Here is a 115,343-nt window from a genome sequence, read left to right on the forward strand (position 1 = left end):
CGCCGCGGACCTAATGCCCCATCAACCAATGCTGATGCGGCCCCGGCAAGGTCCAGAGGCCAAACAGCATCACCAGCAAGCCACCGGTCATGCGCACGCTGCGTTTGCGCAACAGGGCCGTGACCCGTTCGGCCGCCAGTCCCGTGGCGAGCAACACCGGCCAGGTACCCAGCCCGAACGCGAGCATCAACAATGCACTGTCCAGCGCATTGCCCTGACTGGCTGACCACAGCAGCGTGCTGTAGACCAATCCGCAGGGCAGCCAGCCCCAGAGCGCGCCCAGCAGTAACGCGCGAGGCAGGCTCGACACGGGCAGCAGTGTGTTGGCCAGCGGCTGGATATGCCGCCACAGGCCGCGACCGAGGCTTTCAATGCGGGTCAGGCCGCTCCACCAGCCGGCCAGGTACAGGCCCATGGTAATCAAAAGCAACCCGGCGATGACCCGCATAAACATCGCCGCCGGGCTGTTCGCCACGGCCCAACCGGCCAGCCCGATCAGCAGGCCCGCCGTTGCATAGCTGAGAATTCGCCCGAGGTTGTAGGCCAGCAGCAGTCGAAAGCGTCGGCTGCGTTGCTCCTTGGGAATCGCCAAGGTCAGCGCGCCCATCAATCCGCCGCACATGCCCAGGCAATGACCGCCACCGAGCAGGCCGAGGATCACCGCAGACACCAGCAGTGGCGCCAACTCAAGCATGGGGTGGGGCCTTGTCGTCCGGTTTGACCGGATGGCCGCTGGCTTCGTCGACGGCGGCTGTGTGGTTCGGGTCCTGGTCGTCGAACAGAATGCTGTGGGCCGGACCGTCGAGGTCGTCGTACTGGCCGCTGTCGACTGCCCAGAAGAAAATATAAACGGCGATGGCCACGATCAGCAGCGCGGCGGGGATCATCACGTAGAGAGCTGGCATCTGGACTCCATGCCCGCGCGGCTCAAGCCGGCAGCGGACGGGTTACGGGCGTGGTGCGGGCGGCAGGCGTGCTCGGCACACGAGTCAGGCGCAAGGCGTTGAGCACCACGGTCAACGAACTGATGGACATGCCGACTGCGGCCCACACCGGGGTGATCCAGCCGAGGGCGGCGAACGGCAGCATGAGGCCATTGTACAGCCCGGCCCACAGCAGGTTCTCGATGATTACCCGACGGGTGCGTCGCGCCAGGCTGAAGGCTTGCACCAGCGCGTCGAGACGGTTCGACAGCAGCACCGCATCGGCACTGGTTTTCGCCAGATCGGTGGCCGAGCCCATGGCGACGCTGATGTCGGCGGCGGCCAGTACCGGCACGTCGTTGACCCCGTCACCGAGCATCAACACCTTACGGCCTTCCTTGTGCAGCTGTTGCAGGACCTGCAGTTTATCGTCCGGGCGCAAGCCGCCCCGGGCCTCGTCGATGCCCAGCTCCGCGGCGACACTGGCGACCATCGGTGAGCTGTCGCCGGACAGCAGCAACGTGCGCCAGCCGCGAGCCTTGCAGGCCGCCAATAGCGCGGGGGCGTCAGCGCGCAAGCGGTCGTCGAGGACAAACCATGCCAATGGCCCCTGGCTGTCGCCGAGCAGCAGCCATTGGCCGGCTTCGTCCGGCACGGATGGCATTGCCGCGCCACTGAGTTCGCAGACAAACCCCGGTTGGCCGATGCGCAGGCGTTGCTCGCCGACTATCCCTTCGAGGCCCAGGCCCGGTGTGCTGTGGACTTCTTCAGCGGCCAGCGGCGCACGGCCAAAGGCGCGGGCGATCGGGTGTTCGGAGCGGTTTTCCAGGGCCGCGGCGAGACTCAGGCATTGATCGCTATCGAATGCGCCGAGCGGACGAATCGAACGCAGCGCCAGGCGACCTTCAGTCAGGGTGCCAGTCTTGTCGAAAATCACCGTGTCGATCTGGTTCAAGCCCTCCAGCACATGTCCGCGAGTCAACAACAGCCCCAGTTTGTGCAGCGTGCCGGTGGCGGCGGTGAGGGCGGTTGGCGTGGCGAGGGACAAGGCACAGGGGCAGGTCGCAACCAACATCGCCAGGACAACCCAAAAGGCGCGCGACGAATCCAGTTCCCACCAGACCAGGCCAATCACCGCCGCGGCGATCAGCGACAGCAGCAGAAACCACTGCGCGGCACGGTCGGCGATTTCTGCCAGTCGTGGCTTCTCGGCCTGGGCACGCTCCAGCAGGCGGACGATGGCGGACAGTCGGGTGTCCTGGCCCAGCGCCAGGACTTCCACGGTCAACGCGCCTTCGACGTTGAGTGTGCCGGCCGTCACCGCGTCGCCCCGGGTCCGTGGTTGCGGCAAGTATTCGCCCGTCAGCAGGGACTCGTCGACACTCGACTGACCGTCGAGGATCTTGCCGTCAGCCGGGAGAATCGCACCGGGATGCACCAGCACTTGATCGCCGACGCGCAGTTCGCTCAGCAGGATCCGCTCGCTCTGGCCATCATTGCTCAGGCGCAGGCATGAGGCGGGCAATAGATTTACAAGCTGGGCGGTGGCCGCCGCGGTGCGCTCCCGGGCGCGGCGTTCCAGATAACGCCCGGCCAGCAGGAACAGCGCGAACATGCCGACGGCATCGAAATACAGTTCGCCTGCGCCGGTGATCGACGTCCAGATCCCGCCGAGGTAGGCACTGCCGATGGCCAGCGACACCGAAACGTCCATGGTCAGGTGTCGGGTGCGCAGGTCGCGCATGGCGCCCTTGAAGAATGGCGCACAGCTGTAGAACACGATCGGCGTGGTCAGAAACATCGCGACCCAGCGCAGGATGGTATGCAGCTCCGGGCTGAGGTCGATGTTGAATTCCGGCCAGGTGGCCATGGTTGCCATCATCGCCTGGAACCACAGCAGCCCGGCCACGCCGAGTTGGCGCAGGGCCAGGCGGTTTTCGCTGGCCAGTTGTTCACTGGCGCGATCAGCCTGGTACGGATGGGCGGCATAACCAATGTGGCGCAATTCGCTGAGGACTTGGCTCAGTGGCAATTGCGCGTCAGCCCAGCGCACGTGCAGGCGATGGTTCGACAGGTTCAGTCGCGCTTCAGCCACGGCGGGCAGGCTACGCAGGTGCTTTTCAATCAGCCAGCCGCAGGCGGCGCAACTGATGCCTTCCATGAGCAGGGTGGTTTCGGCGAGATCGCCGTCGTGACGCACAAACGGGGCTTGCACGTCGGCGCGGTCGTAGAGCGCCAGTTCGTCCACCAACTGCACGGGCAAGGCTTCGGGGTTGGCGGACGACTCGCTGCGATGCTGGTAATAGCTCTCCAGTCCACCGACGACGATTGCCTCAGCCACCGCCTGGCAACCCGGGCAGCAGAACTCGCGGCTTTCCCCGAGGACAACGGCGGTGAAGCGGCTGCCGGCCGGGACGGGCAGGGCGCAGTGGTAGCAGGAAAGTTGCGTGGTCATGAGGTGGAGTCTATATCGTTCGGGAGGGCCTCATCGCGAGCAGGCTCGCTCCCACAGGAGACCGCGATCCACTGTGGGAGCGAGCCTGCTCGCGATGCGCGAAGCGCGGTTTTAATTCTTCAGGTCTTCCGCGCCTTGCAGCGGCTCATCACCCAGCAGCAGATTTTTGTCATGGCTGACCTGCTCTTCTTCAAACAGGCGCCAGGTTTTGTCATCCTGCACACCCAGCAGCTCCACAAAACGACGGCCTTCGACCTTGTCGTTCAACTGGCCGATGTAGCGGCCTGCTTCAGTTTCGCTGCGAGCCAGGGTGATCTTGCGATCCTTTTCCGGTTGGGTCGGCGAGATCAGGTTCAGCTCCAGGGATTTCGGTTGGCTGTTGCCGGTCAGGCGCAGGTCAACCTCGCCGGTCACCTCATCAAGGTGAACGCTGGCGCGCACGAGCAGCGTCTGCGCCAGCATTTCACGATCGAGCGAGCGGTTGATGCCCTTGCCGGCCTCGTAGTAGTTGTCGTTGACCAGGTTGTCCGGGTTCTTCACCGCAATGGTCACCATGGACAGGGTCAGGGTCACCGAGCAGGTCAGAATCCCGATGATGATCCACGGCCAAAGGTGCTTATACCAAGGGCTTGCGGCGTTTGCTGCGGTCATGATCACTTCTCTCAACGAACTTGTGGGCCGATGAATCGGCTTTTGGCTTCAACGTGGACGCTGGCGTCATCGGCATCCTTGAGGATGAATTTCACCTCGTTGGTGCTCGATGGCAGTTTTTCCGGAGCGATGGACAACTCCACTGGCTGGCTGAAAATTTCCCCGGCGGCAACTTTGATTTCGCGCTGGCCTTGCAGCTTGAGGTCCGGCAGGCCGGCGGCTTCCAGCACATAGGTGTGATCGCGCTGGTCTTTGTTCATGATCTTCAGGCTGTAGACGTTTTCAATCCGGCCTTCGGCGTTCTCACGGTACAGCACGCGGTCTTTGCTGACATCGAAACCGACCAGCGCGCGCATGAAGAAGGCGGTTGCCAACAACGCCATCATCGCCAGCAGCACCACGGCATAACCGATCAGGCGCGGACGCAGTTTATGGGTTTTCTGCCCGGACAGGTTGTGCTCGGTGGTATAGCTGATCAGGCCGCGCGGGTAGTCCATCTTGTCCATGATGTTGTCGCAGGCATCGATACACGCAGCGCAACCGATGCACTCGATTTGCAGACCGTCGCGGATGTCGATGCCGGTCGGGCAGACCTGGACGCACATGGTGCAATCGATGCAATCGCCCAGGCCCTGGGCCTTGTAGTCGATGCCTTTTTTGCGCGGGCCACGGCTTTCACCACGACGCGGGTCGTAGGAGACGATCAGGGTGTCCTTGTCGAACATCACGCTCTGGAAGCGCGCATACGGGCACATGTAAACGCACACTTGCTCGCGCAACCAACCCGCGTTGCCGTAGGTAGCGAGGGTGAAGAAACCCACCCAGAAATACGACCAGCCATCGGCTTCACCGATGAAGAAGTCGATGGTCAGCTCGCGGATCGGCGAGAAGTAACCGACAAAGGTCATGCCGGTGACGAAGCCGATCAACAGCCACATCGAGTGTTTGCTGAGTTTTCGCAGCAATTTGTTGGCGCTCATCGGCGCCTTGTCGAGCTTGATGCGCTGGTTACGGTCACCTTCGGTGACCTTCTCACACCACATGAAAATCCACGTCCAGACGCTCTGCGGGCAGGTATAGCCGCACCAGACGCGACCGGCATAAACGGTGATGAAGAACAGACCGAAGGCGCTGACGATCAAAATCCCCGAGAGCAGGATGAAATCCTGAGGCCAGAAGGTCGCGCCAAAAATGAAAAATTTACGCTCCGGCAGATTCCACCAGACGGCTTGGTGACCGCCCCAATTCAGCCAGACGGTGCCGAAATACAACAGAAACAAAAACGCGCCGCCCATCATCCGCAGGTTGCGGAACAGGCCGGTGAAGGCGCGGGTGTAAATCTTTTCCCGAGAGGCGTAGAGATCGACGCTGTTGTTGGTGTTTTTGGCAGGCGGGGTAACGTCGTGTACCGGAATCTGGTTGCTCATCTGATGCATCCCACGGCAGTGGAAAAATGCCTCGGTCAGTACATGCCGACCGCGGTCAAAAAGAGGTAGTGCAGTGGCGCAATGATACGCCTGTAGCTCTAACTCAAGGGTGCGACCTTTGGTCACGTTGGTGGAAATCAACTGACAGTGTAATGACTTGAATCAATTGACTTGTGAATTATGGAGGGTTCTGCACGTGTCGGCGCTCAATTGGCCCATGGATTAATCAGTGCAACACCGCTGGATTGAAAATCGCTGATGTTACGCGTGACCACCGTAAGGCCATGAACCAGCGCGGTCGCTGCGATCAAGGCGTCACTCTCATTAATACGGTCCGGAACATGTAAACTGGCACAGCGTAGTGCCACGGCAGCATCGACCGGCAGGATTCTGGCATCGAACGCCGGTATGACGTGTCGCTTCAGCCAGGTACGCAATATCTTTCCCTGCACGGGGTCGCGACGTTCCATTCGTAGAACTCCTGTCTCCAGTTCCTTCAAGGTAATGGCCGAAATAAACAGGCGTGGCGCGATGATGCTTTTGGCCCAGGCGACGACGTTTACATCAGCCTGGGGTTTGCGCAGTTCAGAAATCACATTGGTGTCGAGTAGAAACATCAGGACAGGTCCACGGGTCTATGAATGATCACGGCGCGCTCGGTTTCGAATTCGATGTCTGCCGCTTCTGGCATCACCAATAGGTCGACAATGTTTGCGCTGATGCCGGTCAGTTTTTGGTAGTCCTCAATGCTTAGCAGTACGTGAGCAGGCCTGCCACGATCAGTGATGATAACCGGCCCCTCGCGCGTGGCTTTTTTGGCACTACTTGTGTCCTGATTGAATTCACGGCTGGAAATGGTGGTGATGGCCATCATGTCTACCCCTCCTGAAAGTACTTTGTAGAAACGTTACTACTCGACAGTTCGTATCGCAACCTCAAAGGGGAGCAAGTCGCTACCACTGGTCGCTACGGGCCGCTCATGAACAGCCGAAACGAAAACGGCCCCGCCAATTCTCATTGGCGGGGCCGTTTAGTGTTGCGTCAGGCGTTTGCCTTACTGGGCGTCTGCCACCGGAGCCTTGTCACCGTGAGACAGGCTGTAGACGTAAGCGGCCAGCAGGTGAACCTTGTCGTTGCCTTGCAGCTGTTCTTGCGCAGGCATCTGGCCCTGACGGCCGTAACGGATGGTCTGCTGCAATTGAGCGAAGCTCGAACCGTAGATGAAGGCTGCCGGGTGGGTCAGGTTAGGTGCGCCCATGGCAGGGGTACCTTTGCCTTCCGGACCGTGGCAGGCCACGCAGTTGGCGGCGAACAGTTTCTGGCCGGCAACCGGGTCAGCCTTGGTGCCTTCCGGCAGCTTGCGGCCATCGAGGTTGGTCAGTACGAACGAGGCAACGTCCGCAACGCCTTGCTCGCCGATCACTTCAGCCCACGCAGGCATCACCGCGTGGCGACCGCCCATGATGGTGGTCTTGATGGTTGCCGGTTCGCCGCCCCAGCGCCAGTCGGCGTCGGTCAGGTTAGGGAAACCATACGCGCCTTTGGCGTCGGAACCGTGGCAGACCGAGCAGTTGGAGGCGAACAGGCGGCCACCCATCTTCAGGGCTTGCGGGTCCTTGGCGACTTCTTCGATCGGCATGGAAGCGAACTTGGCGAAGATCGGGCCGAACTTGGCGTCCGACTTGGCCATTTCCTTTTCCCACTCGTGAACGCCGGTCCAGCCGGTCTGGCCGTTGGCGAACGCGGTCTGCTTGTCGTTATCGAGGTAGTTGTAACCCGGCAGCAGGCCTTTCCAGTTGCCCAGGCCCGGGTACAGGACCAGGTAGCCCAGCGCGAAGATGATGGTGCCCACGAACAGCATGAACCACCATTTTGGCAGTGGGTTGTCGTACTCCTCGATCCCGTCGAAGGAGTGGCCAACCGTTTCTTCGGTGGCTTCGCTGCGCTGGCCCTTGCGGGTGGACAGCAGCAGCCAGGTCAGGGCGAAGATGGTGCCGAGACTGAGGACTGTGACGTACAGACTCCAGAACGTAGTCATTCTTTGTTACTCCTAGAAGCTTGCTCGACGTGCTTGATGGCTTCGGGATCATCCGCGAAAGGCAGCAAGGTTGCGTCCTCAAACTCCGACTTGCGCTTGGGACTGAACACCCACAGCGCCAGTCCAATGAAGGCCACCATTACAACAACGGTGCCCAGGCCACGAATCATCCCGATATCCATCTAAATCACCGTTTGCTTTTGATGATGGTGCCCAGGCCTTGCAGATAGGCCACCAGCGCGTCCATTTCGGTTTTGCCCTTCACAGCATCCTTGGCGCCGGCGATGTCTTCGTCGGTGTAAGGGACGCCGAGCGTGCGCAAGACTTCCATTTTCTTGGCGGTGTCTTTGCCGTCGAGCTTGTTTTCCACGAGGAACGGGTAGGCCGGCATTTTCGACTCAGGCACAACGTTGCGCGGGTTGTACAAATGCGCACGATGCCAGTCATCGGAGTAACGACCGCCGACACGGGCCAGGTCCGGACCAGTACGCTTGGAACCCCACAGGAACGGGTGGTCCCAGACGCTTTCACCGGCGACCGAATAGTGGCCGTAACGTTCGGTTTCAGCACGGAACGGGCGGATCATCTGCGAGTGGCAGCCGACACAACCGTTAGCGATAAAGATGTCGCGGCCTTCCAGTTCAAGCGCAGGGCGAGGCTTCATGCCTTCGACCGGCTTGTTGGTGACGTCCTGGAAAAACAGCGGAACGATCTGGGTCAGGCCGCCGATGCTGACGGCGATAACCATGAAGAAGGCCAGCAGGCCAATGTTCTTCTCGACTGCTTCATGCTTCATCAGTGAGCTCCAACTACAGCAATCTGAGCGGCGGCTTCGGCTTCAGCCGGGTTCGAGGCGCGTACGGTACGGAACACGTTGTAGGCCATGAACAGCATGCCGCTGGCAAAGAACGCACCGCCCAGGGCGCGAACGATGAAACCAGGGTGGCTGGCTTGCAGCGCTTCGACGAACGAGTAGGTGAGGGTGCCGTCATCGTTGATTGCACGCCACATCAGACCCTGGGTGATGCCGTTGACCCACATCGAGGCGATGTACAGAACGGTACCGATGGTCGCGAGCCAGAAGTGCGTGTTGATCAGGCCGGTGCTGTGCATGGCCGGGCGACCGAAGATTTTCGGGATCATGTGGTAGATGGCGCCGATCGAAATCATCGCTACCCAGCCCAAGGCACCAGCGTGTACGTGGCCGATGGTCCAGTCAGTGTAGTGAGACAGCGAGTTGACGGTCTTGATGGCCATCATCGGGCCTTCGAAGGTCGACATGCCATAGAAGGCCAGCGATACAACGAGGAAGCGCAGGATCGGGTCGGTGCGCAATTTATGCCAGGCGCCCGACAGGGTCATCATGCCGTTGATCATGCCGCCCCAGCTGGGTGCCAGCAGGATGATCGACATCGCCATGCCCAGGGATTGAGCCCAATCCGGCAGCGCGGTGTAGTGCAGGTGGTGCGGACCGGCCCAGATGTACAAGGTGATCAGCGCCCAGAAGTGCACGATGGACAGGCGATAGGAATAGATCGGACGCTCGGCCTGCTTCGGAACGAAGTAGTACATCATCCCCAGGAAGCCGGTGGTCAGGAAGAAACCGACCGCGTTGTGGCCGTACCACCACTGGATCATTGCGTCAGTCGCACCCGAGTAGGCCGAGTAGGACTTGAACAGGCTGACCGGCAGCGACATGTGGTTGACGATGTGGAGCATCGCAGTTACGAGGATGAAAGCACCGTAGAACCAGTTACCGACGTAGATGTGCTTGGTCTTGCGCTTCATGATAGTGCCGAAGAACACCAGTGCATAAACGACCCAGACAATGGCCAGCAGAATAGCGAGTGGCCATTCCAGCTCCGCATATTCCTTGGTGGTGGTGTAACCCAGCGGCAAGGTTATGCCGGCGCCGACGATCACCGCTTGCCATCCCCAGAAGTGGAAGGCGGCCATGCTGTCGGAAATCAGTCGCGTTTGGCAGGTTCGCTGCACGACGTAATAAGAAGTGGCAAACAGAGCACACCCACCGAAGGCGAAAATCACCAGGTTGGTGTGCAACGGGCGTAAGCGTCCAAAAGTCGTCCACGGCAGACCGAAATTCAATTCCGGCCATACGAGCTGTGAGGCGATGAAGACACCGAGCCCCATGCCAAGGATCCCCCAGACCACCGTCATGATGGCGAACTGGCGGACTACCTTATAGTTATAAGCAGTCGGACTGATTGCTGTGCTCATTCTAAGGTTCCACGGTTTGGGTGTTTTATTAGGAGTAAAAATCGGTCGCAAGTATGGAGAAAGCAGGGGGTCATTGCAACGCGCCATGACCTGTATCAATGCTTTCTAAAGCTGATTCTGCGGCCTTTCCATGCGCCGCGTAAGGACAAAATTGCCCGTGGGCAAAATGTCGCCGCGGACAAAAAAGGCGAGGGGTTCAGGTCGGTTGTAACTGGGTGTGTTGAAACGCAACGATCGGGTGACAGACGGCAATTGGCGCGACAGCCGGTATCTACCAGCCTTTGCGGTCCGTGACTGAACAGATTCGTCTAACACATCGGGTCAGGTCGACCTGGAACCGGCTCATTGCCAGTCCGCATCGGGGGAAGCTTAGACCCGAATCTGGTGAACCGAAAGGAGGACCAACGGAGGGTGCGACAATGGGTCGCAAAGGGGCAGGGAACTGCCGCAATCCGGAGAATGCGGCAGCAGAGCGGTCAAGAATTATTCGCTTTTGTCTTTAGCCTGCAAACGTTCGGTATTCAACCCGTGAGACAGGCTGTAAACGTAGGCGGCCAGCAGTTGCACCTTGTCATTGCCGAGCAGTTCGTTCTGCGCCGGCATATGTCCCTGGCGGCCATGACGGATAGTTTGTTGCAGTTGCGCCAGGCTTGTACCGTAAATAAAACCGGCCGGGTGCGTCAGATTCGGCGCACCCATGGCTTCAGTGCCGTGGCCGTTTGCCCCATGACAGGCTACGCAGGTGGTGCTGAACACTTGCTGTCCAGCGACCAGGTCGGCGCTACTGTCCGCAGGCAACGGCAGGCCGGCCAGGTCATGACGCACATAGGCCGCGACATTCTTCACGCCAGCTTCACCGAGGATTTCACCCCAGGCCGGCATCGCCGCCATGCGACCGCCCATGATGGTGGTTTTGATCATCTGCGCGTCACCGCCCCAACGCCAATCGCTGTCCGTCAGGTTCGGGAAGCCGAAAGCACCTTTGGCATCCGAGCCGTGGCAGACCGAGCAGTTGGAGGCAAACAGGCGACCGCCCATTTTCAGCGCCTGCGGATCATTGGCCACTTCCTCCAGCGGCATCGCGGCAAATTTGGCGAAGATCGGCCCGAACTTCGCGTCCGCCTTGTTCATCTCCTTTTCCCATTCATGGACGCCGGTCCAGCCGTCCTCATAGCCCGGCAGGATGCCTTTCCAGTTGCCCAGGCCCGGATAAAGAATCAGATAACCCACGGCAAACACCAACGTACCGGCGAACAGCATGAACCACCACTGTGGCAACGGATTGTCGTACTCCTCGATGCCGTCGAAGCTGTGGCCCATGGTCTGGTCGACGCTGCCCTTGGTTTCGCCCTTGCGGGTGCCGATCAGCAGCCAGGTCAAGCCGATCAGGCTGCCAAGGGTCAGTACGCAGATCCACGTACTCCAGAATGTGGTCATGGCCGGGTACTCCGTGTGGTTGCAGGTTCTTGGGTGCGGTCGGGTTGTGGCTCATCGGCGAACGGCAGCAGGCGCGCTTCGGCGAATTCCGAACTGCGCTTGCCGCTAAACACCCACAACGCGAGGCCGACGAAGGCCACGAACACCACGACCGTGCCCAGGCCGCGGATCATTCCACTGCTCATTTCAATGACCATGGCTCACCTCTTGCTCTTGATGGCAGTGCCGAGCACTTGCAGGTAGGCGACCAGTGCATCCATTTCGGTCTTGCCCTTGAGCGATTCCGTTGCACCGGCGATATCGTCGTCGGTGTACGGCACGCCGAGGGTACGCATGACGCGGATCTTGGTTTCGATGTGGCTGCTGTCGAGTTGATTGGCCACCAACCACGGGTAAGCGGGCATCTTCGATTCCGGCACCACGTTGCGCGGGTTGTACAAGTGCGCGCGGTGCCAGTCTTCGGAGTAACGACCGCCGACCCGGGCCAGGTCCGGACCCGTACGTTTCGAGCCCCACAGGAACGGGTGATCCCAAACGCTTTCACCGGCCACCGAGTAGTGCCCGTAACGTTCGGTCTCGGCGCGGAAAGGCCGGATCATCTGCGAATGACAGCCGACGCAGCCTTCGCGGATGTAAATGTCGCGACCTTCCAATTGCAGCGCGGTGTAGGGCTTCATGCCTTCCACCGGTTTATTGGTCACGTCCTGGAAGAACAGCGGGACGATCTGGGTCAGGCCGCCGATGCTCACGGCAAGGACCATTAGCAACAGCAGCAGGCCGACGTTTTTCTCGATTGTTTCGTGTTTCATGGCGGACTCCTCAGGCCATCTGCGCGGCAGCGGCGGCTTCGGCAGGCTGCGAGGCCCGCACGGTACGCCAGGTGTTGTAGGCCATCAGCAACATGCCGCTGAGGAAGATCGCACCGCCCACCAGTCGCACGACGAAGCCTGGGTGGCTGGCCGCCAGGGTTTCGACGAAGGAGTAGGTCAGCGTGCCGTCTTCGTTCACAGCGCGCCACATGAGGCCCTGAGCGATGCCGTTGACCCACATCGAAGCGATGTAGAGCACGGTGCCGATGGTGGCGAGCCAGAAGTGCGCGTTGATCAGACCGATGCTGTGCATCTGTGGTCGGCCGAAGATTTTCGGAATCATGTGATACAGCGCACCGATGGAGATCATCGCCACCCAGCCGAGGGCGCCGGCGTGTACGTGGCCGATGGTCCAGTCGGTGTAGTGGGAGAGGGCGTTGACGGTTTTAATCGCCATCATCGGCCCTTCGAAGGTCGACATGCCGTAGAACGCCAGGGACACCACGAGGAAGCGCAGAATCGGGTCGCTGCGCAACTTATGCCAGGCGCCCGAGAGCGTCATCATCCCGTTGATCATCCCGCCCCAGCTGGGAGCCAGCAGGATCAGCGACATCACCATGCCCAGCGACTGTGCCCAGTCCGGCAGCGCGGTGTAGTGCAAGTGGTGCGGACCGGCCCAGATGTACAAGGTGATCAGGGCCCAGAAGTGCACGATCGACAGGCGATACGAGTACACCGGGCGTTCGGCCTGTTTCGGCACGAAGTAGTACATCATCCCGAGGAAACCGGCGGTCAGGAAGAAGCCCACCGCGTTGTGGCCGTACCACCACTGAACCATGGCGTCAGTCGCGCCGCCGTACAGCGAGTAGGACTTGGTCAGGCTGACCGGAATTTCCAGGTTGTTGACGATGTGCAGTATTGCGACGGTGATGATGAACGCACCGAAGAACCAGTTGCCGACATAGATGTGCTTGGTCTTGCGCTTGGCCAGTGTGCCGAAGAACACGATGGCGTAGGCGACCCAGACGATGGTGATCAAGATGTCGATCGGCCATTCAAGCTCGGCGTATTCCTTGGAACTGGTGTAGCCCAACGGCAGGCTGATAGCTGCCAGGAGAATCACCAGCTGCCAGCCCCAGAAGCAGAACGCGGCGATTTTCGGCGCGAACAATTGGGTCTGGCAGGTGCGTTGCACCGAATAGAACGAACTGGCGAACAGGGCGCAACCGCCGAAAGCGAAAATCACCGCGTTGGTGTGCAATGGGCGCAGACGCCCGAAACTGGTCCACGGCAAATTGAAGTTGAGTTCGGGCCAGACCAACTGGGCCGCGAGAAAAACCCCGAGCCCCATGCCGACGATGCCCCACACCACCGTCATAATGGCGAATTGGCGGACCACCTTGTAGTTGTAGGCGGTACTGATAGAAGTGTTCATGGTTCCCCATCCACGGTTCAGCCGAAGTGAAGGCCCGTCTTTGCGAGTAAGCCGCGCAAGGCAGACGCTCCCTTCGCCTGGAGTTATAGGCAGACTAAAAGCGAGGCAAGCATGGACAAACAGCACAAGGCCAGTATTGACGGGGATCAATGGGCGCAGTGCCTGCGGGATCATGGATGGTTGTGGAATGCCGCTGTGGCGCCGGCATCGGCGACGTTGATCCTCGCTCATGGCGCGGGTGCGCCCATGGACAGCGGCTGGATGAACGACATGGCTGCACGCCTTGCCGATCAAGGCGTCAACGTACTGCGCTTCGAGTTTCCCTACATGGCGCAACGACGTGCCGATGGCGGTAAACGGCCACCGAATCCGGCACCAAAACTGTTGGAATGCTGGCGTGAGGTCTATGCCGTGGTGCGACGCCATGTCACTGGGCGTCTGGCCATCGGCGGCAAGTCCATGGGCGGGCGGATGGCCAGTTTGCTCGCGGATGAATTGGGCGCGGATGCGCTGGTGTGTCTGGGGTATCCGTTCTATGCCGTTGGCAAACCGGAGAAACCGCGGGTGGAGCATTTGGCTGCGCTTAAGACGCCGACACTGATTGTGCAGGGCGAACGGGATGCGTTGGGTGATCGTGAGGCGGTCGAGGGATATGTGCTATCGCCGAGCATCGAAGTGTTTTGGCTGGCGGCGGGGGATCACGATTTGAAACCGTTGAAGGCGTCCGGGTTTACCCATGAGCAGCATCTGGCGGCTGCGGCTGAGAAAGTTGCCTCATTCCTTCAGTGATGTTTGGGGTGTTGCTCAGGGCCTCTTCGCGGGCAAGCCTCGCTCCTACGGGTTATGCGCCGATCATGCGGACGCTGATAACCCGTAGGAGCGAGGCTTGCCCGCGAAGAGGTCCGGACAGCCGACATCACTTTCGGGCTGGCAATAAAAAACCCGGAAGCTTTCACTGTCCGGGTTTCTATCTTTCCAATCATCGTCAGCGATTAAACCGCTCCACCAACGAATACTGGGTATTCGCGGTTTTGGTCAGTTCTTCACTCAACAGCGCCGAGTGTTGTGCCTGCTCCGAGGTCTGGTCCGCCAGTTGCGAGATGTTGCTGATGTTGCGGCTGATTTCTTCGGCGACGGCGCTTTGCTCTTCGGTCGCCGCAGCGATCTGGGTGGTCATGTCGGTAATGTTGGCCACCGCTTCACTGATCCCCACCAGCGCCTGATCCGCTTCCAATACCCGCGCCACACCTTCTTCGGCCTGACGATGCCCGGCTTCCATGGTTTGCACCGCCGTGCTGGCGGTTTGCTGGAGTTTGGCGATCAGGGCGTGAATCTGTCCGGTGGATTCACTGGTGCGTTGCGCCAGTTGGCGGACTTCATCGGCGACCACCGCAAAACCACGACCCATCTCGCCAGCACGCGCGGCTTCGATAGCCGCGTTCAACGCCAGCAGGTTGGTCTGGTCGGCGATGCCTTTGATCACATCGACCACACCGCCGATTTCGTCGCTGTCCTTGGCCAGTTGCGTCACGGTCAGGCCGGTTTCACCGACCACCACCGACAGGCGCTGGATGGCTTCACGGGTTTCACCGGCGATGTCGCGGCCGCGACCGGTCAGGCGATTGGCTTCCTGAGTCGCGTCGGCGGTGCGCTGCACGTGGCTGGCGACTTCCTGTGTGGTAGCCGCCATCTGATTGACGGCGGTGGCCACTTGCTCGGTTTCGACGCGCTGGCGTTCCAGTCCGGTGGAGCTGTTGTGCGCCAGGGTGTCGGACTGTTTCGCTTGCGCGGTCAGGTGCTCGGCGGTGTCTTGCAGACGGGTCAGGCACGTTTTCAGGCGTGCTTCCTGGCTGAGGATCGACATTTCCAGGCGTGCCTGAGCACCGCGGCTGTCAGTGTACATCTGCGCGATCAAAGGGTCGGACGTGGTCTGCTCGGTCAGGCGCAGCAAACGCTTGAGGCCACGCTGCTGCCAGCTCAGGCCCATCAAGCCCAGTGGCACCGAAAGACCGGCGGCAAGGGCGAAGCCCCATTGGGAGTTGAGGGTTGCGCCGATCATGAAGCTCAACTGGCTGACCAGAATGAACGGCAGCCAGTCCTGAAGCACCGGCAGCCATTTATCGCTTGAGGGAACCGCCGACTTGCCCTGATTGATGCGTTGGTAGAGCGCTTCGGCACGCTGGATCTGTTCGGCGGTGGGTTTGATCCGCACCGACTCATAACCAATGACCTGCTGGCCATCAAACACCGGCGTCACATAGGCGTTCACCCAATAGTGGTCACCGCTCTTGCAGCGATTCTTGACAATGCCCATCCATGGCAAGCCTTGCTTAAGCGTGCCCCACATGTGTGCGAACACCGCGGATGGAACGTCAGGATGACGGACCAGGTTATGCGGCGCGCGGATCAGTTCCTCACGAGAAAACCCGCTGATCTCGACGAAAGCGTCGTTGCAGTAGGTGATCACACCCTTGGCATCGGTGGTGGAAATCAACCGTTGCTGAGCCGGGAAAGTCCGCTCGCGTTGTGTAATTGGCTGGTTGTTACGCATGGCATTTTCAATCCGTGAGGCTTTCAGAAGTTGTCGGCTGCACCGCGAATTTATTGAATTCTTTTTTATTAATCAGACGAGGGTCTCAATTTTTTTGCGCCGCGCTGATTGGGCCGGCCCTCCCAACGGGTGGCTATTCAGGTTTCCCTCAGGGGACTGGACGCGTATGATTCGCCGCTGTCTTTTGTAGGACGCTGGCTGGGTACGAGCAGGATTTTAGCGACACAACCTTTATAAGGTGTCGCCGGTTTCCCGGCATTTAAATTAATGGACGTTGATTGTTGCCCCACCTTTGGAAAAAGGTTGGGTATAAAAAGGGCTTGTAGCAATGCGTAAGAAAGTTGCAATCATAGGGACGTCGTTCCGTTTTCCAGGCTCTACTTCTGCAACTTTTTGGCCGCACCTGTTAGATCGGCAGAGCTTCATCACTGAAGCAGATTTTTCGCGCTGGTCCAAAGACGAGTTCCTGCACCCGGACAAGGCCAACCCGGCGACGTCCTATACCTTCGCGTCTGGCTCGCTTGGCGATATCTCCACCTTCGACGCGGGCTTTTTCAATATTTCCCCGCGAGAAGCCGCGATCATGGATCCTCAGCAACGCCTGTTGCTGGAGCTCGGCTGGGAAGTATTCGAGAACGCCGGAGTCAAGCCCTCAAGCCTGCGCGGCAGCGATTGCGGCGTTTACCTGGGCATTGCCAGCATCGATTACAGCTACCGGTTGGCGCATGACTTGTCGGCGATCGAAGCGGCCACTGCCACGGGCAACACCTTCAGCATTGCGGCCAACCGGCTCTCTTATTTTTACGACCTGCAAGGTCCGAGCATGGCCATCGACACGGCGTGCTCGTCTTCTCTGATTGCGTTTCACCAGGCGTGCCAGGCGATTCAGAACGGTGATATCGAACAGGCACTGGCCGGCGGTATCAGCCTGCACCTTCACCCGTTCGGCTTCCTGATTTTTTCCAAGGCGTCGATGCTCTCGCGCACTGGCCAGTGCCATGTTTTCGATGAGTCCGCCGACGGTTATGTCCGGTCCGAAGGGGCGGGCCTGTTCTATCTGAAGGATTACGACAAGGCCGTCGCGGACGGTAACCAGATCCTGGCCGTTGTTGCCGGCACTGCAGCGAACACCGATGGCCGCAAGTCGAGTCTGACTGTGCCGAGTGCCGAAGCGCAAAGCGCGCTGATGACGCAGGCTTACGCCACGGCCGGCATCGACGCCACGCAGATCGATTACCTTGAGGCGCACGGCACCGGCACACCGGTTGGCGATCCGATTGAAAGCCGCGCCATTGGCGAAGCGCTTGGCAAGCAACGCCCGGCCGACCAGCCGTTGCTGATCGGCTCGATCAAAAGCAACATCGGCCACCTTGAAGCCGCGTCCGGCGTTGCCGGTTTGATGAAGGCGCTTTTCTGCGTGATTGAACGCCAGGTGCCGGCCACCATCGGCATTACCAAACTCAACCCGAACATCCCGTTCGCCGATCTCAACTTGCAGGTCGTCACTGAAACCCAGGCACTCAAGCCCACTGGCAAACTGGTGGTGGGGGTCAATTCGTTCGGTTTCGGCGGTGCGAACGCGCACGTTATTTTGCAAAGCCCACCGCAGGCCGATGAAGCGCCAGCCTCGACCGATCACACGGTGCCGCTGATTGTGTCGGCCAAGGACCACGCAGGCCTGGTCGCTCAGTCGGAGCAGTTCGCCCGGTTTTTGTCCGAGTCCGCCGAGGCAAGCCTTTACGACGTTGCCTATCAGTCACTGGTGCGTCGCGACATTCACCCCCAGCGTGTCGTGGTGTTTGGCGCCGATGCTCGACAGAGTGCTCAGGCACTGCTCGATTTCGCGACCGATCCCGGGGTGCCGAGTCAGTCGGCGGTGCTCGAAAGCGGTCTGGCGCTGGAGCATCCGAAAGGCCCGGTGTTCGTTTATTCCGGCAATGGCTCGCAGTGGCAAGGCATGGGCAAGTCGTTGCTCGCTGACCCGGTGTTCTACAGCGCCGTGGCTGAGGTGGACGCCATTTTCGAACCGCTGGCGGGTTACTCGCTGCGGGCGGAACTGGCCGGCGACAATGGCGAAGACCGCTATCAACTGACCGAGATTGCACAACCGGCACTGTTTGCGTTGCAAGTCGGTATCACGCGGATGCTGGCTGCAAAAGGTGTTCTGCCAGTGGCTGTCACTGGGCACAGCGTGGGTGAAGTTGCCGCGGCCTGGGCTTGCAGTGCCCTGACCCTCAAGGACGCCACGCGGGTTATTTACCACCGCAGTCGTTTGCAAGGATTGACCAAAGGTAGCGGGCAAATGTCAGCGGTTGGTCTGTGCGGCGAAGACACCGCCAGCCTGCTGCAAACGCTCAACCTGCACCACGACCTGGTGGTCGCCGGTGAGAACAGCTTCAAGGGCGCAACAGTTGCCGGTCCGCAAGCCGCACTGGACGTTCTGGAACAGGCGCTGACCGAGCGACAGGTCTTCGTTCGGCGTCTAGGCCTCGACTACGCGTTCCATTCGCCGGCCATGGACGTGATCCGTGATGCGCTGATCGACGTGTTGAGCGATGTGGTGCCGGGGCCATCACGCATTCCGATGTATTCGACCGTGACTGGCGACGAACTGGCCGGTGAACGACTGGACGCCGAGTACTGGTGGCAAAACATCCGCTTGCCAGTGCTGTTCCAGTCCGCCACCGAAAAACTCGCCGAGCAGGGCTATAACGTTTTCGTCGAGGTGGGGCCGCATCCGATTCTGCGTTCGTACGTGGCCGACGCGCACAGCCGTCAGGAACGGCAAGCCGTCGTGATCGCGACGGATCTGCGTGGCAAAGAAAGCCCGCAACTGATCGATCGCACCATGGCGAAAGTCTTGATCGCCGGCATGGACATTCGGCATGAGTGCCTGTTTACGCACACCGGTCGATTCGTGCAGTTGCCTAATTACGCCTGGCAACGCGAGCGTCATTGGCTCCCGCAGACCCCCGAGTCTTCCGGTCGCCTTCAGCGCGAACGGGTTCATCCGTTGTTGGGCTACGCGCTGCCCGGGCATGAACTGACCTGGGACAATCGCCTGGACACCCAGCTGTTCCCGTCGCTGGGTGACCACATGGTCGGTGATGCTGTGTTGTTCCCGGGCGCCGGTTTCACCGAAGTTGCGCTGGCCGCTGCATTGAAGTATCAGCCAGGCGAGTACGTGGAAATCGAAGAGCTGGAAATCCACAGCCCATTGTTGTTGCACGCCGATTCCTCCAAGCAGGTCCGAGTGGTGGTCGACAACACCGACGGTGCGCTGTCCATCGTTTCGCGTAGCACGGCCCAGACCGAACCGTGGGTTCAGCATGTGAGCGCCAGATTTCCCGGCGAAGCCCGCGGTGGTTTGCTCGCCGGCACCGCGCCGGCCTTGCCGAGCCGCGCACCGGACTTCACCTCGGCGGATCATCTGGCGCTGACCCGTACGGTCGGTCTCAATTACGGCCCGGCCTATCAGGCGGTAGCAGACGGCTGGATTGACGACAATCAAGTGTTGGCGCGGCTTACCGTTCCACAGCTGATCGAGGCGGAACTCACGAGCTTGCATGTGCACCCGGCATTACTCGACAGTGCTTTCCAGTTGATCACTCAACTGCTTGGCCGTGACCCCAAGAGCCGTAAGGGCCTGGCGTTCATACCGGTCAAACTCGGACGTATCTGTTTCGCAACGGGTAGCCGGCCGCCGTGCCTGGCACAGGTCCGGCTGGTGCGTCGTTCGGAACATTCGCTGTTGGCGGACTTCACGCTGTACGACGCCGAAGGCCGTGCGGTCATTTGCATCAAGGACGCACGTTTCCGGGGTGTGCGCCTGCACAAGGATCGCAGCGGCGACCTGAAACTGGTGGACTTCGTCGGGATTGCCAAACCCTATCCCGTCGCTGGCCCTCGTTCGCCACTGACCGGCTCGCTGCTGGGCGCGACCTTGCAGCAACAGATTGCCGCGATTGCGGGCGATCCGGCGCTGGCCCGTTATGCCAATGAAATCGATCCGCTGCTCGACAACCTGTGCGGCAGTTTCCTCTGGGAAGCCATCGAGCAACTTGGCGGTGAACTCTCGCGGCAGCAGCGTTCGAGCTGGGGCCCCGAGGCGCATGCGCTGTCGGGTTACCTCGATCATTTGCTGGCGCTGGCTGTGGAAGAGGGCAGCCTGCTCCTGACCGCTGAAGGCAACTGGCAAGTCGCCGATCAAGGCGAGCGAGCGAGCGCGCAAGTCATTTGGCAGGAACTGTTCCGCAGTTATCCTGAACACTTCCAGATCATACATTCGGTCGGCCGTATCGGCGTGCATCTGCTGGCGTTGTTGAGCGGGCAAGTGAGCATCACGCAACTGCTGCCACGGGAAACTTCTGCGGCGCAATTGACCCGCCAGGTACTCGGCACCGCCGGCTATCACGCCTTGCTCGGCAGCGTGCGCGCGCACATCGCCAAATGCCTGAGCGTGCTGCCTGACGGCCAGCGTTTGCGTATTGTCGAGCTGGGTTTTGACGGTGTGCCCTTGGCAGCTGACCTCGCTACGACGCTGGACTTCGACCGCATTGACTATCAGTACTGCGCCGAAAACATTGATCAGGTATCGATGCTTCAGGCGGAGTTTGCCCAGTTGCAAATCATGACCCTGGCCGATTTCGCGCAATTGCCGAAGGTGCCGGGCAACGACTTCGATCTGGTGCTGGTCACCACTGACCTGGCGCCACTGGACTCGGTCAGCCTAGGCCTGCAACACGTAGCCACACGCCTTTGCGCCCACGGTGAACTGCTGTTGTTGGCGCAACACCCCGCGCGTTGGGCGGACTTTATCTTCGGCGCGCAAGCGTCCTGGTGGCTGGCCGGGCACGGACAGCAACGGCTGTCGGTGCAACAGCGTCCAGGTTTCTGGCAGCAGCAATTGCAGCGTCATGGTCTCAACGTGTCAGAGCCGTTGGAGCTGATCCCTCACACGGCTTGCGGCAGCTACCTGTTGGTGGCGGCTGCGCACACACCGAAGCCCCTTGAAGTTGAGGCTGAACCGGCGCGCCAGAACTGGTTGCTGGTGGCCAGCGAACAGGGAGCGGACGCGCCATTTGCCCGCGCCTTGGCGGCGACCCTGCGCGAGCATGGTCAGGACGTTGCGCTGCTGGCCCCGGATTCTGCCACCGGATTGGCGGATCAATTGCGTCTCACCGGTGCCACACCGCACCACGTGGTGATGCTGGCGGGCCTATTCGCCACGCAAGGGTTGGATGCTCAGGCAGACCGTTGCATGCTGGCCGCCGCGATCACTCAGGCGTGTGAGGCGGTGGGCATTGCGCCGGATTGCTGGCTGCTGACCTCTGGCGCCGCCGTTCATTTGCTGCCCTTTGGCGCTCGAACCGAAAGCACCGTGCAAGGGCTGGCTGATGCTGCCCTGTGGGGCTTCGGTCGAACCCTGGCCAACGAGGCGGTCGGGTGCCGCGTGCGCTTGCTCGACCTGGCCACCGACTGCAGTGTCGAAGCACTGCTGCCAGCGCTGTTGCAGGCCGATGACGAAACCGAACTGGCGATCAGCGCCGCGGGTGATCGCTACGTTGCCCGATTGCGCATCCAGCCTGATGACGTGCCGGGTGACACGCTCCAGCATGCAACCACCCAGATCAAACTGGGCTTCGATTTACCGGGTCAGCTGCGCAATTTGCGTTGGGAAAGCCGAGCCCCGCTGATGCCGGCCGGTGATGAGTTGGACATCGAAGTCCAGGCCACCGGTTTGAATTTTCGGGACGTCATGTATGCCCTGGGTCTGCTCTCCGATGACGCCATTGAAAACGGCTTTTCGGGCCCGACCCTGGGCTTTGAATTCGCCGGTGTGGTGCGCGGAAAAGGCGAGGTGGTCGAGGGGGATTTCCAGCCGGGCGACCGTGTTGTCGGGTTCGGCCCGTCGAGCTTCGCCAACCGTCTGGTGACCAATGCCAACGCGGTCGCGCGCATTCCTGAGGGCATGTCGTTCGAAGCAGCGGCAACGATTCCAAGCACGTTCTTCACCGTCTATTACGCGGTGCATTACCTGGCGCGGCTTGAGCCTGGCGAGAAGATCCTGATCCACGGCGCGGCCGGTGGCGTCGGCATCGCCGCTATCCAGATCGCCAAATGGTGTGGGGCCGAAATTTACGCCACTGCCGGCAGTGACGAGAAGCGCGACTTCCTGCGCCTGCTCGGCGTCCAGCACGTGTTTGACTCCCGTTCGCTGGCGTATGCCGACGACATTCTGGCGATCACCGATGGCCGGGGTGTGGACGTGGTGCTCAACTCGCTGGCGGGCGAGGCAATCAACCGCAACCTGCGAGTGCTCAAACCGTTCGGGCGTTTCCTTGAGCTCGGCAAGCGCGATTTCTATCAGAACACCAAGATTGGCCTGCGACCGTTCCGCAACAACATCAGCTACTTCGGCATCGATGCCGATCAGCTGATGAGCGAGCGTCCGCTGCTGACCCGCCGGTTGTTCAGCGAAATGATGGGTCTGTTCCAGGACGGTGTCCTGACGCCGCTGCCGTATCGCGTCTTCGATGCCAATGAAGTCGTCGAGGCTTTCCGCTACATGCAGCAGGCGCGGCAGATCGGCAAAATCGTCGTCACCTATAGCACGCCGATTCAACAGGTCTTCAGTGCACCGGTGGCTCAGCCGCCAGCGTTGCAGCTGTCGGCCGATGGCGCTTATCTGGTCACCGGCGGTCTCAGCGGATTTGGTCTGCGCACCGCGCGATGGCTGGTGGAAAAAGGCGCTCGTCATCTGGTGTTGCTGGGTCGCCGTGGCGCCGCCACCGAAGAAGCGCAGCCAATGCTGGCGATCTGGCGCGAGCAGGGTATCGAGGTTCAAGCGCTGGCGTGCGATATCACCGACGCCGCGCAATTGAAGTCGGTCATGGCGCGTATCGAAGCCAGTGCCCAGCCGTTGCGCGGTGTCGTGCACGCGGCCACCGTGTTCGACGACGGACTGATTCGCAACCTGACCCCACAACACGTGCAACGGGTACTTGAGCCCAAAGCCAAAGGCGCGCAATACCTGCACGAAATGACCGCGCACCTGGCGCTGGACTTCTTCGTACTGTTTTCCTCGGCAACCACGTTGTTCGGCAACCCGGGTCAAGCCAACTATGTCGCGGCCAACCATTGGCTCGAAGCCCTGGCCCGCCATCGCCTGGCTCTCGGTCTGCCTGCGACCAGCGTGCTGTGGGGCGCCATCGACGATGCGGGTTTCCTCGCGCGTAACGAGGACATCAAAGACGCCCTGCAAAGTCGAATGGGCGGCAAGGCGTTACTCTCGCAAGTGGCGCTGGATACCCTCGAGCGACTACTCCTGCAACAGCGTTCCGGGCTCGGTGTGCTGGAGCTCGACTGGAAAGCGCTGTCGCGTTTCCTGCCGGCGGCGAACACGCCGAAGTTCAGCGAACTGGCCCGTTTCAATGGCGGCGAACAAAGCGAGGAAAGCGATGTCGACGACATCCAGCGGTTGCTGGTCGAGCTGAATGAACAGGAACTGACGGAGCTGTTCGGTGAAATGCTCAAACAGGAAATCAGCGAAATCCTGCGCTTGCCGGCCAACAAGCTCGACATCAACCGTCCGCTGCAGGAGTTGGGGCTGGACTCGTTGATGAGTGTCGAGTTGGTGGTTGCGGTCGAGGGACGTTTCGGGATTCGCCTGCCGGTGATGGAACTGAGCGAAACCTCCAGCATCGCCAAATTGACCGGGCGGATTCTCGAACTGCTGCGTGGCAACCAAGAGCACGCCGAGTTGCAGGACAGCGTCGATACGCTGCAATCGCGGGCGGCCGATGCGCTGTCGCGTCACGGCGCGGAGCTGTCCCGGGAGGACATTGCGCAATTGAGCGATGGACTCAATGGCCCGGATTCCAACCTCACTCGTTTGATTAACTGATTCGGACTATGACCAATAAATCCTCCCCCGGGCTTGCCACTTCGATGAAAGACAAGCTGATCCAGCAAGCCCTGGAACGGCGTCTGCGGCAGACGACTGATGTCGCGCCAGGGCCTTCGCTGGAGGGCATGAACGGAGCGGCGCACAGCGTGCCGGAACAGTTTTATCGCTTCGATCTGCACCCCGGCTATCAGCAGCTGCGGATCATGCTCGACGGTGCGGCGCGTTTCGGGCTGACCAATCCGTTCTTCAAATTGCATGAAGGGTTGGCGGGCGCGGAAACCGTGATCCAGGGCGCCCGTTATGTGAATTACGCCAGCTACAACTACCTGGGTTATTCCGGGCACCCGGCGGTGACAGCGGCGGCGAAAGCGGCCATTGATCACTACGGGACGTCGGTGTCCGCCAGCCGCCCGGTTTCGGGCGACCGGCCGATCCACCGTGAGCTGGAGCGCGAGCTGGCTGACCTGTACGAAGTGGAGGACGCCATTACGTTTGTCAGCGGTCATGCGACTAACGTGACCACCATCGGTTACCTGTTCGGCCCGCGGGATTTAATCCTGCATGACGAACTGATCCACAACAGCGTGCTACAAGGTGTGCAATTGTCCGGCGCACGACGCCTGAGTTTTGCGCACAACGACTGGGAAGCCCTCGACCGTGTGCTGGGCGATCAGCGTCAGCATTTCGAACGTGTGCTGGTGGTGCTTGAAGGCATCTACAGCATGGATGGGGATTACCCGGACCTGCCGCGTTTTGTCGAACTGAAGAAAAAACACAAAGTATTTTTGATGGTCGATGAAGCGCACTCGCTGGGCGTCATGGGGCAGACGGGCAAGGGCATCCGCGAACACTTCGGCCTGGCCGGTGGTGACGTGGATATCTGGATGGGCACCTTGAGTAAAAGCCTGGCCAGTTGTGGTGGCTATATTGCCGGCGAAGCCGCGCTGGTCGAGCACCTGAAGTTTCTTGCGCCGGGTTTTTTGTACAGCGTTGGCATGCCCGCATCGGTGGCCGCCGCGGCGCTGGCCGCGTTGCGTTGCCTGCGTGAAGACCGCGAGCGGGTGGCGACGCTTCAGGCCCGAGGCCAACAGTTTTTGCAGTTGGCCAAAGAGGCGGGTCTGGACACCGGCACCAGCACGGGGTTGGCGGTGATTCCGGTGATTACCGGTAGCTCGCTCAAAGCCACGCAATTGTCCTGGGCGTTGTCGCGTCGAGGCATCAACGCCCAGCCGATCCTTCACCCGGCGGTGCCGGAGAAAGCGGCCCGTGTCCGGTTCTTCGTGTCGTGCCTGCACACACCGGAGCAAATCGCCGACACCGTCAGCACCGTGGCGCAGGAACTGCAAAAGTTATAGACCGAGCATGCCGTTGATGTAGCGCCGGACCTGTCGATAACGCGCGCAGCTGTCGAGCAAACCAGTCTCGGGTCCGGCAACGTGTTCCGGGCTGCAGGGCATGCCGCGAACCTGCACCAGTCGCTGCACATCTGCGTCCGGCACCATTTTCCGCCGCCCGGCCATTGAATGGTGCGGTCTGCGATCTATCACCAGCGAGGCCGATGCGCGGCGTCCCGGTGACGGCATCGCGTCCGGACTGATGCGCCAAAGCGGTACGCCGTGCGCCTCCGCACGCTGGTGCAAATCTGCCGCTTCACCGCCAGCCCAAACCAGCAGTTTGCCGTCCTCGCGAACCACTTTCGTCATCAGCTGGGTGTTGTCACTGGTGAACTGCACGCGACCCCAGCGGCTATTGAGCAAGCTGCGGATGGCCGGTTGTTGGTGTCGAGGCACACCGAGCACCGTCAGTGAGCCGGAAAACTGCGCGTCCTGTTGTTTTTGCCGGGCCAGTTGCCGGGCCACGGTCATGACGTCGCAACGCTGATCGGTCAATGGATCAACGTAGCGGCAATAGCGCACGTAGGCTGCCGCGACCAGCTGTTCGAGAGTCGGTCGTGCTTGCCGGCGCGGGATGGCCAGACGGTCATCGGTCAAACCCCAGCCGGCATAAAAGGGCAGCCCGAAGCACGTCACCGGCACACCCTGAATCAGGGCTTCGAGCCCGGCCTGGCTGGTGGCGATGTACACGCGCGTGGCCCGCCGTGCCAGTGAAGCCCAAGACACCGGGCGACTTTCCAGCGTTACGCCTCGCTCCTTCGCCGCGTCGAGCAAGCAGCTTTTCTTGTGCCCGCTCATGCAGTCCGGATGAATCCGTACGCGAACGTCGGCACCGGGGTTTTCCGCCAGCGCGGCATCGAGCATGCGAATGAAATCCGCCTCGCACAAACCGCCACCCGGAATCGAAAAGTCGCCGTAGGTTTGATCCACCACCAGCACCAGCGGCGTGTCCCGACCCAATGGGTCATCGTCGCTCAGGTCCGGGGCATTGTTGTATTTGCCGATGCAACTGCTACGAATCAGCGCCATCAGCTCGGTGGCGGTGGCCAGTTCGTCGGCTGTCAGCTGCTGCGGTTGCTGGAGGATGTTTTCCAGCAACGAAGGACGATCCGCCAGGTAGTGAATACCGATCGGATCGACCACCATCGACATCGGCGTATCGCCCTCCACCCCGAGGGAGGAGGAGCGCAGAAAACCGTCCTCTAGTGCGATGTAGGGAATGCCCCAGCGCTTGCATAGCACCCGGGCGTGGTCCGACGAGCGCTTGTAGCCAATCCCGGAAATCGCCTTGAGACCCTTGGGCTTTTCCGCGCCTCGGCGCCACAGCCATGACGGCTTGCCTTCCGGGTCGAGAAATTCGCTCAGGTGAAAAACCCGCCACATGACCCACTGGGACATGATGCCGATCCAGCCTGGCCCTTCGACCAGCGATTGATTCAGGTTGTCGCGCTTCATGGCTGTGGCTTCAGTGAGCGGCGCATGTTCACCACCGCAGGGAAGGGCAGCAACCGGCCGAGCCAATTCACGGGTGTAGTGTGCACCCGGACGAAACCTTGCCGGGTATAGAGCTGTTGGGCGCCCTGATTTTTCACCTGAACCTCAAGCTCGACTCTGTCGTAGCCCGCTTGACGGGCTTGCCCGAATGTCTCTGTCAGCAGCGCGGTGGCTACGCCCTGATGACGTGCCGGTTTGATCACGCGCAGGCCATACAAGTAAAACCCGTAATACCACTCGCGGCATTCGGTAATGATAAACAGCAAGTAGCGTGCACTACCGCGAAGACGGCCGAACTCATCCCGGAAAGGGCCGAAACCCGGCGAGAACGGTCCACGTCGATGGTGCTTGAACGCGGCATAACCGAGTACGGTGGGGCCGCGATAGGCAATCAGAATCCGGTCCCAATTGATCGCCTGAGCCAGCAGCCGATAACGGCAGGCTTCATCGCCGAGGATAAAGGCCAGCGAACTACGACCCGAGGCGATCAGCCGCGCAATCGCCTCGTCGCGCTCCGGCAAACCGGAGCCGAGGACGATCCGTAGCGGCTCGTGGGCAATCTCAGTCATGGAGGGCGGTCTGGGCGTGGTTCCGCGGTTTACCAACAGCGTTGGCGCAACTTAGTTGGTCGACGAACGTCCTGGCCAGGTGTTCGACTGCCAGCGACGTGGCCGCGCGGCTGCCGGGCACTTTATTGGACCAGATGAAGTAGTCGGTATCGCCATCCGGCGCACCGAGCGCGGCGTACACCTCGGGCAGAATCGGCACGTGGTCGCCAAAAAAGCACAGCCCGGTCGGGGTCGGCCGCGACATCAGGTACTCGCGCAATTGGCCGAGCATCCGGTCGGCGTTGCTGACGTGCCGCAGGTACGGCGCCAGATCGCGCAGGTCATCCAGCAGCGGGCGGTCGAACCAGGTCGGCAACTCAGCGGTATCGACGCTTTCCAGTTGCAGCGGGCCGTGGTTTTCCATGGTCACGGCGTGGATGTACAACGGCTGAGTGCGGGTGCTGTCGTTGAGCAATTCAGTGATCTTGTCGGCCACCGCACAATCGCCAATGAACGGCCCGGCTTTTTGCGAATCGTTGAAGCTGCGTTGATCGATGAACTCATCAAAACCCAGCGCCGGCAGCACCTGGTCGCGACCGTAAAAGCTACCGTCATACGGGTGAATGCACACAGTGCGGTAGCCCTTGCGTTTCATTTCGGCGGCAATGCTCGGCAACCCTTGGCGCGCCAGATGGCGATACGGGTTGAAGCGGTGCACGCCGAGCTTGTCTCCCGCAATCCCGGTAAGAAAGGCGAACTCGGTGCGCACGGTATTGGCGCCCCAGGCTGCGACTTGCAGACGACCGTGTGCCAGCGCTTCGCCGCGCAACACGTCGTAGTGACTCAACACCTGCTCGCGGATGCCCGGCCACAACCGGCGAATGTCAAAAAACGACTCGCTCTGCACGGAGACCAGATCCGGCAGCGCGGTGCCCATCGGGGCGGGCGCCTGATGCGGATCGAGGGCGAACGGAGAGTGCAATTGGTCGATGGCGACCTTGCGCCGTGCCGCGCAAAAATAGGTCCACAGACTGGCGGCCAGACCCCAGCGGGTCAAGTCCAGGCTGGCATCGTAAGTCGGCTGCAGTGGCTTGATGCCGCCGAGGATCAGCAACAGCACGGCACTCGCCAGCGTCACGAGGCCAACGTGCAACGCCTGCGGGGCAGCAGGCTCGAAATACAGTCCGCACCCAAGATAGGCGATAAACGCCAGGGCCAGCACGATGGTCTTGCCGATGCCGAAGAAGGGCAGGTACAGGCGCGGAAAACGCACCGCGTCGCTGAAGTATTCAAAGTCCGCGCACACGAACGGTTCACGCAGCGAGTGATACTTGGCGTTGCTCACCATCACGATCAGCAACCACAGGGCGAGGGCATTCACCGCGCTGAAATAAGGGCGCCCGGTAATCGTGTACAGCACGGCCAGTGCAAACAACCACACCCCGGCATGCAGCAGCCAGTTGCGCAGCGGGCGACGCAACGTCGGGCGGGGAATCAGCAACGCTTCGAGCAGACAGGTCAGGACAAACCCGCCAGCGATGACCCAGGAAAAAGGACTGTTCAAGAAATCAGGCACCGTAGTCAAGCCATCGCAAAATTACCGAAGACATCCGTGGGGGAATCACACCCAGGGCCCAGCATCCGAGGTTCAAGGGGAAGGGGAAACTGATGCGTGCCTGGTTGGCGGCCAGGCCGCGACGGATCCGCTGCGCGGCTTTGTCCGGGTTCCACAGCAGCGGTTTCGGGCCTGGCATTTCCAAGCACATTTTCGATTCGACATAACCGGGCATGATCACATTGATCCGCACGCCGTCCGCAGCGACCAGGTCGCGCATGGATTCACCGTACGCCTTGATCGCCGCCTTGCTGGCGCTGTAGCTGGGTGTGGCCGGCAACCCGCGCCAACCGGCGAGGGAACTGAACAGGGCGATCTGCCCGTGCTTGCGCGCGCGCATCGCCGGCAACGCGGCCTGCACAGTGGCAATGGCGGCCATGACGTTGACTTCAATCACCGCCTGGGACAATTCCCACACTTCATCCTCGGCATTTGGCCCGGTCGCGGTATTGAGCCCGGCTCCGGCGATGATCAGGTCCGGCTGCTCGGTTTCGCTGATCCGGGTAATCCATCCGCGCACCGCTTCCAGGTCCTGCACGTCGAGCGCGTGGAGGATGACCCGTGCACCAGCGGCGCGGCACTGCTCAGCCATTTCTTCCAGGCGCTCGGTGCGTCGGCCCTGCAGGATCAGGGTCACGCCCGGCGCCGCATAAGCGGGCGCCAGCGCACCGCCGATGCCACCTGTAGCGCCAGTAATCAGGATGCAGCGGGGTTTTTTGTGCAGCGTCATAAGTAGCGTTCAATCCTGGAGGTCTTGGCCATCAGCACTTCCAGCGAGTTATTCACGGCCATGTCGATACCGCAGCGCGTATAGAAGCCGCCGTTGACCTGGGTGGTGTGAATCACAGTGCTGCGAAAGCGCTGGAACAGCGTGGTGTCGGGCCGTTCCGGCGTGTGCCAGAAATCGTCGAGGCTGCCTTGGTGGGTGAGCCCCTTGAGGTTGTAGATCGGGTCGCTGAGGGCGATGGTCGGCACGTTGTGCATCAGCGACGAACCGCCGACGGTGCTGTTGACCGTGATCACGCCCGCGACGTGAGACAGCAACGTCGGCATGTGGCCGCTTTCAAGGAAGTCCACGCGGTCGGCGATGCCGAGTTTGTGGGCAATGCGCCGGGTGATTCGGTGATAGTTGATGATGCCCGGGGTCAGGGGATGATTCTTGACCACCAGGCGCGTGTCACTGCCGGCATGGTGGGCGAACGAGCCCAGTACATGTTTCAACACATCCTTCATGTGCTTGAACGGCGAGTGATCGCGGATCTGCGCATCGCTGTCCAACTGCAGTGGCAACAGGAAGGTGCGATGGCGATTGCGCGCCACTTCACTGATAACCTCGGAATCGCGGCCCTTGGCATTGACCAGGCGAAGGCCCTGGCGAATGTAGCCGGCATACTCCACCGCCGCATTGAACGGCGCATGGGTTTTGTAGTGGGGGAATGCCACTTTGTTCAATGCGCCACCGACGTGGTACATCACATCGTGAAAGGCCCTGGAGGCAAAGGACAGGCGAAACGAATCACCGTTTTGATAACGGGGGATGTACTTGCCGACTTCCCGATACCAGTCCGGATCACGGGGCAGCAGCGAGTGATTGTTCACGCCGTTGCGCTCGAGGGTGATCCAGTAGGGGCGGAAGTAACCTTCTTCGAACACGTGCACGCGAATGCCCAGCGACCTGGCCAGTTCCACCGCCGGCTGATGCACCGGACGGCAGTCGCCGAACAGCACCACGTCGGTAATATGATCCCCTCTGAAACATTGGCTGTAGAAGTCCATCAGCTGCTCGGGGCGCGCTGAATAAAATACCCGCGCGCCGCTGCCGTACAGGGTGTCGCCCATGTTGAAGTTGACTGACTTCACCCGCTGTCCCTCGGCCCGCAGTGCCTGCACCAGGCGTGCGAAAAACGGCGAACTGACACCCTGCAGAAACAGGAATGAGTTCCGCGGCTTCACCGAGACCGGACGTTGGAAGCGTTCGACAGGGACTACGAGTTTCTTAGGCGTGGTTTCAAAGCGCTGAGGACCAAGCGTTGAATCATCTCTCGCCATGTTGGAGGCCTTCCATGCGTAGGTACTTCATCCCAGTTTTGAATCTCGATTAACGTGCGTTCGGGGGTGGTGAATTTTCGAGTGATGCGGCTGACGTAGGTCGGGTAGCGGATCAGGGTCGCGGCCACCAATTCGTCCAGGCTCAGGCGCCGGGTGCGGCGTGCCTGGACGTCAGGGCTCATTCCCAGATCCCGGGTCAGCCCCCAGCCGGCATAAAACGGCTGGCCGTAGGTGGTCACCGGCACGCCGCGCAACAAGGCTTCGAAGCCCGATTGCGAGGTCAGTACGTGCACCTCATCGACCTCGGATAACAGTTGGTGGAAGGGCACATCGCCCACCACCTGATTGCACCAGTCACTGGTGCGTTCTTCGCCTTCGCCGGCCTCGCGAGTGCCGGCCAGTACTTCAGGGTGCGGCTTGTACAGCAGCCACGCCAAGGGGTAGCGCTCGCGCACCACCTTGAGCAAATCAAGATTGCGCCGGATCCGGTGTGCGCCATAGCGAATCGAGGCGTCGGACTCGACCTGACCCGGCACCAGAATCACTTTCTCGACACCGGCGGGGCGTTTCCACGTGGTGCCGGGCAAGTTGTATTTAGTGACGCCGGCGGCACAGATCGCTTCACGCAGCGCCGTGGCCCGTTGCAGCAAACCTGAACTGCACGGTTCGTTCTGCAGGAGGTGTTCCAGGCGCGAAGGACGAGTGGCGTCGTAGTAAATGCCCAGGTCGTCGAACACCCACGACAGTGGGCGGGTTTTCTTCGCGCCCAGGCCGACGGAGCGGAGAAAGCCGTCTTCGACGCGGCCGAGGTGTTTACCCGCTTTCGTCGTCAATGGCGTGTCGTGTTGACAGCCCCAGGTAATGACCGGTGTGGCAAGACGACGTCGGGAAAAACGCCCGAGGAATCGAATGGATGACCCGTTGAAAAAGTCCAGCACCAGTGGCTGCTTCCACTTGCTGAAGCCAACCACCTGCAGGCTCTCGGGCAGCCGACTGCGCATTCTTCGTTGAAGGCCCAGCCATGCCAGCACGGTTTCCGGTTCGCACGGCGCGCCCGTTTCCGGGTCGACGTAGCGCGGATACTCCACCAGCGCGGCGTGCAGCAATTGTTCAAGGCTGACGGGTTGGCGCCGCGCAGGGGCGGGCAGGGCATCAATGGTCAAACCCCAGCCGGCATAGAACGGCATGCCAAAGGTGTGCACGGGCACGTCCCACAACAGTGCGTCGAAGCCCAGTTGTGAGGTCATCACGTAGACAGCCTGGACGCTCGACATCAGCTCGGCCGGGTGCAGATTATTGCTGATCAAATGAACCCGTGGATGCTTGCGCAGTTTCGCCAGGTCGAAGTGACCCTCCTTGCGCCCGGCCACCACATCCGGATGAATCTTGACCACCACTGTGCTGTACGGATACGCGGCCAGCGCAGCCTTGAGCATGCGCTCGAAATCAGCGGCAGTGGCACCCTGCAGCGACGCATCGCCGAGAGTCTGATCAGCCACCAGTACGCACGGCTGCGGCAGCTCGCAGGCTTCAATCCGGGCGCCGTTGTATTTGGACACGCGCTCCTCGCACCAGCTTGCTTGCAAGGCACGGGCACGCAGGATCTGCGCTTGCGTCAACGGGACGGGAATCAGCTGTTCCAGACGAGAAGGGGCGGTGGCGTCGTAATAGATGCCCAGCGGATCGACAATCAGCGACAGCGGCGGGTCTTCGGCACCCAACCCCACCGAGCGCAGAAAACCGTCTTCGACAGTGAGCAGTGGCAAACCGGCATCTTTAGCAAAGGCCTGAGCGCGCAATGCGCTAGGTTTGCGCCCCCACGCGAGGACCTCATCGGCCTGGGCAATGTCGCGCACCGTCCCGCACAGCAGCCGATACTCTGGCAGCAAAGAGGGGAGGGTAGAGATCTGTTGCGCGCCTTTGGACAGAATCAGCAAAGAGCGACGCGGTGGAGCGGCATTGTCCATAAAAAACAGCGGATATCCATAACGAGCGCAATCTTGTATCAGCCACGAATCAGTACGTGTCTGAAAAAAAGCTCAATCAAAATTCGGTGCGAATGATAATACAAATGGCATGTCGCCACTCGTTAAACAGAAAATTTCTTAAAATTTTCTTCACTTGTTTGATGGGTTTTTAACTTGACAGGTCTGCGGTTGAATGAGTCCGATGAGCGTTCGTCTCGCACTATTTCCAGCACTTGACCATTCGAGGCAGGTACCGTTTTTTTGACGACTCAGTTTTCATAACGCCCGGCTGGCAATTTCCTACGGCCAGGAGATCAACATTCCCTCGCTGGCATCGAGCCGTTACCATACGCGCCTTCAAAATCAAGGAGCGATAGGGTCCCCCATGAATCACCTTCCAATTGCCAAAGAAGCACTCTGTGCCCAGGCGCAAGCCATCAGTCAACTCGCAGAACGCCTGGATGGCGAATTTCAGCGCGCCGTAGAACTGATCCTCGGCTGCAAAGGCCGTGCGGCGGTATGCGGCATGGGCAAATCCGGTCTGATCGGCCAGAAAATGGTCGCCACTTTCGCCTCTACCGGCACCCCAAGCCTGTTCCTGCATCCGGCCGAAGCCTTCCACGGTGACCTCGGCATGCTCAAGCCGATCGACGTACTGATCCTGATTTCCTACAGCGGCGAAACCGAAGAAGTCATCAAGCTGATCCCGAGCCTGAAGTCCTTCGGCAACAAGATCATCGCCATGACCGGCAACGGCAAATCCACCCTGGCCAAACACGCCGACATCTGGCTCGACATCTCGGTCGAGCGCGAGGTGTGCCCGAACAACCTGGCGCCCACCACCTCGACCCTGGCCACCATGGCCATGGGCGATGCACTCGCCGTTGCCCTGATCAGCGCCCTCGACTTCAAACCGATGGACTTCGCCCGCTACCACCCCGGCGGCAGCCTCGGCCGCAAACTGCTAACCCGCGTCAGCGACGTGATGCACACCAACCTCCCCAAAGTTACCCGCGAAACCTCATTCCACAACTGCCTGCTGGTCATGACCTCCAGCCGCCTGGGCCTGGCGCTGGTGATGGACAACGACAAACTGGTCGGCATCGTCACCGACGGCGACCTGCGCCGCGCACTGCTGGGTAATCCGGGTGTGGTGAATGAAAGCGTCGCCAGCTTCATGACCGCCAGCCCGCATACCGTGAAAGCGAATGCGCAGTTGAGTGAGGCTGAGGCTTATATGCTGGATCACAAGATTCGGGCGTTGTTGGTGACGGCCGAGGGGAGTGATGAGGTGGTGGGGGTTGTGGAGATATTTGATTGAGCAATTTTTTTGGTCCTTGATAAGTACTTCGGATAAATGAAATTCTGAGTGATAGCAGTTGAGGGATTACTCCATTTCTATCGGCAGTATTAGTCCCGGGGGCTTGCACTCGTAGTTAAATTGGAAGTGGTTGCAAGAGTAACTCTAAGGTGACGGTGGTTGCCCGGCTGATGAAAGGATTTCAAGTGGCAAGCTCTAGTATCGGGATATATGTTCTTGTTGATCCTTTCAATAGAGAGGACAGCGGGGTCACTACGTATGTGAAATTGGCCGCGGAGCAATTGACCGAACTTGGGCTAAAGGTCGAAATCATTCAGATAAGCAGCCAAGAAACAATTGACGCTTTTCGGGTAAGAGTAAAAGCTGAAATTATGGGGTTCAAGAAAAATATAGTTTGTATTGAAGCTCCTGAGTCTCTCGCTGCCACTTTATTGATATCTGAGAAATATCCAATACATATACGGTTGCATTGCTCAAGAAGTCTCGGTGCAGCGGTTCAGGGGTTGCCGTATTCCCAGTCGGACGTTAGCAACGAGCAACGGGAGATTTCTCGTGCTCCTTATCTCAGTTCGCCATCGTGGGCTTCGTACTTTGCCAGTTGTGCACTATTTAAGTTTAATAAGGTTCCATCTGTTTACCCTAATCCCGCGCCGAAAATAAGTGCACAGGAAGAGAGTGTGCAAAATTTCGACGTGACTTTTGTAGGACGGTTTCAAAAGCTCAAGGGAATAACGTACCTGGCTGAGATTGTTTCAAAGCTTCCGAGCTTGAGTTTTGCAATTGTATGCCCCCCTACGGACAGTGCCATATTAAATGGTTTTAAAAATGTAACTTTCTTTGATGGTAGATTCATGCGTAAGAGTGAAATTTATTCACTCTCAAAGCTAGTTGTAGTGCCCAGTATATTTGAAACAGCCTCTATGGTGGCGATAGAGGCTCTAGCATATCGCTGTAAAGTCGTATTGTGGCAACACTTGGGGGTAGTAGAGTACTTCGAGGGGGATTCGAATTTGGTTTCTGTGCCCTCTGGAGATGTTGGATCTTTTGTATCAAAAATAAATGGTGCTCTAAAAATTCCTTGGGACAATAACCGGGATAATATATCTGACAAGCTTAATCTCGCCTTTTGTGAGGGTTCAGCACATCTGTTAATAAAGAAAGATAGTAACATAAATCTTGTTCGTCGCCCTGACGCAAGTATAGAGAATTATCTAAAAAACTTGGTTGATAGCCAGCAGGAACAAATGAAGAAAAAGAAAAGCTCCACACTTATGAGGAAGACTCAGAAGTTGATTTTTCATCCGATTGCGTTTTTCCGAGACTCTTCAGAGGCGAAGTATCTACGCAGGAAAATTTCTGAGCGAAAACTGAAACAGTTGATCGCACTGCGGGAAGAATTCAAGTTTCACCCCGACTTCATTGAGATGAGGCAGCCAACAAATAATTTGGTGGTAGAGCCAACGGTTGGCGCAGATGAGGGTCCAGAGTCGTACAATGTATTGCCATCCAGGGATTATTGCATGGTGATAGATGAGAGTGGACGGATTGAGGTTAAAGTTGGCGAGTCAAAGCCCGTTGGGTATTCTACTGCTTTCATGCATTACGAGTTTGAAGATGAGTTGCTAGTTCAGAAAATTATTGAGGATCTAAATGAGTTTGAAGATTTCAAATATGTGAACTCTTCGAGGATGAAATTTGGGCGGTTTAATGTTTCGGAAGCTCAGTCGGCTCTATCAATTGTAAATCGTATAGATGTAAAGAATAAAAATAGCTTGTCTCTTTTGAGTTTTATTGTCTTGCTGAATGCACCTAGTAACGTATGTAATGCACTACGTTATGCAGGGGTAGAGCAAAAAATAATTTTGATAAAAACGCGCGAGGATCTGTCGATCGATCCGGACTCTGTAGACGGAGTCATTTCCACGCACGCTGAAGATCTAAAAAACAGTAAGCTTCGCCGCGTTATCAAAATTGATGAGGTGGCTGGTATTTCGTTGGCTATGCGACGAATTCTACAAGAAGGGTTTCCCAAAAAACGCGATATGTTACTGCCTCTGCATATTGGAGGGGTATGTGCATTCGATAAAATAGATTTAGTTGATTTTGATGAGCGTTATCACCAGGGAATAATAAAGATAAGGAAAACGGATTTTACTAACTCAAGAACAATGATGGATATTTACGAAAAAGTCTCGAATTCAATAGTGGGTATTGCTGTTCTTGAGTCCACTTATATGCGTTATCGTAGTCTTTGTGAGGCAGTAGAGGCGGGAGATCCCGCTACGAATCTTATCGAAGCGTGTCTGATGGACGGAGGGTTGTTTGATGTCAAAGAAGTATAAGATCGTTCATATTTCACAGACGCCTTTGGTGGCGGCTCCATCGAAAATCGCTCTTGCTCAACGCTTGAATGGTCATGACTCAATTGCTGTGGCATTAAATGATTATCCGATCAAAGGGCCTTTGGCTGGTAAGTTTATTGAAGAATATATTCTAGAGAATGAGTTTACCAAGCCATTCATTGATGCGGCTATACACGCGGCGGATATCATACATGTGCATAATGATATACCGGATGCGTGGGCTGAGCGTCTAATAAGCAGTAATCAGAGTGCTCGTTATTTCTATCAGGTGCATTCGCCGCTAAGAGAGGGGCCTTTATATTTGCCTCGGCATTCTGAAATAAATCTACCGTTTACTGCCAATTTGGTAGTAGGACAATTCCAGCCGAGAATTCATAAAAATCACGTCTTCGTTCCGAACATTGTTCATGATGTTCCAAGTTTTTCTCCAAGACAAAAAAATCAGAAGCTTCGAGTGATTTTTAGCCCGACTCATCTTCGCCCTGGAAGATGGAATAATAAATACGTAGAAAAGCTAGATGTTGCAATAGATGCTCTAGTGAAATTAGGGAAAATTGAAGCAGTCATTCCTAATGAACCTGTTTCGCCAAAAACGTTAATGGCTATGCGAAAGACATGCCACGTTACAATTGATGAGATAGCTACGGGCGGTTTTCATCAGGTTTCAATCGAGGGGTTGGCAGCAGGCAACGTTACTATTAATAGGGCCGATTTTTTCTGCAAAGCTGTGTTTTCGAATTTTACGGGTGGTGTGTTTCCCCCGTTCGTATATTCAACTGGAGAAACTATCGCAGGTTTTCTAGAAGAACTTGCCAATGACTGGCAGAAAACGGTTGAACTCCAACAGCAGAGCTTGGAATTTTTTAAAGCCCACCTCACACCAGAAAAAATGGCAGCAGTCTTTGATAAAGCATATGAAATTATTTAATAGCATAAAATCATTGAAAAACAAAGAGGCCGGACGCCGAGCCTTTATTCTGGCGAATGGGCCGTCTATTACTAAGGAAGACCTCTCCGTTCTCAATGGCGAATTAACAATTGGAATGAACGCATCCACTTTGTTGGAGGCTACACATGGCTTTCGTTCCGACTACTATGTAGTATCTGATACACGCTTTATCACCCATCCTGAAAAAAAACATCTCGCGACCACCAGCCTTCACCCGGAAACTGTACGCATTTTAAGGTCTGAATTGAAAGAGTTGGACCATGAAGGGCTAGCTAACCCTACATACTATGTACCAGCATTACAGCGCGATGGGTTCTCTAAAAATCTCCATGCGGGTTATTTTTTTGGCTGCACGACAACGATGCTTGCTATTCAACTTGCCTATTATTTAGGTGTGTCTGAAATATATCTGTTGGGGTGCGACCTAAGATATCAGGCGGAGTCTCCGAGATTTTATGCTGAGGCCAATCCACAATTGGAAGATAGTTTTACTAGTGTTCAGATATGGAATATTGTGAATGCTAGTAATCAGCTTGAAAGTGAGGGTAGGAGATTGGTCAGTTGCAGCGAAGTATCTTTTCTTCGACCTTATATTGAGTATGTGTCTTTTGCTCAAGCAGTAAACTCAAGTGACGCTTTAGTATGAATTATATAAATTCAAAAAATGCAGCTGCGCTGGCTTTAAAAAATGCGCTTAATTACATGAGTGACGTACCTCAAAGTGTATTGGATCAAGTGGTAAGTCCTAAGAAATTTCCTTGGTATGGTTTTGTTGATGTCGACATATCAGGTGTGCCAACTTTTACTATGTTTAGTAATAATGACGACTTTGTTGCTCAGGCCTATTTTTGGAAAGGCGCTGATGCCTATGAGAGTACTAGCTTAAAGTTATGGACTAGATTGGCGCGAAAAAGTGTGAGTGTTTTTGATGTTGGTGCTTATTCCGGTATTTACTCTCTCGCCGCATCCAGGGCTAGTCCGAAATCCAAGATCTATGCCGTTGAAGCTTTGGATCGAGTGTACTCCAGACTGTTGATAAATAAAGCGGCGAATTCTGCTGCTAATATAAACTGTTTTAATTTTGCAGTATCAGATTGTGATTCTGAAATTGACTTACTCATATATTCTGGTCAGGATATTTTAGTGTCCGGATCCTCAACGGTTTCTGATGTTTGTGCTCGCGTGCCTCATGAGTCAAGAAGAGTCAAATCCCTCACTCTTGATTCTTTTGTTGAGTCAAATGCAATTCTTGGTGTTGGATTGATGAAAATTGATGCGGAGGGTGCTGAACATCTGATTTTGAAAGGGGCGAAGAGAGTAATTAGTAATTCTCTGCCAGATATAATATGTGAGCTTTTACCTGTCGCAAAGATTAACGATATTATTGAATTCTTTGGTTTGCTTGAGTATAAATATTACAAGATTTCAGAGTCAAGCATGAAGCTCGTACAGCATTTAACGCCGCCGCTTTCTGATGGTTCAGCGGATTACAATACATTCATTAGTGCCAAGAGCAGCGCTGAACTTAAGAGTCTTCTTCCAGAGTTTGAAATTATCGTGATCGACTAATTACTCAGGCTTTAATTCGTCCAGTGGTAGAGGTTTGGATAAGCGTTTCGAGAGTGTGATGATGTCAAAGAGACAAATAAGATTAAAAGAATTTCAACCCGGCATTCACAAAACATACTATCCGGATGAGTCGTATTTGAATTCGCGGCCTAGACTTGACAAGAATACCGCTTACGTCGTGAGGACGGATGAAAATGGGTACATCATTAGCGGGACTCATCAGTGTTCGACTCAATCAATAGTATTGATGGGCGATTCATTTGTAGAGAATCTATATATTGATGAGGATAAGAGAATTGCATCTCAGCTAGAAAGGATGCTTTTGATGAATGGGTATGACTATCAGGTTTTAAATGCAGGTGTTTCAGGTGCGACCAACTTAAATGTAACTAATCTCTTACTTAATAAAATTGTTTATCATTTTCCAAAGATAGTGATTTTTGTAACGTCTTCAAATGACTTGGCGGCATTAAGATATGAACGTGGCTATAGTAATCGTAGTAAATTTCATGGGAATTTGGTGCCCGAAGACGCGAGTGAGATTTGGACAAAGTCATCTGTAGAGGGAAATATAAATCAGGTTGTTGATAATCTGAAGGTTATAGATTTTATTTGTAAGCTTCATAAGATAGATTTTTATATTTGTACCTACCCCGAGATTCAAAGTAATGCAGATTTAAGGCTTATAAATTCTGAGGTGCGGGAATTTGCTGCAGGTGAGGCTGTTAAGCTTATCGATTTGGATAAGTTGATCATGAGGAATAATATTTATTATTATGACAAGCTTCATGTTAGTCATGTTGGGGCATCTGTCGCTGCTAAAAGTATGTTCGAAGGAATAAGGAATTCGTTGTCGACTGAGGGGGTAGTATCTTTTTCAAGGCCATCACAGGCTAATGATCTTGCTTTAAATTATTTGGATATTAATTGGTTGGAATGGAAGGATTATCAGTCCAGCTATATTGTTTCGCTAAATATTGATTGCGCGACAAAAAATGTTAGAAAGCATAAGGCTTTAGTGGTTTTGCTCCAGTTTGACCAAGAGCCAATATTCTCCAATCAGCACACATACTCTTTTTCTAGGTCATCTGGTTGGCATTTTTATGTAGACCTTGCTGCAGATTGCAGGCAGCAGTTCTCAGTTCCTATAAATTTACCTGATAATATTCAGCGGTTTCGTGTTGGTTTTAGGGTTTTTGATGAAGAGTGCTTTGTTAATCTGAATTGTGTGGCGCTTGAGATTATAAAAAAATAGAGAGTATGTGGCTATACTAGTTGCCAAGAGCTATAAGTGGCTACTTGGCAATTTTATTTGTAAAGATAATTTTCAATGAGCGGTGTGCGTAATTATTCAGAATAAGTTAGCGAAAAGTTAAGTAAAATTGGTTTTATTTATCTTTCCAGAAGTCAAGTATTTTGAATAATAGCTGCGCATTCATATTGGTCGAACTGTGATCGCCACCTACATAACAGCGTGTATATGTTAGTTTTTGGTCGTCAAGTGTTGCGAACAGCTTTTGTGCCGCTGCTGCGTCTGCCGGATAATCGCCATGTTCAATATAGAGCTTTGGCGTTGAAGGGAATCTATAAATAAAGTCGTTAAGATCAACCCAGTTGGTGCCTGCTTCGCGGATCTGACGCTCCCAGTTCTGAAGCGAATGTCTACGTGAGCTTTGGTAGTCAACTTGAGGATTGGTAACAATTACTCCTCCAACATCCATCCAAAAACCAAAATAGAGTGCAGCATACCCACCCATCGAACTACCTATAAGAAAAGTGTCTTTACTTGAGATGTTATGCTTCTGCAGATGTTCACTAATAAATTTGTGGTAACGGACTTGTGTTGGCGCTGTGTCGCTTCCTATGTAGTACCTATGGTCATTGTCTCTGAAGATAATGTACAGATCTTCACAGCCTTCCTTATGCCTGTTGTAGAACCATGACCAGCGCTCGTATTTCCCTGGGTTCATACTTGTAAAAGAGATGACTGCTCGCTTTGGTTTTTCCCCACAGATAACAAGCGCATCAATACCATTTGCTTTGTGCGCAAATCGCTCAAAAGCATTTTCTCTTTTAGAGTCAGATGACGTTTTTTCATTGGCGGGACTATTCTCTGCACCTTCGTCAAGTGATTGACTATCGATGGAAGACGGGGCGTATTTGTTGCAGGTAGCTTCCATCTGAGGTACTCATCGTGATGGCTATGAACAATGGCGGCACAGTACTCATGAGTACTTGGCACGGGAAAATTCAAGTTGGGGAACAGGCTCGGTTGAACGAGAGCAACTGTCGCCTCGTTACGAGTGAGGCGACAGCTATCGATGGATTGATGTAGTTAGTTCGTCGGGCTTACACCAACGGCACGTCCAAGTACGAGAGTCTGAACGATTGGGCCAATGATTTTTTGCCATTCATAGACAGCTGCGTTAGTCACATAAATAGTATCGTCAGGTTTGAGCATGACTTGGCGTGCGTAAAATACGGCCGCAGGATCGCGCATGTCGATACGCATGACGATTGGTTTGGCGGGTTGTTTCGGGCTGGAGTCGCCCATACGAAAAACGAAAACTCCTTGAGGGTTCGCATTCGTCTCTCTCAGGCCCCCGACAGAGCCCAAGGCGTCGAGCAGACTCGCGTTTTGGGATGGAAGGTCGTGCAGGCCTGGTTCACCCACTGCGCCCATTGCGACGAACCTTTGGCGTGAGCGGTCAAGAACAACTTCCGAATTGGGTTTCAGAACAAAGTTGTTGCCGGCAAGAATTTCTTCGTAGTTGAAAGTATTGGCTTGTTCGCCATTGCGCACAGTTACGTTTACCAAGTGTGGTTCTAACAGCGGGCCACCAGCTTGGTTGACGGCGTCAAGAAGAGTCAGTGGGCCTTGCAACGTAGAAAAACGACCGGGGGCTTTTACTGCGCCTGCCACAAGTATCGAACCAGACAAATCGCCTACAAGATCAACGTGCGCCTGCACGTCAGTGGTCACGCCCTTGAGCTTCTGGCGAATCATGTCTTCGACTTGAATCAGGGTCATGCCGGCAACGAACTGATGGCCAACATACGGCAGGGAGATCATTCCCTTGTCGTCGATGCGCACTTTGAGCTGGGTGCCACCCTTCGAGAGCGGGGCGAACAGGCCGCTGCCTTCAGGAGCATTGTCGGTGATTAGCACGTTGATCACGTCACCGCCCATCAGGCGCACGCTTTGCGCCAGTGGGCTGGTGATTTTGGCTTTGGTCGGTTTGGTGGCTGGGCGCATGAACGGCGCGATGGTGTTGGCGTTGATGTCCACCAGGTCATAGGCAGTGCTTTGGCTTTTGTTTTCGATATCGCCTTTGTATGGGCCAGCGCCCGACATCACACCGCTGCAGCCAGATAAAGTCAAAGTCATCAGCATCAAACCCGCAACAGCGCTGTTTCGCATGCTCAAGTTCAGGGGGCGAAGGGGCAGGCCAGAAATGGATTTAATCACGATGATCCTCAATCGATGCAATAAGGAAGCGGGCAATACCGCAGAGCAACAGCAGGGCCAGGAAGATGGTTGCCAGGTTGTAGAGGCGCTCCGGGTAGAGAGCCATCTGTGGGGTGTTCGGGCTGACCACGGTGACCAGGGTGCGAATCTTCTTGCTGGCTTCGATGCGGGCGTTGTCCAGTGCAGCAACGGCGGTCTTGTAGGTTTCTTCGGCGATGCCGGCATCCAGGGTCAATTGCTGGAAGCGCGAGGCCACCACGTTGAGCTGCTCACCATCCGGGGCGGAAACCAGCAGGTGTTTTTCTGCATTCAGTTGTTCACGAATGGCGTTCACGCGTTGCTGTTGTTGCTTGACCTGTGGTGAGTCTGGGTGAAGCTTGTAGAGCATCTGGGTGAGCACGGCGCGTTCTTTGGAGTGCTCGCCTTCAAGGGTGTCGATGATGCTGGCGCGGCCCATGGCCGAGCTTTTGCCATCCAGTACCTTGTTGCGGTTCTGGAAGCTCAGCAGTTCTTCCTTGCACTTGGTGTAGTGCTTCTTCGCGCCTTCCAGTTCGCCCTTGGCGAAGCGCATCTGCTCGCGGGCGATGCCGTGTGAGACTTCGTTCACGAAGTGCTCGCTGGCTTCCAGAATGGTCTTGACCATCTGCTCTGCGAGTTCCGGGCTGAAGGCTTGTACTTCAACGCGCAGCAGGCCGGTGGTTTCGTCATAGTGGGCAGAGACCATGCGCTGGTAGTACTTGAGCAGGTCTTCGCGCTTGGAGTCCTTGTCCAGCCAGAAGAACGGGTCGTTGCGTTGCTTGCTGTATTGCTCGACCCAATGCAGGCGATCTTCCAGCAGTTGCATCATGTCCATCGACACAATGTATTCGCGCAGGTACAGGGTTTCTTCCCGGGAGGCGGGATTGGTACCGCTCAGCAGCATGCCGAGCCCTGGCAACTGGGCGCCCGGGTTGTTACCGTCCTGACGAACCACCACTTGCGCGGAACTGACAAAGCGGTCCACGGCAAAAAAGCTGTAGTAGGCGATGGCCAGTACCATTGGTACTACGATCAGTCCCAGTGTCAGGCGCCAGCCCTTGAATTTACCCGTACTGCTCATATGCACTTGCATCCTTGAAATAAAACAATTCCGCCACGGTCCGGGCGATCAGGTGTTGTAGGCCTTGATGCCTTCGTCGACATCGTCATAGATCTGCACTGCGCCATCGCACACCAGCAGCACGACGTCACAGAGTTTTTTGATTTCGGGCATGCTGTGGGAAACCAGTACAACCTTGGATTTCTGCAGGCGCTCCTCGAACACGTCAGCGCATTTGCGCTTGAAGTGTGCGTCACCCACCGACATCACTTCGTCGATCAGGTAGTAGTCGAAGTCGAAGGCCATGCTCAGGCCGAAGGCCAGGCGCGAACGCATGCCGGAGGAGTAAGTCTTCACCGGTTCGTCGATCCAGCTGCCGATTTCGGCGAAGTCTTCGACGTAGGCGACCTTCTGGCGCATGGCATCACCTACCGCGCCGTAGACGCGGCTGACGAACTTGATGTTCTCGCGTCCGGTCATGGTGCCCTGAAAGCCGCCGGACAGACCCACTGGCCAGGAGATGCTTTTGTCGGTGGCAATGGTGCCGGAATCCGGCACATCAGCGCCGCCCAGGAGGCGCATGAGGGTCGATTTGCCAGCGCCATTTCGACCGATCAGGCCAATGTTTTTTCCGGCGGGGATCTTCAGTGACAGGTCGCGAAACACGTGGCGACGACCTTTGGGGGTCAGGTACGACTTGGTGATATTTCTGAGCTCGAACACGGGAAGCCTGCGGTTAGCCGTTCTTGGTGGAGATCAAATGCAGTCGACGAACCCGATAGGTACCCAGGGAGACGAACAGCAAGACTAGGGTGAACGCGATCACGTAGAGCACCGAAATGCCATCGACAGGAACGTAATGCGGGAAGATTTCGGCGCGAATCAGTTCCATCAGGTGCAGGAACGGATTGAGCAACAGCAGCGGCAGCATGGCGTGCGGCAGGTAGGTCGCGGGGATGAATACGCCCGACATGAAATACAACGGGAAAAACATCATCCGGATAAACAGCGTGCTACTGGGCATGGCATGGGTAATCAGGGACAACAGCATGCCCAGGCCGAAGGAAAACACAACGCCTAGCAAAACAGTCAGCATCCACTCAATGGGTGATTTGATTGCCATGTCGAAACCGAACCAAGCGAAGCCGAACACGAGGATGGCGTAGACAGTCGCTGAAATGCTGAACTCAACCAGCACTCGGGCAATGTAAGTGTCGAGGGGCTTGATCTGTTTGTAGGAAAACAGCGCGCGGTTTTCCTTGGGGCTGTTCATTAGGCGCAAGGCGGTGTTGCGAAATAGCAGGAACGGGGCCAGACCCACCAGTACAAAAACCGGGAAGTCGATACCGGCCACGGCGCGGCCACGAAGCAGCCCAAACAGCACGCTCAGAATCAGCAGGTGGCAAATCGGCTCGATTAGCGTCCAGCTAGCGCCCATGCGCCGATCACCAAAACGCGAACGCGCTTCGCGCAGCACCAGGGCAAAAATGACGGATTTTTTGATTTGCAGGGGGGAGCGAGGCTTTAGCATTATTTACCGCACAGCACACAACAGCGCGATAAACGCGCTGCTTGAATTCATTTTCAGAGGACTATCAGTCTTGTTTGACAGATTGCTTCCATTCGTGGGGCGGGAGGGTAAACGGTGTGCCCGACAGGAGTCAAGCCGCTTAGTTCCCTAACGATGGTCAGCTTATTTTGCCGATATTCAGGGCGATTTGATGTTTTTGACTCGATATTCAGGCCCTGCGTGGTCTGACTTCCCGTCACTCAACCCGCCAGCATCGGGTAGGTAAACAGACCGAAATGCAGCAGGTTCAAACCGAAGTGGGTCGCGATGGCTGCCGCCAGTCCGCCGAATCGATAGGCCAGCCCATAACCAGCACCCGCCAGGCTCGCGAGCACTACCCATTCCCACCCGGCGCCCCAATGGGCCAGTCCGAACAGGAGCGAGGCAATTAGCAGGGCAAGGTGTTCACCATAGGGCAGATGTTTGAAGCACCGGCTCAGGCCGCCCTGTATGTAGCCACGAAATAATGCTTCTTCGACGACGGTCACCAGCAGGAGGTTGTTGTTTATCCACAGCCACGCCTGATCCGGCCATTTGGGTGCCCACTCGACGATCCCCAGCAGCCAAGCGGTTCCAAACGTGACGGATGCCGTCAGGCTCAAGGCCGCAGCGCTTGCTTTGAGTGTCGGTAGCCACGGATGGCGGGCGACGATCCAGGGGCACACCAGTAACAGCCAGAAGCCAATCAGCGGTTTGTCGAGGTTAAGGTTCATCGAAAACGGGACAGCGTTCTCGGTAAAGCGCTCGTGGTCGATCATCTTGGCGTTGTAAAAACCCGGCCACCCATGCACTGCCAATGCGAATGCCAGCAGGACGAATAGTGCATGGCCGAGATAACGAACATGGCGGTAGTCGGGTTGTCGGACGGCAAAACCGGCGAGCATCAACAGGATGATCACCATGCTCGCCAGGACAGTCAGTTGCCCGTAAGTGAGTGCCAGGACGTAGCCGGCGGAGAGCAGTGTCAGGTACGGCCACGGCAGTACGAGCATGGGGTCATCCTGGTTGACTGACGAGGCCGCCTTATGTGAGGCATTTAGGCAGAAATGCCCGTGAGTCAGATAGAGGTGCTGACTTTTTTCCTTAACTGAAGCGTAGAACTGAACCTGTGACTATGTTTAAACGTGCCTGACATTAACTTGAAGGGCGCTCTGCCGGATTTTCCTGAACCGGGGGATGCGCATGATGACTTGGCCTGTTATTGCTACGACGTTGTTGATGCTGGCGGCTCTGATAGTTGTTGTGACTTCACTCAAAGGTTGGGTTGAGCATTGCAGGATTGAAGGGGATACCGAGTTCTAGTTGCGTTTTGGCGAAGCCTCCGGTCTTTTCTATCGCATGGGACTTGAGCACAAGGATATGGCACCCCAACAAAAACACCGCCCGAAGGCGGTGTCTGTGTCGTCAGCCTCTTAAGAGGCAATCAACTGCCGCAACACGTAGTGCAAAATCCCTCCCGACTTGAAGTACTCCACCTCATTGAGCGTATCGATCCGGCACAACACCTCGACTTTCTCACGGCTGCCGTCTGCACGAGTGATGACCAGGTTCAGGTTCATCCGTGGCGTCAGCTCGACGTCCGTCAGGCCCAGGATGTCCAGGGTTTCCTTGCCGGTCAGGTTCAGGCTTTTGCGATTCTGATCGAGTTTGAACTGCAACGGCAGCACGCCCATGCCCACCAGATTGGAACGGTGAATCCGCTCGAAGCTTTCGGCGATCACGGCTTTGACCCCCAGCAGATTGGTGCCCTTGGCCGCCCAGTCGCGGCTCGATCCGGTGCCGTATTCCTGGCCGGCGATCACCACCAACGGCGTGCCCGAGGCTTGATAACGCATGGCGGCGTCGTAGATCGGTACTTTTTCCCCGGTGGGGATGTAGATCGTATTTCCGCCTTCTTCGCCGCCGAGCATCTCGTTACGGATGCGGATGTTGGCGAAGGTGCCGCGCATCATGACTTGATGGTTGCCGCGCCGCGAACCGTAAGAGTTGAAGTCCCGAGGCTCCACGCCTTTCTCGCGCAGGTACTGGCCGGCGGGGCTGTCGACTTTGATGTTGCCGGCCGGGGAGATGTGGTCGGTGGTCACCGAATCACCCAGCAGTGCAAGGACTCTGGCACCGGTGACGTCCTTGACCACCGGTGGCGGCCCGCCAATGTCATCGAAGAACGGTGGGTGCTGGATGTAAGTCGAATCGTCCTGCCAGACATAAGTCGCTGCTTGCGGCACTTCAATCGCCTGCCATTGCGCGTCGCCGGCAAACACTTCGGCGTATTCCTTGTGGAACATCGAGGTATTGACCTGACTCACCGCGTCGGCGATCTCTTTGGTGCTCGGCCAGATGTCCCGCAGATACACCAGGTTGCCCTCCTTGTCAGTGCCCAAAGGCTCGCTGCTGATGTCGATGCGCACCGTACCGGCCAGCGCATAGGCGACGACCAGCGGGGGCGAGGCGAGCCAGTTGGTTTTCACCAGCGGGTGCACGCGACCTTCGAAGTTGCGGTTACCCGAGAGCACCGAGGCCACGGTCAGGTCGGCTGCCTGAATGGCTTTTTCGATCGGTTCCGACAAGGGGCCGGAATTGCCGATGCAAGTGGTGCAGCCATAACCGACCAGGTCGAAACCGAGTTCATCGAGGTACTGGGTCAAGCCGGCGGCCTTGTAGTAGTCGGTGACCACTTTCGAGCCTGGGGCCAGCGAGCTTTTGACCCACGGTTTGCGCTTGAGGCCTTTTTCCACGGCTTTTTTCGCCACCAGTCCTGCCGCCATCATCACGCTCGGGTTAGAGGTGTTGGTGCAGGAGGTGATCGCGGCGATCACTACCGCGCCGTTTTTCAATCGATAGATCTGACCGTCGTATTCGTAGTCGGCTTCACCGGCCAGGTCGGCATTACCCACCGCGACGCCACCGCCGCCTTCACTTTCGAGGCGACCCACTTCCTTGCTGGTGGGTTTGAATTGCAGGTCGATGAAGTCACTGAACGCTTGCGCGACCTTCGGCAGCGAAACCCGGTCCTGAGGGCGTTTCGGCCCGGCGAGGCAGGCTTCGACGCGGCCCATGTCGAGGGCCAGGCTGTCGGTGAACACTGGTTCCTTGCCCGGCAGGCGCCACAAGCCTTGGGCTTTGCTGTAGGCCTCGACCAGTTTCACGGTTTCGTCGGTGCGACCGGATAAACGCAGATATTCCAGGGTGATCTCGTCCACCGGGAAGAAGCCGCAGGTGGCGCCATATTCCGGGGCCATGTTGGCGATGGTCGCGCGGTCGGCCAGCGGCAGGTCCGCGAGACCGTCGCCGTAGAACTCGACAAATTTGCCGACCACGCCTTTCTTGCGCAACATCTGGGTCACGGTCAGCACCAGGTCGGTGGCGGTGATGCCTTCCTTGAGCTTGCCGGTGAGTTTGAAGCCGATGACTTCCGGAATCAGCATCGACACCGGTTGGCCGAGCATCGCCGCTTCCGCTTCAATCCCGCCGACGCCCCAGCCGAGCACGCCGAGGCCGTTGATCATGGTGGTGTGGGAATCGGTGCCGACCAGGGTGTCGGGGAAGGCGTAGGTGCGACCGTCCTCGTCCTTGGTCCAGACCGTGCGGCCCAGGTATTCCAGATTCACCTGATGGCAAATGCCGGTGCCCGGTGGCACGACGCTGAAGTTGTCGAAGGCGCTCTGGCCCCAGCGCAGAAAGGCGTAACGCTCGCCATTGCGCTGCATTTCGATGTCGACGTTCTGTTCAAAGGCGCTTGCACTGCCGAACTTGTCGACCATCACTGAGTGGTCAATCACCAGGTCCACCGGGGAGAGCGGGTTGATGCGCTGCGGGTCACCGCCGGCCTTGGCCATGGCGGCGCGCATCGCGGCCAGGTCGACCACGGCAGGGACGCCGGTAAAGTCTTGCATCAATACCCGCGCCGGGCGGTACTGGATTTCGCGATCGGAGCGGCGCTCCTTGAGCCAGGCGGCAATCGCCTTGAGGTCGGCGCCGGTGACGGTTTTTTCGTCTTCCCAGCGCAGCAGGTTTTCCAGCAGCACTTTCAACGACATCGGCAGCTTGTCCAGGTCGCCCAGGCTTTTGGCGGCGTCCGGCAGGCTGAAGTAGTGATAGGTCTTGTCGTCGACTTTCAGGGTTTTAAGGGTTTTCAGGCTATCGAGGGACGGCATTGAAATGACTCCTTTGAGTCCGCACGGCTACGGACTGACGGGACGAACAGAGCTTTTAACCTAGCCCTGTTTAGGCATTAAGGCTAATAACTGGACTCTATGGCCGGGTCCAAGGTTCCGAACTCGGCTATCATGCGCCGGTTTTCGTGACAGGCTTTGCTTCAACGCAAGTCTGGGCATCGCGCAGTGGCTGAATTTCTCGCCTACTGCCCAGGAGTAAGAATGAACATCCTCTTTATGCATTGCCGACCGGGCTTCGAAGGCGAAGTCTGTTCCGAGATTTCCGAACATGCCGCGCGGCTGAACGTGGCCGGTTATGCCAAGGCCAAGACCGCCAGCGCCTGCGCCGAATTTATCTGCACCGAAGAAGATGGCGCCGAGCGCCTGATGCGTGGTCAGCGTTTCGCCCAACTGATTTTCCCACGGCAATGGGCGCGCGGGATTTTCATCGACCTGCCGGAAACCGACCGCATCAGCGTAATCCTCGCGCACATGGCTGACTTCCCCGTGTGCGGCAGCCTGTGGCTGGAAATGGTCGACACCAACGACGGCAAAGAGCTGTCGAACTTCTGCAAGAAGTTCGAAGTGCATCTGCGCAAGGCGCTGATGGCGGCCGGCAAACTGGTGGAGGACGCCAGCAAGCCACGTTTACTGTTGACCTTCAAAAGCGGCCGTGAAGTGTTCATGGGCCTGGCGGAGTCGAACAATTCCGCCATGTGGCCAATGGGTATCCCGCGCTTGAAGTTCCCGCGTGAGGCCCCGAGCCGTTCAACCCTCAAGCTGGAAGAGGCCTGGCACCACTTCATCCCTCGCGACCAGTGGGACGAACGCTTGCACAGTGACATGACCGGCGTTGACCTCGGCGCCGCGCCCGGCGGCTGGACCTGGCAACTGGTCAACCGTGGCATGCTGGTGACCGCCATCGACAATGGCCCGATGGCCGAAAGCCTGATGGACACCGGACTGGTGCAACACTTGATGGCCGACGGTTTCACCTTCAAGCCCAAGCAGCCGGTGGACTGGATGGTGTGCGACATCGTCGAGAAGCCGGCGCGCAACGCCGCGATGCTCGAAGAATGGATTGGCGAGGGGCATTGTCGTGAAGCGGTGGTCAACCTCAAGTTGCCAATGAAACAGCGTTACGCGGAAGTGAAGCGCTTGCTGGAGCGCATTGCCGACGGGTTCAAGGAGCGCGGGATTCGGGTGGAGATTGGCTGCAAGCAGCTGTACCACGACCGAGAGGAAGTGACCTGCCACTTGCGCCGATTGGACGTAAAGAAACCGAAATCCCGCTGAATCCCCCAACCGTCCCTGTAGGAGCGAGGCTTGCCCGCGAAGGCCACACCTCGGTCCTGCAAATACACCGCAGCGCGGCCTTCGCGGGCAAGCCTCGCTCCTACAGGGACGGAGGTGATAGACGACAGATGACCGAACACCCGGCAATGCGCGACAATGCCGGCAAGTTTCAGGAGTGAATCATGAGTGAAATGATTGATACGCCGGTAGACGGCACCCTCGACGCCACCGGCCTCAACTGCCCCGAGCCGGTGATGATGCTGCACCAGCACATCCGTGACCTGGTGCCCGGCGGCCTGCTCAAGGTGATCGCCACCGATCCCTCGACCCGCCGCGACATTCCCAAGTTCTGCGTGTTTCTCGATCACGAACTGGTCGCGCAGCACGAAGAGGCCGGCACCTACCTCTACTGGATCCGCAAGAAACTCGTTTAACCCGCCGACTGGCTGATGCGGATCCGCTTGCGTGCACTGCGCGTCAGGCGGATCGACAGCATGAGCGCCGCGCAACTCAAGCCCACGATCAAACCCTGCCACAGCCCGCTCGGGCCGCTTGGCGTGCCGAACCAATCCGTCAGGCCCAGTGCGTAACCCACCGGCAAACCAATGCCCCAGTAGGCGAACAACGTCAGGATCATCGTCACCCGCGTGTCCTGATAGCCGCGCAAGGCGCCCGCCGCAGTGACCTGGATCGCATCGGAAAACTGGAACAGCGCCGAATACACAATCAACATGCCTGCGACGCGAATCACTGTCGGGTCCGCGGTGTAGATGGTCGCGATGTGCTCGCGCAGCAACAGCATCATGCTCGCGGAAAGACAGGCGTAAGCCAGCGCCGTGCCCATGCCGACCCCTGCGGCGAAACGCGCTTCACGCGGTTTCTGGCGACCGAGCGCCTGGCCGACCCGCACCGTTACGGCCATGCCGAGGGAGTAGGGGATCATGAACACCAGCGAGCTGAAGTTCAGGGCGATCTGGTGCCCGGCCACCACGGTGGCGCCGAGGCTGCCGATCAGCAGAGCGATTACGGCGAAGATGCTCGATTCGGCGAACACTGCGATGCCGATCGGCAGGCCGATGCCCAGCAGGCGCTTGATCACCGACCACTGCGGCCAGTCAAAGCGGCTGAACAACTGACTCGACTGATACGCCGGCGCCCAGCGTTCCCAGCAGGCCATGCCCAGCGCCATCACCCACATCACTATCGCCGTGGCCCAGCCGCAACCGACACCGCCCATGGCCGGCACACCGAAATGGCCGTAAATGAAGATGTAGTTCAGCGGAATATTCAGCGCCAACCCGCACAGGCCCAGCACCATCGCCGGCCGGGTGCGTCCCAGGCCGTCACTGAAGCAGCGCAGTACGTGGTAGAAGGCGACGGCGGGCAAACCACTGGCGATGCCGTGCAGGTATTGCATGCAGGGGCCGATCAGCTCGGGATCAACCTTCATGGCATGCAAAATCGGCTCCGCGCTGAACAGCATGCCGGTCGCCATCAACCCCACCACCAGGGCCAGCCACAACGCCTGACGGACAATCGGACCGATCTCGTTGTGGGTGCCGGCGCCGAAGCGCTGGGCGACTTTCGGCGTGGTGGCCAGCAGGGTGCCAGTCATCAATAGAAACACCGGGACCCAGATCGAGTTGCCCAGCGCCACCGCCGCCAGGTCGCGAGGCCCGACACGGCCCGCCATCACTGCATCGACGAAGCCCATCGCGGTAGTGGCAAGCTGCGCAACCATGATCGGCAGGGCGAGTGCGAGCAGGGTTTTAAGCTCCAGGCGAACCCGGGCCGGGCGATTGAGGGAAAGTGCGGCGGGGCGGTCAGTCACGGAATTCAAGGGCGAAACGTCCAAATAGGGATTGATGCGCGAGGCGGGGCATTCTACGCGTTGACGCATCGGTCAGGAAAAGTCCTGTGTTGGCGATTTGTAATCGGTGTCCGAACATTGCGACAACGCAACCCCTGTAGCAGCTGGCGAAGCCTGCGTTCGACTGCGTAGCAGTCGTAATCCCTGAGTTCACGTTCTGCCTGAAACACCGCATCGTCTGAGTTTACGACTGCTTCGCAGCCGAACGCAGGCTTCGCCAGCTGCTACAAAGGTGTGTGCAATGCCCGCTGGCCCACTAAGGTCATCTCCGCCTACACTGCCGATCCGCCAAAGGAGCCTGCCCATGCTGATTGTTGCCGACGAAAATATCCCGCTGCTCGATGCCTTCTTCCACGGTTTCGGTGAAATCCGTCGCGTGCCGGGACGTTCCATCGACCGCGCCACCATCGAAGAGGCCGATGTGCTGCTGGTGCGCTCGGTAACCAACGTCAACCGCGCATTGCTCGACGGCAGCAAAGTACGCTTTGTCGGCACCTGCACCATCGGCACTGATCACCTGGATCTGGATTACTTCAGGCAGGCCGGCATCACCTGGTCCAGCGCGCCGGGCTGCAATGCCCGGGGCGTGGTCGACTACGTTCTCGGCAGCCTGCTGACCCTGGCTGAAATCGAAGGCGCCGACCTGACTAAGCGTACCTATGGCGTGGTGGGGGCCGGTGAAGTCGGCGGCCGTTTGGTCAAGGTGCTGCAAGGTTTGGGCTGGAACGTACTGGTCTGCGATCCACCAAGGCAAGCGGCGGAAGGGGGCGATTTCGTCAGCCTCGAGCAAATCATCGAGCAGTGCGACGTCATCAGTCTGCACACGCCGTTGAAGAAACACGGCGCTCAGTCAACCTGGCATCTATTCGATAAAAACCGTTTGAACCAACTCAAACCCGGTACCTGGCTGATTAACGCCAGTCGTGGCCCGGTGGTAGACAACGCCGCCCTGCGCCAGGTTCTGCTGCAGCGCGAAGACCTGCAAGCGGTGCTGGACGTCTGGGAGGGGGAACCTGAGGTCGATGTGGCGCTGGCCGAACTCTGCGTGTTGGCGACGCCGCACATCGCCGGCTACAGCCTTGATGGCAAACAGCGCGGGACGGCGCAGATCTACCAGGCGTATTGCGAATTTCTTGGGCAATCGGCTCAGGTCAGCTTGAGCGATTTACTGCCGGCGCCGTGGTTGTCGCGCGTGTCGTTGAGCGCCGACAGCGATCCGGCGTGGGCGCTGGCGATGTTGTGTCGTGGTGTGTACGACCCACGCCGGGATGATGCGGATTTCCGCCGCAGTCTCGTCGGCAGCGTGAACGAGCAACGTGCGGCGTTTGATGCGCTGCGCAAGCATTACCCGCAGCGGCGGGAGATTGATGGGTTGCAGGTACGCATTGACGGGGATTCTCCTGAGTTGCAGAAGATCGTGGCGGCTTTGGGTGCAATGGCTGTCTGAAACCGAGTTGGCCCAATCGCGAGCAGGCTCGCTCCCGCTGGGGGCTTGTCGTACACAACCTCTGAATTCACTGGAGATCCTGTGGGAGCGAGCCTGCTCGCAAATGCCGCAGCGAAATACCTGGATCAATACCCATAAAAAACCCGGCCATCAGGGCCGGGTCAAGAAGACGATGGCTACATCACTTTTGTTTGGCAGGCTTGACCAATCGCTGTTCCAGTTCGCGGCAAGCTTTCTGGATCATGTCTTCAGTGATCGGTACTTCGCGCCCTTCTGCATCAATAATCGAGCAACCCAGAGACTGGTGCGGCTTCGTGCGGATCACTTGAATTTTGTCATCGCTGCTGTTTTGCAAGGACATGGCCTGTCTCCTCATCAAGTGTGTGTTAACTCTAAAACCGTCAGGTGACCGGGTTGTGACAGCTCCCGCGATCTTTCCAGGACGGCACTTGCAGTCCACCAGAAATACCGCAGCGTTGCCACCCGGACTTTAGACCGATAACGCCTAGGCACTAGTCTTGGCGATCATATTTAACCGGACTCATTATGATTTATAGCGTTCCAGGTTAGGGACGAGTGTAGGCTAAGCCCTGTCAATTTTCTGTGATCAGGCTATCGGATGATTTCAATGCTTTCCTCCCGTCAGCGCCGTGCCATTCGATTGACCAGTCGGTTTCTTGCGCCTTATCGGTGGCCAGCTTTGGGTGCCTTGCTGGCATTAATTGTCACGGCGGGCATCACGTTGTCCATGGGGCAAGGCATTCGATTACTGGTTGATCAGGGTTTCATGACCCAGTCGCCCCATTTGCTCAACCAGTCCATTGGTCTGTTTATGTTGCTGGTGTGCGGTCTGGCGGTCGGCACCTTCGCACGTTTTTATCTGGTGTCGTGGATCGGTGAGCGTGTCGTCGCCGACATCCGCCAGCAGGTGTTTAACCACCTGATTTACCTGCATCCTGGTTTCTACGAGGACAATCGCAGCTCCGAGATTCAGTCGAGACTGACCGCTGATACGACGTTGCTGCAATCGGTGATTGGCTCTTCGCTATCACTGTTTTTACGCAATCTGCTGATGGTGATCGGCGGGATCGTGTTGCTGTTTATCACTAACCCCAAGCTCACCAGCATCGTGGTCATTGCGTTGCCACTGGTGATCGCGCCGATCCTGATTTTCGGTCGCCGGGTTCGCAATTTGTCGCGGCTGAGTCAGGACCGGATCGCCGATATCGGCAGTTATGTATCCGAAACCCTGGGCCAGATCAAAACCGTGCAGGCCTACAACCATCAGGTTCAGGACGAACAGCGGTTTGCCATCACCGTAGAAGACGCTTTCGACACCGCCCGTAAACGCATTTTTCAGCGAGCCTGGTTGATAACCCTGGTGATCGTGCTGGTGCTGGGCGCGGTTGGGGTGATGCTCTGGGTCGGCGGCATGGACGTGATCGCCGGGCGGATTTCCGCGGGCGAGCTGGCGGCGTTTGTCTTCTATAGCCTGATTGTCGGCAGTGCCTTCGGTACGTTGAGCGAAGTGATCGGCGAGTTACAGCGGGCGGCAGGGGCGGCTGAGCGAATTGCCGAGTTGCTGCGTTCGGAAAACATCATCCAGCCACCGGCCGCAGGCCTGGTGACGTTGCCTGAGCGAGTGAAGGGCGATCTGGCGCTGCAAGACGTGCGCTTTTCCTACCCGTCGCGTCCCGAAAGCTACGCCGTCGATGGCTTGAATCTGACCATCCATGCCGGCGAAACCCTCGCGCTTGTAGGGCCGTCCGGTGCGGGTAAGTCGACGGTGTATGACTTGCTCCTGCGCTTTTACGACCCGGCCGAAGGATGCATCTTGCTGGATGGCGTGCCGCTGACTCAGCTTGATCCGCTGGACCTGCGACGTTGTTTCGCGTTGGTATCGCAAACGCCAGCGCTGTTCTTCGGTAGCATCGAAGAGAACATCCGCTATGGCAATCCGACAGCAACCCTGGCGCAGGTTCAGGAAGCGGCGAAAATCGCTTACGCCCATGACTTCATCGAGGCCATGCCCAACGGCTACCAGACCCACCTCGGTGACGGCGGCCTCGGTTTGTCAGGTGGCCAGCGCCAACGCCTGGCCATCGCCCGGGCGCTGCTGGTGGACGCACCCATTCTGCTGCTCGACGAAGCAACCAGTGCCCTCGACGCCCAAAGCGAACACCTGATCCAGCAAGCCCTGCCGAGCCTGATGAAAAACCGCACCACCCTGGTCATCGCCCACCGCTTGGCCACAGTGAAAAATGCCGACCGGATTGCGGTAATGGACCAGGGAAAACTGGTGGCGGTGGGGACGCATCAGGAGTTGATTGCGAACAATGCGTTGTATGCGCGGTTGGCGGCGTTGCAGTTTAGTGATGGCAAGCCTGAATTCGGTCTTCACTTGTAGTGCTGAGCGGCTGGAGGACTGATGGACTGATGGACTGTAACTGATGGGCTGATGGGCTGATGGGCTGATGGACTGTAGGAGCTGTCGAGTGAAACGAGGCTGCGATCTTTTGATCTTGATCTTCTGCACTGCCGATAAGATCAAAAGATCGCAGCCTCGTTTCACTCGACAGCTCCTACATGGCTCCTACATAGCTCCTACATAGCTCCTACACAGCTTCTAGATAGCCGGCATTACCGGTTATTGATCGTCGAAGTACCGCTCATGCCAATCCACCAGCGGCTGCGGCGAGTTTAGCTTCTGGCCGTAGATCACCGAGTATGACAGCACGTTCTGCACGTACTGACGGGTTTCGTCGAACGGGATGCTTTCTACCCAGACGTCGAAGCTCAGGTGGTCCGCGCCGCGCAGCCACTGGCGCACGCGGGCGGGGCCGGCGTTGTAGGCGGCGGAGGCGAGCACGCGATTGCCATTGAACTGACTGTGAACCTGGCTCAGGTAGGCGGCGCCGAGCTCGATGTTCTTGTCCGGGTCGAGCACTTGCTGCGGCGAAGCCAGCGGAATGCTGAACTTGCGCGCGGTTTCCTTGGCGGTGCCAGGCATCAATTGCATCAGGCCGCTGGCGCCGACGCCGGAACGAGCGTCGTCCATGAAGGCGCTTTCCTGCCGGGTGATGGCGAACACCCAGCTCGAATGCAGGCCACGGTTTTTCGCTTCGCGCACCAGAGTGTCGCGGTGGGCCATCGGAAAGCGGATGTCCAGATCGTCCCAATACTGCGCCTGACTGATGGTGCGGATCGCCGGGAAATACCATTTCAAGTCGTAGGCCAGTTTCGCTTGGGCGACCATTTCGTCACGGCTGAAGTGGCGGCTGGCGTAATACCACTCGCGGCGACCATCGACGATCTGCCCGCGAGCGTGGAGTTCCAGGGCGCGCCGCACGCCGGGGGTGTTGCGCACCTTGTTTATCAGCGCCTGGCTAAGCACCAGCGGTTTATTGACCAGCGAATAAGGTGACTGCGAACGATCGGCGGCGAGGAAACCGTAGAAGTCCCGCTCGCGAGCAAGACTTTTATAGAGTGTCAGTGCATCCGGGTTTTGCGGCTGCGCCAGTTCCAGGCTACGGGCCTGCCAGTAGCGCCAGCGGTTGGTCGTCGCCAAATCCTGAGGCAAGCGGCGGGTCAGCTGATAGGCATCCTCCCAGCGGGCCAGGCGCAGCAACAGTCGCAGGCGCCATTCGGACACCGTGTTGTCCCGCAGTTCCGGGTCATACTTGGTCATCACGTCCAGCGCACGGCCGTCGAAACGTCGTGCGAGGGTCAGGCCGATTTCCCGGGCAATCGCCACTTTTTCATCACGGGAGAAGTGCATGCTACTGGCATAGCCGTCGAGCAGGTCCATGGCCCTGTCCGGATCCTGGCGCGCCAGGCGGCGCAGGCCAAGACTGACCACATCAGACATCGGCTCGTCGGCCGGGGTGAAGCGCGATGGCTGGTTAAGCAGCTCGGGTTTCTGCGCGACATCCACCAGCAACCGACCGCGAGGGGCGAGGGTGGTCAGACCGTTGACCAGGCTGTTGGCCAGCGGATAGTTGCGAGTCTGGGCCGCCAGTTTGGCGCGTTCCCAGCGTTTCTGCTCGGTCAGCTGGCCTTCGGCGGCCCATTGCCCGAAGAGTGCATCGCAAGCAGCGGGTTGAGATTTGCCGGTCAGCCAGAGTTTTTCGGCGTTGGCATAACCTGCAGGTTTCTGGTTATGACCGATCTGATACTGAGCGTTCAGGCAGTCCAGTTCGGTGAAGTTCATCTTGGGGTCGTAGTACTTGACGAAAGTCGCCCAGTCGCCGCGATCGGCCAGCCAGCGCAACCAGCGCAATTTCATCCAGTTGGCTTGCGGCAGGTCACCGTGTTCGGCGAGGAATCTCTCGATTTCTTCATTGCTTGCGGTTTTAAGGCGAGCGGTCAGCTCGTCATACGCCAGGTAGGGCTCCAGCGGGTAATCGCTGAGGGCCTGGCTGTAACGGAAATAAGGACCGGTATCACCCTTGGCCAAGGCGCGCTTGGCCTCGTCGTAATATTGGCGTTGGGTGAGCAGGTCCACCGCCTGGGCTGGTTGTACGGCAGCGGCAGAGAGAAGCAAACATGATAAAAGACACAAAAGGCGACTGCGCATGAGACATCCGAGCAGAAAAATCAGGACAAGTGCGGGCACTACCGGCACTGAATAATATTGTAGCTTAGCCTTTTGCCAGCAAGGGGCGAAAGCTTTGCCGGCCCAGCAGCATAAGTTCGCAACATTTGTTATGCAGAGTGCTTCCACATTGAAATTGCCGGCCTTCTGAAGCCTCAAGTCAGGTAGAATACGCGCCCGGTTTTTGGAGAAGCTCATGACCCTGCTCAAATTCAGCGATGTGTCCCTTGCTTTCGGCGCTATGCCGTTGTTGGACAAGGTGTCCTGGCAGATCGCCCGTGGTGAGCGGGTGTGCATCATCGGCCGCAACGGCACTGGCAAGTCCAGCATGATGAAGCTCGTCAAGGGCGACCAGAAGCCAGACGACGGCTCCGTATGGCGTGCGCCAGGCCTCAAGATTGGCGAATTGCCGCAAGAATTGCCGGTCGCCGACGAGCGGACGGTGTTCGACGTGGTGGCCGAAGGCCTGGACGGTGTCGGCGAACTGCTCGCGCAGTATCACCACCTGAGCCAGAACATCGTCACTGACGCCGATCTGGACAAGCTGATGCACGTTCAGCACGACCTCGAAGCCCGCGATGGCTGGCGCTTGCAGCAACTGGTCGACAGCACGCTTAGCCGTTTGCAGTTGCCTGCCGACAAGACCCTTGCCGAGTTGTCCGGCGGCTGGCGTCGCCGCGTCCTGCTGGCTCAGGCCCTGGTTTCCGAACCGGACCTGCTGCTGCTCGACGAACCGACCAACCACCTGGACATCGGTGCCATCGCCTGGCTCGAAGAGGCGTTGAAGGATTTCCAGGGCGCCGTGCTGTTCATCACGCACGACCGTTCCTTCCTGCAAAACCTTGCGACCCGTATTCTGGAACTGGATCGCGGTGGCTTGATCGACTGGAACGGCGATTACGCCAGCTTCCTCGTGCACAAAGAAGCCTCGCTGGCCGCTGAAGAAACCGCCAACGCGCTGTTCGACAAAAAGCTGGCCCAGGAAGAAGTCTGGATCCGTCAGGGCATCAAGGCGCGCCGCACCCGTAACGAAGGCCGTGTCCGCGCACTGAAAGCCCTGCGCGTCGAGCGCAGCGAACGTCGCGAGCGCACCGGCAAGGCCAACATTCAGCTGGATACCGCTGACAAATCCGGCAAGCAGGTGATGGTCCTCGAGAACGTGAGCTTCGCTCACCCGGGTGGTCCGTTCCTGATCAAGGATTTCTCGATGGTCCTGACACGCGGCGACCGTATCGGTCTGCTCGGTGCCAATGGTACCGGCAAGACCACACTGCTGAAGCTGATGCTCAGCGGTCTGCAACCAACCAGCGGCAAAGTGGAGGAGGGGACGCGCATCGATGTGGCTTACTTCGACCAGTTGCGCCATCAGCTGGACCTGGAAAAGACCGTGATCGACAACGTGGCCGAAGGTCGCGACTTCATCGATATCGATGGTCAGAGCCGTCACGTACTGAGCTACCTCGGCGACTTCCTGTTCAGCCCGCAGCGTGCCCGCACGCCGGTGAAGGCGCTGTCCGGTGGTGAGCGTGCCCGTCTGTTGCTGGCCAAGCTGTTCAGCAAGCCGGCGAACCTGCTGGTTCTCGACGAACCGACCAACGATCTCGACGTCGAAACCCTCGAACTGCTGGAAGAGGTCTTGCTGACCTTCAACGGCACCGTACTGATGGTCAGCCACGACCGGGCATTCCTCGACAACGTGGTGACCAGCACCCTGGTCTTCGAAGGTGAAGGCAAGGTTCGCGAATACGTCGGTGGTTATCAGGACTGGCTGCGTCAGGGCGGTTCGCCGCGCCTGCTGGGCGTGACCGAGAGCAAATCCGGCAAAGCCGACCTGACGTCTGCTGTCGTGACGGCCGAAGCTGCGCCGGTTGCAGCGGTTGAAGCGCCGGTGGCGAAGAAGAAGCTCAGTTACAAGTTGCAGCGTGAGCTGGAAATGTTGCCGGGTCAGATCGAAGCCATGGAACAGCAAATTGTTGTCGTTGAAGCTCAGATGGCCGATGCCGGCTTCTATCAGCGTCCGGCTGCCGAGACGGCTGCGGTGATCGCTCAGCTGGAACAGTTGCGGGCTGAGCTCGACGTTATGGTCGAGCGCTGGGCCGAGCTGGATGCCTGATTGATCCTGCTGTAAAAAAGCCCGACCTCGGTAATTCGAGTGTCGGGCTTTTTGTATGGCGCAAGGCCGAATCGATCTTTGTAGGAGCGAGCTTGCTCGCGATGGTCGTCAACGATAACGCTGACAGTCTGACACCCCCGTGCGTTCTCGGGTTTATCGCGAGCAAGCTCGCTCCTACAGGAGGTTCGTGTTATCAGCTTTTGATCAGGCGCACCGCGAGCACATCGCAAGGCGCACCGTGCAAGACATCATTGGCGGTGGAGCCCAGCAGAAGCGCCAGGCCATGTCGACCATGGCTGCCCACTACGATCAGGTCGCACGTTTGTTCCTTGGCCAGGTGGTGAATCTCCTGGCGCGGTTGGCCGTAGGTCAGGTGGCTGTATTCCTTGGTGATTTCCGGATATTTCAAGATCAGTCGGTCCAGGCGCTCTCGGGCCTGATCGAACTGCTGTTGTTGCAGTTGTGACAGGTCCATCGGCACGTCGCCACCGAAGGCCATGGCCATCGGCTCGACAATGTGCACCAGGGACAGCTTCGCTTTGTTGCTCACCGACAGTTCGCGAGCGCGGTGGATTACAGGATCGCACTCTTCGGTTAGATCTACAGCGACCAGAATGTGGTTGTAGGGCATGGGGTGCTCCTCCTGAGGTTGCAATATTGATAAGTATGGCTGGTTTCAAGCGCATTGTTTCCAAAGTGACTGAATGCGCCCATCAAGAATCGGGAGTACAGATATGACGGTCTGGATAGTGGTGTCAATCCTGCTGGTGGTGTTGAGTCCGCTGGCATGGTTGCGGCCGTCCCGCCACCAGAGCGGCCGTATGGCCCTGCGCATGGAGGCGCGACGCCTCGGGCTGGCCATGCAGCTGGCGCCTCAGGAATGGCCGCACTGGTTGAGTCAGGAGCCGCCGAGCCCCTGTGCGCAATACCATCGACCACGGCGTGGGAATCGGCCGGCCTGCTGGAGTTACTGGCAAAAAGCGCCGGGTATTTGGGTGAATCAGTGGCAAGAGGTCTGTGAAGATCCAGCGTTGTCGATTCATTTCGAAAAGTTGCCAGACAACGTTTACAAGATCGAAGCGGACAAGCAAATGATCACCTTGTATTGGGGCGAAAAGGGTGACGCAACTGTTTTGCAACAGATTGATGCCACCCTCAAAGCACTCGCCTGAACTCCGTCTCGTAGCAGCTGCCGAGCCTGCGAGGCTGCGTTCGGCGACGAAGTCGTCGTAAACACTGAACACACGGTCAGTCTGATATACCGGGGGGCTTGATTTTACGACTGCTGCGCAGCCGGACGCAGCCTCGCAGGCTCGGCAGCTGCTACAGGTTTTTGCAGGCAATAAAAAGCCCGACATCAACATCGGGCTGGAGTTGGCCAGGCAGGCCGGTAATTCGGGGTGGGGCTGATCTTACGCTGGGCATTCGCCAAAAGCGCTCATGTTTTTTTCCTCAGTGTTTCGCCAGCGTAGCCCGTTAAACAAAGGCTGCAGCGAATTAGGGCGACATTTCTAACTATTGATTCTATGAATGGCTTCACATGCATCCGCGTGTTGCAGGGCTTCGCGGTACGGAAATGACCGGAAAGTCGCGTTTCACCCCGTGTTTTGGGCGATTGACAATTGTCGGAAATTCCGTGAAGGTGATGCACCCAAATCAAACGGGCGTATGAATTGAGCGTTTGTATTTCAGACCGCTCCTACAGAATCCCGACTATCGCGTTGGCGGGTGTGCCGGGTGGATTGGCGTTAGCATCGACGAAAAGCGTCCCTGCCGAACCATTCGCCTGCGTCCGACGTGTACTGTTCAGCTTCCATATCGTGGAGATCAGTTGATGATTTACGAAGGTAAAGCCATCACGGTTAAGGCTCTTGAAAGTGGCATCGTCGAACTGAAGTTCGACCTCAAGGGTGAGTCCGTCAACAAGTTCAACCGTCTAACCCTGAACGAACTGCGTCAGGCCGTAGACACCATCAAGGCAGATGCTTCGATCAAGGGTGTGATCGTCAGCAGTGGCAAGGACGTATTCATCGTCGGTGCCGACATCACCGAATTTGTCGAAAACTTCAAGCTACCTGATGCCGAGCTTGTTGCTGGCAATCTGGAAGCCAACAAGATTTTCAGCGATTTCGAAGACCTCAACGTCCCGACTGTCGCCGCGATCAACGGAATCGCCCTGGGTGGCGGTCTGGAAATGTGCCTGGCGGCGGACTACCGCGTCATGTCCACCAAGGCCAAGATCGGTCTGCCGGAAGTCAAACTGGGTATCTACCCAGGCTTCGGCGGCACCGTGCGTCTGCCGCGCCTGATCGGTGCCGACAACGCCATCGAATGGATTGCCGCCGGTAAAGAAAACCGTCCTGAAGACGCGCTGAAAGTCGGCGCAGTGGACGCAGTGGTTGAGCCTGAGAAATTGCAGGAAGCGGCCCTTGAGCTGATCAAGCGCGCCATCTCCGGCGAGTTCGACTACAAGGCCAAGCGTCAGCCGAAGCTGGAAAAGCTGAAGCTGAACGCGATCGAACAAATGATGGCTTTCGAAACCGCCAAGGGTTTCGTCGCCGGTCAGGCTGGCCCGAACTACCCGGCGCCGGTTGAAGCGATCAAGACCATCCAGAAAGCTGCGAACTTCGGTCGCGACAAGGCGCTGGAAGTCGAAGCTGCCGGTTTCGTCAAATTGGCCAAGACCTCTGCAGCGCAGAGCTTGATCGGTCTGTTCCTGAACGATCAGGAGCTGAAGAAAAAGGCCAAGGCCTACGACGAAATCGCCAAAGACGTGAAGCAGGCTGCCGTATTGGGCGCCGGCATCATGGGCGGCGGTATTGCTTATCAGTCGGCCTCCAAAGGGACGCCGATCCTGATGAAGGACATCAACGAGCACGGTATCGAGCAGGGTCTGGCTGAAGCCGCCAAGCTGCTGGTGAGCCGCGTTGATAAGGGTCGGATGACGGCTGCAAAAATGGCTGAAGTGCTCAACGGCATTCGTCCAACCCTGTCCTACGGTGATTTCGGTCACGTGGATCTGGTGGTTGAAGCCGTCGTCGAGAATCCTAAGGTCAAGCAAGCCGTCCTGGCCGAAGTGGAAGACAAGGTCAAAGAGGACACTATCCTCGCGTCCAACACCTCGACCATTTCCATCACCTTGCTGGCCAAAGCCCTCAAGCGTCCGGAAAACTTCGTCGGCATGCACTTCTTCAACCCGGTGCACATGATGCCGCTGGTTGAAGTGATTCGTGGCGAGAAGTCCAGCGAGCTGGCCGTTGCCACCACCGTTGCCTACGCCAAGAAAATGGGCAAGAACCCGATTGTCGTCAACGACTGCCCGGGCTTCCTGGTCAACCGCGTGCTGTTCCCGTACTTCGGCGGTTTTGCCAAATTGGTCAGCGCCGGTGTGGATTTCGTCCGTATCGACAAGGTCATGGAAAAATTCGGCTGGCCAATGGGCCCGGCGTACCTGATGGACGTGGTCGGCATCGACACCGGTCACCACGGTCGTGACGTAATGGCTGAAGGCTTCCCGGACCGCATGAAAGACGACCGTCGTTCGGCAATTGACGTGCTTTACGAAGCCAAGCGCCTGGGCCAGAAGAACGGCAAAGGCTTCTATGCCTACGAGACCGACAAGCGCGGCAAGCAGAAGAAAGTCGCCGATCCGTCGGTGCTGGAAGTGCTCAAGCCGATCGTTTACGAGCAGCGCGAAGTCACTGACGAAGACATCATCAACTGGATGATGATCCCGCTGTGCCTGGAAACCGTGCGTTGCCTGGAAGACGGCATTGTCGAAACCGCCGCCGAAGCCGACATGGGTCTGGTCTACGGCATTGGTTTCCCTCCATTCCGTGGCGGTGCGCTGCGTTACATCGATTCGATCGGTGTTGCAGAGTTCGTTGCCCTGGCTGACCAGTACGCTGATTTGGGCGCGCTGTACCAACCGACCGCGAAGCTGCGTGAAATGGCCCTGAACGGCCAGAGCTTCTTCGGTTAAGCGCCCCCAACTAGAGTGAGAGTGAACTTATGAGCTTGAATCCTAGAGACGTCGTGATTGTCGACTTCGGTCGTACTCCGATGGGCCGCTCCAAGGGCGGCATGCACCGCAACACCCGCGCTGAAGATATGTCGGCGCACCTGATCAGCAAATTACTGGAACGCAACGTCAAGGTTGACCCGAGCGAAGTCGAAGACGTGATCTGGGGCTGTGTAAACCAGACCCTGGAACAGGGCTGGAACATCGCTCGCATGGCGTCCCTGATGACTCAGATCCCGCACACTGCCGCCGGCCAGACCGTCAGCCGTTTGTGTGGCTCGTCGATGAGCGCCCTGCACACTGCCGCGCAAGCGATCATGACCGGCAACGGTGACGTATTCGTGGTGGGCGGCGTCGAGCATATGGGTCACGTGAGCATGATGCACGGTGTCGATCCGAACCCGCACATGTCGCTGTACGCGGCGAAAGCCTCGGGCATGATGGGCCTGACCGCTGAAATGCTGGGCAAAATGCACGGCATCACTCGCGAACAACAGGACGCTTTCGGCGTGCGCTCCCACCAGCTTGCTCATAAGGCGACTGTGGAAGGCAAGTTCAAAGACGAAATCATCCCGATGCAGGGCTACGACGAGAACGGTTTCCTGAAACTGTTCGACTACGACGAAACCATTCGTCCGGAAACCACCCTGGAAAGCCTGGCGGCATTGAAGCCAGCGTTTAACCCGAAGGGCGGCACCGTGACAGCCGGTACTTCGTCGCAGATCACTGACGGTGCTTCGTGCATGATCGTGATGTCGGCGCAGCGCGCACAGGACTTGGGCATCCAGCCTATGGCGGTGATTCGTTCGATGGCAGTGGCAGGTGTGGATCCGGCAATCATGGGCTATGGTCCAGTACCGGCCACACAAAAAGCATTGAAGCGCGCGGGTCTTGGCATTAACGATATCGACTTCTTCGAGCTCAACGAAGCTTTCGCTGCACAGGCCCTGCCAGTGCTGAAAGATCTGAAAGTGCTCGACAAGATGAACGAGAAGGTTAACCTGCACGGCGGCGCGATCGCCCTGGGTCACCCATTCGGTTGCTCCGGTGCGCGAATCTCCGGCACTTTGCTGAACGTGATGAAGCAAAATGGCGGTACCTTCGGGGTAGCCACCATGTGCATTGGTCTCGGCCAAGGCATCTCCACCGTCTTCGAACGCGTTTAAGCGTTCCGTTGATGGAAGCCGGGGCCAAGTGCCCCGGTTTTTGTTTTTCTGAATTTTTTTATTTTTTATTTGTGTGAGGGCCAAACCATGCCGATACAACCTGGGCTCTATCAACATTACAAAGGTCCGCAGTACCGCGTATTCAGTGTTGCGCGGCATTCGGAAACCGAAGAGGAAGTGGTCTTCTACCAAGCCCTGTATGGCGATTACGGCTTTTGGGTACGCCCCTTGAGCATGTTCCTGGAGTCGGTCGAAGTTGACGGCGAACAGGTGCCACGCTTTGCTTTGGTGCAAGCCGAACCGAGTCTTTTTACCCAGCCATAAGCTGAGTGCGCGCCGAACCCTGCGCTTGACCTCACCTTGTAGCCACTATATATAGCGGTGCCGCGTCAGGCGCCAACCGCCTTTCACTTCTAGAATTCAGGAATTTTCTGATCCATGGGCAAATCGCTGGTCATTGTGGAATCCCCGGCTAAGGCCAAGACCATCAACAAGTATCTGGGTAACCAATACGTGGTGAAGTCGAGTATCGGCCATATCCGAGACCTGCCCACCAGCGGTTCGGCTAGCGCCAGCAAAGAGCCAGCCGCCAAGCGCGGCAAGGCCGCCGCGGGTGAAGGTCCGGTGCTCACGCCGAAAGAGAAAGCGCGCAAGCAGCTGGTCTCGCGCATGGGTGTCGATCCCGATCATGGCTGGAAAGCCAAGTACGAGATCCTCCCGGGCAAGGAAAAGGTCATCGAAGAGCTGCGCCGGCTCGCCAAAGATGCTGACACCATCTATCTCGCAACCGACTTGGATCGCGAGGGGGAAGCCATTGCCTGGCACCTGCGCGAAGCCATTGGTGGTGACGACAGCCGCTATAAGCGCGTGGTGTTCAACGAAATCACCAAGAAGGCGATCCAGGAAGCCTTCTCCAAACCCGGCGAACTGGACATCGATCGCGTAAACGCCCAGCAGGCGCGTCGCTTCCTCGACCGCGTGGTGGGTTACATGGTTTCGCCGCTGCTGTGGGCCAAGATCGCCCGTGGCCTTTCCGCTGGTCGCGTGCAATCGGTTGCCGTGAAGCTGGTGGTGGAGCGTGAGCGCGAAATTCGTGCGTTCAACCCGGAAGAATACTGGGAAGTCCACGCCGATCTCGGCAGCGCCAAGGGCGCCACCGTGCGCTTTGACGTGGCTCGTGAGAAAGGCGAAGCCTTCAAGCCGCTGAACGAGGCCCAGGCCATGGCCGCGCTGGAGAAGCTCAAGGCTTCCAGCTACAGCATCGTCAAACGCGAAGACAAACCGACCAGCAGCAAGCCGTCGGCACCGTTCATTACTTCCACGTTGCAACAGGCCGCGAGCAACCGTCTGGGCTTCGGCGTGAAGAAAACCATGATGATGGCCCAGCGTTTGTATGAAGCCGGCTACATCACCTATATGCGTACCGACTCCACCAACCTCTCGGTTGACGCCGTGGCGATGGCGCGTACTTACATTGAAGGCGAGTTCGGCAAGAAGTACCTGCCGGAAACCCCGAACGTCTACAGCAGCAAGGAAGGCGCACAAGAGGCTCACGAAGCGATTCGTCCGTCCGACGCCAACACAGAGCCAAGCAAGCTGTCGGGCATGGAGCGCGATGCAGAGCGGCTCTACGAGCTGATCTGGCGCCAGTTCCTGGCTTGCCAGATGCTGCCAGCTCAATACCTGTCGACCACCGTCACCGTGGGTGCCGGCGACTTCGAATTGCGCGCCAAGGGCCGCATCCTGAAGTTCGACGGTTACACCCGCGTCATGCCGCAAATCACCAAGCCAGGCGACGACGACGTGCTGCCGGACATGGCCCAGGGCGACGCGATGAAGCTGATCAAGCTTGATCCGACCCAGCACTTCACCAAGCCGCCAGCGCGTTACTCGGAAGCCAGCCTGGTCAAGGAAATGGAAAAGCGCGGCATTGGTCGTCCTTCGACCTACGCTGCGATCATTTCGACCATCCAGGACCGCGGCTACGTGGCGCTGCACAACCGTCGTTTCTATTCGGAAAAGATGGGTGACATCGTCACCGAGCGCCTGGCCGAGAGCTTCTCCAACCTGATGGACTACGGCTTCACTGCCGGCATGGAAGAGAACCTCGATGACGTGGCCCAGGGCGAACGCGACTGGAAAAACGTGCTGGACGAGTTCTACGGTGACTTCAAGAAGAAGCTGGAAGTAGCCGAAAGCGCCGAAGGCGGCATGCGCGCCAACCAGCCGGTGATGACTGACATTCCGTGTGTGGTGTGCGGTCGTCCGATGCAGATTCGTACTGCATCGACCGGTGTGTTCCTTGGCTGCTCGGGCTACAGCCTGCCGCCGAAGGAACGCTGCAAGGCCACCGTTAACCTGGTGCCGGGCGATGAAATCGCCGCGGACGACGAGGGTGAGTCTGAATCGCTGGTGCTGCGTGGCAAGCACCGTTGCCCGATTTGCAGCACCGCGATGGACGCTTATCTGCTCGACGAGAAGCGCAAGCTGCACATCTGCGGTAACAACCCGGATTGCTCGGGTTACGAAATCGAAGAGGGCACCTATCGTATCAAGGGCTACGAAGGTCCGAGCCTGGAGTGCGACAAGTGCGGCAGCGAGATGCAACTCAAGACCGGCCGTTTCGGCAAGTTCTTCGGTTGCACCAACGCGACCTGCAAGAACACTCGCAAACTGCTGAAAAGCGGTGACGCGGCGCCGCCGAAAATGGACCCGGTGAAGATGCCTGAGCTGAAGTGCGAAAAGGTCAACGACACCTACATCCTGCGCGACGGTGCTTCCGGCCTGTTCCTGGCGGCCAGCCAGTTCCCGAAAAACCGTGAGACCCGTGCCCCGTTGGTCATGGAAATTGTGCCGCACAAGGACGAGATCGATCCGAAGTACCACTTCCTCTGCGACGCGCCGAAGAAAGATCCGGACGGCCTCCCGGCAGTGATCCGTTACAGCCGCAAGACCAAAGAGCAATACGTGCAGACAGAAGTCGAGGGCAAACCGACTGGCTGGAAGGCGTATTACGACGGTGGCAAGTGGACGGTTGAAGACAAGCGTCCGGCGAAGGCCGCCAAGGCTTAAGCAGGTGCTGGTGTAAAAAGGCCGCATGACAACCCCAGGGTTCTCATGCGGCCTTTTTGTTTTGTTTCGTTCTACCCCTGTAGGAGCGAGCTCGCTCGCGATGGTTGTTAACGATAACGCGTGCTTTCTGGATATACGCGGCGCTCTGTAGTCCATCGCGAGCAAGCTCTCTCCTACAGGGGGGGGCACGTGTAAACCTGTTTCAGGGTTAGACAGTACTTGCGGGAAGTTGAGGTGATCCACGACACTGTCTTATCTGTGTGAAGCACCTATTTCGTAGTGGAGGCTGCCGTCATGGCCTACGAACTCTATACCCGTACCAACCAGAAGCTTTATTTCGCTGGCCTGTCGCTGGAGGCGCTCGCCAAAGCCGAAGAGGGGCGGGCGATGAACTCTCTGGCGCTGATTCAGGCCGGGCGTGAATCAGCGTTGTTTCACCTGTACGGTGCGTTGCTGGGGCTGTGCCATGAAATCGCCGGCTTCTATCGCTTGCCTCAAGCCAATGCGCCTCGGGCCGAGATGCTGCTGACCCGCGAGGTGCTGGAAGCCATCGCCATTCCCGAGATGGCCGAGATGGTTGAGTTGGCTAACAATCCGGAAACCTGGCTGGCCAAGCTGTTGGCGGCCCATGCCGCACTGTTTCAGCCGCCTCGCGCTCCACACAAACCCAAGGGTGACGTGACGCAGCCGCTGATTCTGGCTGTTAACCTGGATGAGGAAGAGGCAACTGAGGAGTTGAGCCGGAGCGAGCTGGAGAGTTGGCGCCAGAATCTGAAAGGGTTGGCGATTCGGTTTCGCGAAGGCCTGAACGAGTGCTGATTTCGGTCATCCAGTGGTGTGATTAAGAACGCTGCTGGTCAAGATCCCGAGCGAAGCCTGAACGATGCCTATATAATCCCCGCCTTTCGTGGAGAACAGACCTTTATGCCAACGTCCTTTCTAGAAATTGTCGAGTTACCAGACGGTCGTATCGAGTTGCGCAGGGCTGAGGACGAGGGTTCTCTGGTTACCTTGGATTTCTCCAAGGATGCCAAAGCGTTCCTGCAAGGCCAGCACGTGGAAGTCGCCAAGGCGATGTTGAGCGTCGGTGTGCAGATGGCGGGACGTCTGGTGGAAGGCGAATTCAACACGGAAGAAGGTGCGCGGGTTCTTCATTGATCCCCGTCCGTCGGTTTCTGCGGATACCGCTACAGATCGGCTTCTCTATCCTTGGAGAAGCCCTGCGCTGTTCCAGGCGCATATTGTGTGTCAGTTAACCCAGTCGAATATTTAAGCTTTGTGCGTCCCCGGTGCGGGCGGCGCTGATCAATTGTTGCCGTGAAGTTGTGCTCAGTGGATTGAGCCAGCTGACGACTGTATGGCTGCGGCCCAGGCGCAAGGCTTCGCAAGTCAATTGCTGGGCGCTTTGAGTGCCGCGCGGTTGCAGCAGCAAGATGCCTTCACGGTTCAGGCCGGCGTCCCTCAGCCAAGCCTGGGTCAGGCTGGCGGGCGGGGCGATCAGTGTCAGCCAGCGCGCATCCTGATCCTGGCTCAATTCCCTGAGGATCGGCGCCAGAAGGTTCAGGCAGTTCCCGGTCGCACCACGCAGTGACAGCTCACTGAAAACTTCAGGTTCGGCGCTCCAGGGCGACTCGATCACGTCTTTCAGGATGGGCGCCAACGGCTGCGCCATAAATGCCTCAAACAACGGCAGTTGGGCTTGCTGTGGTGTGTGTGGGAACTGCATAAAGCCTCCTTTAGCGGCGAATGACGCCGACACTCAAGCCTTCGATCACCAGTTCCTGATCTTTCAGGTTCACTTCGATAGGGGCGAATTCCGGGTTTTCGGCAATCAACCAGACTTTGCTGCCATCGCGCTTGAAGCGCTTGACGGTCACTTCGTCACCGATTCGCGCCACCACGATTTGACCGTTGCGGGCTTCGCGGGTGGTGTGGACGGCCAACAGGTCACCGTCAAAGATGCCCACGTCCTTCATGCTCATGCCATGAACCCGCAGCAGGTAATCAGCGCGAGGATGGAAGAAGGTCGGGTTGATGTTGCAGGATTCTTCAATGTGCTGTTGGGCGAGAATCGGCGCACCGGCGGCCACTCGGCCAATGATCGGCAGGGTGGATTCGTCGGCCTTGGCTTCAAAGCCGGGAATGCGAATTCCGCGGGAGGCGCCAGGCGTCATTTCGATCGCCCCCTTGCGGGCCAGCGCCTTGAGGTGTTCTTCCGCCGCGTTGGGCGACTTGAAACCCAGCTCTTGAGCGATTTCCGCCCGGGTCGGCGGGTAGCCGTTGTCATCTAGGCAGCGTTTGATGAAGGCCAGAATCTCTGCTTGGCGTGGCGTCAGCTTTAGCATATTGATCGCTCTGTCTTTTTATACAGTGACTGGGATTATATACAGTGAAAGCGTCTTGGCAATGCCCCTTTTTTTGCCTGCCGCCGGACGGTCGATCAACCTGCTGATTTATGCTTCGCAGTTGTATGGTTAAATAGCTGACCGACCATTCCCGAAACGAACCGCCAGGCCTTGACAAGGCTAAGGCTGAAACGTATGTTTCAAACAAGTGTTTGTCAGGCGGAGTAGTCATGGCCCAGTCGGAAACCGTTGAACGTATTCTTGATGCTGCCGAGCAGTTGTTCGCGGAAAAAGGTTTCGCTGAAACCTCGTTACGTCTGATCACCAGCAAGGCCGGTGTCAATCTGGCGGCGGTGAACTATCACTTCGGATCGAAGAAGGCGCTGATTCAGGCCGTCTTCTCGCGCTTTCTCGGACCGTTTTGCCTCAGTCTCGATAAAGAACTGGAGCGGCGTCAGGCCAAGCCCGAGAACAAGCCGACACTTGAAGAACTGCTGGAAATCCTCGTCGAACAAGCCCTGGTGGTGCAGCCACGCAGCGGTAATGATCTGTCCATTTTCATGCGTTTGCTGGGGCTGGCCTTCAGTCAGAGCCAAGGTCACTTGCGTCGTTATCTGGAAGACATGTACGGCAAGGTGTTCCGTCGCTACATGATGCTTGTCAATGAAGCCGCACCGCGTATTCCACCGATCGAACTGTTCTGGCGCGTGCATTTCATGCTCGGTGCCGCTGCATTCAGCATGTCCGGTATCAAGGCGTTGCGCGCGATTGCCGAGACCGATTTCGGGGTCAACACGTCCATCGAGCAAGTGATGCGACTGATGGTGCCGTTCCTGGCCGCTGGCATGCGCGCCGAAACCGGCGTTACCGATACGGCCATGGCCACCGCGCAGTTGCGTCCGCGCAGCAAGTCGACCCCGGTAGCCGCCAAGGTTTAACCGCACGCGGGTGGGCGCGACAGCTTACATCCGCTAAGCTAGCCGCCCATGCCGACTCTCGTTCTGAACCCGTTCCCCATTTATAGCGCCGACCTGCCGGGCAAAGCCCTTGGCCGCGAGCGCGTGCGAGCCGGGTTTATCGTTATCAAGGAATCTCTATGACTGCTGGCCTGCAAGGCTCGTTGATGGTGGATGTCGCCGGTACCTGGCTGACGGCCGAAGATCGCCAATTGTTGCGTCAGCCCGAAGTGGGCGGCCTGATCATTTTTGCCCGCAACATCGAACATCCACGCCAGGTGCGTGAGTTGAGCGCCGCGATCCGTGCCGTCCGTCCTGATCTGCTGTTGGCGGTGGACCAGGAGGGGGGCCGAGTTCAGCGTCTGCGGCAGGGTTTCGTCCGGTTGCCCGCCATGCGCGCCATCGCTGACAACCTGAATGCTGAATACCTGGCCGAGCAGTGCGGCTGGATCATGGCGACAGAGGTGCTGGCCGTCGGTCTCGACTTGAGTTTCGCTCCGGTGCTGGATCTGGATTACCAGCGCAGCGCAGTGGTCGGCACGCGCTCCTTCGAAGGTGACCCCGAGCGCGCAGCGTTGCTCGCCGGTGCCTTTATCCGCGGTATGAACAGCGCTGGCATGGCGGCCACCGGCAAGCACTTCCCGGGGCACGGCTGGGCCGAGGCGGATTCTCACGTTGCAATCCCGAATGACGAACGCAGCCTTGACGAAATCCGTGCCAAAGATCTGGTGCCGTTCGCCCGACTGAGCAAGCAACTGGCCGCCGTCATGCCCGCCCATGTCATTTATCCACAGGTCGACTCCCAACCAGCCGGGTTCTCTCGTCGCTGGTTGCAGGACATCTTGCGCGGCGAGTTGCAGTTCGACGGCGTGATTTTCAGCGACGACCTGTCAATGGCCGGTGCCCATGTGGTTGGTGATGCCGCCAGCCGAATCGAAGCGGCGCTGACGGCCGGTTGCGACATGGGCCTGGTGTGCAACGATCGTGCGGCCGCGGAGTTGGCCCTGAGCGCTGCCCAGCGCCTGAGGGTGAAACCGTCCGAGCGCATTGCGCGGATGCGCGGCCAGTCGTACGCCAGCACTGAGTACCGACAAGACCCGCGCTGGCTCACCGCTATTGGCGCACTCAAAGAAGCTCAACTGATTGAATAAGGACTCTTCGTTATGACGGTTTACGCGATTATCGGTGGCACCGGCCTGACTCAACTCGAAGGCCTCGACATTCGTCAGTCGTTGGCGGTAGACACGCCCTACGGCACGCCTTCAGCCGAGGTGCTGATCGGTGAATACGCCGGCAAGGAAGTGCTGTTCCTGGCGCGTCACGGCCATCCACATCGTTTCCCGCCGCATCAAGTGAATTACCGCGCCAACCTCTGGGCGCTGAAACAGGCGGGTGCCGAAGCGATTCTGGCGGTCAATGCGGTGGGTGGGATTCATGCCGCGATGGGGACGGGTCATTTCTGCGTACCGCATCAGCTGATCGACTACACCAGCGGTCGCGACCACACCTATTTCGCCGACGACCTGGAACAGGTCACTCACATCGACTTTAGCTATCCCTACAGCGAGCCACTGCGTCAGCAATTGATCGCGGCGCTGGCGGCTGAAGGCGTGGGCTACAGCAGTCATGGTGTGTATGCCTGCACACAAGGCCCACGGCTGGAAACCGTTGCTGAAATCGCGCGACTGGAGCGTGACGGTTGCGACATCGTTGGCATGACCGGCATGCCGGAAGCGGCATTGGCGCGTGAGCTGGAACTGGATTACGCCTGCCTGGCGCTGGTGGTGAACCCGGCGGCGGGCAAGTCGACGGCGGTGATTACCATGGCCGAGATCGAGCAGGCGTTGCATGACGGGATGGGCAAGGTGAAGTCGACGTTGGCGCGGGTGCTTAAGGGCTGAGTCAGCCTTGAGGCCGAGTCGCTCCCTTCGCGGGCAAGCCTCGCTCCTACAGGTTTTATGTGGTCGCCGATGCCGTCAACGACACCAAACCTGTAGGAGCGAGGCTTGCCCGCGAAGGCAATCTACCCGGCATCGAGTCTCTCAGCGCTTCTCCAACTTATCCGGTAACGGCGCAAACAACGCCTCAATATCATCACTCTGCAACTTCCAGTCCCCGGTCTTGCGTCCATCCAGCACGCCGGCCGCCAGGTCAGACTTTTCCTTCTGCAGGTGCTGAATCTTCTCTTCCACCGTGCCGCGGGCAATCATCTTGTAAACGAACACCGGTTTCTCCTGACCAATGCGATACGCCCGGTCGGTTGCCTGGTTCTCCGTCGCGGGGTTCCACCACGGATCGTAATGAATCACCGTGTCCGCTTCAGTCAGGTTCAGCCCGACACCCCCCGCCTTCAAACTGATCAGAAAGATCTGACGCTTGCCGCTCTGAAAGTCTTTTACCGGCGCGCGTCGGTCGCGGGTTTGTCCGGTCAACAACGCATATTCAACACCGCGCTTCTTCAGTTCGATTTCAATTAGCGCGAGCATTGAAGTGAACTGCGAGAACAGCAGAATCCGCCGGCCCTCTTCGAACAATTCATCCAGCATTTCCATCAGGCTATCGAGCTTGCCCGATGCGCTGCCGCGAGCCGGCAGCGCGGCCTCGTTGACCAGGCGCAAGTCGCAGCACACCTGGCGCAGTTTCAGCAACGCCTCAAGAATGATGATCTGGCTGCGGGCCACACCCTTGCGGGTGATCTCGTCACGGACTTTCTTGTCCATGGCCAGGCGCATGGTTTCGTACACGTCGCGTTGGGCTTCATTGAGCTCGACCCAATGGATGATCTCGGTCTTCGGCGGCAGCTCGGTGGCCACTTGTTCTTTGGTACGACGCAACAGGAAGGGTTTGATCCGACCGTTGAGGTGCTGAAGCCTGACTTCGCTGGCACGCTTTTCGATGGGGACACGGTAATCGCGATTGAAGCTTTTCACGTCGCCGAGCCAACCGGGCAGCAGGAAGTGAAACAGCGACCATAGCTCTCCCAGGTGGTTTTCCAGCGGCGTACCACTCAGGCACAGGCGCTGGCGGGCATTAAGCTCGCGGGCGGCCTGGGCGGCCTTGCTGTTAGGGTTCTTGATGTACTGCGCTTCATCCAGAACCAGCACGTGCAACGGCTGTGCGGCCAGACGTTCGACGTCTTTGGGCAGCAGCGCATAGGTGGTCAGGATCAGGTCGTAATCAGCCAGATTACTGAAGTGTTTTTTGCGAGTGGCACCGTACAGCGCCAGCACGTTGAGTTGCGGTGTGAAATGCGCCGCTTCATCCAGCCAGTTGGGGATCAGGCTGGTGGGCATCACCACCATGCACGGCCGATCGAGGCGTCCGGCATTCTTCTCGCTGAGAATATGCGCCAGGGTTTGCAGGGTTTTACCCAGGCCCATATCGTCCGCGAGGATCCCGCCGACTTCCAGTTGCCGCAACGATTGCATCCAGCTCAGCCCTTCCAGCTGATACGGACGCAACGTGGCGTTCAAGCCTTCCGGTGCGGCAGTGGTGAAGTCTTTAATGTCTCGCAGGCGCTGGGCGAAGGTGCGGATCTGTTCGCCACCTTCCCAAAGGAGCGGCATGTCTTCCAGTGGGTTCAGGCGCGTGGCGTCAGCCTTGCTCAGGCGCAACGTGGTTTCGCCGGGCCCTTGCAGATAGAACTCGCCGAGGGTCGCCAGCACCGGTTTCAAACGGCCGAAGGGCAGGGCGACCTGTAATGGACCGTGGTCGGAGTTCGGGCGGTTGGGGATGTTCACCAGGATCAACTCGTCGTCGCGCCGTCGGGCCAGACGTTCCGGGTTGAGGATTTCGGTGTGGGAACGCATCAGGTTCAACAGGATCGGCAATAGACTCAGCCGCTCACCGTTGACGATGATCCCCAGCTCCAGATCAAACCAGTCGCGCTCCGGAGCCTGTTCGACCGTGGCGTACCAGTCATCCACGGCGGTCAGGTCGAAACCGAATTCCTCGTCGATCTGAAGCTCCCAGCCTTGGGTGCGCAGTTTCGGCAGCTCATTGAGGGTAAACGTCAGCCAGGCGCTGTCATTGACCATCTCGAAGAGCTCGCCGGCACTTTCCGGCAAGGCTTTGCTTTGCCGGGTGGCGATTTTGAAACCGAGAATTCGCAGCTGTTCCCTGTAGGCCTGTTCGACTTCCGGATGACGTTTTATCCGCAGCGTCTGGGTTTCCTGACGGATCAGGACGTCGGCGTTCTTCTGCCCGCAAACGTATTCATCCAGATAGCTGAAGGACAGCGCTGCGCGATGCTGGATGTAGCGTTGCATCTTGCCGTTGCGTGGTTCGAAGGCGCTGAACTCGATGCTCGCCAGCCACAGGCGCGGCACCGGTTGCACGTTATCCACCAGCACTTGCGGCGGCGCCTTGGGACTACGGTTTTCCAGCACGGCCTGGAGCTTTTCCAGCAGCTCGGCGTCTTGGACGGCGGCGGGATAAGCCAGGGTTTCCTGAACTTTTAGCAGCACCGCCGCGCAATGCTTGCAGTTGCTGTGGACCGGGCAGGTGCAGCTGGCGTCGACCATCAGCAAGGTGGCTTTGGCTGACTCGCGCAGGCGAATGGTCTGACGGTAAACGTTACCGCCAGAGCCTTCGCAGACAGCAATGATAGTGGCGTCGCCGGCCTCGACGATCCTGACGCGGTTCTCCAGCGCGTAGCGACGGCCACGCTCCAGGCTCTGTTCCTTGAATCGGCTGACCCAGGAAGGTGCCAGGGGTTTGCTCAGGGTCGCAGGCATAAGGACTTCAATCAGTCCGGAATTTCATCGGGGACTGGCCGAGGCGCAGGGACGGTCAGCGAAGTGATCTTGATCAGCAGGCCCAAGTGGCCATTGTCGAGGAAGTTCAACTGGCCGTTCTTGGTGTGGCTTTCCTGCTTCAGGCGTTCGCTGGCGGTAACCATGCCGTTGGCGTCGAACTGGTTGACCCAGAAATCGGCGTCGACGTCGGTGAAGCGTCCCAGTTTCAGGTTCAACGTGCCCTCGATCGGAAATTGGCCGTATTGCTCTTTGCCCTCGGTGATCGCAACTTTGCTGGCGGTTTCACCGAGGGTCTGTTGCCAGGCCTTATGCAGTAACACGGTGTAGTCGGGGCTGGTGGTGAGTTTTTCCGCTTCGCCATTGAGGCTCGGCGTGCGCAGGCTGTTGGGGTTGATGCGCTGCGCACCCGTGGCCCAGTCTTCCGGTGCGGCGCGGCTGACGATGGCGGGCACGGTATTTTGGCGGACCAGGATCATTTCAACCTGATACAAATCATCGGCAAACACCGAGGGTGCAACCAGGGTGATCAGCAAGGTCAGCGAGCGAAACAGGCGCATGCGGCGTCCTTCAAGCAGTTTTCGGAATGAGGCGCTCGAACAGCGCCTCTACAGTATTAAAGCGCTCTTCCGAGCGCTCCATCGGCACCTGGAATTTAAACATCGTGGCGCCTTCGAATTTGTAGCGTTTGGGTTGGCTCTGGATCAGCTTGATCAGCGTCAACGGGTCGACCGGGGTTTGCGCCGCGAACTCGATTCGCCCCCCTTGCGGACCGCCATCGACCTTCTTGATGCCCAGCAGCTCGGCCTGCAACTTCAGCGCGGTGATGCGCATCAGGTTCTTGGTCGGCTCCGGCAGCAGGCCGAAACGGTCGATCATCTCCACTTGCAGGTCCTTGAGGCCTTCCTCATCGGTGGCCGAGGCAATGCGTTTGTAGAGAATCAGTCGGGCATGAACGTCCGGCAGATAGTCTTCGGGAATCAGCGCCGGTACGCGCAGATTGACTTCCGGACCACCGCCCAGCGGCTGATCGAGGTTCGGTTGTTCGCCCTTGCGGATCGACTTCACCGCACGCTCGAGCATCTCCATATAGAGCGTGAAACCGACAGCCTGGATTTGTCCGCTCTGTCCGTCGCCAAGTAATTCGCCGGCGCCACGGATTTCCAGGTCGTTGGTGGCAAGCACGAAGCCCGCGCCGAGGTCCTGGGTGTTGGCGATCGCTTCCAGACGCTTTTCCGCATCCGGTGTGATTTGCTGGCGCGGCGGCGTCAGCAGATAAGCGTATGCCTGGTGGTGACTGCGACCGACACGGCCACGCAACTGGTGCAGTTGCGCCAGGCCGAATTTGTCGGCGCGCTCGATGATGATGGTGTTGGCGCTCGGTACGTCGATGCCGGTCTCGATGATGGTCGACGCGATCAGGACGTTGAAGCGCTTGTGATAGAAGTCGCTCATCACCTGTTCGAGATCGCGTTCGCGCATCTGCCCGTGGCCGATGCCGATCCGCGCCTCGGGCACCAGTTCGGCGAGGTCGGCGGCGCATTTCTCGATGGTCTTCACATCGTTGTGCAGGTAATAGACCTGGCCACCACGGAGCAACTCACGAAGCAGGGCCTCTTTGACCGTGCTTTTGTTTTGCTCCATGACGAAGGTCCGCACCGACAGCCGACGAGCCGGTGGCGTGGCAATGATCGACAGGTCGCGCATGCCTGACACCGCCATGTTAAGCGTGCGCGGAATCGGTGTGGCGGTCAGGGTCAGAATGTCGACTTCACTGCGCAGTGCCTTGAGCTGCTCCTTTTGACGGACACCAAAACGGTGCTCTTCGTCGATGATCACCAGCCCGAGGTTTTTGATCTTCACGTCGTCCTGCAACAGTTTGTGCGTGCCGATGACAATGTCGATCTTGCCTTCGGCGAGGTCCGCGACCGCCGCGTTGACTTCCTTGGTCGACTTGAACCGGCTCATCACTTCCACGGTCACCGGCCAGTCGGCAAAGCGATCGCGAAAACTGTTGTAGTGTTGCTGGGCGAGCAGGGTGGTCGGCACCAGAATGGCCACCTGACGACCGCCATGCACGGCAATGAACGCCGCGCGCATCGCCACTTCGGTCTTGCCAAAGCCGACGTCGCCGCAGACCAGCCGGTCCATCGGTTTCGGTGCGAGCATGTCGGCGCGTACCGCTTCGATGGTGGTTTGCTGGTCCGGGGTTTCTTCAAACGGGAAGCCGGCGCTGAAGGTCGCGTAATCGGCTTTCGGGTCGGCGAAGGCATAGCCCTCACGGGCGGCACGGCGGGCATAGATGTCGAGCAACTCGGCGGCGACATCGCGCACTTGTTCGGCGGCTTTGCGCTTGGCTTTCTGCCAGGTCTCGGAGCCGAGGCGGTGCAGCGGGGCCAGGGCATCGTCGCTGCCGGTGTAACGGGCGATCAAATGCAGGTTGGCCACCGGCACGTAAAGCTTGGCGTTTTCTGCGTATTCGAGGGTCAGGAATTCGGCGGCCTGACTGTCGATCTCCAGAATCGTAAGTCCGAGATAACGCCCGACACCGTGATCGATGTGCACCACCGGCGCGCCTTCGCGCAGCTCGGTGAGGTTCTTGATCACGGCATCGTTGTTGGCATCGGCGCGCTTTTCGCGGCGCCGGCGCTGCATGACCCGCTGACCGAATAACGGACTTTCGGCAACCAGCGCCAGCGACGGATCGTCGAGCACCAGGCCTTCGTCGAGCGGGGCGATGGTGATAGCCAGGCGCTCTTTGCTCGCGACAAAATCCGGCCAGCTGTCGACGGTTTTCGGTCGCAGCTTCAGGCGTTCGAGCAATTCCAGCAGCACTTCACGACGGCCCGCCGACTCGGCGGTAAACAGCACGCGACCGGGAAACTCGTCGAGGAAGCTGGCCAGCGCCGCCAATGGCTGAGTGGCCTTGGCTTCGATGGCCAGGTTCGGCAGTTCCCGCGCCGGGAAGCGTTCGCGGCCGAAACCGGTTTCCACGTCCTGTTGACTGGCAACCACCCGTGGCCAGTTCTTCAGGCGAGCGAAGCAGTCTTCCACCGGCAGGAACAACTCGGCGGGTGGCAATAAAGGACGGGCCGGATCGACGCGGCGTTCTTCATAACGATTGCGCACGTCGTTCCAGAAATTCTCCGCCGCCAGTTCGATGCCGGGCAGGGAAAACACTTGCGTGTCCTGGGGTAAGTAATCGAAGAGCGTCGAAGTTTCGTCGAAGAACAGCGGCAGGTAGTACTCGATACCGGCCGGTGTAATCCCGCTGCTCAAATCCTGAAAGATCGGGCAGCGACGGAAGTCGACATCGAAACGCTCACGGAAACGCGCCTTGAAGCGGGTCACCGCATCTTTTTGCAGCGGAAACTCACGCGCGGGCAGCAGGCGGACGGTGTCCACTTTGTCGATGGAGCGCTGGTTTTCCGGATCGAATGTACGAAGGGTCTCGATTTCGTCGTCGAACAGGTCGATCCGGAAGGGTAATTTGCTGCCCATCGGGAAGAGGTCGATCAGCGAGCCGCGCACGGTGAATTCGCCGTGCTCGTAAACCGTATCGACGTAGCGATAGCCGCTGGCTTCAAGCCGGGTGCGCATTTGCTCGACATCGAGTTTCTGGCCGACGTCCAGCACGAGGCTGCTGCCGAGCAGGAATTTGGTTGGCGCCAGGCGATGCAGGGCCGTGGTGATCGGCACCACCAACACGCCATGACTGAGCTCCGGCAACCGATAAAGGGCCGAGATGCGCTGAGAAATGATGTCCTGGTGCGGTGAAAACAGGTCGTACGGCAAGGTTTCCCAGTCCGGGAAATGCAGCACTGGCAAATCCGGGGCGAAGAAACTCAGCTCCTGTTCCAGCCGTTCGGCGCTTTGGCTGTCGGCGGTCAGCAGCAGGGTAAAGCGCTTGGCAGCGCTGGCGGCCTCGGCGATGGCCAGGCTCAGGGCGGCACCGGGCAAATTGCCCCAGTGCTGTTTACCTGCCGCGGCAGGGAGAAGCGGTAGACGCAGAACGGGCACGGAAGGTTGAGCTCCAAGCGTTGCGACAAAGTCGGTAATTGTAGCGGCCTCGGGTGCCGCCTGTCAGTTGCAGACTGTGTCTATTACGCAGGTTGGGCGAAATGTAGTGGTAAAGACAAAAACTGGCGGTTTTTGAGCGGGAATTACTGAATATGTAGTGGCAAAATGAGTGAGTGTTACGGAGGGTTACGGACAAGATGGCGTTGTTTCTAGAAAAATGACTGTGCTGGAAGCCCCGGTTTTATTGGGCTTGAGCGCAGCGTGTTTTTTTCGAAGGAAATTTTGTTACCGATGGCACGACAGGCGCGCATTGCTACGGGAGGCACTCGGCGGCATAATGTAGCCCCTTTTTTCTGCCCCTACATGTGGAAGGTTCCCGTGACTCAGAAGCCCGACCAGTGTCTTGGTGAATGGATCGACCGTGAAGCACTCGCAGAAGCGATGATTCCGCTTATCGGTCAGCTCTACCGCAATAACAACGTGGTGAGCTCGATCTATGGCCGCAGCCTGATCAATCGTTCAGTCATTGCGATTCTCAAAGCTCACCGCTTTGCTCGCCATCGCCAGTCCGATGACAGCGAACTGTCCGTCCACGAAACATTCCCGCTGCTCAAGGCGATGAGCGAGCTCAAGCTCGGCGCCGCTTCGGTAGACCTGGGCAAGCTGGCGGTCAGATTCAAGGCCGAAGGCAATGGCCGCACGGCCGAGCAGTTCGTCCGCGACCAGTTGGCTGATGTCGTTGGCCAGCAGAACGCTTCCGCTCGCAAAGGCACCGATGTTGTTCTGTACGGCTTTGGCCGTATCGGCCGTCTGCTGGCGCGTATCCTGATCGAGAAAACCGGTGGTGGCGACGGTCTTCGTCTGCGTGCCATCGTTGTCCGCAAGGGCGCCGAGAACGATCTGGTCAAGCGTGCCAGCCTGCTGCGTCGTGACTCGGTTCATGGTCCGTTCGATGGCACCATCACCATTGATGAAGCCAACAACACCATCACCGCCAACGGCAACCTGATCCAGGTTATCTACGCGAAAAACCCTACTGAAGTGGACTACACCCAGTACGGCATCAAAAACGCGCTGCTGGTGGATAACACCGGTGTATGGCGTGACGCCGATGGCCTGGGCCAACACCTGGCTTGCCCGGGTATCGATCGTGTGGTTCTGACCGCGCCTGGCAAAGGCAAGCTGAAGAACATCGTTCACGGCATCAACCACGGTGAAATCACCGCTGACGACAAGATCATTTCCGCCGCTTCCTGCACCACCAACGCCATCGTGCCGGTGCTGAAAGCAGTCAACGACAAGTTCGGCATCATCAACGGTCACGTTGAAACGGTTCACTCGTACACCAACGACCAGAACCTGATCGACAACTTCCACAAGGGCGATCGCCGTGGCCGTAGCGCCGCGTTGAACATGGTAATCACCGAGACCGGTGCTGCCACCGCTGCTGCCAAGGCGCTGCCTGAGCTGGCCGGCAAGCTGACCGGTAACGCGATCCGCGTTCCGACGCCAAACGTGTCGATGGCCATTCTCAACCTGAACCTTGAGAAAGCCGCTACCCGTGAAGAGATGAACGAGTACCTGCGCTACATGGCGCTGCACTCCGATCTGCATAAGCAAATCGACTACGTCAACTCGCAGGAAGTGGTTTCCACCGACTTCGTTGGTTCGCGCCACGCAGGCGTTGTGGATGCTGAAGCGACCATCACCCAAGACAACCGCGTTGTTCTGTACGTTTGGTACGACAACGAATTCGGCTACAGCTGCCAGGTTGTTCGCGTGATGGAAGACATGGCCGGTGTAAACCCGCCAGCGTTCCCGCGCTAAGCATTAGTTAGCTGCACATGAAAACGCCCCGACTTTGGTCGGGGCGTTTTTTTTGGGGTTTGATCAGTTGCAGATGTGTTGTCTGGGCTTGCCCGCGAAAGCGATCTATCGGGTACCGCCGACCACCGCGGCCTGCGCAGTGCGCAGTTCGTGCCGATTGCCACGGAACAACACCAGCGTCGCGATTAACCCCAGTACTGCCGCTCCGCTGAGCCAGATCCCCGGCGCTGCCTTGTTGTCCAGCACATGGATCAGGTACGTACACGCCGCTGGCGTAAACCCACCGAAGGTCGCCGTGGCCAGGCTGTAGGCCAAAGAGAAACCGGTCGTACGAACTTCTACCGGCATGATCTCGGTCAGGGCCACCACCATGGCGCCGTTGTACGAGCCATACAGGAACGACAGCCACAACTCGACGATCAGCAAATGGCTGAAGCTGGGGTTGGCTACCAGCCACGCAAGAGCAGGGTAGGCGGTGAGGATTGCCAGAATGGTCGCCGCCAGCAGTAGGGGTTTACGTCCGATCTTGTCGGATACAGAACCCATCACCGGCAGCCAGAAGAAGTTCGAGAGGCCGATGCACACCGTGACCAATAGCGCGTCCATATCCGACAGATGCAGTTCGGCTTTGCCGAACGTCGGGGTGTAGGCGGTGATCAGGTAGAACGACACCGTGGTCATTATCACCAGCGCCATGCCGGCAATGACGATGCCGAAGTTCTGACTGATCGAACGGATGATGTCCTTCAGGCTAGGGCGGAATTTGCGCGCCTGGAATTCCGGCGTTTCTTCCAGTGAGCGACGAATGACGAAGATCGCCGGCACGATCATGCAGCCGATCAGGAACGGCACGCGCCAGCCCCAATCACCCATTTGCTCCGGGCTCAGCCAGTGGTTCAAACCCACGCCGAGCAGTCCGGCGAAAACCACTGCCGCTTGCTGGCTGGCGGACTGCCAACTGACAAAGAAACCTTTACGGCCCGGTGTAGAGATTTCGGCCAGGTACACCGACACACCGCCCAATTCCACGCCAGCCGAGAAACCTTGCAGCAGTCGGCCGAACAGCACGATCAGCGGCGCGGCCACACCCAATGTGGCGTAACCCGGTACACAGGCGATTAGCACGGTACCGGCAGCCATCAACGCGAGGGTGATGATCAAGCCTTTGCGGCGGCCATGGCGGTCGATGTAGGCACCGAGAAAAATAGCCCCCAACGGGCGCATCAGGAAGCCGGCACCGAAGGTAGCCAGCGACAACATCAGGGAAGCGAAAGCGCTGTCGGCAGGGAAGAAAGTTTTGGCAATGGCCGTGGCGTAAAAGCCGTAGACCATAAAGTCGAACATTTCGAGAAAGTTACCGCTGACAACGCGAAAAATCGCTTTGCCTTTGCCCGTATTCGAGGACATTTGAACGTACTCACTTTTGGCTGTCTTGTTGGAAGTCCTTGGTCTAGATGCGTCCTCGCAGTCGCCCATAGGGGCAGGCTCCGTCGGCGAACAGCTTTGTAACAATATGTGTGTGGAGTTAGATAGGCAACAACTAGTTAGCTTGCTGCTTAAACGATATAGCCATTACGCGGGATGAATCGCTGACTGGAGCGAATTACGGCCCACGGACAACCCTCAATCAAATGTGGGAGCGAGCTTGCTCGCGATGAGGGCGTGACATTCAACATTGATGTTGTCTGACTGTCCGCCATCGCGAGCAAGCTCGCTCCCACAGTTCTATCGCATAATGGCCGGCCTTGAGGTTGTGTCAGAGGAATCTTCAGAGAATGCAAGATTTGTCGAAGTGGCGGCTTTGCGGTTTCGTAATGTTGATTACCGCGCTATCCGGCTGCGGCAACGGCGATTCCATGGAGAGTTTCGGCGGTCCGACCATGGGCAGCACGTATTCCATAAAGTACCTGCGTCATGCTGGTCTTCCCGGCGCGGCAGAAGTCCGCGTACAAGTCGAAAAGATCCTCGCCGAAGTCGACCAGCAGATGTCGACCTATCGCAGCGATTCCGACATCGAACGCTTCAACGATCTGCCCGCCAATCGCTGTCAGAAAATGCCTGGGCCAGTCCTCGAATTGATTCGTGTCGGTGAACAACTGTCGGAGCAAAGCGACGGCTCCTACGACCTGACGGTTGAACCGCTGATGAACCTCTGGGGGTTCGGCCCGCAGGCCCGAGAAGAAAAAGTCCCGAGCGCTGAAGTGCTGGCCGAGGCGATGCAGCGAGTGGGTCACGCGCACTTGCGCATCGACGGCGATCAACTCTGCAAGGACGCCGCGATCGAGGTCGATTTCAATAGCATCGCTGCCGGTTACACGGTCGACACCATTGCTGCAAGACTCGAAGCGATGGGCATCCACAACTACCTCGCCGAAGCCACCGGTGAGCTCAAGGCGGCCGGCAAAAAACTCGATGGCTCACCCTGGCGCATCGCCCTGGAAGAACCCCGCGACGATCAGCAAGTCGCAGAGCGCGTCATAGCGGTCGACGGCTACGGCGTTTCCACCTCCGGCGATTACCGTAATTATTTCGAACAGGGGGGGCAGCGTTATTCCCACACCTTCGACGCTCGCACCGGCGCACCGATCACCCATGGCCTGGCCTCAGTCACGGTGATTAATCCTTCAGCGTTGATGGCCGATGGCTTATCGACGCTGCTGTTGATTCTCGGCCCGGAGCGCGGTTGGGACTACGCGGAAAAACACGGCATCGGCGCATTTTTTGTGATTCGTGCCGATACAGGTTTTGTCACACGAACCAATCAGGCTTTTGAGCGCCTCAGTGGCGGCAAAACCGAATGAACGCGGGGTTTGCGCATTGAAAGCTGGCGTTGTAGTGCAGGCAAAACTAGCCTACGACGCGACCAAGGGTTAATGTGCGCGGCGTTGACGCTTCTATAGACTGTGTCCGGGTTCTGCACTGGCCCCAAATTGTTCCTTCACGCCGCAGATCGGCGTGATTTAGCCGCAGGTGCCGAGGGCGCCGCGGCCTGTTCTGAGGAGTACGCATGGCTGTCTACAACTACGACGTGGTGGTGCTGGGTTCCGGCCCGGCGGGAGAAGGCGCGGCAATGAACGCCGCCAAAGCAGGGCGCAAGGTCGCGATGGTCGATAGCCGTCGCCAGGTCGGCGGTAACTGCACCCACCTGGGCACCATCCCGTCCAAGGCGTTGCGTCACTCGGTTCGGCAGATCATGCAGTTCAACACCAACCCGATGTTCCGGGCCATCGGTGAGCCACGCTGGTTCTCGTTCCCGGACGTGTTGAAAAGCGCTGAAAAAGTCATTGCCAAACAAGTGGCTTCGCGCACCGGCTACTACGCCCGTAACCGCGTCGACGTGTTCTTCGGCACCGGCAGCTTCGCCGACGAGCAAACCATCGAAGTGGTTTGCGCCAACGGTGTAGTCGAAAAACTGGTGGCCAAGCACATCATCATCGCCACCGGTTCGCGTCCTTATCGCCCGGCGGACATCGATTTCCATCACCCGCGTATCTACGATAGCGACACCATCCTCAGCCTCGGCCACACGCCGCGCAAACTCATCGTTTATGGCGCCGGCGTGATCGGTTGCGAATACGCCTCGATCTTCAGTGGTCTGGGTGTACTGGTTGAACTGGTGGATAACCGCGGTCAGTTGTTGAGCTTCCTCGACTCGGAAATTTCCCAGGCGCTGAGCTATCACTTCAGCAACAACAACATCACGGTTCGCCACAACGAAGACTACGACCGCGTCGAAGGCGTGGACAACGGTGTGATCCTGCACTTGAAGTCCGGCAAGAAGATCAAGGCCGACGCCTTGCTCTGGTGCAACGGCCGTACCGGTAACACCGATCAGTTGGGTATGGAAAACATCGGTGTGAAGGTCAACAGCCGTGGCCAGATCGAAGTCAACGAGGCTTACCGCACCTGCGTTCCGAACATTTACGGTGCCGGTGACGTGATTGGCTGGCCGAGCCTGGCCAGTGCTGCTCACGACCAGGGCCGTTCGGCCGCTGGCAGCATCGTCGATAACAACAGCTGGCGCTTTGTGAATGATGTGCCGACCGGCATCTACACCATTCCGGAGATCAGCTCGATCGGCAAGAACGAGCAGGAACTGACTCAGGCGAAAGTGCCGTACGAAGTGGGCAAGGCCTTCTTCAAGAGCATGGCGCGGGCGCAAATCGCCGGTGAGCCTCAAGGCATGCTGAAGATCCTGTTCCACCGCGAGACGCTGGAAGTGCTGGGTGTTCACTGCTTCGGTTATCAGGCGTCGGAGATCGTGCACATCGGTCAGGCAATCATGAGCCAGCCGGGCGAACAGAACACGCTGAAGTACTTCGTCAACACCACGTTCAACTACCCGACCATGGCTGAAGCCTATCGGGTAGCTGCGTACGATGGCCTCAACCGGCTTTTTTGAGCGGCTCCGGCCGGTGGCCTGAGCCGGCCGGGGAGACCGATTTCAGCAATTCTCGAGCGTGGCAGTGGCCAAACCGGGAAAGTCTGTAATCAGGCTGTCAACGCCGAAGTCGGCGAGTCTGCGCATTAGCGCGGGCTCGTTGACTGTCCATACCGACACATGTAACCCCTGACGTTGCGCCTTCTGCAGGCGTTCCGGCGTGCACAGGGTCCAGTTCAGCGCCAGAATCTCACAGCCATAGCTTTGGGCGACTTTCAACGGGTCGAGCCAGGCGTATTCGGCCACCAGTCCACGAGACACGTCCGGTACCAGGTCCAGCGCGGCTTTCAATACTTCGCGTGAGCTCGAGGTGATCGTCACCTTGTCCAGCAAGCCATGCCGTTGCGCCATTTCGCGAATGGCCAGCACCGTCGTCGCGGCACGGGTGCGTGACGCGCTTTTGACTTCCAGTTGCCAGTGCTCGAAATCGCATTGCTCGAACAGCTCTTCCAGTGTAGGAATCGGGCAGGGTTTGATCCAGCCCGGGCCGCCCTTGCGCGCGTCATAGGTCACCAGTTCGGCGGCCGTATGTTCAACCACCTTGCCGCGACGGTCGGTGGTGCGCTTGAGGGTCGGGTCGTGAATGACCATCAACTCGCCGTCCATGGACAGGTGCAGGTCCAGTTCGCAGCGGCGCACGCCGTGTTTGAGACATCGCTGAAAACTGGTCAGCGTGTTTTCCGGTGCTTCGCCCTTGGCGCCGCGATGGCCGTAGATGAGGGTCACGGTTCTTCCTTAAATTAATTGCCTGATTCGTTTTGTTCGCGGGCCAGGCGTCGTTCCTGGGCCTGCTTCTGCAAAATGTAGCGGGCCAGCAGTTGGCGCTGGGCATCGGTCGGGTTTTGAAACTCGGTGCCGATGGCATAGCCCTCGCCCTTGCGGTCGCAGTGGGTGACCTTGGCCCGCAACAACAGGCCCAGCGCTTGTGGCATCAGCACCAGCTTGACCGACAGGTGAGTGCCGGCAGCAAAGGGCGTCGGGTTTTGAAAGTCGATGCCGCCTTCGGAGATGATCACCGGCTGCGGCTCGCCGATTTGCCCAAGCACGGTGATGGCGATCACCTGACTCAGCAAGTCGATACGTTTGTTCTGGGATTTCAGGAACGCTGCGAGGTTCCGGTCGCGTTCGCTGATCTGGCGCAGCAGGTGTTGCGACTCGAATTCACTCAGGTGAAGTTCGCTGAGCAGGTTGAAGAGTGGGGAAGCATCCTGTAACACTTCCTGGCCCGCCGCCTCGACAGCGGACAGGGACCGAATTTCCAGTGCGATCGAATCCTCGATACGGTAGTATTCGCGGCGATCTTCTTCATCTAATGTCGACATGGCGAACCCATGGTAGCGGCGGTGGTCTGAGTGTAAAGCTGGTTATCGACCCCCGCCACAAGGACGTTCCTTTTCCCTCCGAACAAGCCCCGACATGTTCAGACCTCTCTTCGTATTTATTGGCACGCGTTATACACGTGCAAAGCGTCGCAATCATTTTGTGTCGTTCATTTCCCTGACCTCGATGATCGGACTCGCCCTCGGCGTTGTCGTGATGATTGTGGTGCTGTCGGTCATGAACGGCTTCGATCATGAGATGCGCACCCGCGTGCTGGGCATGGTGCCCCACGCAACCATCGAGTCGGGTGAACCGATCAGCGACTGGCAAAGCCTGGCCGCCAAGGTCAAGCAGAACCCGCAGGTGACGGCCGTTGCGCCATTCACGCAGATGCAGGGTTTGCTGACCAACAACGGCAAAGTCTCCAAAGTCCTGCTCAATGCCGTGGACCCTGCGCTGGAACGGCAAGTCTCGATCATTGATAACTTCATGCAGCAGGGCAAACTCGACGACCTGACGCCCGGCAGTTTCGGCATCGTCATCGGCGACAAGGCGGCGGCCAAGCTTGGAGCTGCCATCGGCGACAAGCTGACATTTGTCGCACCGGAAGTCACGGTGACCCCTGCCGGGATGTTCCCGCGCATGAAACGCTTTACCGTGGTCGGCATTTTCCATGTCGGCGCCGGTGAGCTCGACGGCTACCTTGGCATCACCAACCTGCAGGATCTGGCGAAGCTGCACCGCTGGAAACCGGATCAGGTGCAGGGCATCCGGTTGAAGTTCGACGACCTGTTCCAGGCGCCACGCACCGCGTGGACCATCGCCCAGCAGCTCGGTGAAGATCATTTTTACGCCCGTGACTGGACTCGCACCCACGGCAATCTGTATCAGGCGATCCGCATGGAAAAAGCCATGATCGGTTTGCTGTTGCTGCTGATCGTCGCCGTCGCGGCGTTCAACATCATTTCCACGCTGGTGATGGTGGTGAACGACAAGAAGGGCGATATCGCGATTTTGCGCACACTCGGCGCCACACCGGGGTCGATCATGGCGATCTTCATGGTGCAGGGCACCGTCATTGGCGTGGTCGGTACGCTGATCGGCGCCGTGGTCGGGATTTTCGCTGCGTTGAACGTCAGCGCCGCGATCTCGGTCCTCGAAGGCCTGATCGGGCACAAGTTCCTCAACGCCGACGTGTACTTCATCGATTACCTGCCGTCGCAAGTGCAGAGCCAGGATGTGTTGATGGTCTGCGCTGCCGCGTTGGTCCTGAGTTTCCTCGCCACCCTGTATCCAGCCTGGCGTGCCGCGCGCACCCAGCCTGCGGAGGCGTTACGTTATGAGTGAGTCGGGCATGAGTGATAAAGCAATCTTGAGCTGCCGCAACCTGGGCAAATCCTACCTGGAAGGCCCGGAGTCGGTCGAGGTTCTGGCCGGTCTGCAACTGGAGCTGCATCCAGGCGAGCGCGTGGCGATCGTCGGAACGTCGGGTTCGGGTAAAAGTACCTTGCTCAACCTGCTGGGCGGTCTCGACACGCCGACCAAGGGCAGCGTCTGGCTCGACGGTGAAGAGCTTTCGGCACTGAGCGAAAAGAATCGTGGCCTGCTGCGTAACCGTTCCCTCGGGTTCGTGTACCAGTTCCACCATTTGCTGCCGGAATTCACCGCGCTGGAAAACGTCTGCATGCCGCTGTTGATCGGCAAAACCTCGATCCCGCAAGCGCGTCAGCGTGCGACGGCATTGCTGGAGCGGGTAGGGCTGGGCCATCGTCTGGAGCACAAACCGGCTGAATTGTCCGGTGGCGAACGCCAGCGTGTGGCCATCGCCCGTGCGCTGGTGAACAAACCAGGCCTGGTGATGCTCGACGAGCCGACCGGCAACCTCGACTCCCACACCGCCCAGGGCATTCAGGATTTGATGCTGGAACTCAGCACCTCGATGCGCACGGCGTTCCTGGTGGTGACTCACGACATGAACCTGGCTCGCCAGATGGATCGCGTCCTGCATTTGCAGGAAGGTTACCTGACCCCCATCTGATTGGCTGAAACCCGGCGTCACTGAACAGTGCGTCGGGTCTTTTATTTTTATACGGTGCCCCAGCGAATGTTCAGACCGTTATCGATCTTTATCGGCATGCGCTATACCCGCGCCAAGCGCCGCAATCGCTTTGTCTCCTTCATCTCGATGACGTCGATGATCGGCCTCGCCCTCGGCGTGCTGTCGATGATCGTGGTGTTGTCGGTGATGAATGGCTTTCAGCGCGAAATGAGTTCGCGCATCCTCGGCATGGTGCCGCACGCGACCATCGTCGGTGTGAACCCGATCGACGATTGGCAGCCGGTTGCCGCTGCCGCGATGAAAAATCCCGAAGTGACGGCGGCGGTGCCGTTCACCGAGATGGAAGGCATGCTCTCCTATAAAGGCACGATGCAGCCGATCCAGGTCAGCGGCGTCGATCCTGCGCTGGAAGGCAAGGTGTCGATTGTTGCTCAACACATTGTCCAGGGCCGTCTCGATGACTTGAAGCCGGGCGAGTTTGGCGTGGTGGTCGGTGAGATCACGGCGCGGCGCTTCCGCTTGAATGTCGGCGACAAAATCACCCTGATCGTGCCGGAAGTCAGCAATGCACCGGGGGGCATTACCCCGCGCATGCAGCGACTGAACGTCGTTGGCGTGTTCAAGGTGGGCGCTGAGCTGGATGGCTCCATGGCGCTGATCCACGTCGCCGATGCCGCGCAGATGCAGCATTGGCAGCCGAATCAGGTGCAGAGCGTGCGCTTGGCGGTGAAGGATTTTTACGCTGCGCCGAAGGTCTCCAGTGATATTGCTGGCGGGCTGGGCACTGCTTACAAGGCTGACGACTGGACCCACACCCAGGGCAGTCTGTTCAGTGCGATGAAAATGGAAAAAACCATGATCGGCCTGCTGTTGCTGATGATCGTCGCCGTGGCGGCGTTCAACATCATCGCGACCCTGATCATGGTCGTGAACGACAAGGGCGCGGACATCGCGATCCTGCGGACCATTGGCGCGACACCGCGGCAGATCATGGCGATCTTCATGGTGCAGGGCACGGTGATCGGCATTGTCGGGACCTTGATCGGTGGCGTGCTGGGAGTGATTGCGGCGCTGAACGTCAGTGAAATGGTGGGATGGATCGAGCGGGTGAGCGGGCAGCATATCTTCAGTTCTGACGTGTATTTCGTCAGTAACTTACCGTCGGAGCTGCAAGGTGGGGATGTGTTGTTGATTTGCTCGGCGGGTTTCATCCTGAGCTTTTTGGCTACCGTTTACCCGGCGTATCGGGCGGCGAAGATCGAGCCGGCTTACGCGTTGCGGTATTCGTAGTCTCATAGGCCGCCTTCGCGAGCAGGCTCGCTCCCACAGTTGAGCGAGTTGAGCCACACATGTGTGCACGACTCAAACCCAATGTGTGCGAGCCTGCTCGCGAAGGGGCCAGCCCTGCTGGCCTCAATCTCCCGTGGGCAACTCAATCACAAACTGCGTCCACCCGTTATCCGATTCACAATGAATCTGCCCACCATGGGCGCGGATGATCGACTGGGTAATCGCCAGTCCCAATCCCGCGTGTTCACTGCTGCCTTCCTGTCGCGACGGATCAGCCCGGTAGAAGCGATCAAACAAACGCGGTAGCAACGCCCCGTCAATGCCATTTCCGCTGTTCTCAACCGTCAGGCTCACCCCTTTAGGCTGATCGACAATCCGCACCCGAACCTCACCCCCGACCGGCGTGAACCGCAGCGCGTTATCCAGCAAATTCGAAAGCGCCCGCCGCAACATGCTGCGGTCGCCCTGCATGTGCGCAGCTCCGTCGCGGCTCAACGTCACCTGGGCGTCCTCGGCCAGTGGCGCAAAAAACTCCAGCAGCACATCCGCTTCTTCCGCCAGCTCCAGCGGTTCGCGCTTGGGCATCAGCAACCCATGGTCAGCCTTGGCCAGGTACAACATGTCGTTGACCAGTTGCGCCATCCACTGCAGTTCTTCGAGGTTACTGTGCAGCGCTTCACGGTAATCCTCTATGGGCCGTGGGCGGGTGAGGGTGACCTGAGTGTGGGTCAACAGGTTCGACAATGGCGTGCGCAGTTCATGGGCGATGTCGGCGGAGAAGGCCGAAAGCCGTTGAAAAGAGTCGTCGAGGCGCCCGAGCATGGCGTTGAAGCTGTGAGCCATTTCCGCGAGCTCTGGCGGCATGTTTTCTTCGGGCAGGCGTGCGTTGAGCGATTGTGCCGAAACACCGCTGGCGACTGCACTCATGCGTCGCAGCGGCCGCAAGCCGCTGCGCGCGGCCCACGCACCGAGCAGGGCGGTGGCCAGGGCTGACAAACCCACCGTCAGCCAGATCAGGTGCTGCATGCGTTGCAGAAAGTGCTGGTGATGCGTGATGTCGAGCAGCAGGATCAGTTGCGGTGAGTCAGGCTTGTCGACAAACAGCGGCGCATTCAGAACACGGTAGTCGGTGCCGTCGTCGTTCAGGGTCGACAAGCCCGGTTTTTGCGGAAGCTTGTCAGGCAGGCGCGATGAGCTGTCATACCAGCGCTGGCCATCGCTGCCCGTGATCCGCAGCGACAGATCAGCCTGCCGGCTCAATTCATCGGCCAGTTTGATTTCGCTTTCACTCGACTGAATGTCATGCAGCGCCCGGCGCAAGCCAATCAACTTGCCATCCAGCAATTGCTGATCGAGTTCGACGAAATGCGCTTCACTGGCGCGACTGAACAACACCCCGGCGAACAGCGAAACCACGGCCGTGCACGCGGCAAACAGCAACGCCAGACGACTGCTTAACGAAAGTCGGCGCATCAGGCGGGGCGCTCTTCAAGGACGTAACCCATGCCGCGCACGGTGTGGATCAACTTGTTCGCAAAGTTATCGTCGATCTTCAGGCGCAGGCGGCGGATCGCGACTTCGATGACATTGGTGTCACTGTCGAAATTCATGTCCCACACCTGAGAGGCGATCAGCGACTTGGGCAAGACTTCGCCCTGACGGCGCAGGAGCATTTCCAGTAAAGCGAATTCCTTGGCTGTCAGGTCGATACGCTGACCGCCGCGTTCAACCCGGCGACGGATCAAATCCAGTCGAAGATCGGCCAGTTGCAGGCTGGTTTCCTGCGGCGTGGCACTGCCGCGACGCAACAGGCTGCGGACGCGGGCCAGCAGTTCGGAAAAGGCGAACGGCTTGACCAGGTAATCGTCGGCGCCCAGTTCGAGGCCGTGAACCCTGTCCTCCACCGCATCGCGCGCGGTCAGAAACAGTACCGGCGTGTCGAGGCCAGCACCCCGCACCGCTTGCAAAATCTGCCAGCCATCGCGGCCCGGCAACATCACATCGAGGATCAACAGCGCGTAATCACCACTCAATGCCAGTTGCTGGCCGATGCTGCCGTCGGCCACGAGTTCGGTGTTGAAACCGGCCTCGGTCAGGCCCTGGCGCAGGTAGTGGCCAGTTTTCGGTTGGTCTTCGACGATCAGCAGTTTCATGGTCAACTCGGGCAAATGGAACGAACGCTTTATACCGTGGGCCGCGTGAGTGCAGGCTAACCTGACAAAGTTGTAATCTGGCTGTCAGGTTGCGGGCAGTGGTGACAGTTTAGAGTTTTCCACAGGCTGAACCTTATCTTGTTGGAGTACGACTATGTTTTTGCGCAAATCTCTGGTGCTGACCGCGTGTTTGCTGGTGCTGAGTTCGCCGGTACGGGCATCGCCGACGATGACTTATGATTTCGGTCAGCCGGCCCCGGCGGCCAAGGCTACCCGCAGCGTTGAAGTGGTGATGGGCGATATGTCGTTTACGCCGAAGGCCATCGACATCAAGGCCGGTGAGACGGTTCGTTTTGTGCTGGTGAATAAAGGTCAATTGCTCCACGAATTCAACCTCGGGGACTCGGCAATGCATGCAAAGCATCAGCAGGAAATGCTGAAGATGCAGCAGAGCGGCATGCTCACGCCTACAGGCATGAAGAACATGGACCACGACTCCATGGCCGGCATGGACCATGGAATGATGAAACACGATGACCCGAATAGCGTCCTCGTAGAACCGGGGAAAACTGCAGAATTGACCTGGACCTTTACCAAAGCCACCAACCTGGAATTTGCCTGCAATATCCCCGGTCATTACCAGGCCGGCATGGTCGGCAAGTTGACTGTCAGTCAGTAAGCACTCAAAGGCGGGAGCAAAGGCTGGTAGAATCCGCTGATTCTTCAGTCAGGTTTCCGCCATGCATCCCGCAGCCGAACACTCGCCGCTGGGCAAATCCAGCGAATACATCGCCACGTACACACCGTCCTTGCTGTTCCCGATCCCGCGTACCGCGAAATGGGCGGAGCTGGGGCTGACGGCTGAAACCCTGCCGTATAAAGGTGTGGATTTCTGGAACTGCTTCGAGCTGTCGTGGCTATTGCCGTCGGGCAAGCCAGTGGTGGCGATTGGTGAGTTCAGTATTCCGGCGGACTCGCCAAATATTATCGAGTCAAAGTCGTTCAAGCTGTATCTGAACTCCCTGAACCAGACGCCGTTTGCCGACACCGCAAGCCTTGAAGCGACGCTGATGAATGACCTGTCGGCCGCTGCCGGCAAACCGGTGGGCGTGCGGATCCGCAGCCTGAAGGATGTCGAGGCCGAAGGTGTCGTGGCGTTGCCGGGCGTGTGCATCGATGACCTGGATATCAGCGTCAGCAACTATGAACATCCTCGTCCGGAGCTGCTGCGTTGCGATGATTCGCGGATCGTGGAAGAAAGCGTGCACAGTCATTTACTCAAATCCAACTGCCCGGTGACCAGTCAGCCGGACTGGGGGAGTGTGGCGGTAGAGTACCGTGGTGCGGCGCTGGATCACGCGAGTTTGCTGGAGTACATCGTGAGCTTCCGTCAGCACTCGGACTTCCATGAGCAGTGCGTGGAGCGAATTTTCCTTGATCTGCAGCGTTTGCTCAAACCTGAGAAACTGACGGTGTATGCGCGGTATGTGCGTCGCGGCGGGTTGGACATCAACCCCTATCGCAGCACTGAAGAAGTGCAGCTGCCGAACCATCGACTGGTCCGCCAATAAATACCCCCCTGCAGGAGCGAGCTTGCTCGCGATGGAGTGTCAGTCGACATCAATGTAGCTGACACACCTTCGCGAGCAAGCTCGCTCCTACAGGGGGTATTTGACAGGTTCAGATCCCGATATTGCCCAGGGTTTGCGCAATGTTGCGCAAGGTGCCGGCAATGACGGGGTGTTCGAGTTCGAAGCGTTCGACAGCCAGGTTGACGCCGTCGGCCAGGCTGGAATCCTTGGTTTTGGTTTCGAGCTCCAGCTCCATCTCGATCTGTCGCATCAGCGTGTGCAGGTCTTCGCGCTCGGCTTCGGACAGCGGTGGATTCTGGTCCAATTGCTCGCGCAGAGTATTGAGCTGTTCTTGCAGTTCGCGGGCAGGCATGGCGTTCTTCCTTTTATCGATAGGCACTGGCATAGACCGCAGCAGCGCGCCAAAGGTCTATGGCTGACCTTTAGATTAATCCACTCCCGCACAACGTGCATGATCTCGATCAGGGCTTTTCGCCCTTGAGTCGGCGCAGGCTGATGTCTGCCAGGCAGGTGTCCAGTTCGCCGAGGTGATCAATCACCGAGTGCACGCCCAGACCGAACAACTGGACCGTCGCCTTGCCCCGTTTGAATTCCCTTTCCTGCTGGGTTAGTGCCTGCCATTCGTTGGGCGCCAGCCCGCAAAGCGAGCCGCAGGATGCCAGGCCAATGGTCCACAACCCGGCATTGAGCCCCGCTTGCAGCAATCGCGGTTCGCCGCTGACCAGCACACAACCTTCCAGGCGTTCGACATTCAGGGTCATTAATGCCTGCCAGCAGGCATTCGGGGCCGGCCAGGGATTATTTGTTGCAAGGTGTTGCGACGGTTTGATCCATTCCGGCAAGGCAGCGGCCAGTGAATGGCTGAGGGCAGGGGGGAGCTCATCGAGCCAGGCACAGGGGATCTGCTGACGTTGCAGACTGTGCAGACTCTCCAGTGCGCCAGGTGTGACCTCGGCGAGTTCGGCAACAGGGCCGCCATGCTGGCGCGTGCGGGCGCCGAAATCCACCAGGCAACCACTGAGACCGAACAACACGGCGGTCAGGCTGGGCGCAACGAGGGGCAAGGTTTCGGCGCGTGGCATGTCAACGTCCCTGAAATAGTGACAAGGCTAGGCGTTGCCGGTGACAGTTGAGTGACATTGTTGTGAATCGCTCACAATCATGGCCAATCATCCGCAGGCCACCGCGCCCGATGCTGCCTAATCCGGCTTTTACGTCTTATACTAGCCAGCTTAACGCCCGGGCCCAGTGCCCGCGCCAGTACCATTCCAAGGAGTTTTTCTATGCGCTGGAGCAATCGTCTAGCTCAGCTTTGTGTGTGTGCCAGTGTGTTGCTGGTTCCGTTTGTTGCTCAGGCCGCTTCGGAAGACGATCCTTGGGAAAGCATCAACCGTCCAATCTACAAGTTCAACGATGTGCTCGACACTTACGCGCTGAAACCTTTGGCTAAAGGCTATCAGTACGTGACACCTCAATTTGTCGAAGATGGCATTCACAACTTCTTCCAGAACATCGGTGATGTACGCAACCTGGCCAACGATGTCTTGCAGGCCAAGCCAGCCGCCGCAGGCGTTGACACGGCACGTCTGATTTTCAACACCACCTTCGGCTTGCTGGGGGTCATCGATGTCGGTACCAAAATGGGCCTGCACCGCAATGACGAAGACTTTGGCCAGACCCTCGGCTATTGGGGCGTAGGCAGCGGTCCTTACGTAATGCTGCCGTTCTTCGGCCCAAGCACCTTGCGTGATGCGCCGTCCAAGTACATCGACACCTACACCGGCCCTTATCGTTACGTCGACGATGTAGCGGTGCGCAATTCGTTCTTCGCTCTGGATACCATCGACACTCGTGCGAGCCTGCTGTCGTCCGAGAAGCTGATCACCGGCGACAAGTACATCTTTATCCGCAATGCGTACTTGCAGAACCGCGAATTCAAAGTCAAAGACGGCAAGGTCGAAGACGATTTTTGATTTCGACCGATAAAACGAAGAAGGCGGCCAATGGCCGCCTTCTTTCGTTTGGATCCGGGTTATTTCATCTTCAGGATTGTAAGCCCAAGTTTCTGACTGCTGCCGTCCTGTTCCCTGACCCACACCACTTCGGTGTCGGCTTCAAGCCCTTTGAGGGCGGCGTGCTCTGAATCTATCCGTACGTTCAGGCGGTCACCGACCTTGAACGCGCGCGGTGCCTTTACCTGCATGCCACTGCTGGAAAGGTCGATGCAGACGGCTGCAACCTCGTCTCCTTCATGAATCAGCGATACATCGGCATCGACCCGCATGCGGATAAAATCACGCTTTTCGCTGTAGTCCCGATCGATTTGACTCATGGGCTTGGCCCTTCCATTGGGTTACGGTTTTGCCTGTTCTTATAACTCTCGGTGATTTGACAAGTAAAGACGTCAGGCGACCATCGGCGTGAGCTTGAAACGCCCCGCGGATGGGAGTACCGTCTGCGCCTTAGAAGGGCACCTCTGGTGTACCTGTGTGTAGGGCAAGTGCTCGAAAACAGTGCAGCAGAGAGGCTAGAAAGCGAATCCAGTAGTGTGAGCCGGGCCAAAAAACCCCGCCTGCTACGCCAACCTAATTCTGGCGCCGTTTGCCCACATGCCAAAAACCAGTGCCACGCTGCTGATAATCGATGATGACGAAGTAGTGCGCGCGAGCCTCGCCGCCTATTTGGAAGACAGTGGTTTCAGCGTCCTGCAGGCCAGCAATGGCCAGCAGGGACTTCAGGTATTCGAGCAAGACAAGCCCGACTTGGTCATCTGCGATCTGCGCATGCCGCAGATGGGCGGACTCGAACTTATCCGCCAGGTCACCGAGCTGTCGCCGCAAACCCCGGTCATCGTGGTTTCGGGCGCTGGCGTGATGAACGACGCGGTCGAGGCCCTGCGCCTGGGCGCGGCGGACTACCTGATCAAGCCTCTCGAAGATCTGGCTGTGCTCGAGCACTCTGTGCGCAGGGCCCTGGATCGCGCGCGCCTGCTGCTGGAAAACCAGCGCTACCGCGAGAAGCTGGAAAAGGCCAATCGCGAGCTTGAAGCCAGCCTGAACCTGCTCCAGGAAGACCAGAATGCCGGTCGCCAGGTGCAGATGAACATGCTGCCGGTCAGCCCCTGGGCCATCGACGAGTTCAAGTTTGCACACCAGATCATCCCGTCGCTGTACCTGTCGGGTGATTTTGTCGACTACTTTCGGGTCGACGAACGTCGGGTCGCCTTTTACCTGGCGGACGTTTCCGGACATGGCGCCTCTTCAGCCTTTGTGACCGTGCTGCTGAAATTCATGACCACGCGCTTGCTGTTCGAATCCAAGCGCAGCGGCACATTGCCTGAATTCAAGCCTTCAGAGGTCCTTGGTCATATCAACCGAGGCCTGATCAGTTGTAAGCTGGGTAAACACGTCACAATGGTCGGTGGAGTCATCGACGAGGAGACAGGTTTGTTGACCTATAGCATCGGCGGTCATTTGCCGTTGCCAGTGTTGTACACGCCAGACAGTGTTCGTTATCTGGAAGGGCGCGGTCTGCCGGTGGGCCTCTTCAATGAAGCCACCTACGAAGACCACGTGATGGAGTTGCCGCCGACATTCAGCCTGACGCTGATGTCCGATGGCATTCTGGACCTTTTGCCAGAACCTACACTCAAAGAAAAAGAAGCGGCTTTGCCTCAACGGGTCAAGGCAGCGGGCGGCAGCCTGGATGGTCTGCGGCAGGTTTTTGGATTGGCCACGCTAGGGGAGATGCCGGATGATATCGCCCTGTTGGTGTTGAGCAGGAATCTTTAATGAGTACCGGTAGAATCCAGTTCGCCGAGCAGGACGGCACCTTCGTCCTGAAGTTCGTCGGTGAAGTTCGCCTGACCCTGTGTTCGGCGTTGGATGCGACAATTGAGCGGATCTTCACGGCGTTGAACTTCAATGCGATCGTGATCGACCTGACCGAAACCCGCAGCATCGACAGCACCACCCTTGGCCTGCTGGCCAAGCTGTCGATTCTGTCACGGCAGAAAGTCGGCTTGCTTCCGACCGTCGTCACCACCCACGAAGACATCACCCGGCTGCTGCAGTCCATGGGTTTCGAGCAGGTGTTCAACATCGTTGATCGCCCGATCCCGTGCCCTGAGTGCCTGACCGACCTGCCAGATCAGGATCAGTCCGAAGAGGTGGTGCGAATCAAAGTGCTCGAAGCGCACAAGATCCTCATGGGCCTCAATGACTCCAATCGTGAAGCGTTTCATGACCTCGTGAATGCGCTGGAGCGTCACTGATTCCTTGAGTCAATGGGCGCCTGTCCGGACGCCTTCGCGGGCAAGCCTCACTCCTACAATTTTGCGTCGTTGAAATTACCGCGACCTGCCATAATTCCCCTGTAGGAGCGAGGCTTGCCCGCGAAGGCATCTGCACGACCTCCACAGCCGTCGGTGCGAAGCCAACGCCACTACCTAACAGATGCAAAAAAGGGCGAACCCATTAAGGTTCGCCCTTTTTGCATTGAACTAGATCACAGCTTGGCTTGCAGAAGAGCCTCAAGCTTTTCCTGGTCACGGGCAAACTGACGAATGCCTTCAGCCAGTTTCTCGGTTGCCATGGCATCCTCGTTGGACAACCAACGGAATTGCGCTTCATTCAGGCTCAAGCGTGCTTCACCCGCATGCCCCGGCGCCAATTTGCGCTCCAGTTTGCCAGTATCGGCCGCCAGCTTGTCGATCAAGTCTGGGCTGATGGTCAGGCGGTCACAGCCGGCCAGTTGCTCGATCTGGTTCAGGTTACGGAAACTTGCGCCCATCACCACGGTTTTGTAGTCATTGGCTTTGTAGTAATTGTAGATACGGGTCACCGATTGCACGCCCGGATCATCTGCTCCGGTGTAGTCGTTGCCGTTGGCTTTCTTGTACCAGTCGTAGATACGGCCCACGAACGGCGAAATCAGGAACACGCCCGCATCGGCACACGCGGCGGCCTGAGCGAACGAGAACAGCAGCGTGAGGTTGGTCTGGATGCCTTCCTTTTCCAGAATCTCGGCAGCGCGGATGCCTTCCCAAGTGGACGCGATCTTGATCAGTACACGGTCGCGGCCAATGCCGGCCTTGTCGTACAGATCGATCAGACGGTGCGCGCGCTTCAAGACGGCATCAGTGTCAAACGACAGCCGCGCATCCACTTCAGTGGAAATACGGCCAGGAATGACCTTCAGGATTTCTTGCCCTACCGCAATGCCAAAACGGTCGCTGGCCAGGCCCACATCGCCCTTGCAGTCCTTGATGCAAGTGTTCAGCAACTCGGCATAACCGGGAATGGCCGCCGCTTTGAGCAGCAGGGAAGGGTTGGTCGTAGCGTCCACGGGTTTAACGCGAGCGATAGCTTCGAAGTCGCCGGTGTCGGCAACGACGGTGGTGATCTGTTTGAGTTGTTCCAGCTTGGAAGTCATGGGCGTGCTCTGTCCTATGGGTCTGATGACATTACCCGAGCGCTGACAGCCACTCAAGGGCACGTAGGTGTATCGATGGCCTCAGCGGCAACAACCTGAAAACGGCTGTTTGAATGGCGAGGCGTGGTGTCGATAAATACGATGCCAAAATGCGGCACAGGTTCAATTCGACTGACAGGCAGGCCTGTATGAGCGAGCTTGCTCGCGATGGCACATCAGCGACGTTGATGTCGACTGACACACCATCGCGAGCAAGCTCGCTCCTACAGGAGAATGATCCCAAACACTACACGCGGAACTGATCCATTAGGCTCTGCTGCTGATTGGCCAGGCTGTTGAGCGATTGGCTCACCCGGGCAGACTCATTGGCCTGACCCGAGAGCGACTCGGTCACATCCCGGATGGTCGCCACGTTGTTGTTGATCTCCTCGGCCACTGCGCTTTGCTCCTCGGCGGCACTGGCGATCTGCAGGTTCATATCGCTGATCACCGTCACCGCGTCGCCTATCTGACGTAGCGCCGTCACGGCCTGGCTGACCTGCTCGACACTGCCCTGAGCCTGGCGATGGCTGTTGTTCATCGAGCCCACCACCTCCTGCGTGCCACTCTGCAACTGCTCAATCACCAGGCGGGTTTCTTCGACCGACTCCTGGGTCCGACGCGCCAGGTTGCGTACTTCATCGGCCACCACGGCAAAACCGCGTCCGGCCTCACCCGCGCGGGCCGCCTCGATCGCGGCGTTGAGCGCCAGCAGGTTGGTCTGCTCGGCGATGGCGCGAATCACTTCCAGCACCGAACCGATTTTCTCGCTGTTGGCCGCCAGCCCTTCGACTTGCACCATCGCCGCGCTCATGTCGGCGGCGAGGTTGTCGATGCTGGTGGTGGTCTGATCGATCACGGTCAGGCCACGACGGGTGGCGTGGTCGGCATCCCGTGCCGCGTGGGCGGCTTGCGCGGCACTGCGGGCGACGTCCTGGGCGGTGGCGCTCATTTCGTGAGACGCAGTCGCGACCTGGTCTACCTGGCGGTATTGCTGCTCCATGCCGGCGCTGGTCTGGGTGGCGATGGCGGAGGATTGATCCGCCGTGCTGCGAGCGTCCTGCACCGAGCGTTTGACCTCGGCGATGATCGGTTGCAGCTTGTCGAGGAAGCGGTTGAACCAACCGGCCAACTGGCCCAGTTCGTCCTTCTTGTCGTAGGCCAGGCGGCGCGTCAGGTCGCCTTCGCCGCTCGCAATGTCTTCCAGCATGTGCGCCACGCCAAGGATCGGCTTGGTGACGCTGCGCGCCATCAGCCACACCAGCAACAGGCCGATCAACGCGGCCAGCGCGCCCAGTCCGAGTTCTACGAGTGTGCCGGCCGTGTTGCTGTCATCGAGTTGTTTTTTCAGCGCTTCGGCTGGGCCGATCAGGATTTTTTCCGGCACATCGAGCAGCACGCCCCACGATTTGCCGCCAGGAATCGGCTGGAACGGCGACAGCACTTTTAATTGCTGATTGCTGCGCAGGCTTTGGGTGTGGGTACTGGAAGCGAGCATGCGGATCAGCTCGGCACCGCTGGTTTTGTCCACCGCCTCCAGGCGCTGACTGAGTTTGCTGGCGTCCGGGCTGTAACCGGCGAGCAAACCGGCCGGGCTGATGATGCTGACGTTGGTCTGGCCGTCATAAAGCTTCTTGCTGGCGCCCTGGCTGAGCGCTTGCAGGCTGTTGAGGTTGATATCCACCGACAGTGAAGCGATGACCTTGCCGTTGACCAACAGTGGGAAAACGATGCTGGTCATCAGCACGTTTTGGCCGTCGATCATGTAGAAGTAGGGTTCGATCACACACGGCTTGAGTGTGGTGCGCGGGCAGATGAACCAGGCGTTGGCCGCTTCGCCGCTGGGGCCGCTGCTGGTGTCGGCCAGGTCTTTTTCCGGCAGGGCCATGGAGGTGACCTTGCCCGGCGTCGGCTGTGACCAATACAGGGCAAATCGGCCTTTGTCGTTGCTGCCCAGCTCCGCTTGGCCGGCGAACAGGTCGTCTTTGCCGTCCAGTGCATTGGCTTCGAACACCAGGGACAGGCCGAGCAGTTCCGGGTTGGCTTGCAGGGCTGACTTGACCTGACGCGTCATGTCTTCACGCAGGTCAAAGGCATCGAGAAAACGTTTCTCGGCCTGTTCCCTCAGGAATAGCACCTGACGGGAAAAGCCGTGACCATATTGATAGGCATCCATAAACTGCTGGCGTATGTTCAATGCCTGGTTTTCGCCCTGGGATTCAATCCGGGCCTGGGCAGCTTCGTTGAGCATCTCCATGCTTGAGGCTTTCACGAGCGCGGAGCTGTGCTCCATGCGATACAGCGAAAGACCCACCAGCAGGGTCACGACACCGGCCAGGCAAAGCCCGGCCAGCAGGGTGATCTTCCATTGAATGGAAAGTTGTCTGAGCGACATGGAGACGTCCTTATTCGATATATATCTGAGACTTTGCACTGTAGCGGCCGTGATTCGGCTTTCTTGATGGTCCCGGACGAATAACCACCGCGCCCCTGTAGGAGCGAGCTCGCTCGCGAAGGACGTCAACGATAACGCGCTCCTCCTGAATAAACCCGTTGCTCTTAAGTCCTTCGCGAGCGAGCTCGCTCCTACAGGGGGCAGGGTGCCTTACTGACTCAACTTTTGGTTTTGTGTGCCGTTAAAGCCTTTAACCACGCCAATAAAATCAAAAGAGTGAACGTCATGCGCATGAGCCTGAAGGCCAAAGTCCTGTCCCTTGCCGTTCTCCCGGTGTTGCTCTTTGCGCTGGTCATCAGCCTGGCCACGTTGTTCATTCTTCAGGAACAGGCTCACAAGGAGGTCGAGGAAACGCGCCAGCGTCTGCTCAGCGATGCCAAGGCGACCCTGCAAAGTTACGTTGCCGTGGCCATGACCATGATCAAACCGCTCTACGACGCCGCCGCTCCCGGCGATGACGCGGCACGGGCCCAGGTGATCAAGTTGCTGTCGAGTATCACCTACGGCAAGGAAGGCTACTTCTTCGGGTACGACTCCAACACCGTGCGCCTGTTCAAGGCCAACAGCCCCGAAGGCGTGGGCCAGAGCTTCAAGGACAACCGCGATCCGAACGGTGTCTACGTCAATCGCGACCTGGTGAAAGTCGCGAAGGACGGCACTCATTACCTGCAATACAGTTCGCCCTTGCCCGGCAACAGCCAGGTGCTGGTGCCCAAACTGGGTTACACCGAATACCTGTCGAAGTGGGACATGGCGATCGGTACGTCGGTGAACCTCGACGGTATCGAGGCGCAAGTCGCGCTGGTTGAGGCCAAGGTGCAGGAGCGGATGGAAGGCGTGGTGTTAACCATTGCCGGCCTCGCGGCCGTGATGTTGCTGGTGATCGCCGCTGTCGGGATGCTGCTGGCCAACACCATTCTGCGTCCGCTGAACCAGATGAAAGCCAACCTTGACGACATCGCGGCGGGCGAGGGCGACCTGACCCGGCGCTTGACCATCACCCGTCAGGACGAACTCGGCGAACTGGCCGGCTCGTTCAACCGTTTCGTCGACAAGATCCATGGCCTGGTGCGCCAGATTACTGAAATGACGTCGCAACTGACCGGGCTGGTCAATCAGGTCTCTGATCAGGCCCAGCGTTCGGATCAGGCGATGGAGCGTCAGCGTCACGAAACCGATCAGGTCGCTACGGCGATCAACGAAATGTCGGCTGCCGCCCAGGAAGTCGCCAAAAGCGCACAAAACGCGGCGGTGGCTGCCCAGCAGACTGACGAAGAAGGTCAGGCGGCCAAGCGTGTGGTCGCGGGCAGCATTGTGAAGATTCATGCGCTGGTGGATGACATTCGCAGCAGCGGCCTGTCCCTCGACAGCCTGCAAAAAGACGTGTCGTCGATTGTCAGCGTGCTGGGCGTGATCCGCTCGATTGCCGATCAGACCAACCTCCTGGCGCTCAACGCTGCCATCGAAGCGGCCCGGGCCGGTGAGGCCGGCCGGGGGTTTGCCGTGGTGGCGGATGAGGTCCGTGCGCTGGCCAGTCGCACACAAATCAGTACCCAGGAAATCCAGGGCATGATCGACCGTTTGCAGGCCGGTACTCAATCGGCAGTGGAGGCCATGCGTCGATCCAGCGAGGCCGGCGATGGCACTTCGGCCCAAGCCAACGAGGCGGGCGCCTCGCTCGATACCATGGCTCAGTTGATCGCCACCATTAACTCGATGAACGCCCAGATTGCCAGCGCCGCCGAAGAGCAGACTGCCGTGGCCGAGGAGATCAATCGCAGCGTGCATCAGATTGCCGTGGCGGTGGACAGCGTCGCCGACGAAACCCAGCTTGGCGCCCAAACCTCCCGCAGCCTCGCCGAACTCGGTCAGCGCCTGGGCCAACTGGTCGGACAGTTCCGTATCTGACCCACAACCATCCTTTGTAGCAGCCTGCGTCCGGCTGCGCAGCAGTCGTAAAACCTGCGATCGCGGTTCGCCAGATACACCGCGTTGGCTGATTTTACGACTGCTGCGCAGCCGGACGCAGGCTGCGCCAGCTGCTACAGGTTGCGTTGATGTGATGGCCTGTTCCAGTACCGCACTGCGCCAAAGCATTCCACATAGAAATCAATCACCGTCCTTACCTTCACCGACGACCGTCGGCTGTCGGGCCAGAGCACGGCGATTTGTTGCGGCTCAAGGCGGCGATCTTTTCAGGGCGGGCACGCGTAGAATTGTGACCTGAATCAGATCGTGAGGTTGCAGTGGTGGATTTACAGCGGGGCTTCGTCCTGACCCGGCATTGGCGCGATACCCCGGCCGGCACGGAAGTCGAGTTCTGGCTGGCGACCGATAGCGGTCCCCAGCGAATCCGCCTGCCTTATCAACCGTCCGTGGCGTTTATTCCGGCGGCTCAACGTGAGCACGCTGAACAGGTGTTGCACGGCGAAAAAAACCTCGAGCTGCGGCCTTTGGCGTTGCTGGATTTCGAGCACCGCCCGGTGCTCGGTCTGTATTGCCAGCAGCACGGTCAGTTGATGCGACTGGAAACCGCACTGCGCAAGTCCGGCGTTGAGATGTTCGAATCCGATGTTCGCCCGCCCGAGCGCTACATGATGGAGCGATTCATCACAGCGCCGGTCCTCTTCGGTGGCACACCGAGTGCCGAGGGGCTGCTGCTCGACGCGCAGATGAAACCCGACCCCGACTATCGCCCGACGTTAAAGCTGGTCTCCCTGGACATCGAAACCACCGCTCAGGGCGAGTTGTATTCGATTGCGCTGGAAGGCTGCGGTGAGCGTCAGGTCTACATGCTCGGCCCGCCCAATGGCGATGATTCTTGTGTGGATTTCCAGCTCGAGTATTGCGACTCCCGAACCCTGCTGCTGAAAAAACTCAACGAATGGTTTGCCCGGCATGACCCCGACGCGATCATCGGCTGGAACCTCGTGCAGTTCGATTTGCGGGTACTGCACGAACATGCCCGACGCTTGGCGGTGCCGCTAAAGCTTGGGCGTGGCGGCGAAGAAATGCAGTGGCGTGAACACGGCAGCCGCAACCATTACTTCGCCTCGGCCGCTGGCCGATTGATCATCGACGGTATCGAGTCCCTGCGCTCGGCGACCTGGAGCTTCCCCTCGTTCAGCCTGGAAAATGTCGCGCAGACCCTGCTCGGCGAGGGCAAGGCGATCAGCACGCCGTACCAGCGTATGGATGAAATCAATCGCATGTTCGCCGAGGACAAGCCGGCGCTGGCCAAGTACAACCTCAAGGATTGCGAACTGGTCACGCGGATCTTTGCCAAGACCCAGTTGCTGACATTTCTGCTGGAGCGCGCCAGTGTCACCGGTCTGCCGGCCGATCGCAGCGGCGGTTCGGTGGCGGCGTTCACGCACCTCTACATGCCGCTCATGCACCGGCAAGGCTTCGTCGCGCCCAATCTCGGCGGCCGACCACCTCAGGCCAGCCCCGGTGGTTTTGTCATGGACTCGCAACCGGGGCTTTACGAATCGGTGCTGGTGCTCGACTACAAAAGCCTTTATCCGTCGATTATCCGCACCTTCCTGATCGATCCGGTGGGGCTGATCGAGGGACTCAAGCATCCCGACGACAGCGAGTCGGTGCCCGGATTCCGTGGCGCGCGTTTTTCCAGGACCCGGCATTGCCTGCCCGCCATCGTGGCCCGCGTCGCACAAGGTCGCGAAACCGCCAAGCGCGAACACAACGCACCGCTGTCCCAAACGCTAAAGATCATCATGAACGCCTTCTACGGCGTGCTCGGCTCCAGCGGCTGCCGCTTCTTCGATACACGCCTGGCGTCGTCCATTACCTTGCGTGGCCACGAGATCATGCTGCGCACCCGCCAGCTGATCGAAGCCCAAGGCCACACCGTGATCTACGGCGACACCGACTCGACCTTCGTCTGGTTGCGCCGCGCCCACGGCCAGGAAGATGCGGCGAAGATTGGCCTCGCGCTGGTGGACCACGTCAATCAATGGTGGCGCGAGCATGTACGGCAGGAATATGGGCTGGAAAGTGCCCTGGAATTGCAGTTCGAAACCCACTACAAACGCTTTCTGATGCCGACTATTCGAGGGGCGGAGGAGGGCAGCAAGAAGCGCTATGCCGGGCTCGTCACTCGCGCCGACGGCACCGATGAAATGGTCTACAAGGGGCTGGAAACCGTGCGCACCGACTGGTCGCCGCTGGCCCGGCAATTTCAGCAGGAGCTGTATTCGCGGATTTTCCATCGCAAGCCCTATCAGGATTACGTGCGCGACTACGTGCGTAAAACCCTGGCCGGTGAATTCGATGACCGTCTGATCTACCGCAAGCGTCTGCGCCGCACCCTTGATGACTATCAGCGCAATGTGCCGCCGCACGTGCGAGCGGCGCGCATTGCCGACGACTACAACGATCAGCGGGGGCGGCCGCGGCAATACCAGAACGGTGGCTGGATCAGTTACGTGATCACCGTCGCCGGTCCCGAGCCGCTGGAAATCCGCAGTGCGCCCATCGACTACGACCATTACGTCACACGGCAGCTACAACCGGTAGCGGACGCCATACTGCCGTTCGTGGATGACGACTTTTCAACGTTGATCGGTGGGCAGTTGGGCCTGTTTTGAGTCCAGCAGTGAGAGCGTCCAGTCATCCGGTATGCCGTGAAAGTAGCGCTTTAGCGACTGGTGAAACAGGCTGTCTTCGGGGGCGAACTGGGCGAACAGCGTCATCGATGAGTGAAACTTGAGGTCATCGGGATGACCAAAAATCTCGACAATCGAGCGTTGCTGGACGTTCAGCACTAATTGCGTGCACATCCGCAAGCGTGAGCCCAGCAGTGGATGAGCCAGGTACGCCGCCGCTTCCTGTCCGGAAGTAATGGCGAAATGACGGGACATTTCACTGCCGCCGAGGCCGGCAATCTGCGGAAAAACGAACCACATCCAATGCCGGCGTTTCTTGCCGGCGCTCAGCTCTTCTTGAACCCGCTCGAACACCGGCGCCTGGGCCTGGACAAAACGTTGCAGATTAAAGGTATCCAACTGATCAGTGCTTCTCATGCAGAAGCCCTCTGATGAAACCGCGATGGCTTAGACCATGGCCAACCGCTGTTTGCGTTGTGGCGCGCGAAACGCGTGGTCCAGCGCCTCCAGATCCCCTGCTTCAAGCTGCAATTGCGCCGCTTGCGCATTGAGCTGTACATGTTCAGGCCGGACCGCTTTGGGGATGGCGATCACCACGTCCTGACGCAGAATCCATGCCAGCGCTACCTGGGCCGGTGTTACCCCGTGACGGTCAGCCACCTGATGGAGTGTGGAATTGACCAACATATGTCCACCCTGGCTGATCGGGCAGTAGGCCATGATTGGAAGCTGATGCTGTTGGCACCAGGGCAGCAGATCGAATTCAATGCCGCGCTCTTCTAAATTGTAGAGCACCTGATTGGTGGCACAGGTCAGCGAGGCCAATTCCTGCAAGTCATCCACGTCAAAATTGGACACGCCCCACCGACCGATTTTGCCGGCGTCGCGCAAGCGCTCGAAAGCCTCGACGGTTTCCTCCAAGGGATACTCGCCACGCCAGTGCAACAAATACAAATCGATGTAATCGGTATTCAGACGCTGCAGGCTGCGTTCGCACGCCTGAGGGATGCCTGTGCGGCTGGCGTTGTGCGGGTAGACCTTGCTGACAAGAAAAACGTCGTCGCGCTGGCCGGCGATGGCTTCGCCCACCACCTCCTCGGCACCACCTTCGGCGTACATTTCAGCGGTATCGATCAGGGTCATGCCCAGCTCGATGCCCAGGCGTAGCGCGGCAACTTCCTGGGTGCGTCGGGTGTGATCCTCACCCATGCGCCAGGTGCCTTGGCCGATGACCGGTACGTAGACGCCGGCCAGTTTGAGGGTTCGCATGAAAACCTCCTTATTTTGAATCGATGAATGCTCTCCAGTTGGCAGCAGAATAACCCCTGGGTTCCCTCGAGATGTAGCAGCTGCCGAGCCTGCGAGGCTGCGTTCGAGCCGGGGTCGCGCTCGACCAAGGTCCTCGCAGACTCTGCATACGCGGTTTGCTAGAAACTCCGCGGAGCTTGATTTTACGACTGCTGTGCAGTCGGTCGCGGCCTCGCAGGCTCGGCAGCTGCTACGGGATTGCGTTGGGCCGGGATCTGCTTACGGACCATCGGCACTGCACTTTTTCAGGATTCACCGCTCTACCCTTGGCCTGCCTGCGGCGATCCCCTCTTCAGGCCCATGCCAAGTTCAAGTGCCCATGGCTCGAGTTTTACCCCTCATCGCCCCGCCAATCCGTCGCCATTGCCTGGTGCTGGCCTGCGTGTCGATGCTTTTTGCCAGCGGTTGCAGCCAGCAGCAAGGCCGGGACATCGTCACTCAGTTTGGCGAAGGCAAACCTCAGGAGTTTCTCCAGACCAGCGTTGATCGCATGGCGACACTGACGATGCGCGACAACCTCGATAGCCTCTACTTGCTGATGAGCAAGCTTTACCTGCGCAACCCCGACGAGCTGAAAAAATCCGGCTTCCTCGATGCCCGCATCGCTGGAAAGCAAGTGCGCATGGCTATCGAGCTGCAACAGCCGCTCCCGACCCTGGGCGATAAAAAAGACCTCGCGGCGTTGAGATATGCCATGAGTCCGCAATTCCTCGGTGATCGCGTCGGTGCCTTTATCTATGCCATCGGCAGCATGTTAGTCACGGCCCATGGCAATCGGCTGGAGTTCTACATGACGGACGCCATCAACCCGGCGTTCGTCAGCAACGCCGCGCGTAACATCGAGATAGCCACCTGGATATTGAGCCAACGGCAAAACAAGAACGGCGAACCGTTGCTGTTCTCGAATGAAATCTCGGAGGAGGGCAGCAACCTGAGTTTTGCCGTGGAGTTCGGCAAGATCGTTGCGCGGTTGGATTTGCTGACACAGATGCTCGACGAGCGTTACCGGCGAATCGCTTTGAATTACGCGCAGAGCTTGGTGTTCCTCAATTTCCTGCCGGTGCAGTGAACCCCTTGTAGGAGCGAGCTTGCTCCGGGCGGCGTTCCGACGAAGGAGTGTCAGCTGCAGTGATGTCGCCAGACACTCCATCGCGAGCGAGCTCGCTCCTACAAAAAAGTTGTGTGTTTCGGGAATAACTATAGTCCGCATCGATATAACTGGTTATAAGAAAAATCGCTATGCTGCGAGCCAGATTTTTCATGCGTTTTTTATGGGCGTGTTAATGGATTTCGTTAACTTCGGGTTGGTGATTGCAGGGTTGGTGGTCGGCTTTATCGTCGGCATGACCGGCGTGGGCGGTGGTTCGTTGATGACCCCGATCCTGTTGTGGTTCGGGATCAACCCGGCCACGGCTGTGGGCACCGACCTGCTGTACGCGGCGATTACCAAATCCAGCGGAGTGCTGGCTCATCGAAAGAACCAGAACATCGACTGGGCAATCACTGGTTGGCTGACCCTCGGCAGCGTGCCGGCGGTGGCGATGACCTTGTGGTTTCTGAGCACGCTGCACACATCACCCGATGCCATGAACGCTGTCATCAAACAGGCATTGGGCTTTGTGTTGTTCGTCACGGCCTTGGCGATTCTCTTCAAGAAACGCTTGCTCGATTTCGCTCACAAACGTGCAGGCGGCAACTACAACCCCAGCGGCACGCGGCTGCATGCGATGACCGTTATCACGGGCCTGGTCCTTGGCACCATGGTTGCGTTGACGTCCATCGGTGCTGGCGCCCTCGGCACCGTGGCGCTGTTTATTCTGTATCCGTTACTGCCGACCCGGCGCCTTGTCGGGACTGAAATCGCCCATGCCGTGCCGCTGACCCTGGTCGCCGGCCTGGGTCATGCGAGCATGGGCAATATGGATTGGCATGTACTGGGCTTTTTGCTGATCGGTTCATTGCCCGGGATTTGGCTGGGCAGCCATTTGACCGGGCGCATTTCCGATGAAGTGCTGCGTCCTTGCCTGGCGACGATGCTGGTGATGATCGGCTACAAACTGGTGTTCTGATCCCGCATCAGGCGTCAGCTGCCCGAGCTCAGGCTCGGGTCAGAATCTCCAGTAGATGCCCGTCCGGGTCATCGAAATACACCCGCCGGCCCCCACCATAATCATTGATCTCATTCAGCCGTTGCTTGCCGGGATCGGCCCACCAGGGTTGCTTGCGCGCTTGCAGTCGCGCGAAAGCTGCGTCGAAATCATCGTCTCCGATCAAAAACGCATAGTGCTGGGAGGCGATGGGCGGGTCATTGTCGTAGAAGTCCAGCGAGACGCCGTTGTCGAACTTGACGATCAGCATCGGGCCGAAAGGTTGGGGGGCAGGCAGGCCAAGTATATCGGCGAGAAAAGCGGCCGAGATTCGCTTGTCGCGGCACCAGACGATGGTGTGGTTCAGCTGAGCGCTCATGCACAGGTCCTCACGACGGTTCAGGTGGCAAGTATCGAACCTTGAGATTAGCTCAGCCTGTTGCGCAATGACCGCCCTGACCTAAGCTTGGGGCAAGGCGGAACACAATTGCGGTGCGTCACCCGGAACGATCGCCGCGATGCGCAATCATTAGAGCGTGGATATCAAAAGGAGATGCGCATGCTCATCAGGTCATTGACCCTGGTAACCCTGCTGGCTTTAGCCGGCCCCCTGTTCGCCGCCGATGACGGCTCACCTCTGGATATGGATAAGGGCAGATCCCGGCCGTTGATTGTCATCGCACCAAGCACAGTCGACCCGACGTGGGTCAGCCTGAAAAAATCGCTGGAGGAGCCGGCGAACAAGCAGGGTTTCGCCGAGCGAAATATGGTCCTGTATACCGTACTCAACTTGATGGGCCAGCGCGAAGGCAAAGACCTGGGACCCCAAGACACGGCGGCGTTGATCCGTGCGCTCAAGCTGGGAGCGGGGGCAAAGACCAAGGTCATTCTGGTCGGCAAGGACGGCGAAAAGAAACTCGAGCAATCGGATGCGGTTGATCTGAAGGCAATTTTCGCCGCGATCGACCAGTTGCCGGCCACCGAGAAAGAAGCTGTGGCGCCGCCACCACCAGCGGCTGCTGAAGCCGAACCGGTCAAGGGGGCCAAGGGTACAAAGAAAGGGAAACCGGGCAAACCCACCAAGCCACCAGAAATGCCGGATGATTGAACGCGAACCCTTGTAGCAGTTGCCGAAGGCTGCTCAATGTCGCTGCCCTCGGTGTATCCCCCTTCGACGAACACGCTGTGCTTGTCAGCCGCCGTCACTGTGCTGTCACCGGCTATCCACAGCTTCCACATCGAAATGCTATCCGAGCCTGCGAGGCTGCGTTCGGCTGCGCAGCAGTCGTAAACCCTGCACGCACGGTTTCCCTGAAATACCGCATCGACTGAATTCACGACTGCTGCGCAGCCGAACGCAGCCTCGCAGGCTCGGCAGCTGCTACGGGGGGGCGTTGTTCTGTATTACTGGGTCAATTCGCTCAATATCGCATGGGCGATTTTGACCCGTTCCGGGTTCGGGTAGTTTTTATTGGCCAGGATCACGATGCCGATGTCTTTCGACGGCACGTACGCCACGTATGCCCCGAAGCCACCCGTTGAGCCGGTTTTGTTGAACAGCACATGCTCCTGTTGAGGTTGCGCTGGGTTCAGCCACTGGACTTCATGGGCCTCCATGGTCATCTGCGACGAGTTACCGGCCAGCAATCGGTCAAGCGTGATCGGGTAGTTGTAGGACTCCCAGCCTAATCCCTGTGTCATGTCGCCGACCGTGTAGTAGCCGGTGTGAGTCGTGGCGATGGCCTGCTGCAGCGGCGGTTCCAGCGCCGTCGGTTTCATGTTCGCCTCAACATAACGAATCATGTCCGCAGCATTGGTTTTCACGCCATACGCCTCCGAATCCAGCGCACCCGGCTCCACCCGTACGGGCTTGTCGTCCTTGTTGTATCCCTGAGCGTAAAGCTCCATTTGAGCCAGCGGCACTTTGAAGTAGGTGTGCTTCAGCCCGAGTTTGGGCAGCAAGGTTTTTTCCATCAGGTCATCAAAGGGCACCCCCATGCTTTTGGCGGCCAGATAACCGAACAGCCCAAGGCTGGGGTTCGAATACTGGCGATGGGTACCCGCGGCATACGTCGGTTTCCACTGTTTGAAATAACCCAGCATTTTGTCCTGATGATCCGACGCGTCAGGGAATTGAAGCGGCAGGCCACCGGCGGAGTAAGTGCCGAGTTGCAGTACGCTAATGTTGTCGAATGCACTGCCGCGCAAAGCGGGCAGGACCTGACTGGCTTTATCGGACAGGGACAGTTTGCCGTTGGCCTGGGCGTAAGCGGCGAGGGTGGCGGTGAAGGTTTTGCTCACCGAACCAATCTCGAACAGGGTGTCTTCGGTGACGGCTTTGCCGTTTTCCTTTGAGGCCACGCCGTAGTTAAAGTAATGCTGCTTGCCGTTGAGGGTGATCGCGACTGCGATGCCAGGAATGTGCTGTTGCTGCATGACCGGTACGACAGCGGCGTTAACAGCCGCTTCGATCTGGCCGTCAGTCTGATTCCCGGCAACGCAGTAACCTGCGCCAAGGAACAGTCCGATAGCACTGTAGGATAAGACCTTGCTGAGTTTAAAGTTGTACATGATTGAGCCGCTGTCCATGAAGTTTGTTGGTTTAACCCGCTACACTCCGAACGGATTTTAAATCGGGCCGTCGATGAGCGAGCCAAATCTATTCACTCTGTCGGTCATCGACAATCAACGATATGTCGGATGAGCCATTAGAAAAATTTGGGAATGAGCATGATCCGGCCTCAATTACCGCTCAACGCACTTCGCGCCTTCGAGGCCTCTGCACGGCATTTGAGTTTCACACGGGCGGCGGTGGAGTTGTGCGTCACGCAGGCAGCCGTGAGTCATCAGGTCAAAAGCCTTGAAGCCCAGCTCAACGTAGCACTGTTCAAGCGCTTGCCCCGCGGGTTGATGCTGACCAGCGAAGGGGAGACCTTGTTGCCGGTATTGCGCGAGTCCTTCGACCGAATCGCTGAAACCCTGGAGCGTTTCGAAGGTGGGCACTTTCGCGAAGTGCTGACGGTGGGCGCGGTCGGGACGTTTGCAGTGGGCTGGTTGTTACCGCGATTGGCAGACTTCCAGGCGAAACATCCGTTCATAGATTTACGCCTCTCGACCAACAACAACCGGGTGGACGTAGCGGCTGAAGGGCTGGATTACGCCATTCGGTTTGGTGCGGGGGCGTGGCACGGGATTGAGGCGGTGCGGTTGATCGAGGCGCCATTGTCGGTGCTGTGCGTTCCCGAGATTGCCCGGCAACTACAAACGCCTGCCGATCTGTTGCAGCAAACGCTGCTGCGCTCCTATCGCACGGACGAATGGCCCGAATGGTTTCAGGCGACCGGCCTTCCTGCCCATGCCGCACCACCCCGGAGCGTTGTCTTCGATTCATCGCTGGCAATGATGGAGGCGGCGCTGCAAGGAGCAGGCGTGGCATTGGCACCACCGCTAATGTTTGCCCGGCAATTGGCGGCGGGTGCAATTGAGCAGCCATTCGCCATCGGCATCACCACCGGCAGCTACTGGCTGACCCGCTTGCAGTCGCGGCCCGAAACGTCGGCCATGGCCGCGTTCAAGGGCTGGTTGCTGCGTGCGGCACAAGTGAATTAACGAATGCCACCTTGTGGGAGCGAGCCTGCTCGCTC

The 115,343-nt window shown here is 58.3% G+C and carries 93 protein-coding genes and 2 pseudogenes; 42 read left to right on the forward strand and 53 right to left on the reverse strand.

Annotated elements, in window-relative coordinates; genetic code table 11:
• Window positions 1–10: 10 nt before the first annotated feature.
• From ACM6IR_RS03740 to ccoN (ACM6IR_RS03810), 15 genes are all read right to left on the reverse strand, one after another.
• Window positions 11–694: a sulfite exporter TauE/SafE family protein gene (locus tag ACM6IR_RS03740; RefSeq protein ID WP_414906446.1), complete on the reverse strand. Its 684-nt coding sequence runs from the start codon at window positions 692–694 to the stop codon at window positions 11–13.
• The gene (ccoS, locus tag ACM6IR_RS03745; protein ID WP_201118352.1) at window positions 687–905 is read right to left on the reverse strand and encodes a cbb3-type cytochrome oxidase assembly protein CcoS; all 219 of its coding nucleotides are present in this window, start codon (window positions 903–905) and stop codon (window positions 687–689) included. The genes ACM6IR_RS03740 and ccoS overlap by 8 nt, the downstream gene beginning before the upstream one ends.
• Window positions 906–927: 22 nt before the next feature.
• Window positions 928–3,378 (reverse strand): heavy metal translocating P-type ATPase, encoded by a 2,451-nt coding sequence (locus tag ACM6IR_RS03750; protein ID WP_414906447.1) that lies wholly within the window; start codon window positions 3,376–3,378, stop codon window positions 928–930.
• 111 nt (window positions 3,379–3,489) lie between these two features.
• A complete protein-coding gene (locus ACM6IR_RS03755) occupies window positions 3,490–4,029 on the reverse strand; it encodes a FixH family protein (protein ID WP_414906448.1) in 540 nt (179 codons plus the stop codon).
• Window positions 4,030–4,040: 11 nt separating this feature from the next.
• Window positions 4,041–5,456, reverse strand: a complete 1,416-nt coding sequence (gene ccoG, locus ACM6IR_RS03760; protein ID WP_414906449.1) for a cytochrome c oxidase accessory protein CcoG — start codon at window positions 5,454–5,456, stop codon at window positions 4,041–4,043.
• Between the two features lie 206 nt (window positions 5,457–5,662).
• Window positions 5,663–6,073 (reverse strand): type II toxin-antitoxin system VapC family toxin, encoded by a 411-nt coding sequence (locus ACM6IR_RS03765; RefSeq protein ID WP_414906450.1) that lies wholly within the window; start codon window positions 6,071–6,073, stop codon window positions 5,663–5,665.
• Window positions 6,073–6,327, reverse strand: coding sequence for a type II toxin-antitoxin system Phd/YefM family antitoxin (locus ACM6IR_RS03770; RefSeq protein WP_414906526.1), 255 nt, complete (start codon window positions 6,325–6,327; stop codon window positions 6,073–6,075). Before ACM6IR_RS03770 ends, ACM6IR_RS03765 begins: the two co-directional genes overlap by 1 nt.
• Window positions 6,328–6,510: 183 nt before the next feature.
• Complete coding sequence (ccoP, locus tag ACM6IR_RS03775) at window positions 6,511–7,494, reverse strand: cytochrome-c oxidase, cbb3-type subunit III (protein WP_414906451.1); 984 nt, start codon at window positions 7,492–7,494, stop codon at window positions 6,511–6,513.
• Window positions 7,491–7,676 carry a CcoQ/FixQ family Cbb3-type cytochrome c oxidase assembly chaperone gene (locus ACM6IR_RS03780; RefSeq protein ID WP_003175465.1) on the reverse strand — a complete coding sequence of 62 codons (186 nt, stop codon included), beginning with the start codon at window positions 7,674–7,676 and terminating at the stop codon, window positions 7,491–7,493. Before ACM6IR_RS03780 ends, ccoP (ACM6IR_RS03775) begins: the two co-directional genes overlap by 4 nt.
• A gap of 5 nt (window positions 7,677–7,681) precedes the next feature.
• Window positions 7,682–8,290 carry a cytochrome-c oxidase, cbb3-type subunit II gene (ccoO, locus tag ACM6IR_RS03785; RefSeq protein ID WP_262115699.1) on the reverse strand — a complete coding sequence of 203 codons (609 nt, stop codon included), beginning with the start codon at window positions 8,288–8,290 and terminating at the stop codon, window positions 7,682–7,684.
• Window positions 8,290–9,732, reverse strand: a complete 1,443-nt coding sequence (ccoN, locus tag ACM6IR_RS03790) for a cytochrome-c oxidase, cbb3-type subunit I (protein WP_414906452.1) — start codon at window positions 9,730–9,732, stop codon at window positions 8,290–8,292. Before ccoN (ACM6IR_RS03790) ends, ccoO (ACM6IR_RS03785) begins: the two co-directional genes overlap by 1 nt.
• A 483-nt stretch (window positions 9,733–10,215) precedes the next feature.
• Window positions 10,216–11,169, reverse strand: a complete 954-nt coding sequence (ccoP, locus tag ACM6IR_RS03795; protein WP_414906453.1) for a cytochrome-c oxidase, cbb3-type subunit III — start codon at window positions 11,167–11,169, stop codon at window positions 10,216–10,218.
• Window positions 11,166–11,366, reverse strand: a complete 201-nt coding sequence (locus ACM6IR_RS03800) for a cbb3-type cytochrome oxidase subunit 3 (protein WP_414906454.1) — start codon at window positions 11,364–11,366, stop codon at window positions 11,166–11,168. The genes ccoP (ACM6IR_RS03795) and ACM6IR_RS03800 overlap by 4 nt, the downstream gene beginning before the upstream one ends.
• Window positions 11,367–11,369: 3 nt before the next feature.
• Window positions 11,370–11,978 (reverse strand): cytochrome-c oxidase, cbb3-type subunit II, encoded by a 609-nt coding sequence (gene ccoO, locus ACM6IR_RS03805; RefSeq protein WP_414906455.1) that lies wholly within the window; start codon window positions 11,976–11,978, stop codon window positions 11,370–11,372.
• Between the two features lie 10 nt (window positions 11,979–11,988).
• Window positions 11,989–13,413 (reverse strand): cytochrome-c oxidase, cbb3-type subunit I, encoded by a 1,425-nt coding sequence (ccoN, locus tag ACM6IR_RS03810; RefSeq protein ID WP_414906456.1) that lies wholly within the window; start codon window positions 13,411–13,413, stop codon window positions 11,989–11,991.
• A 111-nt stretch (window positions 13,414–13,524) separates the two neighbouring features.
• On the opposite strand from ccoN (ACM6IR_RS03810), the gene ACM6IR_RS03815 reads away from it, so the two are divergent.
• Window positions 13,525–14,202: an alpha/beta family hydrolase gene (locus ACM6IR_RS03815; RefSeq protein ID WP_414906457.1), complete on the forward strand. Its 678-nt coding sequence runs from the start codon at window positions 13,525–13,527 to the stop codon at window positions 14,200–14,202.
• A 196-nt stretch (window positions 14,203–14,398) separates the two neighbouring features.
• On the opposite strand, the gene ACM6IR_RS03820 is transcribed toward ACM6IR_RS03815, so the two are convergent.
• Entirely contained in the window at window positions 14,399–15,964 is a 1,566-nt protein-coding gene (locus ACM6IR_RS03820; protein ID WP_414906458.1) for a methyl-accepting chemotaxis protein, read from the reverse strand.
• Window positions 15,965–16,292: 328 nt separating this feature from the next.
• Here ACM6IR_RS03820 and ACM6IR_RS03825 point away from each other — a divergent pair, with 328 nt between their 5' ends.
• Both ACM6IR_RS03825 and ACM6IR_RS03830 read left to right on the forward strand, forming a co-directional pair.
• Complete coding sequence (locus ACM6IR_RS03825) at window positions 16,293–23,870, forward strand: SDR family NAD(P)-dependent oxidoreductase (protein WP_414906459.1); 7,578 nt, start codon at window positions 16,293–16,295, stop codon at window positions 23,868–23,870.
• An 8-nt stretch (window positions 23,871–23,878) separates the two neighbouring features.
• Window positions 23,879–25,228, forward strand: coding sequence for an aminotransferase class I/II-fold pyridoxal phosphate-dependent enzyme (locus ACM6IR_RS03830; RefSeq protein ID WP_414906460.1), 1,350 nt, complete (start codon window positions 23,879–23,881; stop codon window positions 25,226–25,228).
• Here the strand turns inward: ACM6IR_RS03830 and ACM6IR_RS03835 are convergent.
• The 6 genes from ACM6IR_RS03835 to ACM6IR_RS03860 all read right to left on the reverse strand — a co-directional run bounded on the left by ACM6IR_RS03835 (window position 25,223) and on the right by ACM6IR_RS03860 (window position 32,940).
• Complete coding sequence (locus ACM6IR_RS03835; RefSeq protein ID WP_414906461.1) at window positions 25,223–26,722, reverse strand: capsule biosynthesis protein; 1,500 nt, start codon at window positions 26,720–26,722, stop codon at window positions 25,223–25,225. The genes ACM6IR_RS03830 and ACM6IR_RS03835 overlap by 6 nt on opposite strands.
• Window positions 26,719–27,330 (reverse strand): GNAT family N-acetyltransferase, encoded by a 612-nt coding sequence (locus ACM6IR_RS03840; RefSeq protein ID WP_414906462.1) that lies wholly within the window; start codon window positions 27,328–27,330, stop codon window positions 26,719–26,721. Before ACM6IR_RS03840 ends, ACM6IR_RS03835 begins: the two co-directional genes overlap by 4 nt.
• Window positions 27,323–28,873, reverse strand: coding sequence for an LTA synthase family protein (locus ACM6IR_RS03845; RefSeq protein ID WP_414906463.1), 1,551 nt, complete (start codon window positions 28,871–28,873; stop codon window positions 27,323–27,325). Before ACM6IR_RS03845 ends, ACM6IR_RS03840 begins: the two co-directional genes overlap by 8 nt.
• A 4-nt stretch (window positions 28,874–28,877) precedes the next feature.
• Window positions 28,878–29,654 (reverse strand): SDR family NAD(P)-dependent oxidoreductase, encoded by a 777-nt coding sequence (locus tag ACM6IR_RS03850; protein ID WP_414906464.1) that lies wholly within the window; start codon window positions 29,652–29,654, stop codon window positions 28,878–28,880.
• Window positions 29,651–30,784 (reverse strand): capsule biosynthesis protein, encoded by a 1,134-nt coding sequence (locus tag ACM6IR_RS03855; protein WP_414906465.1) that lies wholly within the window; start codon window positions 30,782–30,784, stop codon window positions 29,651–29,653. The genes ACM6IR_RS03850 and ACM6IR_RS03855 overlap by 4 nt, the downstream gene beginning before the upstream one ends.
• 125 nt (window positions 30,785–30,909) lie before the next feature.
• Window positions 30,910–32,940, reverse strand: coding sequence for a capsular polysaccharide biosynthesis protein (locus tag ACM6IR_RS03860; protein WP_414906466.1), 2,031 nt, complete (start codon window positions 32,938–32,940; stop codon window positions 30,910–30,912).
• Window positions 32,941–33,325: 385 nt separating this feature from the next.
• Here ACM6IR_RS03860 and ACM6IR_RS03865 point away from each other — a divergent pair, with 385 nt between their 5' ends.
• The 6 genes from ACM6IR_RS03865 to ACM6IR_RS03890 all read left to right on the forward strand — a co-directional run bounded on the left by ACM6IR_RS03865 (window position 33,326) and on the right by ACM6IR_RS03890 (window position 40,397).
• The gene (locus ACM6IR_RS03865) at window positions 33,326–34,261 is read left to right on the forward strand and encodes a KpsF/GutQ family sugar-phosphate isomerase (RefSeq protein ID WP_414906467.1); all 936 of its coding nucleotides are present in this window, start codon (window positions 33,326–33,328) and stop codon (window positions 34,259–34,261) included.
• A 149-nt stretch (window positions 34,262–34,410) separates the two neighbouring features.
• Window positions 34,411–36,603, forward strand: coding sequence for a glycosyltransferase (locus ACM6IR_RS03870; protein ID WP_414906468.1), 2,193 nt, complete (start codon window positions 34,411–34,413; stop codon window positions 36,601–36,603).
• Window positions 36,587–37,552: a hypothetical protein gene (locus ACM6IR_RS03875; RefSeq protein WP_414906469.1), complete on the forward strand. Its 966-nt coding sequence runs from the start codon at window positions 36,587–36,589 to the stop codon at window positions 37,550–37,552. Before ACM6IR_RS03870 ends, ACM6IR_RS03875 begins: the two co-directional genes overlap by 17 nt.
• Window positions 37,539–38,219, forward strand: a complete 681-nt coding sequence (locus ACM6IR_RS03880) for a 6-hydroxymethylpterin diphosphokinase MptE-like protein (RefSeq protein WP_414906470.1) — start codon at window positions 37,539–37,541, stop codon at window positions 38,217–38,219. The genes ACM6IR_RS03875 and ACM6IR_RS03880 overlap by 14 nt, the downstream gene beginning before the upstream one ends.
• Window positions 38,216–39,142, forward strand: a complete 927-nt coding sequence (locus ACM6IR_RS03885; protein WP_414906471.1) for an FkbM family methyltransferase — start codon at window positions 38,216–38,218, stop codon at window positions 39,140–39,142. The genes ACM6IR_RS03880 and ACM6IR_RS03885 overlap by 4 nt, the downstream gene beginning before the upstream one ends.
• A 247-nt stretch (window positions 39,143–39,389) precedes the next feature.
• Window positions 39,390–40,397: an SGNH/GDSL hydrolase family protein gene (locus ACM6IR_RS03890; protein ID WP_414906472.1), complete on the forward strand. Its 1,008-nt coding sequence runs from the start codon at window positions 39,390–39,392 to the stop codon at window positions 40,395–40,397.
• Between the two features lie 133 nt (window positions 40,398–40,530).
• Here ACM6IR_RS03890 and ACM6IR_RS03895 read toward each other — a convergent pair whose 3' ends face one another.
• The 7 genes from ACM6IR_RS03895 to acnA all read right to left on the reverse strand — a co-directional run bounded on the left by ACM6IR_RS03895 (window position 40,531) and on the right by acnA (window position 49,413).
• Entirely contained in the window at window positions 40,531–41,322 is a 792-nt protein-coding gene (locus tag ACM6IR_RS03895; protein WP_414906473.1) for a YqiA/YcfP family alpha/beta fold hydrolase, read from the reverse strand.
• 155 nt (window positions 41,323–41,477) lie between these two features.
• Window positions 41,478–42,563 (reverse strand): polysaccharide biosynthesis/export family protein, encoded by a 1,086-nt coding sequence (locus tag ACM6IR_RS03900; protein WP_414906527.1) that lies wholly within the window; start codon window positions 42,561–42,563, stop codon window positions 41,478–41,480.
• Window positions 42,564–42,603: 40 nt separating this feature from the next.
• Entirely contained in the window at window positions 42,604–43,710 is a 1,107-nt protein-coding gene (locus tag ACM6IR_RS03905) for an ABC transporter permease (protein ID WP_414906474.1), read from the reverse strand.
• A gap of 48 nt (window positions 43,711–43,758) precedes the next feature.
• Window positions 43,759–44,412, reverse strand: a complete 654-nt coding sequence (locus tag ACM6IR_RS03910; RefSeq protein WP_414906475.1) for an ABC transporter ATP-binding protein — start codon at window positions 44,410–44,412, stop codon at window positions 43,759–43,761.
• A gap of 13 nt (window positions 44,413–44,425) precedes the next feature.
• A complete protein-coding gene (locus ACM6IR_RS03915; protein WP_414906476.1) occupies window positions 44,426–45,220 on the reverse strand; it encodes an ABC transporter permease in 795 nt (264 codons plus the stop codon).
• Window positions 45,221–45,459: 239 nt separating this feature from the next.
• Entirely contained in the window at window positions 45,460–46,251 is a 792-nt protein-coding gene (locus ACM6IR_RS03920) for a lysostaphin resistance A-like protein (RefSeq protein WP_414906477.1), read from the reverse strand.
• 420 nt (window positions 46,252–46,671) lie between these two features.
• Window positions 46,672–49,413: an aconitate hydratase AcnA gene (gene acnA / locus ACM6IR_RS03925; protein ID WP_414906478.1), complete on the reverse strand. Its 2,742-nt coding sequence runs from the start codon at window positions 49,411–49,413 to the stop codon at window positions 46,672–46,674.
• Between the two features lie 222 nt (window positions 49,414–49,635).
• On the opposite strand from acnA, the gene rlmM reads away from it, so the two are divergent.
• Both rlmM and tusA read left to right on the forward strand, forming a co-directional pair.
• Complete coding sequence (rlmM, locus tag ACM6IR_RS03930; RefSeq protein WP_414906479.1) at window positions 49,636–50,709, forward strand: 23S rRNA (cytidine(2498)-2'-O)-methyltransferase RlmM; 1,074 nt, start codon at window positions 49,636–49,638, stop codon at window positions 50,707–50,709.
• Window positions 50,710–50,891: 182 nt separating this feature from the next.
• Window positions 50,892–51,143 (forward strand): sulfurtransferase TusA, encoded by a 252-nt coding sequence (tusA, locus tag ACM6IR_RS03935; protein ID WP_111450598.1) that lies wholly within the window; start codon window positions 50,892–50,894, stop codon window positions 51,141–51,143.
• Here the strand turns inward: tusA and ACM6IR_RS03940 are convergent.
• Window positions 51,140–52,549 (reverse strand): MATE family efflux transporter, encoded by a 1,410-nt coding sequence (locus ACM6IR_RS03940; RefSeq protein WP_414906528.1) that lies wholly within the window; start codon window positions 52,547–52,549, stop codon window positions 51,140–51,142. The two genes, tusA and ACM6IR_RS03940, sit on opposite strands and share 4 nt — an antisense overlap.
• 334 nt (window positions 52,550–52,883) lie before the next feature.
• On the opposite strand from ACM6IR_RS03940, the gene pdxB reads away from it, so the two are divergent.
• Window positions 52,884–54,026, forward strand: coding sequence for a 4-phosphoerythronate dehydrogenase PdxB (gene pdxB, locus ACM6IR_RS03945; protein ID WP_414906480.1), 1,143 nt, complete (start codon window positions 52,884–52,886; stop codon window positions 54,024–54,026).
• Between the two features lie 181 nt (window positions 54,027–54,207).
• On the opposite strand, the gene ACM6IR_RS03950 is transcribed toward pdxB, so the two are convergent.
• Window positions 54,208–54,387 carry a PA1571 family protein gene (locus ACM6IR_RS03950; protein WP_414906481.1) on the reverse strand — a complete coding sequence of 60 codons (180 nt, stop codon included), beginning with the start codon at window positions 54,385–54,387 and terminating at the stop codon, window positions 54,208–54,210.
• A gap of 258 nt (window positions 54,388–54,645) precedes the next feature.
• Here ACM6IR_RS03950 and ACM6IR_RS03955 point away from each other — a divergent pair, with 258 nt between their 5' ends.
• Entirely contained in the window at window positions 54,646–56,433 is a 1,788-nt protein-coding gene (locus ACM6IR_RS03955; RefSeq protein WP_414906482.1) for an ABC transporter transmembrane domain-containing protein, read from the forward strand.
• 240 nt (window positions 56,434–56,673) lie between these two features.
• On the opposite strand, the gene ACM6IR_RS03960 is transcribed toward ACM6IR_RS03955, so the two are convergent.
• Entirely contained in the window at window positions 56,674–58,602 is a 1,929-nt protein-coding gene (locus ACM6IR_RS03960; protein WP_414906483.1) for a transglycosylase SLT domain-containing protein, read from the reverse strand.
• 214 nt (window positions 58,603–58,816) lie between these two features.
• Between ACM6IR_RS03960 and ACM6IR_RS03965 the strand changes: the two genes are divergently transcribed.
• Complete coding sequence (locus ACM6IR_RS03965; protein WP_414906484.1) at window positions 58,817–60,733, forward strand: ATP-binding cassette domain-containing protein; 1,917 nt, start codon at window positions 58,817–58,819, stop codon at window positions 60,731–60,733.
• Window positions 60,734–60,926: 193 nt separating this feature from the next.
• Here ACM6IR_RS03965 and ACM6IR_RS03970 read toward each other — a convergent pair whose 3' ends face one another.
• Window positions 60,927–61,364 (reverse strand): universal stress protein, encoded by a 438-nt coding sequence (locus ACM6IR_RS03970; protein WP_414906485.1) that lies wholly within the window; start codon window positions 61,362–61,364, stop codon window positions 60,927–60,929.
• Between the two features lie 103 nt (window positions 61,365–61,467).
• Between ACM6IR_RS03970 and ACM6IR_RS03975 the strand changes: the two genes are divergently transcribed.
• From ACM6IR_RS03975 to ACM6IR_RS04005, 7 genes are all read left to right on the forward strand, one after another.
• The gene (locus ACM6IR_RS03975; RefSeq protein ID WP_414906486.1) at window positions 61,468–61,905 is read left to right on the forward strand and encodes a hypothetical protein; all 438 of its coding nucleotides are present in this window, start codon (window positions 61,468–61,470) and stop codon (window positions 61,903–61,905) included.
• A gap of 662 nt (window positions 61,906–62,567) precedes the next feature.
• A complete protein-coding gene (gene fadB / locus ACM6IR_RS03980) occupies window positions 62,568–64,715 on the forward strand; it encodes a fatty acid oxidation complex subunit alpha FadB (protein ID WP_414906487.1) in 2,148 nt (715 codons plus the stop codon).
• Window positions 64,716–64,744: 29 nt separating this feature from the next.
• The gene (fadA, locus tag ACM6IR_RS03985; protein ID WP_201118219.1) at window positions 64,745–65,920 is read left to right on the forward strand and encodes an acetyl-CoA C-acyltransferase FadA; all 1,176 of its coding nucleotides are present in this window, start codon (window positions 64,745–64,747) and stop codon (window positions 65,918–65,920) included.
• Window positions 65,921–66,007: 87 nt separating this feature from the next.
• On the forward strand, window positions 66,008–66,244 hold the full coding sequence (locus ACM6IR_RS03990; RefSeq protein WP_108219232.1) for a DUF1653 domain-containing protein: 237 nt from the start codon (window positions 66,008–66,010) through the stop codon (window positions 66,242–66,244).
• Window positions 66,245–66,358: 114 nt separating this feature from the next.
• The gene (gene topA, locus ACM6IR_RS03995; protein ID WP_414906488.1) at window positions 66,359–68,992 is read left to right on the forward strand and encodes a type I DNA topoisomerase; all 2,634 of its coding nucleotides are present in this window, start codon (window positions 66,359–66,361) and stop codon (window positions 68,990–68,992) included.
• Window positions 68,993–69,286: 294 nt separating this feature from the next.
• The gene (locus tag ACM6IR_RS04000) at window positions 69,287–69,811 is read left to right on the forward strand and encodes a DUF6586 family protein (protein ID WP_414906489.1); all 525 of its coding nucleotides are present in this window, start codon (window positions 69,287–69,289) and stop codon (window positions 69,809–69,811) included.
• Between the two features lie 105 nt (window positions 69,812–69,916).
• Window positions 69,917–70,150 (forward strand): hypothetical protein, encoded by a 234-nt coding sequence (locus ACM6IR_RS04005; RefSeq protein ID WP_414906490.1) that lies wholly within the window; start codon window positions 69,917–69,919, stop codon window positions 70,148–70,150.
• A 94-nt stretch (window positions 70,151–70,244) separates the two neighbouring features.
• Here ACM6IR_RS04005 and sulA read toward each other — a convergent pair whose 3' ends face one another.
• Together sulA and lexA are read right to left on the reverse strand one after the other, a co-directional pair.
• On the reverse strand, window positions 70,245–70,718 hold the full coding sequence (sulA, locus tag ACM6IR_RS04010; protein WP_414906491.1) for an SOS-induced cell division inhibitor SulA: 474 nt from the start codon (window positions 70,716–70,718) through the stop codon (window positions 70,245–70,247).
• 10 nt (window positions 70,719–70,728) lie between these two features.
• A complete protein-coding gene (gene lexA / locus ACM6IR_RS04015; protein WP_092270751.1) occupies window positions 70,729–71,337 on the reverse strand; it encodes a transcriptional repressor LexA in 609 nt (202 codons plus the stop codon).
• A gap of 230 nt (window positions 71,338–71,567) precedes the next feature.
• On the opposite strand from lexA, the gene ACM6IR_RS04020 reads away from it, so the two are divergent.
• From ACM6IR_RS04020 to ACM6IR_RS04030, 3 genes are all read left to right on the forward strand, one after another.
• Window positions 71,568–72,275: a TetR/AcrR family transcriptional regulator gene (locus ACM6IR_RS04020; RefSeq protein WP_007933170.1), complete on the forward strand. Its 708-nt coding sequence runs from the start codon at window positions 71,568–71,570 to the stop codon at window positions 72,273–72,275.
• A gap of 158 nt (window positions 72,276–72,433) precedes the next feature.
• The gene (gene nagZ, locus ACM6IR_RS04025; protein ID WP_414906492.1) at window positions 72,434–73,444 is read left to right on the forward strand and encodes a beta-N-acetylhexosaminidase; all 1,011 of its coding nucleotides are present in this window, start codon (window positions 72,434–72,436) and stop codon (window positions 73,442–73,444) included.
• Window positions 73,445–73,456: 12 nt separating this feature from the next.
• Window positions 73,457–74,194 carry an S-methyl-5'-thioinosine phosphorylase gene (locus tag ACM6IR_RS04030; RefSeq protein WP_414906493.1) on the forward strand — a complete coding sequence of 246 codons (738 nt, stop codon included), beginning with the start codon at window positions 73,457–73,459 and terminating at the stop codon, window positions 74,192–74,194.
• A gap of 141 nt (window positions 74,195–74,335) precedes the next feature.
• On the opposite strand, the gene ACM6IR_RS04035 is transcribed toward ACM6IR_RS04030, so the two are convergent.
• From ACM6IR_RS04035 to mfd, 3 genes are read right to left on the reverse strand one after another with little or no spacing between them, the layout of a single operon-like run.
• Complete coding sequence (locus tag ACM6IR_RS04035) at window positions 74,336–77,029, reverse strand: DEAD/DEAH box helicase (RefSeq protein WP_414906494.1); 2,694 nt, start codon at window positions 77,027–77,029, stop codon at window positions 74,336–74,338.
• Window positions 77,030–77,040: 11 nt separating this feature from the next.
• Entirely contained in the window at window positions 77,041–77,607 is a 567-nt protein-coding gene (locus tag ACM6IR_RS04040) for a CsiV family protein (RefSeq protein WP_414906495.1), read from the reverse strand.
• Between the two features lie 10 nt (window positions 77,608–77,617).
• Window positions 77,618–81,067, reverse strand: coding sequence for a transcription-repair coupling factor (gene mfd, locus ACM6IR_RS04045; protein ID WP_414906496.1), 3,450 nt, complete (start codon window positions 81,065–81,067; stop codon window positions 77,618–77,620).
• A gap of 363 nt (window positions 81,068–81,430) precedes the next feature.
• On the opposite strand from mfd, the gene ACM6IR_RS04050 reads away from it, so the two are divergent.
• Window positions 81,431–82,894: a glyceraldehyde-3-phosphate dehydrogenase gene (locus ACM6IR_RS04050; RefSeq protein ID WP_414906497.1), complete on the forward strand. Its 1,464-nt coding sequence runs from the start codon at window positions 81,431–81,433 to the stop codon at window positions 82,892–82,894.
• A 105-nt stretch (window positions 82,895–82,999) separates the two neighbouring features.
• Here ACM6IR_RS04050 and ACM6IR_RS04055 read toward each other — a convergent pair whose 3' ends face one another.
• Window positions 83,000–84,301, reverse strand: a complete 1,302-nt coding sequence (locus ACM6IR_RS04055; protein ID WP_414906498.1) for an MFS transporter — start codon at window positions 84,299–84,301, stop codon at window positions 83,000–83,002.
• 407 nt (window positions 84,302–84,708) lie between these two features.
• Here ACM6IR_RS04055 and ACM6IR_RS04060 point away from each other — a divergent pair, with 407 nt between their 5' ends.
• Window positions 84,709–85,695, forward strand: coding sequence for an FAD:protein FMN transferase (locus ACM6IR_RS04060; RefSeq protein WP_414906529.1), 987 nt, complete (start codon window positions 84,709–84,711; stop codon window positions 85,693–85,695).
• Window positions 85,696–85,901: 206 nt separating this feature from the next.
• On the forward strand, window positions 85,902–87,296 hold the full coding sequence (sthA, locus tag ACM6IR_RS04065; RefSeq protein WP_414906499.1) for a Si-specific NAD(P)(+) transhydrogenase: 1,395 nt from the start codon (window positions 85,902–85,904) through the stop codon (window positions 87,294–87,296).
• A 42-nt stretch (window positions 87,297–87,338) separates the two neighbouring features.
• Here the strand turns inward: sthA and ACM6IR_RS04070 are convergent, their stop codons facing one another.
• Window positions 87,339–88,061, reverse strand: a complete 723-nt coding sequence (locus ACM6IR_RS04070; protein WP_414906500.1) for a glycerophosphodiester phosphodiesterase — start codon at window positions 88,059–88,061, stop codon at window positions 87,339–87,341.
• A 14-nt stretch (window positions 88,062–88,075) separates the two neighbouring features.
• Window positions 88,076–88,657, reverse strand: a complete 582-nt coding sequence (locus ACM6IR_RS04075; RefSeq protein ID WP_414906501.1) for a PilZ domain-containing protein — start codon at window positions 88,655–88,657, stop codon at window positions 88,076–88,078.
• 94 nt (window positions 88,658–88,751) lie between these two features.
• Here ACM6IR_RS04075 and ACM6IR_RS04080 point away from each other — a divergent pair, with 94 nt between their 5' ends.
• The 3 genes from ACM6IR_RS04080 to ACM6IR_RS04090 all read left to right on the forward strand — a co-directional run bounded on the left by ACM6IR_RS04080 (window position 88,752) and on the right by ACM6IR_RS04090 (window position 92,004).
• On the forward strand, window positions 88,752–90,002 hold the full coding sequence (locus ACM6IR_RS04080; protein WP_414906502.1) for a lipoprotein-releasing ABC transporter permease subunit: 1,251 nt from the start codon (window positions 88,752–88,754) through the stop codon (window positions 90,000–90,002).
• Between the two features lie 7 nt (window positions 90,003–90,009).
• Window positions 90,010–90,693, forward strand: a complete 684-nt coding sequence (lolD, locus tag ACM6IR_RS04085) for a lipoprotein-releasing ABC transporter ATP-binding protein LolD (protein ID WP_414906503.1) — start codon at window positions 90,010–90,012, stop codon at window positions 90,691–90,693.
• Between the two features lie 66 nt (window positions 90,694–90,759).
• Entirely contained in the window at window positions 90,760–92,004 is a 1,245-nt protein-coding gene (locus ACM6IR_RS04090) for a lipoprotein-releasing ABC transporter permease subunit (protein WP_414906504.1), read from the forward strand.
• Between the two features lie 123 nt (window positions 92,005–92,127).
• On the opposite strand, the gene ACM6IR_RS04095 is transcribed toward ACM6IR_RS04090, so the two are convergent.
• Entirely contained in the window at window positions 92,128–93,477 is a 1,350-nt protein-coding gene (locus ACM6IR_RS04095) for a heavy metal sensor histidine kinase (protein ID WP_414906505.1), read from the reverse strand.
• Window positions 93,477–94,157 carry a heavy metal response regulator transcription factor gene (locus ACM6IR_RS04100; RefSeq protein ID WP_414906506.1) on the reverse strand — a complete coding sequence of 227 codons (681 nt, stop codon included), beginning with the start codon at window positions 94,155–94,157 and terminating at the stop codon, window positions 93,477–93,479. The genes ACM6IR_RS04095 and ACM6IR_RS04100 overlap by 1 nt, the downstream gene beginning before the upstream one ends.
• A 154-nt stretch (window positions 94,158–94,311) precedes the next feature.
• On the opposite strand from ACM6IR_RS04100, the gene ACM6IR_RS04105 reads away from it, so the two are divergent.
• Both ACM6IR_RS04105 and queF read left to right on the forward strand, forming a co-directional pair.
• Window positions 94,312–94,836, forward strand: a complete 525-nt coding sequence (locus ACM6IR_RS04105; protein ID WP_414906507.1) for a plastocyanin/azurin family copper-binding protein — start codon at window positions 94,312–94,314, stop codon at window positions 94,834–94,836.
• A 61-nt stretch (window positions 94,837–94,897) separates the two neighbouring features.
• Window positions 94,898–95,728, forward strand: a complete 831-nt coding sequence (gene queF, locus ACM6IR_RS04110; RefSeq protein WP_414906508.1) for an NADPH-dependent 7-cyano-7-deazaguanine reductase QueF — start codon at window positions 94,898–94,900, stop codon at window positions 95,726–95,728.
• A gap of 109 nt (window positions 95,729–95,837) precedes the next feature.
• Here queF and ACM6IR_RS04115 read toward each other — a convergent pair whose 3' ends face one another.
• Together ACM6IR_RS04115 and ACM6IR_RS04120 are read right to left on the reverse strand one after the other, a co-directional pair.
• On the reverse strand, window positions 95,838–96,101 hold the full coding sequence (locus tag ACM6IR_RS04115) for a DUF4404 family protein (RefSeq protein WP_414906509.1): 264 nt from the start codon (window positions 96,099–96,101) through the stop codon (window positions 95,838–95,840).
• A gap of 109 nt (window positions 96,102–96,210) precedes the next feature.
• Complete coding sequence (locus ACM6IR_RS04120) at window positions 96,211–96,831, reverse strand: HAD family phosphatase (RefSeq protein WP_414906510.1); 621 nt, start codon at window positions 96,829–96,831, stop codon at window positions 96,211–96,213.
• 201 nt (window positions 96,832–97,032) lie between these two features.
• Here ACM6IR_RS04120 and ACM6IR_RS04125 point away from each other — a divergent pair, with 201 nt between their 5' ends.
• Window positions 97,033–97,722, forward strand: coding sequence for a VacJ family lipoprotein (locus ACM6IR_RS04125; RefSeq protein ID WP_414906511.1), 690 nt, complete (start codon window positions 97,033–97,035; stop codon window positions 97,720–97,722).
• Window positions 97,723–97,781: 59 nt separating this feature from the next.
• Here the strand turns inward: ACM6IR_RS04125 and ACM6IR_RS04130 are convergent, their stop codons facing one another.
• Entirely contained in the window at window positions 97,782–98,081 is a 300-nt protein-coding gene (locus ACM6IR_RS04130) for a PilZ domain-containing protein (RefSeq protein ID WP_414906512.1), read from the reverse strand.
• Between the two features lie 277 nt (window positions 98,082–98,358).
• Between ACM6IR_RS04130 and rssB the strand changes: the two genes are divergently transcribed.
• Both rssB and rssC read left to right on the forward strand, forming a co-directional pair.
• A complete protein-coding gene (rssB, locus tag ACM6IR_RS04135; protein WP_414906513.1) occupies window positions 98,359–99,540 on the forward strand; it encodes a two-component system response regulator RssB in 1,182 nt (393 codons plus the stop codon).
• Window positions 99,540–100,022 (forward strand): anti-sigma factor antagonist RssC, encoded by a 483-nt coding sequence (gene rssC / locus ACM6IR_RS04140; RefSeq protein WP_007935262.1) that lies wholly within the window; start codon window positions 99,540–99,542, stop codon window positions 100,020–100,022. Before rssB ends, rssC begins: the two co-directional genes overlap by 1 nt.
• 233 nt (window positions 100,023–100,255) lie before the next feature.
• On the opposite strand, the gene tal is transcribed toward rssC, so the two are convergent.
• The 3 genes and pseudogenes from tal to ACM6IR_RS04155 all read right to left on the reverse strand — a co-directional run.
• Complete coding sequence (gene tal / locus ACM6IR_RS04145; protein WP_414906514.1) at window positions 100,256–101,182, reverse strand: transaldolase; 927 nt, start codon at window positions 101,180–101,182, stop codon at window positions 100,256–100,258.
• Window positions 101,183–101,468: 286 nt separating this feature from the next.
• The gene (locus tag ACM6IR_RS04150) at window positions 101,469–102,224 is read right to left on the reverse strand and encodes a methyl-accepting chemotaxis protein (RefSeq protein WP_414906530.1); all 756 of its coding nucleotides are present in this window, start codon (window positions 102,222–102,224) and stop codon (window positions 101,469–101,471) included.
• A gap of 102 nt (window positions 102,225–102,326) precedes the next feature.
• A pseudogene (locus tag ACM6IR_RS04155) lies at window positions 102,327–103,616 on the reverse strand (HAMP domain-containing protein); the annotation flags it as partial.
• A gap of 291 nt (window positions 103,617–103,907) precedes the next feature.
• Between ACM6IR_RS04155 and ACM6IR_RS04160 the strand changes: the two are divergent.
• The 3 genes and pseudogenes from ACM6IR_RS04160 to ACM6IR_RS04170 form a co-directional block, all read left to right on the forward strand.
• A pseudogene (locus tag ACM6IR_RS04160) lies at window positions 103,908–104,726 on the forward strand (cache domain-containing protein); the annotation flags it as partial.
• Window positions 104,727–104,828: 102 nt separating this feature from the next.
• Window positions 104,829–105,584, forward strand: a complete 756-nt coding sequence (locus ACM6IR_RS04165; RefSeq protein ID WP_414906531.1) for a methyl-accepting chemotaxis protein — start codon at window positions 104,829–104,831, stop codon at window positions 105,582–105,584.
• 341 nt (window positions 105,585–105,925) lie between these two features.
• Window positions 105,926–108,286: a DNA polymerase II gene (locus ACM6IR_RS04170; RefSeq protein ID WP_414906515.1), complete on the forward strand. Its 2,361-nt coding sequence runs from the start codon at window positions 105,926–105,928 to the stop codon at window positions 108,284–108,286.
• Here ACM6IR_RS04170 and ACM6IR_RS04175 read toward each other — a convergent pair.
• Window positions 108,251–108,721, reverse strand: coding sequence for a DUF1810 domain-containing protein (locus tag ACM6IR_RS04175; protein ID WP_414906516.1), 471 nt, complete (start codon window positions 108,719–108,721; stop codon window positions 108,251–108,253). The genes ACM6IR_RS04170 and ACM6IR_RS04175 overlap by 36 nt on opposite strands.
• Window positions 108,722–108,751: 30 nt before the next feature.
• Window positions 108,752–109,573 carry an aldo/keto reductase gene (locus ACM6IR_RS04180; protein ID WP_414906517.1) on the reverse strand — a complete coding sequence of 274 codons (822 nt, stop codon included), beginning with the start codon at window positions 109,571–109,573 and terminating at the stop codon, window positions 108,752–108,754.
• Window positions 109,574–109,931: 358 nt separating this feature from the next.
• Between ACM6IR_RS04180 and ACM6IR_RS04185 the strand changes: the two genes are divergently transcribed.
• Both ACM6IR_RS04185 and ACM6IR_RS04190 read left to right on the forward strand, forming a co-directional pair.
• Window positions 109,932–110,681, forward strand: a complete 750-nt coding sequence (locus tag ACM6IR_RS04185) for a hypothetical protein (protein ID WP_414906518.1) — start codon at window positions 109,932–109,934, stop codon at window positions 110,679–110,681.
• Between the two features lie 214 nt (window positions 110,682–110,895).
• Window positions 110,896–111,681 (forward strand): sulfite exporter TauE/SafE family protein, encoded by a 786-nt coding sequence (locus ACM6IR_RS04190; protein ID WP_414906519.1) that lies wholly within the window; start codon window positions 110,896–110,898, stop codon window positions 111,679–111,681.
• A 28-nt stretch (window positions 111,682–111,709) separates the two neighbouring features.
• Here the strand turns inward: ACM6IR_RS04190 and ACM6IR_RS04195 are convergent, their stop codons facing one another.
• A complete protein-coding gene (locus tag ACM6IR_RS04195; protein ID WP_414906520.1) occupies window positions 111,710–112,078 on the reverse strand; it encodes a VOC family protein in 369 nt (122 codons plus the stop codon).
• 180 nt (window positions 112,079–112,258) lie between these two features.
• Here ACM6IR_RS04195 and ACM6IR_RS04200 point away from each other — a divergent pair, with 180 nt between their 5' ends.
• The gene (locus tag ACM6IR_RS04200) at window positions 112,259–112,807 is read left to right on the forward strand and encodes a DUF4174 domain-containing protein (RefSeq protein WP_414906532.1); all 549 of its coding nucleotides are present in this window, start codon (window positions 112,259–112,261) and stop codon (window positions 112,805–112,807) included.
• 296 nt (window positions 112,808–113,103) lie between these two features.
• Here ACM6IR_RS04200 and ampC read toward each other — a convergent pair whose 3' ends face one another.
• Window positions 113,104–114,270 (reverse strand): class C beta-lactamase, encoded by a 1,167-nt coding sequence (gene ampC / locus ACM6IR_RS04205; RefSeq protein WP_414906521.1) that lies wholly within the window; start codon window positions 114,268–114,270, stop codon window positions 113,104–113,106.
• A gap of 159 nt (window positions 114,271–114,429) precedes the next feature.
• Here ampC and ACM6IR_RS04210 point away from each other — a divergent pair, with 159 nt between their 5' ends.
• A complete protein-coding gene (locus tag ACM6IR_RS04210; RefSeq protein WP_414906522.1) occupies window positions 114,430–115,308 on the forward strand; it encodes a LysR family transcriptional regulator in 879 nt (292 codons plus the stop codon).
• The last annotated feature ends 35 nt before the right edge of the window (window positions 115,309–115,343 follow it).

It is taken from the genome of Pseudomonas sp. IT-P253, assembly GCF_949768125.1.
Classification (GTDB): Bacteria; Pseudomonadota; Gammaproteobacteria; order Pseudomonadales; family Pseudomonadaceae; genus Aquipseudomonas.

Bases quoted from the DNA above. Each gene is read 5' to 3' on its own strand.
- ACM6IR_RS04055 (WP_414906498.1), bottom strand. From the start codon at position 84,301: ATGTCCTCGAATACGGGCAAAGGCAAAGCGATTTTTCGCGTTGTCAGC.
- ACM6IR_RS03755 (WP_414906448.1), bottom strand. From the start codon at position 4,029: ATGACCGCAGCAAACGCCGCAAGCCCTTGGTATAAGCACCTTTGGCCG.
- topA (WP_414906488.1), top strand. From the start codon at position 66,359: ATGGGCAAATCGCTGGTCATTGTGGAATCCCCGGCTAAGGCCAAGACC.
- ACM6IR_RS04075 (WP_414906501.1), bottom strand. From the start codon at position 88,657: ATGTCGACATTAGATGAAGAAGATCGCCGCGAATACTACCGTATCGAG.
- ACM6IR_RS03955 (WP_414906482.1), top strand. From the start codon at position 54,646: ATGATTTCAATGCTTTCCTCCCGTCAGCGCCGTGCCATTCGATTGACC.
- ACM6IR_RS04125 (WP_414906511.1), top strand. From the start codon at position 97,033: ATGCGCTGGAGCAATCGTCTAGCTCAGCTTTGTGTGTGTGCCAGTGTG.
- ACM6IR_RS04050 (WP_414906497.1), top strand. From the start codon at position 81,431: ATGTGGAAGGTTCCCGTGACTCAGAAGCCCGACCAGTGTCTTGGTGAA.
- ACM6IR_RS04150 (WP_414906530.1), bottom strand. From the start codon at position 102,224: ATGGAGCAGCAATACCGCCAGGTAGACCAGGTCGCGACTGCGTCTCAC.
- ACM6IR_RS03895 (WP_414906473.1), bottom strand. From the start codon at position 41,322: ATGGAAGCTACCTGCAACAAATACGCCCCGTCTTCCATCGATAGTCAA.
- ACM6IR_RS04090 (WP_414906504.1), top strand. From the start codon at position 90,760: ATGTTCAGACCGTTATCGATCTTTATCGGCATGCGCTATACCCGCGCC.
- rlmM (WP_414906479.1), top strand. From the start codon at position 49,636: ATGAACATCCTCTTTATGCATTGCCGACCGGGCTTCGAAGGCGAAGTC.
- ACM6IR_RS04020 (WP_007933170.1), top strand. From the start codon at position 71,568: ATGGCCCAGTCGGAAACCGTTGAACGTATTCTTGATGCTGCCGAGCAG.
- ACM6IR_RS03900 (WP_414906527.1), bottom strand. From the start codon at position 42,563: ATGCGAAACAGCGCTGTTGCGGGTTTGATGCTGATGACTTTGACTTTA.
- ACM6IR_RS03850 (WP_414906464.1), bottom strand. From the start codon at position 29,654: ATGACGCTGCACAAAAAACCCCGCTGCATCCTGATTACTGGCGCTACA.
- ACM6IR_RS03860 (WP_414906466.1), bottom strand. From the start codon at position 32,940: ATGGACAATGCCGCTCCACCGCGTCGCTCTTTGCTGATTCTGTCCAAA.
- ACM6IR_RS04035 (WP_414906494.1), bottom strand. From the start codon at position 77,029: ATGCCTGCGACCCTGAGCAAACCCCTGGCACCTTCCTGGGTCAGCCGA.
- ACM6IR_RS04175 (WP_414906516.1), bottom strand. From the start codon at position 108,721: ATGAGAAGCACTGATCAGTTGGATACCTTTAATCTGCAACGTTTTGTC.
- ccoS (WP_201118352.1), bottom strand. From the start codon at position 905: ATGCCAGCTCTCTACGTGATGATCCCCGCCGCGCTGCTGATCGTGGCC.
- ACM6IR_RS04030 (WP_414906493.1), top strand. From the start codon at position 73,457: ATGACGGTTTACGCGATTATCGGTGGCACCGGCCTGACTCAACTCGAA.
- ACM6IR_RS04200 (WP_414906532.1), top strand. From the start codon at position 112,259: ATGCTCATCAGGTCATTGACCCTGGTAACCCTGCTGGCTTTAGCCGGC.
- sulA (WP_414906491.1), bottom strand. From the start codon at position 70,718: ATGCAGTTCCCACACACACCACAGCAAGCCCAACTGCCGTTGTTTGAG.
- ACM6IR_RS04060 (WP_414906529.1), top strand. From the start codon at position 84,709: ATGTTGATTACCGCGCTATCCGGCTGCGGCAACGGCGATTCCATGGAG.
- ACM6IR_RS03880 (WP_414906470.1), top strand. From the start codon at position 37,539: ATGAAATTATTTAATAGCATAAAATCATTGAAAAACAAAGAGGCCGGA.
- ACM6IR_RS04185 (WP_414906518.1), top strand. From the start codon at position 109,932: ATGGCTCGAGTTTTACCCCTCATCGCCCCGCCAATCCGTCGCCATTGC.
- ACM6IR_RS04130 (WP_414906512.1), bottom strand. From the start codon at position 98,081: ATGAGTCAAATCGATCGGGACTACAGCGAAAAGCGTGATTTTATCCGC.
- ccoP (WP_414906451.1), bottom strand. From the start codon at position 7,494: ATGACTACGTTCTGGAGTCTGTACGTCACAGTCCTCAGTCTCGGCACC.
- ACM6IR_RS04095 (WP_414906505.1), bottom strand. From the start codon at position 93,477: ATGCGCCGACTTTCGTTAAGCAGTCGTCTGGCGTTGCTGTTTGCCGCG.
- ccoN (WP_414906452.1), bottom strand. From the start codon at position 9,732: ATGAGCACAGCAATCAGTCCGACTGCTTATAACTATAAGGTAGTCCGC.
- rssB (WP_414906513.1), top strand. From the start codon at position 98,359: ATGCCAAAAACCAGTGCCACGCTGCTGATAATCGATGATGACGAAGTA.
- pdxB (WP_414906480.1), top strand. From the start codon at position 52,884: ATGCTGATTGTTGCCGACGAAAATATCCCGCTGCTCGATGCCTTCTTC.
- ACM6IR_RS04210 (WP_414906522.1), top strand. From the start codon at position 114,430: ATGATCCGGCCTCAATTACCGCTCAACGCACTTCGCGCCTTCGAGGCC.
- ACM6IR_RS03840 (WP_414906462.1), bottom strand. From the start codon at position 27,330: ATGACTGAGATTGCCCACGAGCCGCTACGGATCGTCCTCGGCTCCGGT.
- ACM6IR_RS03890 (WP_414906472.1), top strand. From the start codon at position 39,390: ATGGGCGATTCATTTGTAGAGAATCTATATATTGATGAGGATAAGAGA.
- ACM6IR_RS03830 (WP_414906460.1), top strand. From the start codon at position 23,879: ATGACCAATAAATCCTCCCCCGGGCTTGCCACTTCGATGAAAGACAAG.
- ACM6IR_RS04190 (WP_414906519.1), top strand. From the start codon at position 110,896: ATGGATTTCGTTAACTTCGGGTTGGTGATTGCAGGGTTGGTGGTCGGC.
- ACM6IR_RS04040 (WP_414906495.1), bottom strand. From the start codon at position 77,607: ATGCGCCTGTTTCGCTCGCTGACCTTGCTGATCACCCTGGTTGCACCC.
- ACM6IR_RS03970 (WP_414906485.1), bottom strand. From the start codon at position 61,364: ATGCCCTACAACCACATTCTGGTCGCTGTAGATCTAACCGAAGAGTGC.
- ccoO (WP_414906455.1), bottom strand. From the start codon at position 11,978: ATGAAACACGAAACAATCGAGAAAAACGTCGGCCTGCTGCTGTTGCTA.
- ACM6IR_RS03835 (WP_414906461.1), bottom strand. From the start codon at position 26,722: ATGAAGCGCGACAACCTGAATCAATCGCTGGTCGAAGGGCCAGGCTGG.
- ACM6IR_RS03915 (WP_414906476.1), bottom strand. From the start codon at position 45,220: ATGCTAAAGCCTCGCTCCCCCCTGCAAATCAAAAAATCCGTCATTTTT.
- queF (WP_414906508.1), top strand. From the start codon at position 94,898: ATGCATCCCGCAGCCGAACACTCGCCGCTGGGCAAATCCAGCGAATAC.
- lexA (WP_092270751.1), bottom strand. From the start codon at position 71,337: ATGCTAAAGCTGACGCCACGCCAAGCAGAGATTCTGGCCTTCATCAAA.
- sthA (WP_414906499.1), top strand. From the start codon at position 85,902: ATGGCTGTCTACAACTACGACGTGGTGGTGCTGGGTTCCGGCCCGGCG.
- ccoP (WP_414906453.1), bottom strand. From the start codon at position 11,169: ATGACCACATTCTGGAGTACGTGGATCTGCGTACTGACCCTTGGCAGC.
- ACM6IR_RS03770 (WP_414906526.1), bottom strand. From the start codon at position 6,327: ATGGCCATCACCACCATTTCCAGCCGTGAATTCAATCAGGACACAAGT.
- ACM6IR_RS03905 (WP_414906474.1), bottom strand. From the start codon at position 43,710: ATGAGCAGTACGGGTAAATTCAAGGGCTGGCGCCTGACACTGGGACTG.
- ACM6IR_RS03875 (WP_414906469.1), top strand. From the start codon at position 36,587: ATGTCAAAGAAGTATAAGATCGTTCATATTTCACAGACGCCTTTGGTG.
- rssC (WP_007935262.1), top strand. From the start codon at position 99,540: ATGAGTACCGGTAGAATCCAGTTCGCCGAGCAGGACGGCACCTTCGTC.
- ACM6IR_RS03800 (WP_414906454.1), bottom strand. From the start codon at position 11,366: ATGGTCATTGAAATGAGCAGTGGAATGATCCGCGGCCTGGGCACGGTC.
- ACM6IR_RS03950 (WP_414906481.1), bottom strand. From the start codon at position 54,387: ATGTCCTTGCAAAACAGCAGCGATGACAAAATTCAAGTGATCCGCACG.
- ACM6IR_RS04115 (WP_414906509.1), bottom strand. From the start codon at position 96,101: ATGCCTGCCCGCGAACTGCAAGAACAGCTCAATACTCTGCGCGAGCAA.
- ACM6IR_RS04195 (WP_414906520.1), bottom strand. From the start codon at position 112,078: ATGAGCGCTCAGCTGAACCACACCATCGTCTGGTGCCGCGACAAGCGA.
- nagZ (WP_414906492.1), top strand. From the start codon at position 72,434: ATGACTGCTGGCCTGCAAGGCTCGTTGATGGTGGATGTCGCCGGTACC.
- ACM6IR_RS03780 (WP_003175465.1), bottom strand. From the start codon at position 7,676: ATGGATATCGGGATGATTCGTGGCCTGGGCACCGTTGTTGTAATGGTG.
- ACM6IR_RS03885 (WP_414906471.1), top strand. From the start codon at position 38,216: ATGAATTATATAAATTCAAAAAATGCAGCTGCGCTGGCTTTAAAAAAT.
- ACM6IR_RS03865 (WP_414906467.1), top strand. From the start codon at position 33,326: ATGAATCACCTTCCAATTGCCAAAGAAGCACTCTGTGCCCAGGCGCAA.
- ACM6IR_RS04080 (WP_414906502.1), top strand. From the start codon at position 88,752: ATGTTCAGACCTCTCTTCGTATTTATTGGCACGCGTTATACACGTGCA.
- fadB (WP_414906487.1), top strand. From the start codon at position 62,568: ATGATTTACGAAGGTAAAGCCATCACGGTTAAGGCTCTTGAAAGTGGC.
- ACM6IR_RS03960 (WP_414906483.1), bottom strand. From the start codon at position 58,602: ATGCGCAGTCGCCTTTTGTGTCTTTTATCATGTTTGCTTCTCTCTGCC.
- ACM6IR_RS03920 (WP_414906477.1), bottom strand. From the start codon at position 46,251: ATGCTCGTACTGCCGTGGCCGTACCTGACACTGCTCTCCGCCGGCTAC.
- fadA (WP_201118219.1), top strand. From the start codon at position 64,745: ATGAGCTTGAATCCTAGAGACGTCGTGATTGTCGACTTCGGTCGTACT.
- ACM6IR_RS03990 (WP_108219232.1), top strand. From the start codon at position 66,008: ATGCCGATACAACCTGGGCTCTATCAACATTACAAAGGTCCGCAGTAC.
- ACM6IR_RS03965 (WP_414906484.1), top strand. From the start codon at position 58,817: ATGACCCTGCTCAAATTCAGCGATGTGTCCCTTGCTTTCGGCGCTATG.
- ampC (WP_414906521.1), bottom strand. From the start codon at position 114,270: ATGTACAACTTTAAACTCAGCAAGGTCTTATCCTACAGTGCTATCGGA.
- ccoN (WP_414906456.1), bottom strand. From the start codon at position 13,413: ATGAACACTTCTATCAGTACCGCCTACAACTACAAGGTGGTCCGCCAA.
- ACM6IR_RS03825 (WP_414906459.1), top strand. From the start codon at position 16,293: ATGCGTAAGAAAGTTGCAATCATAGGGACGTCGTTCCGTTTTCCAGGC.
- lolD (WP_414906503.1), top strand. From the start codon at position 90,010: ATGAGTGATAAAGCAATCTTGAGCTGCCGCAACCTGGGCAAATCCTAC.
- ACM6IR_RS04165 (WP_414906531.1), top strand. From the start codon at position 104,829: ATGGAGCGTCAGCGTCACGAAACCGATCAGGTCGCTACGGCGATCAAC.
- ACM6IR_RS03820 (WP_414906458.1), bottom strand. From the start codon at position 15,964: ATGCGTAACAACCAGCCAATTACACAACGCGAGCGGACTTTCCCGGCT.
- tusA (WP_111450598.1), top strand. From the start codon at position 50,892: ATGAGTGAAATGATTGATACGCCGGTAGACGGCACCCTCGACGCCACC.
- tal (WP_414906514.1), bottom strand. From the start codon at position 101,182: ATGACTTCCAAGCTGGAACAACTCAAACAGATCACCACCGTCGTTGCC.
- ccoO (WP_262115699.1), bottom strand. From the start codon at position 8,290: ATGAAGCATGAAGCAGTCGAGAAGAACATTGGCCTGCTGGCCTTCTTC.
- ACM6IR_RS03750 (WP_414906447.1), bottom strand. From the start codon at position 3,378: ATGACCACGCAACTTTCCTGCTACCACTGCGCCCTGCCCGTCCCGGCC.
- ACM6IR_RS04180 (WP_414906517.1), bottom strand. From the start codon at position 109,573: ATGCGAACCCTCAAACTGGCCGGCGTCTACGTACCGGTCATCGGCCAA.
- ACM6IR_RS04100 (WP_414906506.1), bottom strand. From the start codon at position 94,157: ATGAAACTGCTGATCGTCGAAGACCAACCGAAAACTGGCCACTACCTG.
- ccoG (WP_414906449.1), bottom strand. From the start codon at position 5,456: ATGAGCAACCAGATTCCGGTACACGACGTTACCCCGCCTGCCAAAAAC.
- ACM6IR_RS04120 (WP_414906510.1), bottom strand. From the start codon at position 96,831: ATGCCACGCGCCGAAACCTTGCCCCTCGTTGCGCCCAGCCTGACCGCC.
- ACM6IR_RS03975 (WP_414906486.1), top strand. From the start codon at position 61,468: ATGACGGTCTGGATAGTGGTGTCAATCCTGCTGGTGGTGTTGAGTCCG.
- ACM6IR_RS03765 (WP_414906450.1), bottom strand. From the start codon at position 6,073: ATGTTTCTACTCGACACCAATGTGATTTCTGAACTGCGCAAACCCCAG.
- acnA (WP_414906478.1), bottom strand. From the start codon at position 49,413: ATGCCGTCCCTCGATAGCCTGAAAACCCTTAAAACCCTGAAAGTCGAC.
- ACM6IR_RS04005 (WP_414906490.1), top strand. From the start codon at position 69,917: ATGCCAACGTCCTTTCTAGAAATTGTCGAGTTACCAGACGGTCGTATC.
- ACM6IR_RS04105 (WP_414906507.1), top strand. From the start codon at position 94,312: ATGTTTTTGCGCAAATCTCTGGTGCTGACCGCGTGTTTGCTGGTGCTG.
- ACM6IR_RS04000 (WP_414906489.1), top strand. From the start codon at position 69,287: ATGGCCTACGAACTCTATACCCGTACCAACCAGAAGCTTTATTTCGCT.
- ACM6IR_RS03815 (WP_414906457.1), top strand. From the start codon at position 13,525: ATGGACAAACAGCACAAGGCCAGTATTGACGGGGATCAATGGGCGCAG.
- ACM6IR_RS03740 (WP_414906446.1), bottom strand. From the start codon at position 694: ATGCTTGAGTTGGCGCCACTGCTGGTGTCTGCGGTGATCCTCGGCCTG.